The sequence below is a fragment of the Oculatella sp. LEGE 06141 genome (assembly GCF_015207605.1).
GTDB lineage: Bacteria > Cyanobacteriota > Cyanobacteriia > Elainellales > Elainellaceae > Oculatella.
This window is the reverse complement of record NZ_JADEWO010000002.1, coordinates 172,411-286,088: the sequence shown is the minus strand read 5'-3', so window position 1 is coordinate 286,088 and position 113,678 is coordinate 172,411. Positions and strand designations below refer to the sequence as shown.

121 protein-coding genes and 1 pseudogene (2 of these 122 only partly in view) are annotated in these 113,678 nt (G+C 51.0%); 69 read left to right on the top strand and 53 right to left on the bottom strand.

The window, feature by feature from the left end:
• From IQ268_RS02915 to IQ268_RS02895, 5 genes are all read right to left on the bottom strand, one after another.
• Nucleotides 1-320, bottom strand: partial view of a DUF2808 domain-containing protein gene (locus IQ268_RS02915; protein ID WP_193875365.1) — the 5' portion only. Its footprint begins 295 nt before the window's first position; only the first 320 of its 615 coding nucleotides appear in the window; it begins with the start codon at nt 318-320; the stop codon falls past the left edge of the window.
• A gap of 99 nt (nt 321-419) precedes the next feature.
• Nucleotides 420-1,313 carry a sulfotransferase gene (locus IQ268_RS02910; protein ID WP_228035016.1) on the bottom strand — a complete coding sequence of 298 codons (894 nt, stop codon included), beginning with the start codon at nt 1,311-1,313 and terminating at the stop codon, nt 420-422.
• Nucleotides 1,314-1,394: 81 nt separating this feature from the next.
• Complete coding sequence (locus IQ268_RS02905) at nt 1,395-2,129, bottom strand: SIMPL domain-containing protein (RefSeq protein WP_193875363.1); 735 nt, start codon at nt 2,127-2,129, stop codon at nt 1,395-1,397.
• 134 nt (nt 2,130-2,263) lie between these two features.
• Entirely contained in the window at nt 2,264-3,790 is a 1,527-nt protein-coding gene (locus IQ268_RS02900) for an AAA family ATPase (RefSeq protein WP_193875360.1), read from the bottom strand.
• A gap of 168 nt (nt 3,791-3,958) precedes the next feature.
• Nucleotides 3,959-4,297 carry a DUF86 domain-containing protein gene (locus tag IQ268_RS02895; protein ID WP_193875359.1) on the bottom strand — a complete coding sequence of 113 codons (339 nt, stop codon included), beginning with the start codon at nt 4,295-4,297 and terminating at the stop codon, nt 3,959-3,961.
• Between the two features lie 133 nt (nt 4,298-4,430).
• On the opposite strand from IQ268_RS02895, the gene IQ268_RS02890 reads away from it, so the two are divergent.
• From IQ268_RS02890 to IQ268_RS02880, 3 genes are all read left to right on the top strand, one after another.
• On the top strand, nt 4,431-5,219 hold the full coding sequence (locus tag IQ268_RS02890) for a Nif3-like dinuclear metal center hexameric protein (RefSeq protein ID WP_193875357.1): 789 nt from the start codon (nt 4,431-4,433) through the stop codon (nt 5,217-5,219).
• A 155-nt stretch (nt 5,220-5,374) separates the two neighbouring features.
• Nucleotides 5,375-5,758, top strand: a complete 384-nt coding sequence (locus tag IQ268_RS02885) for a hypothetical protein (RefSeq protein ID WP_193875355.1) — start codon at nt 5,375-5,377, stop codon at nt 5,756-5,758.
• Between the two features lie 322 nt (nt 5,759-6,080).
• Nucleotides 6,081-8,021: an ABC-F family ATP-binding cassette domain-containing protein gene (locus IQ268_RS02880; protein WP_193875353.1), complete on the top strand. Its 1,941-nt coding sequence runs from the start codon at nt 6,081-6,083 to the stop codon at nt 8,019-8,021.
• A gap of 81 nt (nt 8,022-8,102) precedes the next feature.
• On the opposite strand, the gene IQ268_RS02875 is transcribed toward IQ268_RS02880, so the two are convergent.
• The 3 genes from IQ268_RS02875 to IQ268_RS02865 all read right to left on the bottom strand — a co-directional run bounded on the left by IQ268_RS02875 (nt 8,103) and on the right by IQ268_RS02865 (nt 11,928).
• On the bottom strand, nt 8,103-8,615 hold the full coding sequence (locus IQ268_RS02875) for a molybdenum cofactor biosynthesis protein B (RefSeq protein WP_193875351.1): 513 nt from the start codon (nt 8,613-8,615) through the stop codon (nt 8,103-8,105).
• A gap of 18 nt (nt 8,616-8,633) precedes the next feature.
• Nucleotides 8,634-8,969 (bottom strand): photosystem II reaction center protein Psb28, encoded by a 336-nt coding sequence (gene psb28 / locus IQ268_RS02870; RefSeq protein ID WP_193875350.1) that lies wholly within the window; start codon nt 8,967-8,969, stop codon nt 8,634-8,636.
• Between the two features lie 136 nt (nt 8,970-9,105).
• Nucleotides 9,106-11,928 carry an N-acetylmuramoyl-L-alanine amidase gene (locus IQ268_RS02865; RefSeq protein WP_193875348.1) on the bottom strand — a complete coding sequence of 941 codons (2,823 nt, stop codon included), beginning with the start codon at nt 11,926-11,928 and terminating at the stop codon, nt 9,106-9,108.
• A 542-nt stretch (nt 11,929-12,470) separates the two neighbouring features.
• Between IQ268_RS02865 and IQ268_RS02860 the strand changes: the two genes are divergently transcribed.
• From IQ268_RS02860 to IQ268_RS02840, 5 genes are all read left to right on the top strand, one after another.
• Nucleotides 12,471-12,827 carry a hypothetical protein gene (locus tag IQ268_RS02860; protein ID WP_193875346.1) on the top strand — a complete coding sequence of 119 codons (357 nt, stop codon included), beginning with the start codon at nt 12,471-12,473 and terminating at the stop codon, nt 12,825-12,827.
• 256 nt (nt 12,828-13,083) lie between these two features.
• Entirely contained in the window at nt 13,084-13,437 is a 354-nt protein-coding gene (locus tag IQ268_RS02855; RefSeq protein ID WP_193875344.1) for a YtxH domain-containing protein, read from the top strand.
• A 15-nt stretch (nt 13,438-13,452) separates the two neighbouring features.
• Nucleotides 13,453-14,106, top strand: coding sequence for a DUF948 domain-containing protein (locus IQ268_RS32035; RefSeq protein WP_339383405.1), 654 nt, complete (start codon nt 13,453-13,455; stop codon nt 14,104-14,106).
• A 257-nt stretch (nt 14,107-14,363) separates the two neighbouring features.
• A complete protein-coding gene (locus IQ268_RS02845) occupies nt 14,364-15,167 on the top strand; it encodes a TPM domain-containing protein (protein ID WP_193875342.1) in 804 nt (267 codons plus the stop codon).
• 123 nt (nt 15,168-15,290) lie between these two features.
• The gene (locus IQ268_RS02840) at nt 15,291-15,917 is read left to right on the top strand and encodes a precorrin-8X methylmutase (RefSeq protein ID WP_193875340.1); all 627 of its coding nucleotides are present in this window, start codon (nt 15,291-15,293) and stop codon (nt 15,915-15,917) included.
• 59 nt (nt 15,918-15,976) lie between these two features.
• On the opposite strand, the gene IQ268_RS02835 is transcribed toward IQ268_RS02840, so the two are convergent.
• The 3 genes from IQ268_RS02835 to dapB all read right to left on the bottom strand — a co-directional run bounded on the left by IQ268_RS02835 (nt 15,977) and on the right by dapB (nt 17,985).
• Nucleotides 15,977-16,636 (bottom strand): phosphate ABC transporter permease, encoded by a 660-nt coding sequence (locus IQ268_RS02835; protein WP_193875338.1) that lies wholly within the window; start codon nt 16,634-16,636, stop codon nt 15,977-15,979.
• Between the two features lie 400 nt (nt 16,637-17,036).
• Complete coding sequence (locus IQ268_RS32030) at nt 17,037-17,180, bottom strand: hypothetical protein (protein ID WP_228035015.1); 144 nt, start codon at nt 17,178-17,180, stop codon at nt 17,037-17,039.
• Complete coding sequence (dapB, locus tag IQ268_RS02830) at nt 17,158-17,985, bottom strand: 4-hydroxy-tetrahydrodipicolinate reductase (RefSeq protein ID WP_193875336.1); 828 nt, start codon at nt 17,983-17,985, stop codon at nt 17,158-17,160. Before dapB ends, IQ268_RS32030 begins: the two co-directional genes overlap by 23 nt.
• Nucleotides 17,986-18,161: 176 nt before the next feature.
• Here dapB and bchI point away from each other — a divergent pair, with 176 nt between their 5' ends.
• From bchI to IQ268_RS02815, 3 genes are all read left to right on the top strand, one after another.
• Nucleotides 18,162-19,286 (top strand): magnesium chelatase ATPase subunit I, encoded by a 1,125-nt coding sequence (gene bchI / locus IQ268_RS02825; RefSeq protein ID WP_193875334.1) that lies wholly within the window; start codon nt 18,162-18,164, stop codon nt 19,284-19,286.
• A 113-nt stretch (nt 19,287-19,399) separates the two neighbouring features.
• Nucleotides 19,400-19,888 (top strand): crossover junction endodeoxyribonuclease RuvC, encoded by a 489-nt coding sequence (gene ruvC, locus IQ268_RS02820; RefSeq protein ID WP_193875332.1) that lies wholly within the window; start codon nt 19,400-19,402, stop codon nt 19,886-19,888.
• A 170-nt stretch (nt 19,889-20,058) separates the two neighbouring features.
• Nucleotides 20,059-21,423 (top strand): GTP-binding protein, encoded by a 1,365-nt coding sequence (locus IQ268_RS02815; protein WP_193875412.1) that lies wholly within the window; start codon nt 20,059-20,061, stop codon nt 21,421-21,423.
• 120 nt (nt 21,424-21,543) lie between these two features.
• Here IQ268_RS02815 and IQ268_RS02810 read toward each other — a convergent pair whose 3' ends face one another.
• The 4 genes from IQ268_RS02810 to IQ268_RS32715 all read right to left on the bottom strand — a co-directional run bounded on the left by IQ268_RS02810 (nt 21,544) and on the right by IQ268_RS32715 (nt 25,349).
• Nucleotides 21,544-22,947 carry an LCP family protein gene (locus IQ268_RS02810; protein WP_339383404.1) on the bottom strand — a complete coding sequence of 468 codons (1,404 nt, stop codon included), beginning with the start codon at nt 22,945-22,947 and terminating at the stop codon, nt 21,544-21,546.
• A 272-nt stretch (nt 22,948-23,219) separates the two neighbouring features.
• A complete protein-coding gene (locus tag IQ268_RS02805) occupies nt 23,220-23,579 on the bottom strand; it encodes a hypothetical protein (RefSeq protein WP_193875330.1) in 360 nt (119 codons plus the stop codon).
• Nucleotides 23,580-23,824: 245 nt separating this feature from the next.
• A complete protein-coding gene (locus IQ268_RS02800; protein ID WP_193875328.1) occupies nt 23,825-25,114 on the bottom strand; it encodes a serpin family protein in 1,290 nt (429 codons plus the stop codon).
• 106 nt (nt 25,115-25,220) lie between these two features.
• A complete protein-coding gene (locus IQ268_RS32715; protein ID WP_255527134.1) occupies nt 25,221-25,349 on the bottom strand; it encodes a hypothetical protein in 129 nt (42 codons plus the stop codon).
• Between the two features lie 272 nt (nt 25,350-25,621).
• Here IQ268_RS32715 and IQ268_RS02795 point away from each other — a divergent pair, with 272 nt between their 5' ends.
• Nucleotides 25,622-26,095: a hypothetical protein gene (locus IQ268_RS02795; protein WP_193875326.1), complete on the top strand. Its 474-nt coding sequence runs from the start codon at nt 25,622-25,624 to the stop codon at nt 26,093-26,095.
• Here the strand turns inward: IQ268_RS02795 and IQ268_RS02790 are convergent, their stop codons facing one another.
• Entirely contained in the window at nt 26,096-27,709 is a 1,614-nt protein-coding gene (locus IQ268_RS02790) for a S8 family serine peptidase (RefSeq protein ID WP_228035013.1), read from the bottom strand. It abuts the gene before it with no gap.
• Nucleotides 27,710-27,837: 128 nt separating this feature from the next.
• Between IQ268_RS02790 and rpe the strand changes: the two genes are divergently transcribed.
• On the top strand, nt 27,838-28,545 hold the full coding sequence (rpe, locus tag IQ268_RS02785) for a ribulose-phosphate 3-epimerase (protein WP_193875324.1): 708 nt from the start codon (nt 27,838-27,840) through the stop codon (nt 28,543-28,545).
• Nucleotides 28,546-28,629: 84 nt separating this feature from the next.
• Here the strand turns inward: rpe and IQ268_RS02780 are convergent, their stop codons facing one another.
• The 6 genes from IQ268_RS02780 to ndhN all read right to left on the bottom strand — a co-directional run bounded on the left by IQ268_RS02780 (nt 28,630) and on the right by ndhN (nt 35,574).
• Nucleotides 28,630-29,550 (bottom strand): DMT family transporter, encoded by a 921-nt coding sequence (locus tag IQ268_RS02780; protein ID WP_193875322.1) that lies wholly within the window; start codon nt 29,548-29,550, stop codon nt 28,630-28,632.
• A 182-nt stretch (nt 29,551-29,732) separates the two neighbouring features.
• Nucleotides 29,733-30,794 (bottom strand): tetratricopeptide repeat protein, encoded by a 1,062-nt coding sequence (locus IQ268_RS02775; RefSeq protein ID WP_228035012.1) that lies wholly within the window; start codon nt 30,792-30,794, stop codon nt 29,733-29,735.
• A gap of 253 nt (nt 30,795-31,047) precedes the next feature.
• Entirely contained in the window at nt 31,048-32,865 is a 1,818-nt protein-coding gene (locus IQ268_RS02770) for a R3H domain-containing nucleic acid-binding protein (RefSeq protein WP_339383401.1), read from the bottom strand.
• 156 nt (nt 32,866-33,021) lie between these two features.
• Nucleotides 33,022-34,275: a circadian clock protein LdpA gene (gene ldpA / locus IQ268_RS02765; protein ID WP_193875318.1), complete on the bottom strand. Its 1,254-nt coding sequence runs from the start codon at nt 34,273-34,275 to the stop codon at nt 33,022-33,024.
• 482 nt (nt 34,276-34,757) lie between these two features.
• Nucleotides 34,758-34,904, bottom strand: a complete 147-nt coding sequence (locus tag IQ268_RS02760) for a hypothetical protein (protein ID WP_193875316.1) — start codon at nt 34,902-34,904, stop codon at nt 34,758-34,760.
• 193 nt (nt 34,905-35,097) lie between these two features.
• Nucleotides 35,098-35,574: an NAD(P)H-quinone oxidoreductase subunit N gene (gene ndhN, locus IQ268_RS02755; protein WP_193875314.1), complete on the bottom strand. Its 477-nt coding sequence runs from the start codon at nt 35,572-35,574 to the stop codon at nt 35,098-35,100.
• Nucleotides 35,575-36,318: 744 nt separating this feature from the next.
• Here ndhN and rplC point away from each other — a divergent pair.
• The 32 genes from rplC to IQ268_RS02595 all read left to right on the top strand — a co-directional run bounded on the left by rplC (nt 36,319) and on the right by IQ268_RS02595 (nt 55,520).
• Nucleotides 36,319-36,963, top strand: coding sequence for a 50S ribosomal protein L3 (gene rplC / locus IQ268_RS02750; protein WP_193875304.1), 645 nt, complete (start codon nt 36,319-36,321; stop codon nt 36,961-36,963).
• Nucleotides 36,964-37,048: 85 nt separating this feature from the next.
• Entirely contained in the window at nt 37,049-37,681 is a 633-nt protein-coding gene (gene rplD, locus IQ268_RS02745; RefSeq protein WP_193875301.1) for a 50S ribosomal protein L4, read from the top strand.
• Entirely contained in the window at nt 37,674-37,976 is a 303-nt protein-coding gene (locus IQ268_RS02740; protein WP_193875299.1) for a 50S ribosomal protein L23, read from the top strand. The genes rplD and IQ268_RS02740 overlap by 8 nt, the downstream gene beginning before the upstream one ends.
• Nucleotides 37,977-38,031: 55 nt before the next feature.
• Nucleotides 38,032-38,895 (top strand): 50S ribosomal protein L2, encoded by an 864-nt coding sequence (gene rplB / locus IQ268_RS02735; RefSeq protein ID WP_193875297.1) that lies wholly within the window; start codon nt 38,032-38,034, stop codon nt 38,893-38,895.
• 92 nt (nt 38,896-38,987) lie between these two features.
• A complete protein-coding gene (gene rpsS / locus IQ268_RS02730; RefSeq protein WP_193875295.1) occupies nt 38,988-39,266 on the top strand; it encodes a 30S ribosomal protein S19 in 279 nt (92 codons plus the stop codon).
• 62 nt (nt 39,267-39,328) lie between these two features.
• Nucleotides 39,329-39,688 (top strand): 50S ribosomal protein L22, encoded by a 360-nt coding sequence (rplV, locus tag IQ268_RS02725; protein WP_193875293.1) that lies wholly within the window; start codon nt 39,329-39,331, stop codon nt 39,686-39,688.
• Between the two features lie 71 nt (nt 39,689-39,759).
• The gene (rpsC, locus tag IQ268_RS02720; RefSeq protein ID WP_193875291.1) at nt 39,760-40,491 is read left to right on the top strand and encodes a 30S ribosomal protein S3; all 732 of its coding nucleotides are present in this window, start codon (nt 39,760-39,762) and stop codon (nt 40,489-40,491) included.
• 63 nt (nt 40,492-40,554) lie between these two features.
• Nucleotides 40,555-40,974, top strand: coding sequence for a 50S ribosomal protein L16 (gene rplP, locus IQ268_RS02715; RefSeq protein ID WP_193875289.1), 420 nt, complete (start codon nt 40,555-40,557; stop codon nt 40,972-40,974).
• A gap of 3 nt (nt 40,975-40,977) precedes the next feature.
• Nucleotides 40,978-41,262, top strand: coding sequence for a 50S ribosomal protein L29 (gene rpmC / locus IQ268_RS02710; protein WP_193875287.1), 285 nt, complete (start codon nt 40,978-40,980; stop codon nt 41,260-41,262).
• 6 nt (nt 41,263-41,268) lie between these two features.
• The gene (gene rpsQ / locus IQ268_RS02705) at nt 41,269-41,520 is read left to right on the top strand and encodes a 30S ribosomal protein S17 (RefSeq protein WP_193875285.1); all 252 of its coding nucleotides are present in this window, start codon (nt 41,269-41,271) and stop codon (nt 41,518-41,520) included.
• Nucleotides 41,521-41,552: 32 nt separating this feature from the next.
• Nucleotides 41,553-41,918 (top strand): 50S ribosomal protein L14, encoded by a 366-nt coding sequence (gene rplN / locus IQ268_RS02700; RefSeq protein ID WP_193875283.1) that lies wholly within the window; start codon nt 41,553-41,555, stop codon nt 41,916-41,918.
• Complete coding sequence (gene rplX, locus IQ268_RS02695) at nt 41,918-42,262, top strand: 50S ribosomal protein L24 (RefSeq protein WP_193875281.1); 345 nt, start codon at nt 41,918-41,920, stop codon at nt 42,260-42,262. The genes rplN and rplX overlap by 1 nt, the downstream gene beginning before the upstream one ends.
• Nucleotides 42,263-42,383: 121 nt before the next feature.
• Nucleotides 42,384-42,926 carry a 50S ribosomal protein L5 gene (gene rplE, locus IQ268_RS02690; RefSeq protein WP_193875279.1) on the top strand — a complete coding sequence of 181 codons (543 nt, stop codon included), beginning with the start codon at nt 42,384-42,386 and terminating at the stop codon, nt 42,924-42,926.
• Nucleotides 42,927-42,953: 27 nt separating this feature from the next.
• Nucleotides 42,954-43,355 (top strand): 30S ribosomal protein S8, encoded by a 402-nt coding sequence (gene rpsH / locus IQ268_RS02685; protein WP_193875277.1) that lies wholly within the window; start codon nt 42,954-42,956, stop codon nt 43,353-43,355.
• A gap of 92 nt (nt 43,356-43,447) precedes the next feature.
• Complete coding sequence (gene rplF / locus IQ268_RS02680) at nt 43,448-43,987, top strand: 50S ribosomal protein L6 (protein ID WP_193875275.1); 540 nt, start codon at nt 43,448-43,450, stop codon at nt 43,985-43,987.
• Between the two features lie 2 nt (nt 43,988-43,989).
• Nucleotides 43,990-44,352 carry a 50S ribosomal protein L18 gene (rplR, locus tag IQ268_RS02675; protein ID WP_193875273.1) on the top strand — a complete coding sequence of 121 codons (363 nt, stop codon included), beginning with the start codon at nt 43,990-43,992 and terminating at the stop codon, nt 44,350-44,352.
• An 89-nt stretch (nt 44,353-44,441) separates the two neighbouring features.
• The gene (gene rpsE / locus IQ268_RS02670) at nt 44,442-44,963 is read left to right on the top strand and encodes a 30S ribosomal protein S5 (protein ID WP_193875270.1); all 522 of its coding nucleotides are present in this window, start codon (nt 44,442-44,444) and stop codon (nt 44,961-44,963) included.
• Between the two features lie 23 nt (nt 44,964-44,986).
• The gene (gene rplO / locus IQ268_RS02665) at nt 44,987-45,433 is read left to right on the top strand and encodes a 50S ribosomal protein L15 (protein ID WP_193875268.1); all 447 of its coding nucleotides are present in this window, start codon (nt 44,987-44,989) and stop codon (nt 45,431-45,433) included.
• A 160-nt stretch (nt 45,434-45,593) separates the two neighbouring features.
• Complete coding sequence (gene secY / locus IQ268_RS02660; RefSeq protein ID WP_193875266.1) at nt 45,594-46,901, top strand: preprotein translocase subunit SecY; 1,308 nt, start codon at nt 45,594-45,596, stop codon at nt 46,899-46,901.
• A gap of 5 nt (nt 46,902-46,906) precedes the next feature.
• Complete coding sequence (locus IQ268_RS02655; RefSeq protein WP_193875404.1) at nt 46,907-47,464, top strand: adenylate kinase; 558 nt, start codon at nt 46,907-46,909, stop codon at nt 47,462-47,464.
• Between the two features lie 190 nt (nt 47,465-47,654).
• On the top strand, nt 47,655-47,879 hold the full coding sequence (gene infA, locus IQ268_RS02650; RefSeq protein WP_036002386.1) for a translation initiation factor IF-1: 225 nt from the start codon (nt 47,655-47,657) through the stop codon (nt 47,877-47,879).
• Between the two features lie 144 nt (nt 47,880-48,023).
• On the top strand, nt 48,024-48,137 hold the full coding sequence (gene rpmJ, locus IQ268_RS02645; RefSeq protein ID WP_190342481.1) for a 50S ribosomal protein L36: 114 nt from the start codon (nt 48,024-48,026) through the stop codon (nt 48,135-48,137).
• Nucleotides 48,138-48,239: 102 nt separating this feature from the next.
• Entirely contained in the window at nt 48,240-48,623 is a 384-nt protein-coding gene (gene rpsM / locus IQ268_RS02640) for a 30S ribosomal protein S13 (RefSeq protein ID WP_193875264.1), read from the top strand.
• A 119-nt stretch (nt 48,624-48,742) separates the two neighbouring features.
• Entirely contained in the window at nt 48,743-49,138 is a 396-nt protein-coding gene (gene rpsK, locus IQ268_RS02635) for a 30S ribosomal protein S11 (protein WP_193875262.1), read from the top strand.
• A 239-nt stretch (nt 49,139-49,377) separates the two neighbouring features.
• Complete coding sequence (locus tag IQ268_RS02630; RefSeq protein WP_193875260.1) at nt 49,378-50,325, top strand: DNA-directed RNA polymerase subunit alpha; 948 nt, start codon at nt 49,378-49,380, stop codon at nt 50,323-50,325.
• Nucleotides 50,326-50,432: 107 nt separating this feature from the next.
• Nucleotides 50,433-50,783 (top strand): 50S ribosomal protein L17, encoded by a 351-nt coding sequence (gene rplQ / locus IQ268_RS02625; RefSeq protein ID WP_193875258.1) that lies wholly within the window; start codon nt 50,433-50,435, stop codon nt 50,781-50,783.
• A 19-nt stretch (nt 50,784-50,802) separates the two neighbouring features.
• Nucleotides 50,803-51,702 (top strand): tRNA pseudouridine(38-40) synthase TruA, encoded by a 900-nt coding sequence (gene truA, locus IQ268_RS02620; protein WP_193875256.1) that lies wholly within the window; start codon nt 50,803-50,805, stop codon nt 51,700-51,702.
• A 53-nt stretch (nt 51,703-51,755) separates the two neighbouring features.
• A complete protein-coding gene (gene rplM / locus IQ268_RS02615) occupies nt 51,756-52,211 on the top strand; it encodes a 50S ribosomal protein L13 (protein ID WP_193875254.1) in 456 nt (151 codons plus the stop codon).
• Nucleotides 52,211-52,624, top strand: a complete 414-nt coding sequence (gene rpsI, locus IQ268_RS02610; protein WP_193875252.1) for a 30S ribosomal protein S9 — start codon at nt 52,211-52,213, stop codon at nt 52,622-52,624. The genes rplM and rpsI overlap by 1 nt, the downstream gene beginning before the upstream one ends.
• Nucleotides 52,625-52,706: 82 nt before the next feature.
• Nucleotides 52,707-52,955, top strand: coding sequence for a 50S ribosomal protein L31 (gene rpmE / locus IQ268_RS02605; protein ID WP_193875250.1), 249 nt, complete (start codon nt 52,707-52,709; stop codon nt 52,953-52,955).
• 98 nt (nt 52,956-53,053) lie between these two features.
• On the top strand, nt 53,054-54,163 hold the full coding sequence (gene prfA / locus IQ268_RS02600) for a peptide chain release factor 1 (protein ID WP_193875248.1): 1,110 nt from the start codon (nt 53,054-53,056) through the stop codon (nt 54,161-54,163).
• A 94-nt stretch (nt 54,164-54,257) separates the two neighbouring features.
• Nucleotides 54,258-55,520, top strand: a complete 1,263-nt coding sequence (locus IQ268_RS02595; RefSeq protein ID WP_193875246.1) for a DNA repair exonuclease — start codon at nt 54,258-54,260, stop codon at nt 55,518-55,520.
• Nucleotides 55,521-55,558: 38 nt separating this feature from the next.
• Here the strand turns inward: IQ268_RS02595 and IQ268_RS02590 are convergent, their stop codons facing one another.
• The 5 genes from IQ268_RS02590 to IQ268_RS02570 all read right to left on the bottom strand — a co-directional run bounded on the left by IQ268_RS02590 (nt 55,559) and on the right by IQ268_RS02570 (nt 61,238).
• Entirely contained in the window at nt 55,559-56,884 is a 1,326-nt protein-coding gene (locus IQ268_RS02590; protein ID WP_193875244.1) for an ATP-binding protein, read from the bottom strand.
• Between the two features lie 84 nt (nt 56,885-56,968).
• Nucleotides 56,969-58,087, bottom strand: coding sequence for a 1-acyl-sn-glycerol-3-phosphate acyltransferase (locus IQ268_RS02585; protein ID WP_193875242.1), 1,119 nt, complete (start codon nt 58,085-58,087; stop codon nt 56,969-56,971).
• Nucleotides 58,087-58,308, bottom strand: a complete 222-nt coding sequence (locus IQ268_RS02580) for a hypothetical protein (RefSeq protein ID WP_193875240.1) — start codon at nt 58,306-58,308, stop codon at nt 58,087-58,089. Before IQ268_RS02580 ends, IQ268_RS02585 begins: the two co-directional genes overlap by 1 nt.
• Before the next feature lie 201 nt (nt 58,309-58,509).
• The gene (locus IQ268_RS02575) at nt 58,510-60,558 is read right to left on the bottom strand and encodes an elongation factor G (RefSeq protein WP_193875238.1); all 2,049 of its coding nucleotides are present in this window, start codon (nt 60,556-60,558) and stop codon (nt 58,510-58,512) included.
• A 539-nt stretch (nt 60,559-61,097) separates the two neighbouring features.
• Entirely contained in the window at nt 61,098-61,238 is a 141-nt protein-coding gene (locus IQ268_RS02570) for a hypothetical protein (RefSeq protein WP_193875236.1), read from the bottom strand.
• Here IQ268_RS02570 and IQ268_RS02565 point away from each other — a divergent pair.
• Together IQ268_RS02565 and cobT are read left to right on the top strand one after the other, a co-directional pair.
• Nucleotides 61,237-62,034 (top strand): DUF2232 domain-containing protein, encoded by a 798-nt coding sequence (locus tag IQ268_RS02565; protein ID WP_193875234.1) that lies wholly within the window; start codon nt 61,237-61,239, stop codon nt 62,032-62,034. The two genes, IQ268_RS02570 and IQ268_RS02565, sit on opposite strands and share 2 nt — an antisense overlap.
• Before the next feature lie 20 nt (nt 62,035-62,054).
• Entirely contained in the window at nt 62,055-63,191 is a 1,137-nt protein-coding gene (gene cobT / locus IQ268_RS02560; protein WP_193875232.1) for a nicotinate mononucleotide-dependent phosphoribosyltransferase CobT, read from the top strand.
• Nucleotides 63,192-63,307: 116 nt separating this feature from the next.
• Here cobT and IQ268_RS02555 read toward each other — a convergent pair whose 3' ends face one another.
• On the bottom strand, nt 63,308-63,682 hold the full coding sequence (locus IQ268_RS02555; protein WP_193875230.1) for a hypothetical protein: 375 nt from the start codon (nt 63,680-63,682) through the stop codon (nt 63,308-63,310).
• A gap of 844 nt (nt 63,683-64,526) precedes the next feature.
• Between IQ268_RS02555 and IQ268_RS02550 the strand changes: the two genes are divergently transcribed.
• Nucleotides 64,527-65,744, top strand: coding sequence for an extracellular solute-binding protein (locus IQ268_RS02550; RefSeq protein WP_339383398.1), 1,218 nt, complete (start codon nt 64,527-64,529; stop codon nt 65,742-65,744).
• Here the strand turns inward: IQ268_RS02550 and IQ268_RS02545 are convergent.
• Entirely contained in the window at nt 65,698-66,294 is a 597-nt protein-coding gene (locus IQ268_RS02545; RefSeq protein ID WP_193875228.1) for a hypothetical protein, read from the bottom strand. The two genes, IQ268_RS02550 and IQ268_RS02545, sit on opposite strands and share 47 nt — an antisense overlap.
• Nucleotides 66,295-66,320: 26 nt before the next feature.
• On the opposite strand from IQ268_RS02545, the gene IQ268_RS02540 reads away from it, so the two are divergent.
• The gene (locus tag IQ268_RS02540; RefSeq protein ID WP_193875226.1) at nt 66,321-66,512 is read left to right on the top strand and encodes a hypothetical protein; all 192 of its coding nucleotides are present in this window, start codon (nt 66,321-66,323) and stop codon (nt 66,510-66,512) included.
• 77 nt (nt 66,513-66,589) lie between these two features.
• The gene (locus tag IQ268_RS02535; RefSeq protein ID WP_193875224.1) at nt 66,590-67,990 is read left to right on the top strand and encodes a TldD/PmbA family protein; all 1,401 of its coding nucleotides are present in this window, start codon (nt 66,590-66,592) and stop codon (nt 67,988-67,990) included.
• 62 nt (nt 67,991-68,052) lie between these two features.
• Here IQ268_RS02535 and IQ268_RS02530 read toward each other — a convergent pair whose 3' ends face one another.
• From IQ268_RS02530 to IQ268_RS02515, 4 genes and pseudogenes are all read right to left on the bottom strand, one after another.
• Nucleotides 68,053-68,502 carry a hypothetical protein gene (locus IQ268_RS02530; RefSeq protein ID WP_193875222.1) on the bottom strand — a complete coding sequence of 150 codons (450 nt, stop codon included), beginning with the start codon at nt 68,500-68,502 and terminating at the stop codon, nt 68,053-68,055.
• Between the two features lie 71 nt (nt 68,503-68,573).
• Entirely contained in the window at nt 68,574-69,728 is a 1,155-nt protein-coding gene (locus IQ268_RS02525) for an anhydro-N-acetylmuramic acid kinase (protein ID WP_193875220.1), read from the bottom strand.
• 149 nt (nt 69,729-69,877) lie between these two features.
• The gene (locus tag IQ268_RS02520; RefSeq protein WP_193875400.1) at nt 69,878-70,576 is read right to left on the bottom strand and encodes a TrkA family potassium uptake protein; all 699 of its coding nucleotides are present in this window, start codon (nt 70,574-70,576) and stop codon (nt 69,878-69,880) included.
• A 181-nt stretch (nt 70,577-70,757) separates the two neighbouring features.
• Nucleotides 70,758-72,131 (bottom strand): annotated as a pseudogene (locus tag IQ268_RS02515) (TrkH family potassium uptake protein); the annotation flags it as partial.
• 31 nt (nt 72,132-72,162) lie between these two features.
• On the opposite strand from IQ268_RS02515, the gene IQ268_RS02510 reads away from it, so the two are divergent.
• From IQ268_RS02510 to coaE, 4 genes are all read left to right on the top strand, one after another.
• The gene (locus IQ268_RS02510) at nt 72,163-73,005 is read left to right on the top strand and encodes a methyltransferase domain-containing protein (RefSeq protein ID WP_193875216.1); all 843 of its coding nucleotides are present in this window, start codon (nt 72,163-72,165) and stop codon (nt 73,003-73,005) included.
• 105 nt (nt 73,006-73,110) lie between these two features.
• The gene (locus IQ268_RS02505; protein WP_193875214.1) at nt 73,111-74,109 is read left to right on the top strand and encodes a homogentisate phytyltransferase; all 999 of its coding nucleotides are present in this window, start codon (nt 73,111-73,113) and stop codon (nt 74,107-74,109) included.
• 36 nt (nt 74,110-74,145) lie between these two features.
• A complete protein-coding gene (cobA, locus tag IQ268_RS02500; RefSeq protein ID WP_193875398.1) occupies nt 74,146-75,729 on the top strand; it encodes a uroporphyrinogen-III C-methyltransferase in 1,584 nt (527 codons plus the stop codon).
• Nucleotides 75,726-76,373, top strand: coding sequence for a dephospho-CoA kinase (gene coaE, locus IQ268_RS02495; protein ID WP_193875212.1), 648 nt, complete (start codon nt 75,726-75,728; stop codon nt 76,371-76,373). Before cobA ends, coaE begins: the two co-directional genes overlap by 4 nt.
• Here the strand turns inward: coaE and IQ268_RS02490 are convergent.
• The gene (locus IQ268_RS02490; protein WP_193875210.1) at nt 76,370-77,122 is read right to left on the bottom strand and encodes a hypothetical protein; all 753 of its coding nucleotides are present in this window, start codon (nt 77,120-77,122) and stop codon (nt 76,370-76,372) included. The genes coaE and IQ268_RS02490 overlap by 4 nt on opposite strands.
• Before the next feature lie 169 nt (nt 77,123-77,291).
• Here IQ268_RS02490 and IQ268_RS02485 point away from each other — a divergent pair, with 169 nt between their 5' ends.
• From IQ268_RS02485 to IQ268_RS33215, 3 genes are all read left to right on the top strand, one after another.
• The gene (locus IQ268_RS02485; RefSeq protein ID WP_193875208.1) at nt 77,292-77,504 is read left to right on the top strand and encodes a DUF4089 domain-containing protein; all 213 of its coding nucleotides are present in this window, start codon (nt 77,292-77,294) and stop codon (nt 77,502-77,504) included.
• On the top strand, nt 77,501-78,913 hold the full coding sequence (locus tag IQ268_RS02480; protein WP_193875207.1) for an AtzE family amidohydrolase: 1,413 nt from the start codon (nt 77,501-77,503) through the stop codon (nt 78,911-78,913). Before IQ268_RS02485 ends, IQ268_RS02480 begins: the two co-directional genes overlap by 4 nt.
• 284 nt (nt 78,914-79,197) lie before the next feature.
• Nucleotides 79,198-79,476: a GlsB/YeaQ/YmgE family stress response membrane protein gene (locus IQ268_RS33215; RefSeq protein ID WP_193875205.1), complete on the top strand. Its 279-nt coding sequence runs from the start codon at nt 79,198-79,200 to the stop codon at nt 79,474-79,476.
• Between the two features lie 248 nt (nt 79,477-79,724).
• Here IQ268_RS33215 and IQ268_RS02470 read toward each other — a convergent pair whose 3' ends face one another.
• Nucleotides 79,725-79,967, bottom strand: a complete 243-nt coding sequence (locus tag IQ268_RS02470) for a hypothetical protein (RefSeq protein WP_193875203.1) — start codon at nt 79,965-79,967, stop codon at nt 79,725-79,727.
• Between the two features lie 404 nt (nt 79,968-80,371).
• On the opposite strand from IQ268_RS02470, the gene IQ268_RS02465 reads away from it, so the two are divergent.
• Nucleotides 80,372-81,544 carry an FAD-binding oxidoreductase gene (locus tag IQ268_RS02465; protein ID WP_193875201.1) on the top strand — a complete coding sequence of 391 codons (1,173 nt, stop codon included), beginning with the start codon at nt 80,372-80,374 and terminating at the stop codon, nt 81,542-81,544.
• Between the two features lie 70 nt (nt 81,545-81,614).
• Here the strand turns inward: IQ268_RS02465 and IQ268_RS02460 are convergent, their stop codons facing one another.
• The 4 genes from IQ268_RS02460 to mgtE all read right to left on the bottom strand — a co-directional run bounded on the left by IQ268_RS02460 (nt 81,615) and on the right by mgtE (nt 85,729).
• On the bottom strand, nt 81,615-81,938 hold the full coding sequence (locus IQ268_RS02460) for a DUF6464 family protein (RefSeq protein ID WP_339383395.1): 324 nt from the start codon (nt 81,936-81,938) through the stop codon (nt 81,615-81,617).
• 80 nt (nt 81,939-82,018) lie between these two features.
• Entirely contained in the window at nt 82,019-83,155 is a 1,137-nt protein-coding gene (locus IQ268_RS02455) for a mechanosensitive ion channel family protein (RefSeq protein ID WP_193875199.1), read from the bottom strand.
• A gap of 11 nt (nt 83,156-83,166) precedes the next feature.
• On the bottom strand, nt 83,167-84,255 hold the full coding sequence (locus IQ268_RS02450) for a mechanosensitive ion channel family protein (RefSeq protein WP_193875197.1): 1,089 nt from the start codon (nt 84,253-84,255) through the stop codon (nt 83,167-83,169).
• A gap of 79 nt (nt 84,256-84,334) precedes the next feature.
• Nucleotides 84,335-85,729, bottom strand: a complete 1,395-nt coding sequence (gene mgtE, locus IQ268_RS02445; RefSeq protein ID WP_370584636.1) for a magnesium transporter — start codon at nt 85,727-85,729, stop codon at nt 84,335-84,337.
• Between the two features lie 367 nt (nt 85,730-86,096).
• On the opposite strand from mgtE, the gene IQ268_RS02440 reads away from it, so the two are divergent.
• From IQ268_RS02440 to aspS, 4 genes are all read left to right on the top strand, one after another.
• Entirely contained in the window at nt 86,097-87,896 is a 1,800-nt protein-coding gene (locus tag IQ268_RS02440) for an ATP-binding protein (protein WP_193875195.1), read from the top strand.
• Nucleotides 87,897-88,029: 133 nt separating this feature from the next.
• Nucleotides 88,030-88,914, top strand: coding sequence for a zinc metalloprotease HtpX (locus tag IQ268_RS02435; protein WP_193875193.1), 885 nt, complete (start codon nt 88,030-88,032; stop codon nt 88,912-88,914).
• A 124-nt stretch (nt 88,915-89,038) separates the two neighbouring features.
• On the top strand, nt 89,039-89,443 hold the full coding sequence (locus IQ268_RS02430) for a hypothetical protein (protein WP_193875191.1): 405 nt from the start codon (nt 89,039-89,041) through the stop codon (nt 89,441-89,443).
• Between the two features lie 395 nt (nt 89,444-89,838).
• On the top strand, nt 89,839-91,626 hold the full coding sequence (aspS, locus tag IQ268_RS02425) for an aspartate--tRNA ligase (protein ID WP_193875189.1): 1,788 nt from the start codon (nt 89,839-89,841) through the stop codon (nt 91,624-91,626).
• Between the two features lie 37 nt (nt 91,627-91,663).
• Here aspS and IQ268_RS32700 read toward each other — a convergent pair whose 3' ends face one another.
• Nucleotides 91,664-91,795, bottom strand: coding sequence for a hypothetical protein (locus IQ268_RS32700; RefSeq protein WP_255527133.1), 132 nt, complete (start codon nt 91,793-91,795; stop codon nt 91,664-91,666).
• A 209-nt stretch (nt 91,796-92,004) separates the two neighbouring features.
• Nucleotides 92,005-93,417 (bottom strand): sensor histidine kinase, encoded by a 1,413-nt coding sequence (locus IQ268_RS02420; RefSeq protein ID WP_193875188.1) that lies wholly within the window; start codon nt 93,415-93,417, stop codon nt 92,005-92,007.
• 178 nt (nt 93,418-93,595) lie between these two features.
• Here IQ268_RS02420 and IQ268_RS02415 point away from each other — a divergent pair, with 178 nt between their 5' ends.
• From IQ268_RS02415 to thiD, 3 genes are all read left to right on the top strand, one after another.
• Nucleotides 93,596-94,888 (top strand): P-loop NTPase fold protein, encoded by a 1,293-nt coding sequence (locus tag IQ268_RS02415; RefSeq protein WP_193875186.1) that lies wholly within the window; start codon nt 93,596-93,598, stop codon nt 94,886-94,888.
• Complete coding sequence (locus IQ268_RS02410) at nt 94,878-96,299, top strand: tetratricopeptide repeat protein (RefSeq protein ID WP_193875184.1); 1,422 nt, start codon at nt 94,878-94,880, stop codon at nt 96,297-96,299. Before IQ268_RS02415 ends, IQ268_RS02410 begins: the two co-directional genes overlap by 11 nt.
• Nucleotides 96,300-96,382: 83 nt before the next feature.
• Nucleotides 96,383-97,195: a bifunctional hydroxymethylpyrimidine kinase/phosphomethylpyrimidine kinase gene (gene thiD, locus IQ268_RS02405; RefSeq protein ID WP_193875182.1), complete on the top strand. Its 813-nt coding sequence runs from the start codon at nt 96,383-96,385 to the stop codon at nt 97,193-97,195.
• 17 nt (nt 97,196-97,212) lie between these two features.
• Here thiD and IQ268_RS02400 read toward each other — a convergent pair whose 3' ends face one another.
• The 3 genes from IQ268_RS02400 to IQ268_RS02390 all read right to left on the bottom strand — a co-directional run bounded on the left by IQ268_RS02400 (nt 97,213) and on the right by IQ268_RS02390 (nt 100,946).
• On the bottom strand, nt 97,213-99,678 hold the full coding sequence (locus tag IQ268_RS02400; protein ID WP_193875180.1) for a putative PEP-binding protein: 2,466 nt from the start codon (nt 99,676-99,678) through the stop codon (nt 97,213-97,215).
• 309 nt (nt 99,679-99,987) lie between these two features.
• A complete protein-coding gene (locus tag IQ268_RS02395; protein ID WP_193875392.1) occupies nt 99,988-100,377 on the bottom strand; it encodes a VOC family protein in 390 nt (129 codons plus the stop codon).
• 287 nt (nt 100,378-100,664) lie between these two features.
• Nucleotides 100,665-100,946: a DUF6439 family protein gene (locus IQ268_RS02390; protein ID WP_193875178.1), complete on the bottom strand. Its 282-nt coding sequence runs from the start codon at nt 100,944-100,946 to the stop codon at nt 100,665-100,667.
• A 78-nt stretch (nt 100,947-101,024) separates the two neighbouring features.
• Here IQ268_RS02390 and IQ268_RS02385 point away from each other — a divergent pair, with 78 nt between their 5' ends.
• Nucleotides 101,025-101,390, top strand: a complete 366-nt coding sequence (locus IQ268_RS02385) for a DUF2203 family protein (protein WP_193875176.1) — start codon at nt 101,025-101,027, stop codon at nt 101,388-101,390.
• A 10-nt stretch (nt 101,391-101,400) separates the two neighbouring features.
• Here IQ268_RS02385 and IQ268_RS02380 read toward each other — a convergent pair whose 3' ends face one another.
• Together IQ268_RS02380 and IQ268_RS02375 are read right to left on the bottom strand one after the other, a co-directional pair.
• Nucleotides 101,401-101,805, bottom strand: a complete 405-nt coding sequence (locus IQ268_RS02380) for a response regulator (RefSeq protein ID WP_193875174.1) — start codon at nt 101,803-101,805, stop codon at nt 101,401-101,403.
• A gap of 297 nt (nt 101,806-102,102) precedes the next feature.
• Entirely contained in the window at nt 102,103-102,825 is a 723-nt protein-coding gene (locus IQ268_RS02375) for a Crp/Fnr family transcriptional regulator (protein ID WP_193875172.1), read from the bottom strand.
• A 344-nt stretch (nt 102,826-103,169) separates the two neighbouring features.
• Here IQ268_RS02375 and asnS point away from each other — a divergent pair, with 344 nt between their 5' ends.
• Nucleotides 103,170-104,561 (top strand): asparagine--tRNA ligase, encoded by a 1,392-nt coding sequence (asnS, locus tag IQ268_RS02370; protein ID WP_193875170.1) that lies wholly within the window; start codon nt 103,170-103,172, stop codon nt 104,559-104,561.
• 153 nt (nt 104,562-104,714) lie between these two features.
• Here the strand turns inward: asnS and IQ268_RS02365 are convergent, their stop codons facing one another.
• From IQ268_RS02365 to IQ268_RS02340, 6 genes are all read right to left on the bottom strand, one after another.
• On the bottom strand, nt 104,715-104,858 hold the full coding sequence (locus IQ268_RS02365) for a chlorophyll a/b-binding protein (RefSeq protein WP_193875169.1): 144 nt from the start codon (nt 104,856-104,858) through the stop codon (nt 104,715-104,717).
• A gap of 167 nt (nt 104,859-105,025) precedes the next feature.
• Nucleotides 105,026-105,739, bottom strand: coding sequence for a DUF4340 domain-containing protein (locus tag IQ268_RS02360; protein WP_193875167.1), 714 nt, complete (start codon nt 105,737-105,739; stop codon nt 105,026-105,028).
• Nucleotides 105,740-105,751: 12 nt separating this feature from the next.
• Entirely contained in the window at nt 105,752-107,503 is a 1,752-nt protein-coding gene (locus IQ268_RS02355; protein ID WP_193875165.1) for a Gldg family protein, read from the bottom strand.
• A gap of 76 nt (nt 107,504-107,579) precedes the next feature.
• On the bottom strand, nt 107,580-108,380 hold the full coding sequence (locus tag IQ268_RS02350) for an ABC transporter permease (protein ID WP_193875163.1): 801 nt from the start codon (nt 108,378-108,380) through the stop codon (nt 107,580-107,582).
• Nucleotides 108,381-109,400, bottom strand: a complete 1,020-nt coding sequence (locus IQ268_RS02345; protein WP_193875161.1) for an ABC transporter ATP-binding protein — start codon at nt 109,398-109,400, stop codon at nt 108,381-108,383. It abuts the gene before it with no gap.
• A 211-nt stretch (nt 109,401-109,611) separates the two neighbouring features.
• Nucleotides 109,612-110,349, bottom strand: coding sequence for a Mut7-C RNAse domain-containing protein (locus IQ268_RS02340; protein WP_193875159.1), 738 nt, complete (start codon nt 110,347-110,349; stop codon nt 109,612-109,614).
• Between the two features lie 150 nt (nt 110,350-110,499).
• On the opposite strand from IQ268_RS02340, the gene IQ268_RS02335 reads away from it, so the two are divergent.
• Both IQ268_RS02335 and IQ268_RS02330 read left to right on the top strand, forming a co-directional pair.
• Nucleotides 110,500-111,096: a thioredoxin family protein gene (locus IQ268_RS02335; RefSeq protein ID WP_193875157.1), complete on the top strand. Its 597-nt coding sequence runs from the start codon at nt 110,500-110,502 to the stop codon at nt 111,094-111,096.
• A gap of 189 nt (nt 111,097-111,285) precedes the next feature.
• Entirely contained in the window at nt 111,286-112,485 is a 1,200-nt protein-coding gene (locus IQ268_RS02330; protein WP_339383394.1) for an anion transporter, read from the top strand.
• 47 nt (nt 112,486-112,532) lie between these two features.
• Here IQ268_RS02330 and IQ268_RS02325 read toward each other — a convergent pair whose 3' ends face one another.
• On the bottom strand, nt 112,533-113,678 hold the 3' portion of the coding sequence (locus IQ268_RS02325; protein WP_193875155.1) for an ATP-binding protein. Its footprint extends 579 nt past the window's final position; 1,146 of the gene's 1,725 nt are visible here — the last part of the coding sequence; its start codon lies beyond the right edge, outside the window; its stop codon occupies nt 112,533-112,535.

Genomic DNA, 113,678 nt, shown 5'->3' with positions numbered 1-113,678 from the left:
CCCCGTGTGCCAACAAAAGCGCGGCTATCTTCCAGGTCAAACCGTACACGTCGCGTGGCAGAGTCACCGTCTCGTTGAGCAAACGCAACACGCTGTAGGGGTTCTCCAGAGTTTTCGGGAACGTTAATCGTAAAGTAGTACATTCCACCAGAGGCCGCAACCACATTTCGGGTAGAGGTTGCCTCAACCAGGCTGGGAGGTTGTTCGAAGTACACTCGACCATCGGACAGTTCAACGGCTTGGGCAGAATAGCGGCTGGCTACTGCCCCAAGCCCTAACGTTGCCGCCAGGGTTATTCCTAGCCACTTGGAGGTATTCATGGTCAATGATCCGGATGGGTTATGGAGTAAACGCCAGTGAATATGCAAAGATTGACGCTTGATATCTCCATACTATCCCTGCGATCTCGGGTTGGTGGCTTACGTTAACCAGGTAGAAAGATCGCGCTGGAGCAGGTCTTGCAAGCTCAAAATATCATCACGATATAGCTCAATCAACTGTTGCCGTTCTTCAGCCGGAAAGGGAGCCTGGTCTTTGCTGGCGCTATTCCAGTTAATCAAGGTTGAGCGAATGTGTTGTCTAAGCGGTAGAGGTAGGACGGTTTTTAAACCCGCCGCAACTAGCGATCGCACCGGATTTTGGTTGCGTAACAGCAGGTTAACCGTCTGAGATTTGGGTACCTTTGCCACCTGCGATCGCTGTGACATATCAGGTAAGAAAGTAGCGTCTACCCCCAGAAAGCGATAGAGATCTTGCATCACCGTTGCGGGACTGTGGCAGAAGTCATCATAGAGAATGACATGGAGGCGATCGCGCCCAAACCGGTCGATGAATTGGGTTAGGGGATGATAGTAAAAGCCCTTTCTGAGGGTGAATGAGCTGTTCGATCGCGTTTTAAGCTGCTCGGTTAAGCTCACCTCTGGACGAATGCCATCTCGCAGATGCATCAAATAATCTGAATAAGCCCGTTCGGCAGGATGGCGCAGAATAGCGACGAGTTTGGCATTGGGCACATACCGCTGAATGCGATCGATGGACGAGGCATGATGAAACAGGTAATTGGGCGACACTTCACCGATCGCCCGTTCGTGGGTTACGTCTGCAAAGAGCTGACTGTATTTTTCAACGGTATCAATTCGGTCTTTTTTGCGGGCACGGGTTGCAGCATCGACCTGTTCCCAATCGCGCTCCAGGAAGTTGGTTTCCTTAATGGGACTCATGTAGATTTCGGGATGCTGCTTGAGATAGTGATAAATCGACGTTGTTCCAGCTTTTTCAACGCCAATGACCAGAAATGTGGGCAGTTTCACCATACATTACACATACGAAAGCAACTATAGAGTTCCCAGCGCGTGGGCGAACGAACGGCTCGCCCACGCAAGGTTGGTTAGACCTTAATAACTGATTTGCAGGGTTACAGAAGCCCGTACCTCTTGCTCTCCGCCCACGACGGGTGTAGATGCTGCATCCTGAAGGGCTTCGGCTCGATAGAGTGGCATGGGAGGTGGGGGCGGAGTCGAGCCGTTGATTTGAATGCCTACAACATCGCGGCGGGTAAGTCCAAGAACATCTAACACGGCATCGGCTTGTGCCTGTGCTTCCTGGGTTGCTTCCCGCAGGGCTTGCCGTTGAGCGCCTGCGATCGCCTCATCCGAGGCAATGAAGCTAACGCCATCAATGCGGGTTGCGCCTGCCTCAACCGCATCATCGAGCAACGATCCGGTGCGCTCGGTGGGGATTTCAAAACTAACGGTGTTGGTGGCAATGTAGCCCACCAAGCGCTGCCGCCCATCGTCGTAGCTATAGTTAGGGCTGAGCGTAATTCCGGTCGTTTGTAACCGCTGCACATTGCGCGATCGCAACAGGTCCACTACGGCAGACGATCGCTGCGCGGCTTCTTGCTGAACAGCTTCAGCCGTTCTGCCCTGCACTTCAACGCCTAATCTAACCTGGCTTAGGGTGGTGGGCACCATTTCTGTGCCGTCTCCGGTGACGGTCAGCGTTCTCGTCATTTGTTCTTGAGCAAGGACAGGTCTAATCATGGCAAGACTCAGTAAGCCAACCGCAAACGGCACAAGGTAGCGCAGGTTTTTTCGAGTAGAAACAGGGACAGATAGAGCTGATTTCATATTGATTCTCCTCACTTCAATAATGGCGATTTTTGCTAAATAAATTAGCGATTGCTCTTAATCTGCCATCTGAAGGAGTAAGTAGATACTTTGGTTACATTTTTAGTTACATGTGGCTAAATCTGGAGCCTCATTTAAGATTGAAACCGCTTTGCTTTTGCCGTCTTGCGATCGCCCGATCGTTTTGCCGTGGTCGAAGATGCTACCGATCGCCTCTTTAGCCGTTGACCTTTCTGCGCTAACGCCTCCACGATGTGACTCATTTGTAGCGTGTCCTCCTTGGCTGCGATCGCCAGCACTGCGGCTTCCCGCGCGATCGCGGTGATGGCTCCCCCACTTAAATTCCCGTGCTGCGCTAATGCCGCCCAATCGATATCGGCAGCCAGGGGCACCTGTTGCGGAAAGGCTTGTTGCCAGAGGCGAAGGCGATCGGCGGCATCGGGCAAGGGAAACAGCAACAGGGGGTCGAGTTGCTGCTGCCACACCAGTTTGATCGACTGCCGCATGTGGCTACTAAATAACGTCAACCCGGCAATCCGTCGCCGCTCTTGTAAAAACTGATTTATTTCCGCCGCGCCCAGAACGGCAGAGCGGCCAAGCCAGAGGTGCGCCGACTTCACCAACAACACGGTTGGCGCTTCAGCATCAATTTCATCCAGCAGTTGAGCGTAATCTGCGGGAATAACCTGCGCCAGATCCACCACCGCTAACGGAACCTGAAGCGCCGCCGCGATCGCCGCTGCCGCCGTTTTTTTTCCGGTGCCCGACGGCCCAACCAGTAGAGCCGTTGTTCCCGATTGCAAAGGGTGAAGCGCAGAACCAAAGCCCCAAATTTGATCCACCTGGTGCCGATGGTGCGATCGCTGACTCAACTGCTGCAAGCGGGTGGTTAGCGCAGTGGGCAAAACCAGATCAGCCCACGTTACCGTGGAGGTGTGAAACGCCAAAAACTGAGGGGCGATCGGCGCACAGGATGCTGGTTGCAGCAGCGACTCTAAACCCAGTTCTGTGGGTTGCTCGTCCAGCAAAAAATCAATTAGCGCATCGGCTAGCTTCAGCGGATAGTTGAGAAACGTATCGGTGGGGCAGGGCAAAGGAGTGAGCAGCCGATGCCGAATCAACGGTGAAGACAGGGAGGTTAGTGCCGTTCGAGCCGTTCGCCATTCGCTGTCGTTGCGGCACAGCAACCGCAAAACCAGGTCAACCGTCGGCAAATCGGTTTTAAGCGGCGCATCTTCCCCTTGCAAAAAGCGATATACACGGGCATAACGGCGGTTAATTTCCGGTGCCAAACTCATCAAAATCAAGTTTTTCTCGAATACCGTCAAACAGAGGCGATCGCGTAGCGACGGCAACCCCAAACAAACCCCTTGCGTCTGGCTGACCCGAATTTTGGCATCCAGCAGTTGTTGATAGGTATGTTTCGCCTCGCCTGTGGGCTGACGGTGTTCGTCGTAGGCAATTTTCCCATCCAGTGAAATGACTCCCTTCCACCAGGGGCTGGTGGCGCGATCGGCACGCGAATGAGTCAGGCGATCGGTATCCTTGGTTTCCTTGCGTTGCCGCGCTACGGCCAGCATCAGCATCCGGTCGAGCCAGTTTAGCTCAGTTTTGAGATAGCTCCAGTTATCTGCAAAGCCCTCAGCCAGATCGGTTGGCATTGCGGTCAGCCATGAATGGACTATTCTATTGTTGCCGCAGACCTTGCCTCACCGTCCACACATTCATGAGTTGTGATAGTTAAACGGTTTGCCTGGATCAGATTTACGGCTAAGACGATAGAGGTTGGCGATCGCCCATTGCCACTAATGCCTGAGATGCCCGAGGCACTACTGAACTTGCAGCAACCCCTGTACCTGTGCCGCAATGACCGGAAAATCGTTTTGAATCGTTCGCCAAACGAACTCTAAATTCGTTGTATGGTCGTAGGCAACAACCCTTCTCAAATCCTGCATGAGTTGCCAGGGCACCTGAGTGTGGCGAGAACGGAATTCAGCCGGAACACTTTGAGCAGCAGCACTAATCACTAGAAAATCATACAGTGTTGCTTTTGCAACTGTTTCGTTAGATTGAAACGTCTCAAAGGGGATACCTGATGTACGCATTTGAACCGCTGCAATAGCACTCAAAATAGGGTTGATTCGCTGTTGCCAATCGTTAGAAGTCATAAACTACGTCCTTCAAAATGGCGTCGCCCGTGAACGTTCTTTTAGGGCTTCGTCAGTGCTTCGGTCTACATTACATTACATGACCCGCATTGCATATTAAGCAATCTTTAGGATGAAACCAAGGGGTTAGATCATGGCAAATAACAGCAGCGAGTCTGGTTTAGAACAACTCCAGCAGCGTTCCTCTATCCAGCCTTCCGTGATTAATCTGGATGATCTAACCCATTTCCTGAATGCCTTTTTTGTTCAGCATCAATTTGCCAAAGACGAGCCTGGCGGCATCTACCGCCCTTCGTCTCGTCCGATTCAGCGCCTGGGATTGGTGCTGGAACCCTGGGCTAACCTGAGCGAATGGGCGATCGCTGAACGGCTCGACGCTCTGTTTTTACATCGTCCCTGGATGCTGCAACTGGATCAGCTCCCTGCCGATTTGGGTATCATTGCCTACCATTTGGGCTTCGACGAGAGATTAACGCTGGGGTTCAATCCCAGGCTGGCAGTGGCGCTCAACCTGACAAACCTGGAGCCAATGGGCGAAAAAGCAGGACGAACGATCGGCATGGTTGGCACGGTTTTACCGCAGCAGGGCGATCGCAGCATGTCTTTGAGAAACCGCTACTACACGCAACTGGCGGATATTTTTGGCGGCCTAGAATCGATTCAAAATCCGTCGGAGCAACCTCCTTCCCGCGTTGCTGTGGTGGGTGCTATGACCGACGCTTTGGTACGGGAAGCGGCTCAACGAGGCGCAGAGCTGTACATCACCGGGCAGTTTAGAACACCAGCCGAGCCAGCGGTGCAGGAGACTGGCATGAGCGTTGCGGTAGTTGGACATCAGCGAAGCGAAGAATGGGGTTTGCGTGCGCTGGCTGGCGTTTTGCGCGATCGCTGGTCACACTTAACAGTGGTGCTGCCCCTCTAAAGTAGTAAATTTGTACCATCAGAAAGCTTCCAAAGATAGACGCTATTCGTGATTAACCGCTTTATAAGAGAAAGAACACAGCTTTTGCGGCATGCATCGCAAAATCAGCGCAAAGGCTGTGTAGGAAAACAAACTTATCACAAGCGCTAATTCTCATGGCAGTCGAAGATTTAAGAAAAAGCGATATGATGGCGCATCTGTTAGATGCGCTGGATGATGGGCAGGACATCGGGCATTACGGCAGACTAGTATTTGCCATGATCGCCCGTCATTTTATGGATGAGGATGAGCTGATCGGCTATCTGCAAAAAGACTCTGACTGTGACGAGGCCGAAGCCAAATCATTAGTGCGGCAGGTAGAGGGCAAAGAGTACAACCCACCCAAGCGCGATCGCATTCTAGAATGGCAACACCAGCAAGACTTCGCCATTTGCCCTACCCCTGACGATCCAGATACATGTAACGTCTACAAAGACTTACAGTTCCCGGATGAAGTCTACGAACACATTTCCAGCTATTACGAACAAAAAGCGGGTTAGGCACCTGTGCCAACCTAGCGTTGCCATCCGGCCATCGCGGAATCACGGCACGAATTCGCTCCGCCCCCCCAATGCTAAGGAACGTCCGCACCTTCAAAGTTCCTCAGCATTGAGGGCTTAGCACTTGCGGCAAGCCAGGAAAGGGACGGTTCAACGCAATCCGCACCTTCTAAACATCCTCAACCTCCGTTTATAACCTTCTCCCATTTACAATCCTGAAAATTAGGGTTGAAATAGTAAGCGACGAGTTACCGTTTCAACAGGTTTAGCCCAACCAGCGCTAGACTAAATTACTGATAAACCTGCAATTGGGCACGTACCTTTGAGTATCTTCACGCTGCAATCGGTACAAAAAGACTTTGGTGTCAAGGAAATCCTCAAGGATGCGAACTTTAGCCTGGATGAAGGCGACAAAGTTGGGCTAATTGGCACCAACGGTTCCGGCAAGTCTACTTTGCTAAAGATGATCGCTGGTCTGGAGCCGCTCGATGGTGGACAGGTGTTGGTCAATCCCAACATCACCTTCGTTTACCTGCCGCAGCAGCCAGAACTGGACGAAAGCCGCACAGTTTTAGAGCAAGTCTTTGCTGACAGTGGCGATCAGTTGGCGCTGGTGCAACAGTACGAAGATGTTTCGCATAAACTGGCGCACGGCAAAGGAAACGCTGACCAGTTGATGTCTCGTTTGTCTCAGTTGACACAGCAAATGGAGGCAACGGGCGCATGGGAACTGGAAACCAACGCCAAGATTATTCTCTCGAAGCTGGGAATTGAAGACTTTGATGCCCGCATTGGCAACCTTTCGGGAGGCTATCGCAAGCGCATTGCTTTAGCGACGGCGTTGCTATCAGAACCCGATGTGCTGTTGATGGATGAGCCAACCAACCATCTGGATGCCGTGTCGGTGGAGTGGCTGCAAGAGTATCTTAGCCGCTATCGCGGTACGCTGCTGCTGATTACGCACGATCGCTACTTTCTCGATCGCGTTACCAATCGCATTATTGAGATCGATCGCGGCGACCTGTACACCTACGCTGGCAACTATTCCTACTACCTCGAAAAGAAGGCACTGGCCGAAGAATCTGCCCTTAGCAGCCAGCGCAAACATGCTGGTGTGTTGCGGCGTGAATTGGAATGGCTAAGGCGAGGGCCAAAAGCCCGCAGCACCAAGCAAAAGGCACGCATTCAGCGCGTTCACGAAATGCAGGGGCAGGAGTTTAAGCAAGCCCAAGGAAAAGTAGAGATTTCTACACCAGGACGGCGCATTGGCAAAAAGGTGATTGAACTCACTAACGTCACCAAAGCCTACGATGGGCGCACGCTAATCAACAACTTTACCTATAACTTCAATCCGGATGACCGGGTTGGCATTATTGGCGGCAATGGTGCTGGTAAGTCTACGTTGATGGATATGATTACCGGGCGGGTTCAGCCTGACTCTGGCACCGTTGAAATTGGTACGACGATTCATATTGGTTATTTCGACCAGCATTCCGAAGAGTTACTGGATGCTCTTGATGAAAACCAGCGGGTGATCGACTACATCAAGGAAGTGGGCGAATTTGTCAAAACCGCAGACGGGGTTTTGATCAGCGCGTCGCAAATGCTGGAACGGTTTCTGTTTTTAGGCGGGCAGCAATACATCCCAATTCACAAGCTGTCTGGTGGCGAACGGCGCAGGCTGTTTTTGCTGCGCGTGTTGATGAGTGCGCCTAACGTCCTGATTCTGGATGAGCCAACCAACGATTTGGATGTGCAAACCCTCTCCGTATTAGAAGAATATTTGGAAGAGTTTAACGGCACCGTCATTGTGGTATCGCACGATCGCTACTTCCTCGATCGCACAGTAGAAGCCATTTTTGCCCTGGAAGATGGCGGCACCATTCGCCAATATCCTGGTAATTACTCGGTGTACCTGGACTTTAGAGAAGAGGCCGCTTCCTCTAGCCAAGCCGCAGAAACCGCAAAACCGCAGCCGCCCAACGGAACGGCTTCATCTGCTGTGATAGATGCGCCACCCAAACCGCGATCGTTATCTAAACCGCGCAAGCTTTCGTTTAAGGAGAAGCGTGAGCTAGAACAGCTAGAAACTCAAATTCCGCAAATGGAAGCCGAAAAAGAAGCTTTAGAAAAGACGTTGTATAGCAATCCGCCGTCTGGGTTTACCGAAGTGCAAAAGTTGTCTGAACGGTTGGCCGAGTTAAACGAAGCGATCGAACTGGGTACCGAACGCTGGCTAGAGTTGGCCGAACTACAGCCTTAAGTTGCAGTAATGCGGCACGGCTTTGAGCGTGACATAAACGGCTAGACGCTACTGTTTGTGCCACAACGCGATCGCCATTGTTCAATCAGATGGGGGCTTAAGCTGCCCGACCAGATGCGTTAACTCTGGCAGAATTAGCTTTTCTAGGGCTAAACGTACCGCATTACTTGACCCCGGCAAAGAAAACACCAGCTTAGAGCGATACACACCCGCAACAGCGCGTGATGCCAGGGCGCGTGAGCCAATTTCTTGATAGCTGAGCCAGCGAAACAGTTCACCAAATCCGGGCAATACCTTTTCTAACAATTGCTCGATCGCATCGTATGTGGTGTCTCTTGGGGCAATGCCAGTGCCCCCGTTTAAAATCACCGCATCCAAATCCGATCGCTGGCACAGAGTCGTTAACTGATGTTGGATCTGAGTTGGCTCATCTTTGATGAGGGCATAGGCACCAATGTGATGCCCACACTCCTGGAGGAGTTGCTGAATCAACTGGCCGCTGCGATCGGTCTCTGGAGAACGGGTATCACTGACCGTAATCACGGCACAGCAGAGAGCAGCAGGGCGTGGATCGGGATGCGGTTGGTGGGTCATACAGTGCTGCCAGGACAACTATGCCTTGTTAAAACCCAACCCGTTTTCTTCGGAGTAGCGTTCCATAAATCGCATGAAGCGATCCCACTGATCAACGCTCTTGATCACATACAAAGCTTCTAATGCGTCGGGTTGACCATTCACAAACTTAGCTTTGACTTCCCGTGTTTCTAATTCGCCTTCCTCATCGATCAGATACATTCCGGTAATTTCATCGGTGCGATCGTTATCCAGTGCGCGTGGATTTTGAAAATAAAACGTCGCTGTGCCGTTTGTCCCATCTTTGGAGCGAGTCAATCGCACATCAGGAATAACATCTTCAGTAACGCCTCTCGTAAATTGAATTTCAGCCATAGGATTCTGTCCCGCTATTGCGTCTTGAAAGCTTAAGTCGAGCTTAAGATCGTATTTTCTCATCTTTCCGACCTGCGGCGCGGACAGTCTCACCGCAGGGCAGAAAAATCACTGTGTCGATCGCCCTGGCTCACCCTCAAGTCGTCTGCTGCACATAAGCCACAATGCCACTAGCAATGCCGCTAGCGATGTTGCTGCGGTAGTCGGGTTTGGCTAAATTGGCGGCATCTTGTTGCCCGGTCACAAATCCAATTTCAACTAACGCCGCTGGCATTGAGGTATACCTCAGCACATAAAAGTTGGCCTGCCTTATACCCCGATCGACCACATCTACCGCCTGAAGAACATTGCTATGAATGGCACGCGCTAGATTGGCGCTACGGGTCGAGTTGGGATAGTGATAGGTTTCTAACCCGTTGATCTGAGGGCGATCGAGTCCTGCTGAGTTGGCATGAATACTCACAAACAGGGTTGCTCTGGCGGTTTCTGCCGTTTGTACCCGCTCGGCCAGCGTTAACTTGCGATCGTCTTCTCGCGTCATAACCACTCGCAACCCTTGCTGCTGTAAAGCAAGAGACACTTCCTGCGCGATCGGGAAAATAATGTCTTTTTCCAAAACGCCGCCAATTCCAGGGGCACCTGTGTCCGTTCCGCCATGCCCCGGATCAATCACAATTACCGCAGTCGAGCGGCTTGCCGGGGTTGGGCTGGCTGGAGGCTGGCCTGACGTGGGTGGAGCAGGGGCAGGAGCAGGGGCAGGGGCAGGAACAGATTGAGCAGACGTTGGGTTGGGGTCAACCACATAGGCTGAGGGGATAGCAGGCGATCGCGCTGCATATACTAATGCCTGATACACCATTGCAGCCACCTCCGAGCGGGTTGCGCCTCGGTTAGGAGCCAACTGCCGCACCTGAGGATAGTTGACCACCATCCTTTGCGCCGTCGCGTTGGCCACCGCACTACGAACACTTTCAGGAATGGCGTTTGCGTCCTGATAGGTACTGAGAACCGAGGGATCAGCCGCAGGCAACGGCGGCAGCGCATTCACTAGCGACATGATGATCTGAAGTCGGGAAACGCTTTCGTCGGGACGAAACGCCCCATCATTGAACCCGGACAGCAACCCACCCCGATACACCCGTTGAATCGCAGGAGCCGCCCAAAATTGGTCGGGCACATCGTTAAAGGTGGTGGCCGGACGTTTGGGAGCGGGGTTAAACGTGCTGGCCAGTACGGCAGCAAACTGGGCCCGGCTCATGCCAATATCGGGCTTGAACGACCCATCGGCAAAGCCGCTCATTAGCCCCTGGCTGGTCAAGCCGCGAATGAAGGCTTCTGCCCAATGTCCCTGGACATCTGTAAAGGAGGGAATGGTGGTGTCAGGCATGACGACATAGGAGGAGGCGATCGCCCGCACCCGTCCGGTTGCCACCAACGCCTGATAAACGATCGCCGCCACTCCAGCCCGTGTGATGTCTAGCAATGGCTCTAGCTGGTCAGGTTTGGGATAGTTAACGATGATGCGCTTTTGCGTAGCGATCGCCACTGCGCCAGTTGCATAGGTCGGCACCTCAGCCCGGTCGCGATAGTTGGTCAAGACGCTGGGATCACCATCTGTCCAGTTCAACCCATTGACCAGCGCTACAATGGCCTGGATGCGAGTCAAGTTTTGGTTGGGTCGAAAGGTGCGATCGGGAAATCCGGCAATGAAGCCCATTTGTCCCGCTTTGGCGATCGCCGCTCTCGCCCAAAAGGTAGTCGGCACATCCAGGAAATTGAGGTTAGTGTATCGCAGCGGCAAATCAAAGGCGTTCGCTAAAACAACCGCATATTGGGCACGGGTAATCTTCAGTTCTGGCTGAAATGTACCGTCGGGAAATCCGGCAATAATCTTGCGTTCCACCAACCCTGCAATAAACGCTTCTGCCCAATGCCCCCGAATATCACTGAGCCTCACCTCACCCGAAACAGGCACAGGTGCCGGAGTGGGAACAGGGGTTGGCACCGGAGCGGGCGTGGGAATGGGGATTGGTGCGGGTGCTGGAGTATTGGCCGGAACAGGAAGCGGAGCAACAACCTGGCTCGCCACCAGTTCCACCCTGCCTTGAATCCGGACTGGATTCACCTGGTTACCCACCGAAATCAACGAGGCAGATGTGGCATTTCGCAGATCAAGCTCAGCGTTGTTACGAAACACATTGCCCCCTGGATCTTGAGGGCTACCTATATCAGGCAAGGCTGTGCCTTCAATGACTAATCCACTACTGGTATTGCTCTCTAGCACGTTATTTCGTAACACCGGACGCGCTGCTCCAGAAATAACAATCCCAGATCGGCTCTCAAATACTCGATTGTCAACAACCAGCGGTGCTGCATTATTACCGATCGCAATGCCATATCCTGTTCCCTGGCAGGTGTTGCGCCGGATCTCGCCCTTAGCATTACGAACAATAGACATGCCGCTGGCCGCATTGCGTTGAAACACGTTGTCGGAAATCTCAGGATTAGCAGTGCCCGTGGCAAAGACTCCTTCTCGCCCACAGTTTGCCAGGGTGTTGTTGCTAACAGTAGGAGCCGTTGATTCAATCCAGACCCCCGTTCCCTTTGGGGCACGATTGGTCACCGTCACACCTCGCAGGACGGCTCCATCCTCCAACCGCAGCGTTATGTTTTGGCTCGCAAACGTAGGACTCACATATTCGCCGCTACCTTCAATAACAATTCCACTTCCTTTGGTTGCTTCGTTCCCCAAAATGGTTACGCCTGCTGGTACAACGATGGGAAACCGTTCTCCTGTGCCAATACCGTACGTTCCGGCACCAAGCTGAATCGTTGTACCCGTTGTGGCTTGCTGTAGTGCCCTTGTAATGGTTTTGTATGGATTAGTTTGGTTACCAGCAGCATTGTCATTGCCGGTGCTCGAATTGACGTACAACCCGGCAGATGAAGACTGAACCATTCTTTCCTCCCTACAACACCAAACTAATGAAGTATTAACGGCTAGATGCAAGTCCCAACGGTGGTGCTATTTCGCACCTGGGATTTTACTGGCGTCTCGTTCGACCCATCTCAGTTCAAGTCTTGAGTCTAACCGTAGCCATCCTAGATAGACACTACTCCGGGCAAGACACTCTTTGGCATGATTACAGACTTCAGATTGTCATCAAAGCAACCGACCAGATCTCTTAATCCATCCTCAGAAGATGCGTTAAAGATCTATTTGTGGCCAGCCCCCCGTAGGGGCACAACATACCCTGCAGGCAGCAAGCTATGGGCAATCCCTCTGGGTCTAATTATCAAGGGCTATTTGCCAAATGCTGCGCCCTTACAGGAGACATTTCATTCGTTTCAAGCAGCTCCTAAGGGCACGTTTGTTTAGAGAAGTCTCCAATTTCTCAGTTTGGTTCACTTAGAACGCAACCGCTGCTCTATCTATCGCTATGATTGAGCCAGAGAAGCAGGCTTGCTTACTTCGCTTCAGCATTTGGCACCTCAGCAGCAATGGTCACAATTGTTATTGGTTTAAATTGTTTAATTGCCGTCATCTGTTTGTTTGTGGCATGGCAGATGCTCAACGTGCGGCGCAAGTTAGCGGCGATCGCCAACAAACTAATTGCCGCCGAACGCAGCACCCATGCCGTTCTGTCAAAGTCGCCAAACGCCATCATCAAAGGGCAGAAGGGCGTTTATCGATTGCAGCAACAATATCAACAGCTAGAGCCTCAATTGCAGCGACTCAAGCAGATCATGGCGCTATTTCGGTTCGGTCAAACGATTTGGCGGTGGCGATCGCCCGTTCCGTTTTCCCGCCCATCTCGTCCACGCCGCAACCTTGAACGCGGCTGGACAAAGCGCTAACGCGATTAGCGAGTTACGAGTCACGCTTCGTTTGCTCAGAGTAGCGTGTGATTATGTATAGTGCTTCTAGAATGGAGTAGAGGTTCAAACCACTTTCCCAAACAGCTTGTAACGATTCAACAACCAGCCGCAGCGGATGTAGCTGATCTCTGCATAGGCTGTAATGTATCTCTACATCTGTTTCCAGTCCTCACCGGACACTCAGAACGATTACAGGAACGATTACAATAGATTTTCTGCAAGGTAGGAACGAAAGATGTCAGAAAACCGCTCCGGATCGTCTGGATTGTTTCTAGGAGGAATCATATTAGGAGCAGCGATAGGAACCGTTACCGGCTTGTTAGTGGCTCCTCGCTCGGGTCGAGAAACGCGACAGTTCCTAAAAAAATCGGCAGATGCCCTGCCAGACTTAGCAGAAGACCTTTCCACTAGCGTGCAGCTACAGGCCGATCGGTTATCTGAAACAGCTCTACGCAATTGGGATGGTACGCTGTCTCGCTTACGGGAGGCGATCGCCGCTGGACTAGAAGCCAGCCAACGAGAGCGCCAGGAGCTAAGCCAGGCTGAACGGATTGCCGAATCTCATTCTTCCGCTCGTGATTCTGCTTAATTTCAAAAATACCCTGTGGTTGATCCTTTATTTTGGCTAGGACTATCCATTCTACTGGTGGCTGTCAGCCTCACTGCTGTCCTTGTAGCCGCCCTGCCAGCATTACGAGAACTCGCACGGGCGGCTCGCAGTGCTGAAAAGTTGTTCGACACCTTAAGCCGCGAGCTGCCGCCAACGCTGGAATCCATTCGGCTGACCGGAATGGAAATCACTGAACTCACCGACGAGGTCAACGATGGCGTGCAAAGTGCTGGTCGAGTGGTGCAGCAAGTTGATCAAAGCCTCAGCGGTGTGCGGCAGCAAGCCCGACAGGCCAACACAACAACGCGTAGCGTCTTTGCCGGAATTCGAGCCGCGTGGAAAACCTTCAACCATGCACCTCCGGCGCGGCGATCGCTCGATCGGCTACCTCCCGGCAGTTCAGAACCCGTCCAGCTTGAAGACGACTATGCCATTCGTGATGCGGCCTACGCGCATCGAGACGACGATGGCGACGATGACAACAACTATGATGCCTACAGCGAACCGAACGACACGGGGCGATCGCTCAATTCTGAACCGCCTGACGCTCGGTTGGACGAGTTACCCTATCAGCCACTTGGGGTAGAACGTCCTATCGAAGGCTCACCCAAATTGCCACAAAATCCGCTTCGCCCTGAGCAAGAATAGCCCTTGTCTCACGAACCCACCGCATTCAACCACCGATACTGGCTACTCACTGCAACCGTGCCAGGGCAGCGCCACAACGCACAAACCAATACCATAGACAAACCAAAATATAAGCTCCTGTTAACCCCCCGCTGCAACTTTGCGCTTTGGTTAGATTAGTATTAGAGTTAAGTAACGAACTGTAAAGAATCACGTAGCGATTCTTAGTAATCAGAGCCTTTTATTAGTATTCATTTAAGGTGAGCTTAAAATCGTCAATGTTCGGACTTCTCCCCCGCAGGTTTTTAATCTCTATTGCTGCTGTTGCACTCGCTGTGATGGCCTGGGCGATCGCTCCAGCAGCCTACGCCTATAACAATCCTGACCTTCTTCCAGATGCACCAACGTTTGTCATTGACCTGGCAGACTCCCTGACCACGATTCAGCAGGAACAGCTCGATCAAAAATTGGGCGATTTTGAAGCAGAAACGGGCTGGAAGCTGCGCGTATTAACGCAGTTCGATCGCACACCCGGTCGTGCTGTAAAAGATTTTTGGGGACTGGATGATAAAAGCGTGCTCCTAGTCGCAGACCCCAGAGGCGGCAATCTCTTAAATTTCAGCGTTGGTGATGCCCTCTACGACTTGCTGCCTCGCACCTTTTGGATCGAGCTACAAACTCGATATGGCAATCAGTTCTTCGTTCGAGAAAACGGTGAAGATGGTTCGATCGTCAACGCCCTCGACTCGATTCAAACCTGCTTGCGGCAGGGAGGGTGTCGTGTTGTGCCCGGTTTACCCCGAGAGCAGTGGATCTTGACCTTGATCACGTCACTGGTGGGTGGGGTAATCTGCGGCTTTGCGGCTCAACCCCGTCAGCCCGGACAAATATTTGCATGGCAGTGGGCGCTAATTTTTTCTCCACTTTGGGGCATCCTATTTATTGCATTCGGTCTGGGTCCAGTCATTTCCCGCACAAGTGATTGGCTGCCGATTGTTCGCAATGTTGCGGGGTTTGTCCTGGGTGTTCTGGTCGCGTATCTAACTCCAGTGCTGGGTGCATCTTCCGCATCTGAAACGTAGACTTCGGACGATTGTGAAACGTTACACTTCGCAAACGCTTTGCCCTCTACCCCGGAATATGCAACCATTTAGTGGCTGATGACGGTCTGACAGGTTTGCAGCAACCAATGTTTCGGGGTAGCTATGGAGTGGCACACAAGCGATGCTCAAAGTTTGAGGATCATCGATCGGGAAATTGGCGAACACGCATTTTCACCCTCTGAATATGAGATCGTCCGTCGGGTAATTTATGCTACGGCGGATTTTGAATACAAATCCCTCATTCGGTTCTCAGACCAGGCGTTGCAAGCAGGGGCTGCCGCGCTGGCGGCTCGCAGCACCATTGTTGTTGATGTGCCAATGGTGCAGGTTGGAATTACCCCCAATATTCAAAAAACGTTTGCAAACCCGGTGTATTGCAGCATGGAGGCACTCACCCGTCCCCAAAAAGAAAAGACTCGCGCAGCCTGGGGCATTGAAACACTGGCGCGGCGTTATCCGGAAGGCATTTTTGTGGTTGGGCAAGCGCAGACTGCCCTAACAGCTCTAATCGAATTGATTGAAGCTGAAGAGATCAGACCTGCACTCATAGTGGGTACCCCGGCTGGCTTTGTGGGGGTAGATGTTGCGGTGGCGCGGCTAAAAGATTTGCTGGTTCCCCACATCCGGATTGATGGGCGTAAAGGCAACGCTGTAGTGGCGGGCGCAATCATCAACGGTTTAGTTGACCTTGCGTGGCAAGCATATGGCAAGGAAAACTCGCTGGGATAATGCTCCTCCACACGGCAACCCAACTCGACCTTTTCTGCCTTGGCTGGGTTGGGGTTAAATTAATCCCGAATGCGGTGACGACGCTGTAGCTGACGGCTCACTTCAATAAAAGAGTCTCGACGCAAATAGGGATAGTCATACACCCAAAGGCTATAGTCTGAGAGATAGATATCCGATACTTTGGAAATGCGGCTGAGATCAGGCCGATTGGACATCACAATCATCTCAGCGATATCGCCTGGACGAATGACTTTATGAGCGCGTTGCAGGGGCACCTGAAGCTGTGTAGTAAACCCGCTTTCGTCTCCCACTTCAAGATTGAGACGGCGCTCTCGGTTCTCTACGATCACTAATTCGCCTAGTTTGTTGACCGTCTCTTCTTTACCAATCAACTCTTCGGTGATGAACATGTCTAGCACTTCACCCCGGAAAAAGCCGCTGTACTGATACTTGCGGCATTCTAAGTTGCGAAGACTCGCCAAATAAATGGGACTCCAGAACCAGTACAAACCTGCGGTGACTCCCAGAATGAACGTTAACAGGCCAAAGCCTTCACCGAGCAGCGATCGCACAATAAAAACAACAACGATACTCATTACCGAAATGAGCAGCCGCCTGAGGAAGTCTGAAAGCTTCCCCCAGGCATACCGATACTGGTCAACCGTGGCGACTAGAGGAACCAATTCTTCAAATTTCTTGCGAGTCAGCGGAATGAGCATAAATGAAACTCAAGAAGTAGGTCGCGTAGAGGGGTTCAAGCAATCAATATCAGCCCACCAGTTCGAGCCTAACATTACCGAACTCCATCCGATTTGGAATGGCTTTGGAATTCTAGTGTACTGGTTTATCTCACCGAGGTTGAGGACATTGAAGTGTGGGGAATAACCTCAACGGCAAAGGTGGATTCACGGATTGATCAGCCAGAAGCTGGCTGGCAAACTCAAAAAAGTTCCGTACTTGCCAGGACGTTGTTCTCCTATGCAGCGAAGAGAATTGAGGAACTTCTGGAGAACGCATTCGGAAAGGTAAGGCAACTAGGGGGCAATTAAGTTGTCTTTGCCTTTCTGGTTAGGAAAGCGTCCTTACAGGTGAACTGCCTGACCCTGGGGGCTTTTAGGGTCAGGCAATTTTTTTAACCATTTTGCCTTCTGGTGCCAAAGAAACCGGGTTGATGAACCAGCAATGGGCGGCTAGGGCAGAAATAGTCAGCAAACGGCTGGGAGATGGACGACCCGCTGAATCACAAAATTTTGTCCAAGCCATACATCAGTGTCTTGAGTTGCAGCACCTTACGAATGGCTAGCAAGACTCCAGGCATATAACAGGCGCGATCGCTCGTATCGTGACGCAGAGTATAAATCTCTCCCGGAGCGCCAAAGATCACTTCCTGATGGGCAATCAGACCGGGAAGCCGGATGCTATGAATGCGAATGCCGTTTTCGGTGCAGGTTCCTCGCGCCCCTGACATCTTTTCAGTTTCGTTCACCCTGGGTGGATTGTATGGCTTGCCAAACTCTTCCAACAGTTGCGCGGTTTGGATAGCCGTACCGCTGGGGGCATCGGCTTTCTGGTTGTGATGCAATTCGATGATTTCAACATGGTCAAAATACTGGGACGCTCGCGCAGCCGCCTGTTGTAACAGCACCATACCAATTGAGAAATTGGGAATAATTAAACATCCGGTGCTGGCTTTATCCGCAAAGTCGGCTAGCTCTTGAATCTGCTCGGGACTGAGCCCGGTGGTGCCGATGACCGGACGCACGCCATAGGCGATCGCCGATCGCACATTTTCATACACCGAATCGGGATGGGTAAAATCCACCATTACCGGGAGCTGTTTTTCTTGAGCTGCCATTGCCAGCGTGGCTTCCAGATCAGGCAACACGGGAATTTCCAGTTCGCCACAGCCTGCCACCTCGCCGATGTCTTTACCAACTAGAGCAGGATTGCGATCGATCGCACCAATGAGGTTCATGTCTTCCGCCTGGGCGACCGCTTTGACCACCTCGCGCCCCATTTTGCCTGCTGCACCGTTGATTACAACTGGGATTGAAGCCTGACTTACCATAATCCAGAAAGTTGACTCGATAAGGGCATTCTAAACGTGAATGTCGCGGAGTGAAGCATCCAAATCCAGGATGATACGGATGGGTTCACCTGCCAAAGTTGCTCAAGTTTAGATCCTCACAGTATGTCAAAATGAGAAACAGTCATTAATGTTTTGTTAGTATTCCAGGTAATTCCGTGAGTCCTACTGCCTCAGCCTCATCCCCTACTGTCTTTGCTCGTCGGGCGGTTTTTCCGTTTACGGCAATTGTCGGCCAGGAAGAAATGAAACTGGCATTGCTGCTAAACGTAATTGATCCCAAGATCGGTGGAGTGATGATCATGGGCGATCGCGGCACCGGCAAATCCACCACAATTCGCGCATTAGCCGATCTGCTGCCAGAGATTGAAGTTGTTGCGGACGATCCGTTTAACAGTCATCCCAGCGATTCTGACTTGATGAGCGATGAGATTAAACAACGGCTAGAACAGGGGGAGTCGCTTCCCCTGGCCAAGCGCAAAGTGCAGATGGTGGATCTGCCCCTGGGTGCAACAGAAGACCGGGTGTGCGGCACGATCGATATTGAAAAAGCCCTGGCAGAAGGGGTTAAAGCGTTTGAACCGGGGTTGCTGGCTAAGGCCAATCGCGGCATTCTCTATGTCGATGAGGTCAACCTGTTGGATGATCACCTGGTTGACGTGCTGTTAGATTCTGCGGCATCGGGATGGAACACGGTGGAACGAGAAGGCATCTCGATTCGCCACCCGGCTCGGTTTGTGCTGGTAGGTTCCGGCAACCCAGAGGAAGGGGAACTGCGCCCCCAGTTGCTCGATCGCTTTGGCATGCACGCTGAAATTCGCACGGTCAAAGACCCGGCTTTGCGCGTTGAAATTGTGGAGCAGCGATCGACCTTTGACCAGGAACCAGCCCTCTTTTTAGAAAAACACGAGCCTCAGCAGGTTGAGCTACAGCAACGGCTGGTAGATGCCCAGACCCGGCTGAAGACGGTGGCGATCGATTACGACCTGCGCGTCAAAATCTCTCAAGTTTGTTCCGAGCTAGATGTGGACGGGTTGCGAGGCGATTTAGTCATCAACCGAGCCGCCAAGGCACTGGCTGCCTTTGAAGGACGCACAGAGGTTACGGTAGATGATATTCGGCGGGTGGTGGTGCTTTGTTTGCGTCATCGTCTCCGCAAAGACCCGCTAGAGTCTATCGATTCGGGTTACAAGGTTGAGAAAGTGTTTGGTCAGGTATTTGGTCTGGCTGAAGATACATCCACCCAAACCAACGGTGCTGGTCAGCGGATTGGAATGCGGTAGCGATGTAACCCAAATCGGGAGAGTTGCGGGTTGCAGGGTTAGGGTTGAACAAACGATCAATAAATGCAATGGGTTGAAACGGTCAACCGACCCTTAATCTCGTCTCGTTTTGCATGGAAAAGCGCATTTTAGGCTTAGATCCAGGGTTTGCCATTCTGGGATTTGGGGCGATCGCCTGTCAGTCTTCGTTGGGACGATCGCCAGCTCAGGTAGATGTCCTGGATTTTGGCGTGATTCAAACTCCGGCTCATACGGAAGTGGGCGATCGCCTCAATATCATCTACAACGATCTGCATGGCTTGCTAGAGCATGTTCAGCCGGATCTAGTTGCGATCGAAAAGCTGTTTTTTTATCGCATGGGCAATACGATTCTGGTGGCTCAGGCACGCGGCATCGTCATGCTGGTGTTAGCGCAACATAAACTGCCATTTGTTGAATTCACTCCGGCTCAGGTCAAACAGGCGCTGACAGGGTATGGTAATGCCGATAAGCATGAGGTGCAGGAAGCCGTTATGCGAGAATTGAATCTAGACAAAATTCCGAAGCCCGACGATGCTGCCGATGCGTTGGCGATCGCCCTAAGTGCCTGGTTCCAGCAGTAGTGGCGTAGGGATAGGAGAAGCCAGTCGGAAAACAGGGTTCCCTCACCAAATCAGGCTGCTTCAACTCGCTTTCTGATAAGCGAGAATAGAACTGACGTTCATTGGTTTAGGCCGACTTGAATCACGTTCCGCCACCTGACACTAAAACGGACGCTCGACAGCGCCCCGGTTTGTCGCGGTTTCACTATCAGGACGCTCATTTTAATCGTGCTCGTATTAGCCTGAGGCAAACCGTCAACCGCTATACCCAACAGTTGCGATCGCCCAAACGGAGTGCGGCCACGGTTGCGTTGCAGGCTGGCTTAAAACACGATTTAGATCAACTGTCAGATGCGTTAGAGAAGCTCAATCATAACCTGTTGCGAATTGCAGTGTTTGGGTTAGTCAGTCGGGGCAAGTCGGCGGTATTGAACGCGCTTCTGGGGCAAAAAATTCTGCAAACCGGCCCGATTAATGGCGTTACCCAATATCCGCGCTCGGTCTGCTGGTTTCCCACGATTGCTGGAAACACCATGCAGGTCGAGCTAATTGATACGCCGGGGTTGGATGAAATTGGTGGACAAGTGAGAGAGTCGATCGCCCGTGAAGTCGTCGATCAGGCGGATTTAATTCTGTTTGTGATCGCAGGTGATATGACTCGAACCGAATACCGAGCCCTGGCGGAACTGCAAGCGACCCACAAACCGCTAATTTTGGTTTTTAACAAGATTGACCTCTATCCCGATCAAGACAAACAGACGATCTACCGAAAATTACAAACGCTCTTTGCCAAAAACACCGACCACACCCGCCCACTGCTTGCCCCAGATGACATTGTGATGGTCGCCGCAGAGCCAGCTCCACTAGAGGTTCGCGTCGAATATGCCGATGGACGAGTGGAGTACGAGTGGGAAACGCCGCCGCCGCAGGTAGAAGAACTGCGGCAACTGCTGCTCACGATTTTGCACCGAGAAGGCAAGTCGCTGTCGGCACTCAATGCGCTGCGTCAGGCCAGAGAAACAGAAGCGGCGATCGCCCACAAATCCCTCAAACTTCATCACACTGAGGCAGAAGAACTGATTTGGCAATTTGCCCGATGGAAAGCGATCGCGATTGCGGCCAATCCCATCGCGGTGCTTGACCTGGTCGGTGGGGCGGTTACCGATTTAGCGATGATTCGCTCGTTGGCAAAGCTTTATGGTCTGCCGATGACGCGTTATGAAGCAGGGAAACTGTTGAAAAGCATTCTGCTTAGCTCAGGCGGATTACTGTTAGGAGAGCTGGGAAGCACGCTGCTGCTGGGGGTCGGCAAAAGCGCTTCGGCGGTGGCCGGAAGCGTTGACCCAACTGGCTTAATGGCCTATGGAGGCGCGGCGATCGCCCAGGCCAGTCTGGCAGGCTATGGATCGTATCGGGTTGGCAAAGCGGCTCAGATTTATTTAGAGCAGGGCTGTACCTGGGGGCCACAAGGAGCCAACACCGTAATTCAAGAGATTTTCAATCAGGTCGATCCAAACACCATCATTTATCGCTTGCGCCGAGAGTTCGGTCAGTAGTACGTAAACGGATGCAGTTGGTCACGCGAGCAGGCTTGGAATCGTCCATTCAGTCAGGTGTAACTGACCCGGTAGGGACGCTGCAACGTTGCAGGTTGTTCACCATCCTTGGTCGAAACGTCAGTAGAGACTTCCCGCTTCTTGGCGGAGCCAGTCTTGCCCTAACTGAATCGTGATATCAGAGCGCAGGCTACCAGTACTTTCAATCCGGACTTCGCCGAACCCCAGTGCCTGGCGAATCGCTTCCGCACTTTCACTATCACCTTGCTGGGCAATAATCCGCGTTACAGTTAGCCGCTCTTGCCAGGGATTAGCGACATAAACATTGCCATATCCCTGATCGTGTAGCGTGCCAATCAGGTGGTCAACGGCATCTGCATCGTCAGTGCTGTCTTGAATAGCCACCCTTAGATAATCTGAGTAGGTAGAGCGATCGTCATAGGCATAGGTTGTGCCAATATCAAAATAGCGATTCATCATTTCCGAGATGCGATCGTGGTTGGGCAGCCAGTAGCTCAGCTCAAATTCACTGGGAGAGCTAAAGTCTCCAGGCACCATCAGCATTTGCACATTCGAGCGATTGGTTTGAGACGCAAAGCCCACCAAGGCCAGCAGTTCCTCAACACTCAAATTAGTATCCACGTTGGATTGAATCACAGAAAGAATTTGAGGCGCTCGGGCGATCGTAGCCGGGTTCAACGCCTGCTCTAATAGCGATCTCATTAACATCTGCTGCCGCTGAACTCGACCAATGTCGCCGTTCTGGTCATAGCGAAAGCGAAGAAACTGCATCGCCTGGTCGCCATTGAGCTGCTGCTCTCCCTCTTTCAAGTCAATGTAGAGATGTTGACTTTCATCGGTATACTTCATGTCTTGAGGCACATAGACTTTGACACCGCCCAGGGCATCAATTAGCTTTTCTACCCCTTGCACATTGATCCGAATGTAGCGATCGATGCTCACCCCATCTAGCAATTCACTGGTGGCGGTTGCCGTCAATGCTGGCCCTCCATACACATTGGCTTCGTTCAGCTTGGTGGTGCCAACCCCATCTACCCAGGTTCGAGTATCTCGCGGAATCGAAAGCACGGCCAGATGCTTACTCTGCGGATCGAAGCGCAGCAGCAGCATCGTATCTGAGAGACCTTCAAACGAATTGACCAGAGCATGATACCCCAGGTCTCTTACCTCATCAGGAGGCTCTTCCAGATCGGCACTGATGACTTTAATTCCCAACACCAAAATGTTGACGGGGCGCGTCAATTGCGGCAGACGAAAGTTCATTCCAGTCGAAATGCGATCGCCCTGATTAAACACCTCCGCCTCTTCAGCCGTCAGATCGCTTTGTAATAATGGCGTGCTGGCGATCGACACGGCAAGCAACGCACCTGCGGTTGCTGATGCCACTGCCACACCGCCTAACCCTAACATCATCCACATCCACCGCAGCTTTTTGGACTTGGGTGATTGACGGGGAGGTTGCGGTGAAATCGGACGCAGATTAGAAACTTTTGGGGGTACCACAAACTTCCTCAACACGCACTAGAGCCGACAACAACGGAAACTGGAGACACTATAGACGGTTTGTTGCTAGAATTCACCCTGCTGTCAACCAAATCCTTCTATTTCGCTCAGATTCTACTTTCTTTTCCTATAACTTCAACGGCTCCCAGATTAATTCCGGGTTATCTCAGAGAAGATGGTCAGGCCGTCTGCAATGGTATTCAACTTTGATGTGAGCCAGCGGTGTATCGTCTTCTACACCGTTCGCCATTCACCACGATGGGTGTAACCCGCTAAGGCAGGCGACTGCTCAACGAACTCACTCCGGGAAGCCAGAGAGATTTACGCTGCCATAACCGCACCATGAGCCAGATATTCGCTAAAAAATAGCCCGATGTGAGTAAGCTACTGACAATGAGTAGCCGAAGGGTCTGGCCATCAGTAGCGTGGGCACCAACCCCTAGCAAGAAGTACCCCAAAATCCATCCCAGCGCCAGTGTCACGGCTAAGCGACTGGCGACCCGTTGGGCGCGGCTACCATTGTGGCGATACAGCGTCCAAATGGCCGGAAAAAACCCGATCACTGGGATCAGGTAAATGAAGATCTGCAAATGCTCAACATCTTTGTTTTCAAAGGGATCTACGCTTTTCATAGCTGGATAAGGCCATAGAGACATGAGTTAGACTTCCCGGAATAGTGGCACCTGCACCACACTCTCACGGTGTTTTGTGCCACGTGTCGCACGGTTTCTCTGCTAAATGACTAAATGCACTTTCGATGAATTCTTCTGGAATATCGCACTATACTCTACAAATCTCAAGAATTTTCCAGGTTTGTATCAAAAATTTGTTCACAACGCTGAACAATTCTCTGGCATCACCCAGGCGGTTCGCGTCTTCAAATGTCTGGATTGACCATTGACCCCATAAATAGAATGGTGGCGGTTTGGTTATCTCGAATCGCATAGAAAAATGGGCGATCGACCACCATTTGAAACGGCTGTTCCGAGGGTGCGGACATAGCAACCATCGCAATCGAGGTCACTGCCGCGGCTTCCGTCCCTTCCTCATTGACTTCCATAAACGTCTTATGCTGAACGCGGCTGATGTAGGTACTTGCAGCACTAATCCCGGAAAAATCTGCCCGTGTTGGTTCAAATGCGGTATTCATGCCCAATTCAGAGAGAACGTTGTTCAAGGTAGCACTGTATTCCACCTTAAAGCGGGGCAGTTGTAGCGAGCCTGGTTGCGTGTTAAATTGCCGCATCCACTCGTCCCAATTCTCGGCAGTCAACTGGTTATAGAACGCTCCTAAATCGCTGTTTTGGTTGGGCAGGAACACATACATACTGAGTCGTCCATCACCATATGGCAAACTCACCGCTTGAAATTGCGCCGTTTCGAGGTAGCGATACGTCTGTCGCTGCACCATCATAGGATGTTGCTTCTGAGAACCATCTACCAGTTGAAAGGGGCGATCGACTGTGGCATTCGGATTAAAAGCTTGAGACCATGTTCCTTTAAAGTAAATGGCATTAATCAAGAACAGGATGTCATCTGGATTAATGCTGTCAATAATTTCAGGGATTTTGCCTTCGGTCTGTTGATCGACCCAGGCATTGATGCGCTGGGGCGCACTCGGATTGCTAAAAGCTAGCGACTCCACCTCCGCTTCATAGAAGTCTCGGTTCCGCTGCAAAAATTCTGGACTAAAGGAGACATCTTCTCTAACCCAAAGCGAGTTGGCGATCGCCAGTTTCACAGCCGGATCAGCAGTTTCTAGAGATCGCTTTAGTGCAGCATTGGCTTGGTTTAGCTCCTCCAGGGAAATGTCCTGCAACTCCAGAGCGTTCGCCATTGCCTGTTGGGTTTCTCCGTTCGCACCGTTATAGGCCATTGCCAGCGCGATCGCCACACTGGAAGGAGAAATTAATACATTGCTGTCAGGTTCTTGCTGTACGGTCTGCGCGAACAAATTGAAGCCAAACCGAGTGTTGGCAGCAACCAGTCTAGAGTCCACCTCATCTGGTCGAATTTGAGCCATTACTTGAGTCTCCTCAGTGGATACCTGAAGTTGAGGGTGAGCGGTAGCTTGAGTCTGTTGTGTCGATAGGGAGTTGAGCAGTCCCAGGGTGCCAATGCTGATTGACAGAAGCAGGCTCAAGCAGCTTAGCCTTTGTCTGTTCATTGATCCTCACCTCATTGATCCGATTACTCTCACGATGGCATCACAAAAGACCAGGAGCATTAAGGTTACGGTTTTAGCAACTAACCCCCAGAGCCAGCTCATCGGGTTATATCACCTTCTCATCCCCAGCCGGACGTTCCGTAGGTTCATCCAACTTGATTTTTTGAGCATTGAGCAACACTGGAATCGTTGCGAGCTGCTGATATGGCGTTAAAAAGCTATGAAGTAGAGCCATAAGCATACGAGGAAGCCTTCAGAGACTTCCTCAGTAAGGCTGAGCAGATCCAGACCAGAATTAGGCAATTCTCCAGAGGAAATTTACGCTGATCAGCGGTTTCAATAGGATTGTAATCAGGTCGCCCTTATGTGCCGTGTCATCCAACAGCAACAGGAAGCGGCTCAAGTCTGTCCACATATGGCAAAACAGAATCGCCGTCAAAAAGATTCTGACGAAGGGGCTCTACCATCCAAACCATTATTTAACCCCCTTAGCCACAGGCTGAACGTATGACTGCTTCGACAAAAACTGATCCCTTGTTTGAGAAAATGATTGCTCGTATTGCACCGGAGGCTGCGGCAACCTTCACTCCCTATCAACTTGAAGCACTCAAGCTAGCCATCCACCAGCTCAAGTGGAAGTCTCACACGGTAGACATCCGGCTTTCTATTCCCTTTCCAGAACGAGGGTTTTATCTAGTCTTCCTGGCAGGCTCAGAAAAACGATCGCGCCAACGAATTCGCGCAGGACAACTTCGCCAACCTCGTCTCCTGGCGGGTGTTATGGCTGGCCTGTTGCTGTTGGGTACGGCGGCCTTCTTTGGTACCTCGTCTCGTTCACAAACCACTCTGCGTTCCCAGAAATCATCTGAGGTTCATCCAACCATTGTTCCCTGGATTCAAACCGAAACAGACTGCCATCAGTCCGGCAGAGAATGGCAAGACAACCACTGTTGGGATGGAGAATGGAGCCACCTGTTTTAGTTAGCGGGCAGGCAGCGTCCACCATGCTAGTGCGTAGGGCTGGCTGGGGTCGTTAGCACGATCGCGATACACCACTCGAATTTTGTATCGTCCGGTTTCAGGTACAGCATGAAAAATATGTTCGGTGCTGTCTACCTGGCTAACAGAAGACCAAATGCTGTTGCCCGTATCATTATCCTCAGCCCGCATTAAATAGATATCTAAATTGTTGAGACCTTGATCTGCAAACGTCTCTTCTACTTCAAACAGCTTGTTTTGATTCTGATCCTGCAAGGTCACTTTACGATCCCAGGCCAGCGTTGCGGCGACAAAGCTACCGCCCTGAAGAGGCTGTTCAAACACATAATCTCGATAGCGTGGCGCTGCATCCGTTGTACCCACCGTCCGGTAATCCCAACCCACAGCAGGCACAGGGGACTCCGGATTCCACTGGCCGGGGCTGAACTGCTCATATGCCCGCATGACGTTGAGGTGTCCGGTTCCAAGCTGGTTATCCAGCGGAATGCTGCGATCGCTATACGCATCAGAATCAAGCCAACTGCGATTGTTTTGGGTGACAACCGTTCTAGTCATGCCCAACCGCAGCCCATCTCCAGCATCTTCGATTTTGTCTGCCGAGTTCATCAAGACGGCTTTGGTGACTTCATGTCGGCGAGAATCAAGGCTCCAATTGGCTTGCTGAGTCCGCAGTTGGCGATCGCCATACTCTTGAAGCAATGCTACAGAGGCTGTTACATGCGGTGCAGAAAAACTCGTACCCGTGGCGCGAGTCATGGTGCCATCTGGGTTGATCATCTCTAAATTCGTACCAGGTGCAACCAAACTAATGGAGCGACGAGCACCGACATTGCTCTCAGTCTCCGGGGAGCGGCCAACAATTAACCCCGCATCACTACCCAAATTGGAGAAATCGACTTTGACAAACTTGCCATCTACCTGAGTCGAATTAGCAACGTTGACCCCATTAAAGTTATCAGTTGGAATCGGAATGCCGCCTCGCCCTTGATTACCCGCGATCACATACAGTACATCGTGAACAGAAGCGGACCAATCAACACATTGGGTTAACAGCGCATTTCCATCCAACACCGCATTGGGACGCGGATCTTGCACCAGCGATTCGCCAAAACTAAAATTCGTCGCCCGAACGTCTTCCCCGTTTTGTAATGCGACCGTCTGTGAAGCCAGACATTCCTGCGGTTGACCGCTGCGCCGCACCATGCCAACAGCCGATGAAAACAGCATGGCATCGGGAGCTACACCAGTTAGATACTTGTCGGTGCTGATCATCACGCTGGCAACATTAGTCGCATGACCATCAACCAGGTCGTTAGGGCGAGCAGGGCCGTCTCGAAAGAAAAGCTGCGCCACTTTCACAACCAGGTTGTTTGCAGAGGCTTTATCTAGGCCAAACCGGCCAGGGCGACCGATTTCCACTTGGCCGATCGCAATCTTACGTCCGGTCAAGTTATAAGGCTCTTGGTGAAGCCTGCGTGCATCAATGCCCGCCTCTCCAACTGAATTAACCAGGGCTATCGCTGGAACTGTAATTAAAGAGAGGCTAATCCCTCCAAACCACCACACCAAACGTTTAGCCATCTGTCGCTGAGACATGGACATATCTCCACATAAATTTTGAATGAAGGAACGATGCCCTGGGGATCGAAGGGTCAAGCGCGAGGAACACCTTATTGTTAAACTTAAGGTTACAAGACAGGACGCAGGAGGAGAGATCTCAAGCCATGACCCAAAGCCTATCTCGAAAACCAATCGTTGTTGCTCCATCTATCCTATCAGCAGATTTCAGTCGTCTGGGGGAAGAAATCAAAGCAGTTGACCAAGCTGGTGCAGATTGGATTCATGTGGATGTGATGGATGGCCGTTTTGTGCCGAATATCACCATTGGCCCGCTAATTGTGGAAGCCATCCGTCCCCTGACTCAAAAACCCCTTGATGTCCACCTGATGATTGTGGAACCTGAAAAGTACGTTGAGGATTTTGCTAAAGCCGGAGCGGATCATATTACCGTTCATGTGGAACACAATGCCTCTCCTCACCTGCACCGCACTCTTGGTCAAATCAAAGAGTTAGGCAAAGTCGCAGGGGTTGTACTCAATCCAGGTACGTCGTTAGACATGATTGAGTATGTGCTTGATCTGTGTGATCTGATTCTGATTATGAGTGTTAACCCCGGTTTTGGTGGTCAAAGCTTCATTCCGTCTATGGTGCCCAAAATTCAAAAGTTGCGGCAGATGTGTGACGAGCGCGGCTTAGATCCCTGGATTGAAGTAGACGGAGGGTTGAAAGCGGGAAATACCTGGCAGGTTTTAGAAGCAGGCGCAAATGCGATCGTGGCAGGTTCGGCTGTGTTCAAGGCTAAGGATTATGCTGAGGCGATCGAAGGCATTCGTAACAGCAAGCGTTCAGAACCCAAACTAGCGACCGTCTAATCGTGCAGTTCTGATACACCATTGGTCACTCACCATCAATAGTTACAACTGAATGGGGGTACAGCTATGCTGTGCCCCTTCAATTTATGTCCGAGCAGGCGATCGTGTGCCAAACGCTGCGATCGCAACGCCCGTTAAAATCACGATCGCACCCACCAGTACAACAAAGCCTGGGTTTTCTCGAAAAACGATGAATCCAAGAATGCTAGATCCAACAGGTTCTGCCAAAATCACTAGCGTCACTAACGTGGGTGAAATCCAGCGCACTGCCCAGTTAAAGCTGGTATGCCCAATCAGTTGCGGAAAGACGGCCATGAGCAAAATATACAGATAAACCGTACGGCTATGGCCGATATAGCTCGTTTGAAATAGCAGGGGCAACGGCAACAATATTAAAGCCGCCGTTGTGTAGGTCAGCGCTACGTGATGACCAATGCTCATCCCTTGCCGTTGAGCTTCTCGTCCCAACACAAAGTAAAGGCTCACAGTTAGTGCGCCTACCAACGCCAGGGCGTTACCCAAAAACGGATTACTGCCGGCTGTTTCTGTCCCGGTCCCTACCAGCCCGATCAGGAGTCCTCCCGCTAACGTTATCCCAATGCCGCTAGCGGTAATCAGCGTTGGCCGTTCCTTCAGCCATAGCCAGGACAGCAGAGCCACCCAGATGGGGTTGGTGGTCACTAGCGTTGTCGAGGCTGCGATCGACGTATAGGACAGTGACGTAATCCAGGTTGCAAAATGGGCAGCTAAAAAGACCCCGGCAGCCACCGAGTAAAGAGGAGCCTGCCGCCGTAATTGGGTTGGGTGAAAGTTTTTCCAGGCAGGCAGCAGAAACAGAGCGGCTAAACTCAGACGCAATGAGGCCAGTACTAAGCTAAACCCCACTCCTTGCACCTCTGCTGCGTCTAGTGCTAAACGAATGAAGATAGCAGCCGTGGATGCGGAAAGGATGCCAACGGTTAAAATTAGCCCAACCTTCCAGGGTGCTGGTTTCAAGCAGATCATCAATGAGTTCTAGCGTTTCCCTGTCACTATCCCACAGGTTCCTTGAAGAATCTGTTGCTTGCAATAGTGTTGGAAGCGAGGAGGGTCGCAAGCGCCTCGAATAGCCGATTACCTATTCTGGCATTGTGAGCGATCGCCCCTCTTTGTACAAAAGGTGAGAGATGGGCAATAGGTTTTCTCCCTCAGTAATCGGCAGACGCGTCAACCAGCCCCTGAACCTGCTGAGCCAAGGCAGGATCGTCAATGAAGGGCACCAGTTTTTGAGCCGAGATAAAGAATGAGTGTGCCCAATCCCGCTGATGGATAGCAAGGTAAATATTGCCGATGTTGAGCAAGGCTGTAATTTCACCCGACCGATTACCCAACTCGCGGTAAATTACGATGGCCTGGTTGTAATGCTTCAATGCTTGTTTAACGTCGTTCAGGACGCTATAGGCACAACCAATATGATTGAGCGTTAAGGCTTCATTGAGGCGATCGCCCAGGTCTTTCCAGGCAAGCAGCACCTGGTTGTATAAAATCAAGGCTTGCTTCGGCTGCTCTAAATCGCGATAGATGGAAGCAATGTTATTAAGAACCATTGCTTCAGCCTCGCTATTTTTGGCAGCCTGGTGCATTTGCAGCGCCTGTCGAAGCAACTCTAACGCCTGTTCCGGCTGACCTAACGCACTATAGATAAACCCAATGTTGTTGAGCGTTACGGCTTCACCAGAGAAATCATCCAGTTGTCTGCGAGCAGCCAGGATTTGATGGTTCAGCAACAAGGCTCGCTTTAGCTCTCCCAAACGGGCACACACCAAAGCCATATCGTTGAGCGCCATGACTTCTCCTGGCCGATCGCCGATCGTCTGATACAGGAGTACGGCTCGGTTGAGAAAGACCAGCGCTTGCGAGAGCTGCCCAGCCTGATGATAAGCAGAACCAATATTGCTGAAGGTGACCGCTTCACCCGGTTGGTCACTTAATTCCTGAGCAATGGTTAGCGCTTGATAGAAAAAGACCAGCGCTTGCTGCGGTTGCCACAATCCCATGTGTGCTAACCCGATATCATTAAGAGACTTTCCTTCTCGAAGCCGATCGCCAATCGTCCTTGCCAGCCTTAAGTTCTCTTGTGAAAGCGCTAAATAATCCTGAAACTGTCGCTGTTTGTGATGATTAGTCGCTGTTGAGCGACGTTGTTCCCACTCATGAATCGGTGAAAGCTGCGTCATCGATCGCCCAAAACCTTGATTTAAAGAGTGCATCTATCTTAGGAGATAGTTTAATCCTTAAAGTACCCTTAAGATCCAAATATTGAACAGTCACATCCAAAATTTGTGGTCTTAACCATGCTTTGGTTGCGGTTAAGGCAATGGAATGTTGCTAGAGCAACCGCTACAGCCTCATTACATGGCTCAGGAAAGTAGAGCACCTAAGAGCATCTCTAACCAAAAGGGGCACATGGTTGTGCCCCTTTACTAATTCACTTGTGATTCACTTGCTTTAATCCCAAACCGTTTAAGCCGGATAAATCCGTAAGCGTCGATTTGGTTCATCTCCAAAACTAGACGATTGCAAACGATAGTGCTCTACTAATTCGTGCTGCATCTTTCGCACTTTGGCCGATCGGGGGAGCAATTCCACTGGTTGTCCCTTGGGAATTACAATCTGCTCCACTGCCAAACGAGCTTCTTCCAGCGCTTCGATCTCATCCTCATCACCATTTCGCGAGAATAGGCTGAGATCAATAGGTGAATCAACGCCAAGATCATCCATGTGTAAAATGCGCTGAAGTGCCCGAACGATTTGGGGCGTGCTATTTGATTTCACCGCATGAATTGGAATTTGACGGTTTTTTGCTAGATGACGCAGCTTGGAATGGTTTCTAAGATGCGATCGCAGCGCCAGCACTGAATCTGCGCTGTCAATGTCCTTCGTCAGCACAATGGGCAAATTCAAGGTTCGGATCACCTGCTCAATTTGATGACGGCTGATGGCATATGGATAAACATGCAGCGGCAGGTCTTCGCCATTCGGCCCTGTGGATGGCGGTGCTGCAAAAGTAGAGTTGATCTGAGCCAGCGTGCCATCAAACGACTCGTTCAACAGTTGGTCAAAGTACTGACGCTCCGAACTAGGTTGATGAGCAGGCTCAGCCAACGAGCGATCGCCCAACTCTGTACGGCGATAGGACGGTAAAGGAGACATTTGTCCAGACGATCGCCAGCCGCCGTTACGAGATACATTGCTGGCTGCCAGGGGGTTGACTGACCGTCCCGATGCCATAGCCGATGCTGGTTTGGCTACCTCATGAGTAATACTCACCTCGCCCGTATCGCTTACCGTCCTCACCTGAGGATTGGGTTGCCGTCCTCGCAACAGCAGATCAACGGTATCGGATACATTGTCATGCACGACCCATTTCTGCCGCTCCAACATTTCAACCGCAATGTCAAAGGTGGGAGGCGCTTTCCGTTCTAAAACACTCTTCTGGCTACCGCGACGGCGAGCTTCTTCATCTCCTAACGTCACCGATTGAATACCGCCCACTAGATCCGATAGCGTTGGGTTTTTAATCAGGTTTTCGATCCGGTTGCCGTGTGCTGTACCCACTAGTTGAACGCCTCGTTCGGCGATCGTCCGAGCAGCTAATGCCTCCAACTCCGTGCCAATCTCATCGATAACAATGACCTCTGGCATGTGGTTTTCCACCGCCTCAATCATCACCTGGTGTTGCAGTTCGGGTCGGGCAACCTGCATTCGTCGCGCCCGACCAATGGCAGGGTGAGGAATATCCCCATCTCCTGCAATTTCATTAGAGGTATCAATGATCACGACTCGTTTGTTCAGCTCATCAGCGAGTACGCGAGCAATTTCGCGCAGTGCCGTCGTTTTACCAACACCTGGACGGCCCAGCATCAGAATAGACTGCCCGGTTTCAACCAGATCCCGAATCATGCCAATTGTGCCAAAGATGGCTCGCCCCACCCGGCATGTTAATCCAATTACCTCACCCACACGGTTGCGAATGGCACTGATTCGGTGCAGCGTTTGCTCAATTCCGGCACGGTTGTCGCCGCTAAATAGACCAATGCGCTCAATGCAGTACTCCAGGTCAGCATGGGTGACAGGCACCTCCGAAAGATACTCTGCGCCATCGGGAAACCGGGCTTCTGGACGACGGCCCAGATCCATCACAACTTCGACCAAATTGTTCTTTCTAGAGTGTTGGTCTAAACGAAGACGAATTTCACCGGGTAGAATATCCAACAACTGGCTTAAATCGTCTGTGACCTGTAAAGTGGCCGGATTTTCCTGGTTTGAATTGGTGTTCAAATTAGACGCTGCGAAATCGTTTGATTTGCTAAATGAATGGTTGCCGCTAAACGTCATGAGCAATCTTAGGTTAATAAAAAATGCAGGAAACACTACTAAGCCGTGGAGGGAACCCAAAGAGCCACAGAAATAATGGCTCCTTACAATGTCCCAACATCAAACATGGACAGGAATATCAGGTGTGTTCATGGGAGATTTAAGTTGAGATACGAGGGAATCGGCAAGACTCACGGTTTGCCAAAGCAAGTCAGGGTGGTCTTCCAGGGCGATCGACCGAACCGGGATATGAATGGTTGAGGTATCAACACAGTGCTCCAGATGGGATGGAATAGACGGAACCGCCTCCAAAGACAACACTGTTAAGGCATCAGCATCGCCTTGATCGTTTCGAGCTTCTAGCTGCCCTAATAACGGAGACAACAGAACACGAGCATAGCTGCCATACGCAACGCCAGAGATGTAGCGGGTTCGCTGAGTTGCAGGGGCAGCGTACTGAAAGGAACCTGGTTGAGCAGCAGGGTTGATATGAGTCAGCAACCCCATTGACCTGAGTTTATCTACAGTATGACGATTCGTTCCTCCCGCTAACTGTACATATCCTGGCAGCCCTGCCGCTAAAACCTTCTGACCCAGCTTCACCGTGGCACGGGTCGCTCCATGGCCAATATCACCGCTCATCGGCCTGCCGTCCGTTTGCCAGATTAAAGGACAGGGTAAGGGCGAAATCAGGTCATAAAGCGCCCAGAGATAGTCAATTAAATCTTCACCGTCAGGGCAGCTAATCGCAATCAGTTTAAGACGATCGACCCACGGAACAATGGCTTGCCAAAGCCGTTTGAAATCATTAAGCCGCCCCACCTGGGTATGAATTTCAACTGCATCAACTCCCTCTAATACGAGTGGAGCGATCGCAGCCGGGGTAGAAACATAGGAGCGGGTTGAGATCTGCTGAATTGGGCAAATGGGTAAACAGCGGCCACAACCGTAGCAGCGATCGTCCAAAACGCCAGAAAAGCCGTCACCCGGTCGCTCAAAAACGATCGCTTGTGCCGGACAAATCGTTTCACATGGCCGGGGGCAATCGCCTGGACAAATGGTAGAATCAAACTCCGCTTTGCGAAAATGCGGATCGTCTCCATCGTTCAAACTCACCATCAACAGCGGTACGCCAGGTGTACTAAAGCCGCGAGCCGTGGCGGCGTTCATCAGCCGTCTTGCAACGTGTAGCGCATCTTGAGCCGTTGCGATTACAGCAGGGTTTGCAGCGACATCAATACAGTCGGCTCCAGCCAAAGCATACGCTAATGTGAGACTACGAACGGCAGGAAGGTGCTGAAAACTGGCTCCACAAATTAACTTGAACCAGTGCCCTTCCCTCAGAGCTTGTAGGGGATGGTACAAATTGTTCACCCCTCTATGCTAGAGGGTTACTCAAGAAATAGCGAGGATCAAACGCTACTAACTTAGTGTACTACAAAGCCAAGCTGCTTAGATGTAGCCCCCAATCGCGCGATCGCCTTTAATCACGGGGAAATGAGATGGTCAATGCCCAAACGGAGAGACAGAGGATAAGAGAATAGAGAAGTTGATTCTCTTACGGGCAAAAAAGGCGAATGCAGACCATTGCGACGGTTCAACCAGTTGTAACCGTCGGCTGCTATTTATAAAGTTCAACGTACCCCAGCAGGACTCTGCCTCAGAACCAGCCAGCAGAGTCGATTAGCGCATCTTTTGGCTCTGTATGGTTGAAGGTTGGCATTACTTCAACCATACAGAGATCACCCAGTCCTACACTCGCAGGGACACAGTCAGCCTGAAATACATTGCTAGTTGGCTGAGGCAGTGAGTAGACCGATCGCAGCCCACTTATTGAATCGACATTAACTTGCGGTTTATAAACCGTTGTTTGGTTGAGTTGGATCAATGGGCTTGTTGGGATCAATTGGGAATGATCCCTGCTCCTCTCTGGCTCGAGTACCACCCGCTTCAATGCGTCTGGGTTTGCCGCGACGAGGGGGATTAAAATCTTTTTGGCTCATAGGTTTAGTAACCAACATAAACAACGATGACCACAATCACAGTAGCAACCTAAATTCATCCGTTGAATTCCCCACCGGGGTACTAAGTTGTATTGTGAAGCTTTCCACTGTCTTCAATGGAGAAGAGCCAAATTCCAAATTCAGACCAACAAACGCTAAATGCTATTCTGTCAACGAATCAGTCATAACAACATTAAGCAGCCGCCACAATAGTTTTCAGCGGTTTCCAGGTAAAGCTGCGATCGCCTCCCATTTCGATCACCACTTTGATGCGAGGCTCAATCTCAGACAGGGTGCTCAAATATTCCAGTTCGTGACGAGCCAGGATGTTGCCTTCAATCAGCCAGATGGCTACGCCCTTCATCTTCGGGGTTAACTGCTCAACACGATACTTAGCCACGGGTGGAAGATAGTAACGATAGCCAACAGCGGCACCCCGTCCTGTATCTTTCTTACCCAGGTGCGGTGGACGCACTCCATGCACATCCATTAAATAGGCAGAAACATCGCCCAATCCTTTCGCTGTGATGTGAAGGACGTCATATCCGGCCGCCCGTAAGCGACGCTGATAACGCCCCTCATGCCCACCTTCTAGTGGCACAAATACCCCTAAAGCACCAGCCGCTTCCAAGTCTCGGATGAATGTCTTACCCGTTGTGATGAGTGCCATGAATCTCCTGCCTTAACCATATCTATGTAATTTATCATCGAACTTTGACCCAGCAGGCTGTAGATAAACGCAAAACCTGCCTCAAGTCTCGACTCATTCTCAATTCGGCTAATTCTCGATTTTCTCGATTATTATAATGACCGCGCGATCGCTCATCAACGTCCAAATCTAACTCTAACGAAATCTCCCCGACTGCGAAATTTTGTGCCACAATGGCAGAGGCTTCCAGACAAGGCTACAAACTTGACTAGGATTTGCACTAGACAAGTCTGTATTCTTTGTTTATGATAGATAACTGCCGCCAAAATCAGGACGCTTGTTGCTTACCCTAAATCAAGTTAGGAAGTAACGGTTTTTTCTGAAATCGGGCAACGCCTCTCAGGGCAGTCTTGGGCTGACATAACCGTCGGAGCTACCCAAACCGTTCAGAGGCAACTCGCTTGTGAGAGCAAACGTTGCTTGAACCTTGCATCAGATTAAGACTTCAAGTGTACCTGTGGGATACTGAACGAGTTTTTTGTTCAAGTCCCGGCGACCGAAGCAGCACCAGCGCTAGACGAACGGTTTTTGACCTTCAAGCTGATTTGAGAGGTTTTGGCTTTCAAGCGCTTGTTTGTAGGTAACGCAAATAGGTGTTCGTAAGTCGGTTTCTGTGAATAGGAGTCATTGGAGCACGATGGGCTAGCGAGGCGATCGCAGCCCGGCTCCTTTGCGGCTTGTAAAAAACAAGGGAGACTCGTTACTGTGTCTGTTGGAATTCTCGGCACGAAACTTGGCATGACTCAAGTGTTTGACGAAACAGGAAAGGCTATTCCTGTTACGGTCGTTCAGGCAGGGCCATGTACCATCACTCAAATCAAAACCACCAAAACTGACGGCTATACTGCCATACAGGTTGGTTACGGTCAGGTATCTGCTAAAGCTCTCAACAAACCGGAGCTAGGCCATCTTGCCAAAACCGAATCGCCCCCGTTAAGACATCTGCACGAATATCGTGTTGAAGACTCAAGCAGTTTTGAACTGGGTCAACAGCTCAAAGCTGATGCGTTTGAAGCGGGTCAAATTATTGATGTCACAGGTACTAGCATCGGTCGTGGATTTGCTGGTTATCAGAAGCGTCACAACTTCAAGCGTGGTCCGATGGCGCACGGTTCAAAGAACCACCGTCTTCCCGGTTCCACAGGTGCGGGTACAACCCCAGGTCGCGTCTATCCCGGCAAACGAATGGCGGGTCGGTTAGGCGGCACCCAGGTAACCACTCGGAAGTTGACGGTAGTGCGGGTCGATGTCGATCGCAATCTCCTATTAATTAGAGGAGCAGTTCCTGGGAAGCCAGGTGCTCTAATCAGTATCACGCCTGCGAAACTGGTAGGCCGCGCAAAAGTATAGAAACTTGAGTTTGGGCCAGGAATCAAGGCTGGAGTTGACTAACAGAACTTGTGATCAAAGCCCGTGCATATTGGGAGATATAACGATGGTTGATTGCGTCATTCGAGATTGGCAAGGAGCCGAAGCAGGCACAGCTTCCCTGGAGTTGCGAATTGCAAAGGAAGAGAGCGCTGCCCATGTTGTTCATCGGGCATTAGTCCGCCAAATGAACAATGCTCGTCAGGGCACCGCATCGGCTAAAACCCGCGCTGAAGTTAGAGGGGGTGGACGTAAGCCCTGGAGACAGAAAGGTACGGGTCGGGCACGTGCTGGTTCTAACCGCTCACCGCTATGGCGAGGTGGCGGTGTTATCTTTGGCCCCAAGCCAAGAGACTACTCCGTCAAAATGAACCGAAAAGAGCGGCGTTTGGCGTTGCGAACTGCGTTTCAGAGCCGTGTAGATGACCTGGTAGTCGTTGCCGATTTTGCAGAGCAGTTTTCTCGACCCAAGACAAAAGAACTTCTCGGTGCTATGTCCCGTTGGGGCGTCGAACCGGGCGAAAAAGTGTTGCTAATTGTCTCTGACCGAGATCAAAACGTCTACCTCTCTGCACGGAACGTTAGCAAGCTCAGGATGCTCTCTGCTCACAATCTGAACATATTTGACATCTTAGCGGCCGACAAACTTGTAGTAACCGCTTCCGCTATCGAGAAAATTCAGGAGGTCTACGGTGACTAAGGTTGATCCCCGTGCTCTAGCAGACTTGGTGCGCCGTCCTCTGGTGACAGAGAAAGCAACTGTTTTGTTAGAAGAGAACAAGTACACCTTTGAAGTTGCCCCCAATGCAACAAAGCCAGATATCAAGGCCGCTATTGAAGAGCTATTTGATGTCAAAGTGATTCAGGTGAATACGCACAAACCGCCCCGCAAAACTCGGCGAATTGGCAAATTCCTTGGACACAAACCTCAATATAAGCGAGCTGTAGTGACTTTAGCTCCGGGCGATTCCATCACCCTATTCCCCGAAGTGTAGTTTTGACTAATTGCTTCGCTAACCGCTGACGCAGTGCAACCTAGAGTTTTGAGCCATGCCTATCCGTAATTACCGTCCGTATACACCTGGTACCCGCGAACGTAGCGTTTCTGACTTCAGCGAAATCACCAAAACTGAGCCAGAAAAGTCACTTGTTCGTTCGTCACACAACCCCAAGGGGCGAAACAACCGTGGTGTGATTACCTGTCGCCATCGTGGTGGTGGGCACAAGCGGCTTTATCGCATCATCGATTTTTATCGCAATAAGCACAATATTCCGGCCAAGGTAGCAGCGGTCGAATACGATCCCAACCGAAACGCACGAATTGCACTGTTGCACTATCAGGATGGGGAAAAACGGTATATTCTTCATCCCGCTGGCTTGGCAGTGGGCACATCGGTGATCTCCGGGCCAAACTCGCCGTATGAAGTTGGCAATGCCCTTCCTTTAAGCAACATTCCGCTAGGAACTTCGGTTCACAACGTTGAGCTGGTTCCCGGACGGGGTGGCCAGATTGTGCGGGCGGCAGGTGCATCAGCGCAGGTGGTTGCGAAAGAAGGAAACTTTGTTTCTCTCAAACTTCCGTCTGGAGAAGTTCGGCTAATTCGCCGCGAATGCTATGCCACGATTGGGCAAGTTGGCAACGCGGATGTCCGAAATACAAGCCTTGGAAAAGCAGGTCGCAAGCGCTGGTTAGGGCGAAGACCGGAAGTTAGAGGGAGCGTGATGAACCCGGTTGACCACCCCCACGGTGGTGGAGAGGGTCGCGCACCCATTGGTCGGTCGGGGCCTGTCACGCCCTGGGGCAAGCCAGCTTTGGGGAAAAAGACGCGTAAGCGCAACAAACAGAGCAATGCGCTAATTGTCCGGCGTCGCCGTAAGTCGTCGAAGCGGGGTAAAGGCGGTCGGGATACTTAAATCTGGTTCTGTGTGGGGTACCCAATTTGTTGTTCATTTGGTACCGACCCTGTGTTATCAAGGCTCGCACTCGTTGGAGGTTCGCTTAAGTCATGTCTCGCTCTTTAAAGAAAGGTCCGTTTATCGCAGATCACCTGCTCACGAAAATTGAGCGGCTCAATGAGAAAAACGAGAAGCAAGTGATCAAAACATGGTCACGAGCCTCTACTATCCTGCCATTGATGATTGGGCATACGATCGCTGTCCACAACGGTCGCCAACATGTTCCGGTTTATGTCACCGAGCAAATGGTAGGGCATAAGTTAGGAGAGTTTGCTCCCACCCGAACCTTTCGGGGTCATGCCAAGGGTGACAAGAAAGCTCGTCGATAAGAAAGCGAAGTGAACAGCCGCACAGTAAGTCTTGGCACGGCTGGAAGCTAAAGGAGAAAACAATGGTCACCGCTACTGAAGAAGTTAAAGCAGTCGCTCGTTATATTCGCATGTCGCCCCACAAGGTGCGTCGTGTTCTCGACCAAATTCGAGGACGGAGCTATCGAGAGGCACTCATCGTTTTAGAATTTATGCCCTATCGGGCATGTGAGCCTGTTTTGAAGGTTCTGCGTTCTGCTGTAGCCAACGCTGAGCATAACGCTGGTTATGCCCCCGCAGACTTGGTCGTTAGTCAGGCGTACGCTGATCAAGGGCCTTCGTTAAAGCGGTATCGTCCGCGTGCTCAGGGTCGAGCTTATCAAATTCGTAAGCCAACCTGTCATATTACGATCGCCGTCACTCCTGGTGTTGGCGAAGAATAACTCGTTAGAGAGCAAAACTGCTCCCTTAAATACCTATAGTTTGTACTGCCTTCACCTTAGAGGATTGACTTGTGGGACAGAAGATTCATCCAGTTGGTTTTCGTCTTGGCATTACCCAAGAGCATCGCTCTAGATGGTTTGCCGATTCGACGCGTTATCCAAAACTGTTGCAAGAAGACTACAAAATTCGCAACTATATCACGAAGAATCTGAACAGCGCCGGCATCTCGCAGGTGCGAATTGAGCGCAAAGCCGATCAGATTGATCTAGAAGTGCATACGGCTCGGCCTGGGGTTGTTGTAGGTCGGGGTGGCACTGGAATTGAGTCTTTGCGGAACGGGTTGCAGCAAGAATTGGGAGACAGCGATCGCCAAATTCGCATCAATGTGGTCGAAGTAGCGCGAGTAGACGCAGATGCGGCACTGATTGCCGAGTATGTAGCCCAGCAGCTAGAGCGCCGGGTTTCTTTCCGAAGAGTCGTTCGTCAAGCGATTCAACGCGCCCAGCGTGCTGGTGTCCAAGGCATCAAAATTCAAATCAGCGGTCGGCTCAACGGGGCTGAGATCGCCCGCACAGAGTACACGCGTGAAGGCAAGGTTCCCCTACACACCTTGCGGGCAGATATCGACTATTCCTACCGTACAGCGCAAACGATTTATGGCGTGTTGGGCATCAAGGTGTGGGTCTTCAAAGGTGAGATTATTCCCGGTCAAGAAGAGCCTGCTCCCGCTGCTAATACTCAACCTCGCCGTCGTCAGCAACGCCGTCGCCAACAGTTTGAGGATCGCTCAAACGAAGGCTAAATCATCAAGAAGGGATAGCTTCTGTTCCAATAGCTGACCTCTTAACTCTCAAGGTACTGAATCATGCTTAGTCCTAAACGAACTAAATTCCGTAAGCAACACCGTGGGCGAATGCGCGGTATGGCCACCGCTGGCAACAAAATCGACTTTGGCGACTTCGCACTCCAAGCGTTAGAGCCATCCTGGATTACGGCTCGTCAGATTGAAGCCAGCCGCCGAGCGATGACTCGTTATATCCGTAGGGGTGGAAAAATATGGATTCGCATTTTTCCCGATAAACCAGTCACCATGCGTCCAGCTGAAACCCGAATGGGTTCTGGTAAAGGAAATCCTGAGTACTGGGTTGCGGTGATCAAACCCGGAAGAGTCCTGTTTGAAATTGCTGGAGTTCCGGAGGCAACCGCCCGTGAAGCCATGCGTTTAGCCGCCTATAAACTGCCGATTAAGACAAAGTTCATCACGCGTGAAGCGGAGGAGTCGTAGGTTATGCCTCTGCCTAAGATTGGGGATATTCGAGGGTTAAGTGATCAAGAGATTGAAGAGCAGATTATTGCTACTAAAAAGCAACTGTTTGAATTGCGCTTCCAGAAGGCAACTCGCCAAGAAAATAAGCCTCACCAATTCAAGCATGCCCGTCATCGCCTGGCTCAGTTAATGACGCTAGAGGGTGAGAGACGGCTAGCTGCAATCTCAACCAAACAAGATGAAAAGACGCTGTCTTCAACGGCTCAAGAAGATGCAACGTCTGCGGAAGCAACAGCAGAGGAGTAAGGTTCAATGGCAGTTAAAGAAAGGGTTGGCCTAGTAGTTAGCGACAAAATGGATAAGACGGTCGTGGTTGCGGTAGAGAACCGCGCTCCCCACCCTAAATATCGCAAGATTATGGTTCGAACCAAACGCTACAAAGCACACGATGAAGAAAATAAGTGTCATGTGGGCGATCGCGTTCGGATTCAAGAAAGCAGGCCACTGAGCCGGACGAAGCGTTGGGTTGTAGCCGACATCCTCAGCACTTCCTCCGAAGTTTAAGTCGCACTAATTAACGAGTCGGGAGACTAACCGTGATTCAGCAAGAATCTTATCTTAATGTGGCAGACAACAGCGGTGCGCGTAAATTGATGTGCATTCGAGTGCTGGGCGGCAACCGTCGTTACGCTGGTGTTGGAGATATCATCATCGCCGTTGTTAAAGACGCAATTCCCAACATGGCGGTCAAAAAGTCTGATGTCGTTCGAGCTGTGGTTGTCCGCACTCGTAAAGGACTAAGACGCGACAGCGGTATGAGCATTCGTTTTGATGACAACGCCGCTGTCATTATCAACGCAGACGGCAACCCCCGTGGCACGCGCGTTTTTGGCCCGGTTGCCCGTGAGCTGCGAGATAAAAATTTTACTAAAATTGTATCTCTTGCTCCGGAGGTAATCTGATGGTCGATAAAAATGCGCCAGTCCGTTTCAAAATGCACGTTAAAAAAGGCGATACCGTGCAAATTATCGCTGGGAAAGAAAAAGGCAAAGTAGGCGAAGTGCTGAAAACGTTTCCTAAAACCAGCCAGGTGTTAGTGAAAGGGGTCAACATCAAGACCAAGCACGTTAAGCCACAACAAGAAGGTGAATCAGGTCAAATCACAACGATGGAAGGCCCGATCCATAGCTCTAATGTCATGCTCTATTCGAGCAAGCAGAAAGTAGCAAGCCGGATTTCTTACACCTTTGATTCAGAAGGTCGGAAGGTACGAATGCTCAAGAAAACAGGCGAGATTCTTGACTAAGGCGTACCGTCTGTTGAGCTTCAACCAGGGTTAGGTTTCAACAGACAACCTCTCTCTACCAATCTGGCCTTCAACTTTAATTTATCCCTGACCAAGCCCAGGGGCTGCGAGGATCAATATCATGGCGCAAACGCTCAAGTCTCATTATCAGGAAAAAGTGGTTCCAAAACTGATGGAACAGTTTCAGTATGAAAACATCCATCAGGTTCCTAAGATAGTCAAAGTTACCGTCAACCGAGGCTTAGGAGAAGCATCCCAAAATGCTAAAGCATTAGAAGCCTCTCTTAATGAAGTTGCAATCATCACTGGTCAAAAACCAGTTGTGACTCGGGCAAAGAAGGCCATTGCCGGCTTCAAAATTCGTCAAGGAATGCCTGTTGGCATTATGGTGACGTTGCGATCTGATCGGATGTACTCCTTCCTAGAGCGTCTGATCAATCTGGCGCTTCCCCGCATTCGCGATTTTCGAGGAATTAGCGCTAAAAGCTTTGACGGTCGGGGTAATTATACGCTTGGCGTTCGAGAACAGCTTATTTTTCCAGAAGTTGATTACGACTCCATTGACCAAATTAGAGGCATGGATATCTCGATCGTAACCACTGCAAACACTGACGAAGAAGGTCGTGCCTTACTTAAAGAAATGGGAATGCCCTTTCGGGAGTAATTGAGGCAGTTTCATTAAGAGGAAACTATGGCGGTTAATGACACAATTGCAGACATGTTGACGCGCATCCGAAACGCAAATTTAGCGCGGCATCAGACCACGGAAGTTCCATCCACCAAAATGACTCGCAGCATTGCTCAGGTGTTGCAGTCTGAAGGGTTTATTTCTGAATTTTCAGAGCAGGGAGAGGGGCCAAAGCGGAATCTGATAATTTCCCTAAAGTATAAGGGAAAAAGCCGCCAACCTATTATTACGATGCTGAAACGAGTCAGTAAACCAGGACTGCGGGTTTACTCTAACCGAAAAGAGCTGCCCAGAGTTCTTGGTGGTATCGGCATTGCGATTATCTCGACCTCCAGTGGGATAATGACCGATCGCGACGCTCGCCGCCAAGGCTTGGGCGGCGAAGTGCTCTGCTACGTTTGGTAAGATATCGCTGACAAAACACATGATTTGCTATCGAGTCAATACTGACGGGCAGCCCAAATTAGTAGCCATTTTTTGTTCAGGAGTGATTCATCATGTCTCGCATTGGTAAGCGTCCTATCGCTATTCCAGCAAAAGTGACAATTGCGATCGCAGGGCAGCATGTCACGGTTAAGGGACCGAAAGGTGAGCTGGCTCGTACCTTGCCGTCTGAGGTTGAGGTGTCTCAAGAAGGTGAAACAGTCACCGTTAAGCGCCGAAACGAATCACGAGTCGCTCGTCAACTTCATGGATTAAGTCGTACTTTGGTGGCCAACATGGTCGAGGGAGTCTCTCAGGGCTTCCAAAAGCGGTTGGAAATCCAGGGCGTTGGATATCGGGCTCAGGTTCAGGGGCGAAACCTGACCCTCAATATTGGTTACAGCAATCCAGTTCAGATCGTCCCTCCTGACGGCATTCAGGTTGCGGTTGAGAACAACACCAACGTCATTGTCAGCGGGGTTGACAAAGAAATTGTTGGAAACACCGCCGCTCGAATTCGTGCCGTCCGTCCACCCGAACCCTACAAAGGAAAAGGAATCCGCTACTCTGGCGAGGCGGTAAAACGCAAAGCTGGTAAAGCAGGGAAGAAGTAACAATGAAACGTACTCGCAAAGAATCGACACGTCGTCGCCACAACCGCATTCGCCGCCAAGTGGCTGGTACATCCGAGCGCCCTCGTTTGGCTGTATTCCGTTCAAATCAGCATATTTATGCTCAAGTGATTGACGATACTTGCCACCACACTCTAGTTGCAGCCTCCAGTCTAGAATCAGACCTGAAGTCTACACTGGCCTCTGGTGCAGATCGTGAAGCGTCAGCACAGGTGGGCAAACTAATTGCTCAACGTCTGCTTGAAAAAGGAATCAATCAGGTGGTGTTTGATCGAGGTGGCAACCTGTATCACGGCAGAGTTAAAGCGTTAGCAGAAGCAGCTCGCGAGGGTGGATTAAGCTTCTAGTTTCAGCCCAATCGGCTAAAGGCTGGCCGTCATCGAGCAAGGGCGAGTTATCAGCATTAACAGCAAACGATAGAGCAAAAGGTAGAGAAATGGCGAATCGTCGCAAAAACAGCCGTGCAAAAGAGAAAGAAACGGACTGGCAAGAAAGAGTCGTTCAAATCCGCCGGGTAACGAAGGTTGTTAAAGGCGGTAAAAAGTTAAGTTTCCGTGCCATTGTCATTGTGGGTAATGAGCGAGGCCAAGTTGGGGTTGGGGTTGGTAAAGCTAGCGATGTGATCGGAGCCGTCCGCAAGGGCGTTGCTGATGGCAAAAAGCACTTAATCGATGTGCCTTTGACGAAAGCCAACTCAATTCCACACCCTGTCAACGGTGCGGGTGGCGGTGCAAAAGTTATGATGCGCCCTGCGGCTCCAGGAACGGGTGTAATTGCAGGTGGCGCTGTTCGTACTGTTTTAGAACTGGCTGGTGTTCGCAATATTCTGGCCAAGCAGCTTGGTTCTGGCAATCCGCTTAATAATGCCAGAGCCGCTGCTAATGCTCTTTCCTCACTCAGAACTTTCTCGGAAGTGGCCGAAGAGCGTGGTATCCCTGTCGAAAATCTGTACGCTTAAGCGAAGTGTAAAGGACTAAAAATATGAGACTACAAGACGCTGTTCCTCAAAAAGGATCCAAAAAGCGCCGTCGCCGAGTTGGACGTGGCATTTCTGCTGGCCAGGGAGCTAGCTGCGGTTTTGGAATGCGTGGTCAAAAGTCTCGGTCGGGACGCGGTACTCGTCCAGGATTTGAAGGGGGGCAAATGCCGCTCTATCGCCGTATTCCCAAGCTCAAACACTTTCCAATCATCAACCGCAAGGTTTACACGATCGTCAATGTTGATGATCTAGCATCGCTGGCCGCCAATAGTACGGTCAATCTATCTTCACTGATGGCAGAGGGAATCGTTACCTGCGATGATGGGCCTCTTAAAGTTTTAGGGGACGGAGAACTGGCTGTGCCGCTTAAGGTAGAGGCTGCAGCCTTTACAGCAACCGCCAAATCTAAAATCGAGGAAGCAGGCGGTAGCTGTGAATTAGTACAGTAGATGTTAGATGCAATGCTTCGCCATAAATCCCAGCCATTTAGCGTTACTCTTGGGAGAGGAATGCGATTGCTGGGATTGAGAGTTAAGCTTAAAAAAAGCATAAAGAATCTAATTAAAATAAACGCTGCGCGATCGCAACTACAGGTAGAGGTGACTTTTCATGGTCGTTAGTCGAGACAAGACCCCGACAGCTCAAGAAACGTTTATGCAGATGGCACAAGCAGCCGGCCTGAGAGGTCGGCTGCTTGTCACTATTGGCATGCTGGTTTTGGTTCGGTTAGGCGTGTTTATTCCTGTACCGGGCATCGATCGCCAAGCCTTTCAACAGGGCATTCAAGGTAGCGGTCTGGGGAACTTGATTAACTTCTTAGATATTTTTGCAGGGGGCGGTATTTCAGCCCTTGGCATCTTTGCGTTGGGGATTCTGCCATACATCAACGCTTCGATTATTTTGCAGCTCTTAACAGCAGCGCTACCTAGTTTAGAAAACCTCCAGAAAAACGAAGGCGAGGCTGGTCGGCGTAAAATCTCGCAAATTACCCGCTACGTTGCTTTAGGATGGGGCATCATTCAAAGTACCGGAATTGCGTTATTTGTAAACAATTTTGCGGTTAATCCTGGCCCCATATTTATTGCCGAAACCGTTCTGGCGCTAGCCGCTGGCTCAATGTTTGTCATGTGGGTGGGAGAGCTAATTACAGAGCGTGGTATTGGAAACGGGGCATCGCTCCTCATCTTCCTTAGCATTGTCTCAACCTTGCCTCGCTCTCTTGGGCAAACCATTGATCTGGCTCAAAGTGGCGATCGCAGCCTTGTGGGGGGTGTGATCATCCTCTTCCTGGTTTTCCTGGTCATGATCATCGGAATTGTCTTCGTGCAGGAGGGAACTCGGAGAATCCCAATTATTTCAGCTCGCCGTCAGGTGGGTCGCCGCACTTACCTCGAAAAAAGCAGCTACTTACCACTGCGGTTAAACCAGGGTGGGGTAATGCCGATCATTTTTGCCTCCGCTGTCATGTTTTTACCGGCTTCGCTGGCACAGTTCTTTCCTAACGAAATTTTGACCCGAGTCGTCAACTATTTGAGTCCGGGAACCTGGTTATACGTCGTTGTGTACTTGCTCCTGATTCTGTTCTTTAGCTACTTCTATGCTTCGTTGATTGTCAATCCAATTGACATGTCGCAGAACCTGAAGAAAATGGGAGCAAGCATTCCCGGAATTCGCCCTGGTAAAGCCACAAGTGATTATATTGAGCGTGTTCTCAATCGATTGACGTTTTTGGGAGCAATTTTCCTTGGGTTAGTGGCCATCATCCCCACTGCTGTAGAAGGCGCAACTCAGGTGAGAACCTTTCAAGGACTGGGAGCAACGTCACTTCTGATTTTGGTTGGCGTGGCAATTGATACCGCCAAGCAAATTCAGACTTACGTGATCTCACAACGTTATGAAGGAATGGTGAAACAGTAGTGGCAGTGACACGCTTAATCTTTCTGGGGCCTCCAGGAGCGGGTAAGGGAACACAGGCGCAAACCCTGGCTAAAAGCTGTAGCATCCCCCATATCTCAACTGGCGATATTTTACGCGCCGCCGTCGCTCAAAAAACCGATCTGGGGCTAAAGGCTCAGTCCTACATGGAGCAAGGTGAACTGGTTCCTGATGTTCTCATCATTGATCTGGTGCGCGAGCGGCTCAATCAGACCGATGTGAAGCAGGGTTGGATTTTGGACGGCTTTCCTCGCACGGTGGGGCAAGCAGTCTCTCTGGACGACATGCTGAAAGAAATCAACCAAACCTGTGATGGTGTTATCAATTTTGACGTTCCCGATGAGATTTTGGTCACCCGTCTTCTTGGTCGAGGGCGATTAGATGATACTGAATCTGTGATTCGCCATCGTCTGGAGGTATACCGGGAACAAACGGCTCCGTTGATTGCCTTTTATCGCGATCGCCAGCAGCTCGTTTCAGTGGATGGCAACCAACCGATTGAAGCGGTCAATGCTCATCTAAAGCAGTTAGTTTATCCAGACTAAGTTTGAGGTGGAGTCCTTCCGCCGCTCATGCTGACATTCAACCCACGTTTTTTGAAACATGTTTTCGTGAACATTTGTTAGGCTTAAACCAGAAGGCAATTTAATTGTCTAAACTTTGCCTTGCTTACTCAAGTTGGGCAAATCCACCCTGCATAGCAGTAGTCGCACATCTTTAACAGAGGAAAAGCCATTGTCTAAACAAGATCTGATTGAAATGGAAGGAACGGTGACAGACTCACTTCCTAATGCAATGTTTCGTGTTGATCTGGATAACGGTTTTAACGTGTTAGCCCACATTTCGGGCAAAATCCGTCGGAACTACATCAAAATTCTGCCGGGCGATCGCGTCAAGGTGGAGCTGACTCCTTATGATTTGACGAAAGGTCGAATTACTTATCGTCTTCGTAAGAAGTAACCTCCTGAATATACGCTTACATAGCTCGACCGTTTCTCTGAGGAGCGTTTATTAGCTCGTCAGAGTTTTGATGTCAGAGTTGATAAAAATGATTTGAATTGATATAATATTACTTTTGTAGTGCTCTCATCAATGGTTTAGGACATGAAAGTCCGGGCATCCGTTCGTAGAATCTGTGAAAAGTGCCGTGTAATCCGTCGTCGCGGCAGAGTGATGGTAATTTGCTCTAACCCCAAGCACAAGCAGCGTCAGGGTTAAGCTTTTTCATTGGCGTCAACGCCCAGTGAAGGCAAGCAACTAAGTATCGTTGCTCGATACTCAAAACTAGTAGCTAAGAAACCAAGTTAGGGAGATTGAAGCGTGGCACGGATTGCCGGGGTAGACCTTCCACGCGATAAGCGTGTCGAAATTGGTCTGACATATATCTATGGCATAGGTCTAACTAGATCTAAGCAAATTTTAGTTGCAACAGGTGTCAATCCTGATACTCGCGTCAAAGATCTTAGCGATCCTGAGGTGGCATCCCTCCGAGAAGCGGTTGAGAGCACCTACCAGGTCGAAGGAGATCTGAGGCGGCTTGAGTCAATGAACATCAAGCGATTGATGGACATCGGCACCTATCGGGGAAGACGTCATCGTATGGGATTACCTGTTCGCGGACAGAGAACACGCACCAACGCGCGCACGCGTCGAGGCGGTCGTCGAACGGTAGCGGGTAAGAAGAAAGCTCCTAGTAAGAAGTAGGGAACTGTTGAGGGCTGGTTGCAAAGTGTGTTTAGGCACGCTGTAAGCCAGTGATCCGGCTTCCGCTGCTAGAAATTGACCTCCTGCGAAGATAAATAGGCTGAACAACGAGACCGAAAATGGCAAGACAAACAACCAGGAAAACTGGTGCAAAAAAGCAAAAGCGCAACGTTCCCAGCGGTGTTGCACACATTCAGTCCACCTTCAACAACACGATTGTGACGATCACAGACACCAACGGTGAAGCTATTTCATGGGCTTCGTCTGGTTCTAGTGGGTTCAAAGGCGCTAAAAAAGGTACTCCTTTTGCAGCACAAACAGCGGCAGAAAGTGCTGCCAGACGAGCCACCGATCAGGGTATGCGCCAGGTTGAAGTGATGGTTAGTGGGCCAGGAGCTGGTCGAGAAACGGCAATTCGAGCATTGCAGGGTGCTGGGTTGGAAATCACCCTAATCCGTGATGTCACTCCTATCCCTCACAATGGCTGTCGTCCTCCCAAGCGGCGGCGCGTGTAAGAGAGCAACAGTTTTGCAGGTTTCAACTGCTTCCATCGGGGCTTCCACTGTTGCGCCAATAGCACAACGCGGTAGGAAAGGATAGCAACTGGTGTTAATGGTTCTTAGTGCTGAATCAAATTGAGCTGGGTTAGTCATCCTACCAAGTGGGTCAATTGACCTCTGCAAACGGATTAAATTCGCGGAAATCCAGGAATTTTAGCGTGTTTCCTGGGGCAAAGGATAAGGGAGATCGGGCAATGGCGCAGTTTCAGGTCGAATGTATAGAGTCAGATATTGAAAACGAACGGAGTTCGTACAGCAAGTTTGTTCTGGAGCCTCTGGAAAGGGGGCAAGGAACAACAGTAGGTAATGCCCTGCGGCGAGTTTTGTTGTCCAACCTGGAAGGAACAGCGATTACAGCGGTTCGTGTTGCAGGGGTAACCCATGAGTTCATGACAATCCCTGGTGTGCGAGAAGATGTATTAGACATCTTGTTGAACATGAAGGAGATTGTCCTCAAGAGCTATTCTTCGCAGCCTCAGATTGGACGGTTGCGAGTTGAAGGTCCCGCTGCCGTTACAGCCGAATATTTTGAACTCCCATCTGAAGTAGAAATCATTGACCCGACACAGTACATCGCTACCGTATCGGCTGGTTCGACTCTAGAGATGGAGTTTCGCATTGAAAGAGGAGTTGGTTATCGGGCGATCGAGCGAGGGCGTGATGAAGCTGCTGCGCTCGATTTCCTTCAAATCGATTCCATTTTCATGCCAGTTCGGAAGGTCAACTATTCTATTGAAGATGCCAGGGTTGGCGGTTCGCTAGAAAAAGATCGTCTGATTATGGAAATCTGGACGAATGGTAGTTTGACACCTCAAGAATCGCTAAGCCAAGCGGCAGATATTCTTGTCGATTTGTTTAACCCTCTGCGGGAGATTGACTTCTCGCCATTGGAAGGGGATGACACCGACGTTGAAGATCCAACGAATCAAATTCCCATTGAGGAGCTTCAGCTTTCGGTTCGCGCTTATAACTGCCTGAAGCGAGCGCAAATCAACTCAGTCGCCGATCTATTGGATTACAGCCAGGAAGATCTCCTCGAAATCAAGAATTTCGGGGCAAAGTCGGCTGAAGAAGTGATTGAAGCCCTACAGGTTCGGCTGGGGATTACGCTTCCCCACGAAAAGCCAGCCAAGACTGGCTGACCTGTTTACTCCGGCTTGGTAGGCTAACGCTACAGGGTTGTTGCTCGTTTGTCTGCATTATTCCTTTTGTAAAGTTATACGCTGTTGTTTTACATCCTTTAACTGCTATGCGTCACCGTTGTCGTGTCCCTCAACTTGGCAAGCCTGCCGATCAGCGTCGAGCTTTACTCAGGGCGCTTACCACTGAATTGATCCGTCATGGTCGCATTACTACGACCAAAGTGCGAGCTAAGGCTGTCCGTACGGAGGCTGATCGAATGATTTCTCTGGCTAAAGATGGCTCGTTGGCGGCTCGTCGTCAAGCGATCGGCTACTTGTACGATAAGCAGCTTGTGCATGCTCTATTTGAACAGGCAAAGTCTCGCTATAGCGATCGCAACGGTGGATACACTCGTGTACTCCGCACCGTTAGCCGCCGGGGTGACAATGCTGAGATGGCAATCATTGAACTGACCTGACGGATCGCTTAACCCCACTATGTCTGATGAGTTATCTCTGTCATCCCGCTCTTCTGTGGTTTCTGCCAAACAGGCTTCACCATCAGAAGAGCGCCAAAGAGTTGCCCTAGTCATTCAGTACTTGGGCACTCGTTTTCATGGATGGCAGCGGCAGCCAAAGCACCGGAGTGTTCAGGAAGACATTGAGGCCGCCATTCAGTCTGTGTTGGGGTATCCCGTTACGCTTCACGGTGCCGGACGAACCGATGCAGGTGTTCATGCCGCGGCTCAGGTCGCTCATTTCGATGCTCCAAGCCACATTCCGGTTTACCGATGGGCAGATATCTTGAACCATCGCTTGTCTGAAGACATCGTGATTCGAGCGTCTGCTGTGGTGCCACCCGACTGGCACGCCCGGTTTTCAGCGATTTGGCGACGGTATCGATACACCATCTATACGGATGCGCGGCCCAATCTGTTTGTTCGTCCTTTTAGTTGGCATTACTACTACGCGCCCCTGGATGAAACGGCAATGCAGATGGCTCTGGCTCCGCTGGTAGGACGGCACCATCTGGCGGCGTTTCATCGTGCCGGGTCTGATCGTCCTCACTCCTGGGTTGACGTTCAGGTAGCAGAATGCAGTCGCCAAGATTCGTTTGTTCGTATCGAACTGCAAGCGAGTGGATTTCTATACGGGATGATGCGATTGTTAGTAGGGCTGTTGGTGGAAGTGGGAAAGGGAATACGATCGCCAGAAGGCTTCACAGCCCTGTGGACAGAGCAGCGCCGAGATGAAGTCCGGTATGCGGCACCACCCCAGGGGCTTTGTCTGTTACGGGTTGGTTATTCTGATTTTCCGTTTCCAGCAGACATTTGGTTTGATAGCCAACCTAAGTTTGTATTGCCTAACCCTGCTGAGTTCGCTTTCTGTTCTGGATAGCATCGCCGTACTGATCGCTTTTCGAGTTTAACCATTGACAACGCAAAATGATTATGACCAAAACCTACCTCCCCCCTAATGAATCAATTGAACGTAACTGGTATGTAGTAGACGCTGCTGAGCACCGCCTGGGCCGTCTTGCTAGTGAAGTGGCAATGGTACTGCGTGGCAAAAACAAGCCAACCTATACCCCCCACCTAGATACCGGTGATTTTGTTATCGTTATCAATGCCGACAAAGTAAAAGTCACTGGCAAGAAACGCAGCCAAAAGATTTACCGTCGCCATTCGGGTCGTCCTGGTGGTATGAAGACTGAGACCTTTGCCCAGCTTCAATCTCGTGTACCAGAGCGCATTATTGAGCAAGCGGTCAAGGGGATGTTGCCGAAGAACACATTAGGACGGCAACTGTTCACCAAGCTAAAAGTGTATGCGGGATCTGAGCATCCGCATCACGCTCAAAAACCAGAAGTATTGCAAATTCAGACGATTCCTGGAGGACCGAACTAATGCAAGCCACTGAAAAACCGGGTCGGGTTACTTACTGGGGCACTGGACGGCGTAAAGCCTCGGTTGCTCGGGTGCGGTTAGTTCCTGGTAAAGGACAGCTCACCATTAATGGAAAGCCAGGAGATTTATATCTTCAGTTCAATGCAGCTTATTTGTCTGCTGCGAAGGCTCCTCTAGAAACTCTGGGACTAGAGAGTGAGTACGACATTCTAGTTAACGTGAGAGGTGGTGGGCTAACTGGACAGGCTGATTCGATCAAGCTTGGTGTAGCTCGTGCGTTGTGTGAGCTTGACCCAGACAACCGCAAGCCGCTGAAAGTTGAGGGATACTTAACCCGTGATCCCCGTGCTAAAGAGCGGAAGAAATATGGCTTGCACAAAGCCCGTAAAGCTCCTCAGTACTCGAAGCGTTAACCTGCTCGTTGTAACAGAGTGCGATCGCAAGCACAGAGCTAGAATTAATCAAGAACCGTATTTTTTGCAGAAGTAAAGCATCATGGCAAAAGCAGATATCCATCCAAACTGGTACCCGGAAGCAAAGGTGTACTGCAACGGCGAAGTCGTCATGACGGTGGGGTCAACCAAACCTGAACTACATGTTGACGTGTGGTCTGGCAACCACCCCTTCTACACCGGAACCCAAAAGATCATCGACACGGAAGGACGGGTCGAACGGTTTTTGCGGAAGTATGGCATGGTGGAAGGTGGAGCGAGCGGTGGTTCTCAACCTCAGGGCAAGAAGTAGGGCAAAGGATGAGCATCAGTCAACTGGGCGTTTGACCCGCAAATTGACTGAACGTTTATGTGTACCTCCTTCCTGGCTAGACGCACCAAGGCTGTTTTATGGCTGAATCCTATCTACTCGAAAAGCTAAAGTCCGTTGAACAAACGTTCAACGAGTTAACTCGACGCTTAGCCGACCCAGATGTTGCAACCGATCCTGATGAATTTCAACGGATAGCAAAAGCCCGTTCCTCGCTGGAGGAAACGGTAAATACGTTTGCAGAGTGGAAGACGGCTCAAGAAGAGTTGACCGGAACTCGGCAAGTGTTGAAGGAGTCGGGTGGCGATTCGGAGTTGCGCGAGATGGCTTCTCTGGAAGTGGCAGAACTAGAAAGTAGGCTTGAGCAGTTAGAACGTCAGCTAAAAGTCTTACTGTTGCCCCGCGATCCCAATGATGACAAGAACATCATGTTAGAGATTCGAGCGGGAACGGGAGGCGACGAAGCCAGCATTTGGGCGGGTGATTTGGTGCGCCTCTATTCTCGCTATGCGGAAACTCAAAACTGGCGAGTTAAGCTAGTCAGCGAATCTTTGGCGGACATGGGCGGCTTCAAGGAAGCTATTATCGAAATTCAGGGCGACCAGGTGTACAGCAAGCTAAAGTTTGAGGCTGGAGTGCATCGGGTTCAGCGTGTTCCGGTTACTGAAGCGGGAGGACGTGTCCATACCTCTACGGCAACGGTTGCCGTCATGCCAGAAGTAGACGATGTTGAAGTTGAGATCGATGCTAAAGACATTGAACTGACGACGGCTCGGTCTGGTGGGGCGGGTGGACAAAACGTTAACAAGGTAGAAACAGCGGTTGACCTTTTCCACAAGCCAACGGGAATCCGCATCTTTTGTACAGAGGAGCGATCGCAGCTTCAAAACCGCGAACGTGCGATGCAAATTTTGCGAGCCAAGCTGTATGAAATGAAGCTGCGGGAGCAGCAAGAAGCGGTGACTTCGATTCGTCGATCGCAAGTGGGCACAGGGTCACGCTCAGAGAAGATCCGAACCTACAACTACAAAGACAATCGGGTTACAGACCATCGCTTAGGCCAAAACTTTACCCTTACCCCTGTTTTAGAAGGGGATATCGAAACCTTGATTCAGTCTTGCATTTCTCAAGATCAGCAGGAACGGTTGGAGGAACTAGCGGCCTCTACCTCTTCTCCTGTATCGATTTAGCAGTAGAGCAAGGGCTGGTTAGGAATTGACGCTAGACTGGCTTCACAGTCTGGCGTTTGTGTCTTTAAACAGATTTTAGTTAACCTCTGTTGTTATGGCTCGATTTCTGCACTTAGCCGACATTCACCTTGGGTTCGATCGCTACGACAGTAAAGCGCGAACGCAAGATTTTTTCTATGCTCTACAGGATGCGATCGAGACATATGCCATCCAGGAGCAGGTTGACTTTGTGGTAATTGCAGGAGATTTATTCGAGCATCGCAACATTCAGCCCGCCACGCTGAATCAAGCTCAGGTTTGTTTACAAGCTCTGCAGGCGGCTGGCATTCCGGTGTTGGCGATCGAGGGAAATCATGACAACCGTCCCTATGGGACGAAAGCAAGTTGGCTGCGCTATCTGGCCGACTGGGGCTTACTAATCTTGTTGGAACCGGGCAACGTTGCCGCAGGAGAGCCTTTCTATTCAGCCTGGAATAGCGAGGAGCGGCAGGGTGGCTATATTGACTTAGAGTGTGGGGTTCGGGTGGTTGGTTCTCAGTGGTATGGGACTTCTGCTCCTAAGGCGATCGAGCAAATTGCAGATGCTCTACAGACGCTTCCTCCCAGCCCAGCGCACACCATTCTGCTATTTCATCATGGGCTTGAAGGCGAAATTGCCCGGTATCAGGGCGCTTTGCGCTACACCGACTTGTTGCCGTTGAAACAGGCTGGAGTGGATTACCTGGCATTGGGTCACATTCACAAGAGTTATGCGCGAGAAGGCTGGATTTTTAATCCGGGTTCCCTGGAGGCCAACAGTGTGGAAGAAGCTCGTTACGAACGGGGCGTTTATCTGGTTGAGGTGAATGAATCTGGGATTCATGCCGAACTGAAACGTGGGTATTATCAACGGCCAATTGTGCGGCTGAACGTCACGACTAACGGTTCGGAAATGCCAGAAGAGGTTGAAGCGGCGGCGATCGCCCAGGTGCAGCAAGCGATCCAGTCGGGTAAGCTGGTTCCATCCCAGGAACCAATGGTGGAACTGCGAATTGAAGGTCAGGTGGGGTTCGATCGGCTGGATCTGGATATCCGCGAATTGCAGCGGCAGCTTCAGCGCATGAGCAATGCTCTGATTTTCTTGCTGAAGTGTGATGTTGACAGCGTGGCCTATGTCTCGCCCCTGCCGGATGATGCCAATCGGCTGGAGATTGAGCAGGAGGTGTTTACCGATCTGCTGGCGGCCAACAACGTTTACAAGAAGCGAGCCGCCGAACTGGCTCAAGGACTGATCGATCTTAAAGGTCGGCAGATGGAAGGGCGATCGGAACCAGATTTATACGAATTGGTGCAATCGCTGGTATTAACGCAGGAATAACGTCTGTTGCTTCACTGGGTTATTGCAACGGGCTCAGCTTAACTACCGCTTGAGAGCGCCAACTCTGACCGCAGAAAATTAACGAACTGTCGGGCGGTTCGTCCCGAGCGCCCATTATGGCGAGTAGCCCATTGCAGCGCTTGATAGTCTAACTCCTGTGGCTCAAGCGAAATGTCGGCTAGCGTTGCTAAATGATGAACAATGGCGAGATAGGTTGGCTGGTCGGCTGGTTCAAACGTCAGGGTTAAACCAAAACGATCGCTAAACGACAGTTTCTCCTGCACGGTGTCCCAGGAATGCACTTCGTCGGCATCGCTGGGACGGGGGCGATCGCCAAAAAACTCTCGAATCAGGTGGCGGCGATTCGACGTGGCATAGACCACTACATTTTGCGGACGAGCGGTTAAGTTTCCTTCCAAAATCACCTTTAGGGCTTTGTAGGCATCGTCATCTTCTTCAAAGGACAAATCATCTACAAAAATAATAAATTTTTGTGGGGCATCTCGCAGCGCATCTACAATCACAGTCAGATCCTTCAGGTCAGACTTGGCGACTTCGATCAGGCGTAAGCCGCGATCGCCGTAGTGGTGTAAAAGCGATTTTACCAGCGACGATTTACCCGATCCCCGGCTGCCATAGAGCAACACATGCAAGGCAGAATAGCCTGCCAATAATGCCTCTGTATTCTTCAGCAGGCGATCGCGCTGTAGCTCGTAGCCAACTAACTCGTCTAAGCGAATCGGATCGGGATAGGAAATGCCAACCAGTGTTCCCGACTGCCAGCGCAGTGCAGCATAGCTGGCAAACAGTCCAATGCCTGATGTGCGGTAGTAACCAGCTAGTTCTGCCACCGCATCAACCCAATCTGGAATGCGGCTGAACGTAGCTCGAATCGAATGCTGATGGGTTGGAATCCTGGTATGAGCTGACTGGGGATCTTCTAAATTCCAGGCTACGGGAGGCGTTTCCAGAGAGCAGGCGAGTTGTACCCATTGGCTGAGCTGGTTTCCATCACACCTGTAGACTTGTTGCAGGGTTTGCAAATCGTGACGAGCGGCAGCCAGCAGTGATGGAGACAGTTGATTCAAGTCCAACTGCTGAGCCTGTTGGGTAAAGGGATTGTTGGCAGACAGAATTTGAGTCAATAGATAGGCTTGCCAGCTTTGCGACTGAGCGGCGATCGCCCTGAACCAACACCCATAGGCGCGGAGACAAGCCTGCCCGTTTGCTTCGCTGCGTTGCAAGGTTTGAAGCAGGGTTAAGAATGCCTGCCCAATCTCATCATCAAAAATGGATTGGTACAGAAGCAACGAATCAACCTGATGCTGAAGTAACCGAATTGAGTTAAGAACCGGGGCATCCATTAAGAGTGAGTCATTTTCGATGTTATCTGGCGTTTGCCATCCTCATCAATACACCAAAAGTTGACCGTTGTGCTAATTGCTGATCTACTGTTTCGCCTGCGGTGAACCAAAGCCCAAATGAACGAGATGCTGGTTGAGCGAGTGCTGAAGCCGCGATCGCAACTCCTGCGCTTTTTGGTAGGCAACCGAGCGTGTTTGTAGCGGTTGGGTTAAACCCGATGTCTGCCAAACGGTTTCGACGGGTTGAATGTAATAGCGCAATCGAGTTCGGTTAGCCCAAACGCCCATGGACGGAAAGAGCAGAAAGGCAAGCATCAGGAACGAGAGCGGAAACAACGGCAACCCCGACCAACGCGCCAACCGCTTGACGTTCACTGTCCACGGATGCAGGTACTCGTTGCCAATGCAAGCCACGGGCATAATTGGCATATGGTGGCGATCGCTCAATCGCACAAAGCTAGGATCGAAGGTTTGCAATTGGTGTCGTTGTCTCCACCCTTTCGCTAACCCTCGCCATCCTTCGGGTGCATAAAGCAAGACAAGATTCGGTTCTTGAGCAGAAACGGTTGATTCAAAGCTTTGCCGTTCAGCCCGAACGCCGCCCAAACTTTGGGACCATCCGGCTGGTAGCCACCAACGTAACCAGGGATGATCGAAGAATAACTCATGGGCAACAGGACGAACCAGCCAGCCTTTTTCCTGGCTCAACAACACGCCAAGCCCCAAAAAATCCCACGGAAATGCCATTCCGGCATGGTTCATGGTCGCAATAAATGGGGTTTGATTGGGTAAATGCTGCGGTTGATATAACTCTGCTTGAAAGTAATGCTTCAGAATCGGAGCCAGGATATCTCGACGCAAAGCCGTTTGATAGGTTGGGTCAATTGCAGCCGATGTCGATCGAGGTGCCCGACATCCCAACCGCAGCCAGCGCAGCAAAAACGCGATGTAGAAGCCAAACGGTATTAAAAACAGAGCGTATTCAAGATAATTCCATCCATCGGGATCGTCGTGGTACCGCTGCCAGTGACGGTTCAACAAAATTAGCCAGCCAGGAGGATACCATAAACAAAACCAGTCGAACCAGCTCCACGGTTGGGCTTGAGGCTCGTCGGCAATTTGCACAGACTGATTGTTCTCTTCTACGGTCGGCGGATGGTTGGGTTCTGCCGCACCTGGAAAAATCGGGTCTTTTCGGGTCATCAAGAATGCAGTGAACAGTTTGGAAATCTGCCAAGCCGATTGGCCTCCACGATAGCATTACGGCATTCAAGCAGGCTGGTTCCTGTTTTTTTCGATAACTCCCGCAGATCGATCGCCGGGGAATAGCTTTGCGGTGCTTGCAGATAGAGTTCATACGCCACTTTCAGCACCTTGTCGTTGAGCAGTAATGGTTTAACGGTTGCTTCTACTAGGCTGAACATGGTGAATTACCAGGACATCTTGATTGTTCTGGTATCTCAGATTTGATGGTCGTTCAGCGTCTACCCCAGGTTTGGTTTATGCCGGACTGCTTTGAGCAGCCCGCCAATATCTTTCCATGGATGAGGTGTTATGCAAATGGGGCGATCGCACGATCGCCCCACGAAATGAGTCCTCTAATTTGGAAGTAACGGTACGACTAGTCAATCGTGGTGGTTGCCGTTGCCATTTCCGGCTTGCACCCGCATTCGTTCCATTACCTTTTCAGGAACTTCCTGAAGATGGTCGAACTGCCAGCGGAATGAACCTACCCCCATCGTGAGCGATCGCAGTTCCACAATGAGATCTTGCATTTCAGCTTGCGGTAAATAAGCCTGAACCTCATCCCAACCGCGCCAATTGGCTTTGCCACTATATCCTAAGACTTGCCCGCGTCGAGTGCTGATCAAACGCAGCACGTTAGAAGTAAATTCGTTGGGCACTGATATAGTTACCGACAAAATTGGCTCTAGTAGGCTCGGTTCACACTGGCGGATTCCCTCCTGCATCGCCAGCCGTGCCGCCTGTTTAAACGCTTGCTCGGAGCTATCAACGGTGTGGTACGACCCGTTGGTTAACGTCACTTCGACATCCACAATTGGGAACCCGAGCGGCCCATGCGTTAGATACTCTCGCACCCCCGATTCCACTCCGGGAATGTATTGTCTGGGGACTACGCCACCCACAATCGTTTCACTAAAACTAAACCCTGCACCCCGTGGACGCGGTTTAATATCCAGGTAAACATCACCAAACTGGCCGTGACCGCCCGTTTGTCGCTTATATCGCCCATGCACCGAGGCCGCAGGACGACGAATCGTTTCTTTATACGGAATTTGCGGCAGGTGAGTCGTCATGGGCAGATTGTATTTGCGGCGAAGGCGATCGAGCGCCACCTGCACATGGATTTCACCCTGTCCCCACAAAATCACCTCATGCGTATCCCCATGCTGCTCCCAGTAAAGGGATGGATCTTCTTCTAGCAGTTTTGTCAGCGCACCGCTTAGCTTTACCTCATCGCTTCGTTTTTCTGGCGTAATTGCCAGCGCAAACACTGGCGCAATCTGTTCTGCCTGCGGTAAGGCATTGGCCAGTTGCGGATCGGAGCTGAGGGTATCTCCGGTTTTGATGCCTTCCATGCGACCCAATGCCACGATCGCCCCTGCGGGTGCTTCTGTCAAACTTTGCTGATGTTGCCCCATCAAATCGTAGATGCCGCCAATGCGAACGCCATTCAATACCGAGCCGTCTGTCAACGAGCCTTGCCACACTCGCACCAAAGAAAGCTTGCCACCTTGAGGCGTACAGTAGGTTTTCAGCACTTGGGCAATCGGTGTTTGGTCGTTAAGGGTTACTCCTCGGCGATCGGCAGTGACGTCTGGCTCAGGTGCTTCTCGCAACAGCGCATTGAGCAGAGGCCGCACCCCAAAGTCCTGGTCTGCCACACCAATGAGGACGGGCACAATTAAATCAGCCCCAAGCTCCATCTTCAAGTCTTGCCAGATCTCATCTTGAGGCGGCTCTATATCTTCTAAGAGTTCTTCCAGGAGATGATCGTCAAAATTGGCAAGGGTTTCCAGCATTTCTTCCCGTGCCGCATGTTCTTGATCTTTGAGCGAATCGGGTAGTGGAATTGGGTCAGCGGCAGCTCCAGGATGGTATTGATAGGCTTGCTCGGTGACCAGATCGATGAATCCTGTCAGGTTTTCCCGTTGCCCAATGGGATACTGATGCACGACCAGGGGGCGACTGGAAACGGTTTTTAGAGCGTCGAGCAAGTCAGCAAAGCTAGAGTAAGCCCGATCCATCTTGTTAACAAAGACCAGATGGGGAATTTCCCAGTCGTCTAAAAACTGAAATAGCGGCGTAAGCGTTAGGACGCGATCGCTATCCGCTTCACACACTACAATGGCGGCGTCTACTCCAATCAGGGCGTTGTAGGTTTCCTGAGCAAACTCAATCGACCCAGGACAATCGATAAACGTAAAACGAATGCCGCCGTACTCTGTACTGGCGGCATTAACTTCCACACTCATTTGGCGATCGCGGGCTTCTGGAGTCGAATCCCCTACCGTATTACCCTCCGTAATTTTGCCCTTCCGAGACACCGCTCCAGTCACGGACAAAATACTTTCAAGCAGGGTTGTTTTACCACTCAGATAGGGACCCACGATCGCCACGTTTCGTGAGCCGGAAAACACTTTTTCGCTCATAGGACACTCACTTTTATTACTAACAGGAACCGATACCAAAAGCCGAGTATAGCTACTAGCTCATAGCCACCAGCACCTAGCGTTTTCCTAGGAGAAATCAGTTAAAGCTTAGATGCAGTGTTTCGTTTGTAAGGGGTTCGTTTCAACTGTGAGGTTAGCTAATTGCTGCGGCTAATTGCTTTCCTTAAATTGTTCCTAACTGCTATAAAACTCAGATTAACCTGACCATAACCCCATGGATGCAACTGGTTAGGAATCTTTATCACACTACGGTTTTGTCACTTCTCGTTACAATTCACAAAATTAGTAGAGACATCTGTTTAAGGATTAATCTCTCCATTCAGTTGGGTAACAGGTGACTTTCAACATCAAGGGGAACTTAATGGAAGTTTCTCAACGATTTTTTATTGCCGTCCAAAACAACCCAAGTCAATGGTATTGATACCGAGCAACGCCAACGAATGCAGTGAAAGATAAGCATCAACTGTTATTGGATAGCCCAGTCAACGTAAGAATTGAGAACCTTAACTGCGATCGGATTAACCGGATGGAATAGGTTGAATTAAATTAAACAATCGCCCCGTTTTTCGATGGCCGACGAGACGGGCTTCTATCCCGAATCGATGCCGATCGCAAAATATAGCGATAGAGTAGATCAGCGATCGTTTCGGATGTGGCATGAGCGGTTCTTTTGAAGATAGTCAGGTTGACCCTACTCGCAACAATGGGGAAGCGGTCTCTGAATCAGATGACACAAACTGGGTTGATGAGCCGCCAGAATCAACTCAACCTGAAGCGGCTCAGCTAGAACTAACGGCTCCTCCCGTTAAAACCTCTCCACCACCGTTAGTTATGGTGGAAACGGCGTTCTTAGCCAGCACGGCCAGCCTGCTGTGGCTGGTGAGCTACTACTTGAGCATTGGCCCCTGGATGCGAATTTTGTTTCCAGTGCCAATTGCTCTGGTGTATCTGCGCTGGGGGTTACGCGCTGCGTGGATGTCGGCATTGGTATCCGGCTTGTTGCTATCTGTGTTGATGGGGCCTTACCTGAGTCTGCTCTTTTTCGTGCCCTATGGGTTGCTGGGTGTGCAACTCGGTGGCCTGTGGAAACGGCAGTCGGGTTGGTTCTTCTCCATTTCAACTGGTACCCTGATTTCCACCTTCGGCTTTTTCTTTCGCATTTGGCTGTTATCGACCTTCCTGGGCGAAGACTTGTGGGCATACGTAACCAACCGCATTGCAGATTTGGCTGAATGGGGCGTTGGCAGATTAGTGGATTGGGGGGTGCTAGGAATTGGAGTATTGGGTCAAATCGATCTAACCGTTGTGCAGTTAATGACGATCGGCGTGATCATTTGTAGCGACTTTATTTATTTATTCACAGTGCATCTAGCGGCATGGTTGCTGTTAGAGCGATTAGGTAATCCTATTCCAGAGCCGCCTCAGTGGGTACAAGTGCTGCTGGAAGAAGATTGACCCAAAGCAAGGAACCATTGGTGGCGAACATTCGAGTCTATACACAGCAACCGCAGGGGCAACAGTGGTTGGAACGGTTTACGGCACGCTCACCGCTGTTTGCCTGTGTCCTGGGATTCACTGAAACCGGGTTAATTCCTGGCATTTCAGCCGCTGGAGCAACGCCCGCCGATCGCCAATTTACAGCGATCGCCGATGCCGAATTTCTCTACAATGGGCCACGATCGCAACCCCACTATCCATTGCCGCCGCTTCAGGCTGGAGCCTCTCCGGTGTTAATTAGCCGTGCGGTTGTGGCAGAGCAACAAATTCCTATGCATCTCTTCAATGCGGGTTTAAGGCATGAACCCACCGTTCCGTGTATTAACTTAAACGGCAAACCGGCTCGATGTGTCAGCAGCGGTAACGCATTGAGCCTGGACATGGTCGAGCATCTGTTTGAACAGGGCTTGCTGTGGGGCGATCGTCTGGCGGCTCAGGTTCCTCAAAGCTATGTGATTTTAGGCGAGTGTGTGGTAGGCGGCACAACCACTGCACTGGCCGTCCTCAGCGGATTAGGGTGGGATGCCAACGGCAAAGTAAACAGCAGCCATCCTGCGTGCAATCACACCCAGAAGTGGACGATCGCCCATCAGGGCTTGCAGCAGTTGTTCGGTTCCAATCGGCCTACGGCTTCATTACAGCCCACACCGTTTCAGGTTATGGCAGCCGTGGGCGATCCGATGCAGCCCGCTATAGCCGGAATGGCGATCGCAGCCAGCCGACGCTGTGGGGTCTTGCTCGCTGGCGGAACGCAAATGCTGGCGGTTTATGCGTTGATCCAGGCGATTACTCAAAGTCGATCGATACCCTGGCAATCGACGCAAATTGTGGTTGGAACCACCCGTTGGGTGGCAGACGATCCGACAGGCGACACGGTTGGCCTGGCTCAACTGCTAAAAGCCCCTCTGCTAGCCACACAGCTTTGTTTCACAGAGGCACGCTACGCCCAACTGCGAGCCTATGAACAGGGGTACGTTAAAGAGGGTGTTGGTGCGGGTGGATGTGCGATCGCAGCCCAACTTTACCAGGGCTGGAATCAAGCAAAATTATTGCAAGCCATTGAAACCGTGGCAGACGATCTAAACAGTTGTCAGCAATCACCCTTGACGCTTTAGGGGCAAAATTGATGTTCTAACCAGAGCTGTCGTGTCTCAACATTCACGCCAGCCATACTTGGCTGAGACTGGCTTCTACAACACTTCGGCCAAACTCAATGACCAAACTCAATGGGCTAGTGCGTGCGCCGAGCCAGTAACTGCTCCTCTAAAGCCGCAATGCGGTTGTAAGCAGCCGTCAGTTGAGCCGTTAACCGTTGAATTTGAATCTCTGGTGCTAAGGTGCGTTCACCCTGATGAGTTTCAGGATCAGGATAGTCAGAATCTAGCAAAACATCTTTGTGTGCCATCGAAGCATCCGAACTGCCGCGACTTTGCAGAGAATGGCGTCCAGTGCCGGTGCCAAAGTGAGGAAAACCGCCATCATTTTTTTTAGAAGAACGTACTTCAGATAAGACAACAGCAGTTTGTTCACCTAGCTGCTCAACCATCTGATGCAGTGCCTCAATTCTCACATTCAATGTGGCAACTTGGTCTTGGGTTAATTCCATGCTTGAGACTCTAACTTTATCTAACTGATTTCAACCTTCATGTTAAATAACTAACTGGCTTTTCCACAGTTACTCCTGAATCATTTAACCTTTAGTCATTCAATTTCACATTTAGCGCTACTGCGACTATCCAGAAAAAGGAACAGCATCAGAGTATTTTTGAGCAAAAGAATTAAGAATGCTCAGTTTCTCTAGCATCTCAGAGATGCTGTTGGAGAAGGACTGCGCCGGATTCAATCCTCTTCAAAAACCTGAACAGCCTAAACGGTAGCAAAACGAACTATTGAGTATAAATCCTCAACCAATGTCAGCATCTGGGACGTTACTCAGGTTGATTTTTTGCTAAAACGTTCAGGCCGATCTGATGAAAATGTTGCCATTCGGTCATTAAGCTTACAGTTCTTTAAAGTCAATGCAGCGATCGCTCATCTGCCATCTATTTTTGTTGAGACTGAATTGAGAAATTAGAGAGCAATCCAACAGAAATTTAGGCCGTTTTTCGGCCTGTTATTGGGATTAATAATGAAAAAGGTGAATAAATCACCATCACCTCTCCTCACATCCTCAACGGGTAAAAATCGGCAATAACGCGGCAGTTATCGAGAATGTCCTACTCAGTTGTTTGACTCAAGCTTGCCGGTAATATTGCGGTGTTTTTGCCATCGTGTGCGCCCGACCATGCTGGTGGCACTGCCACCCATTGCAGCCAGTGCTGCCAGTCCCTTTCTTGAATCTGCTCCTGCAATGATGGGCGTTCAATCCGTTAACCTGGGAAAGGCAAGGAACAACTGCTTGTTGTTTACCCATCTGTTATTCATTCCGCTGTGTTCATTTTTCTGCTGACGTGACCCCACTAACGACTCCTATTCATCGGCGATCGCTCCTTCTGGGTGCAGGCGCGTTACTGCTCAATCAGTTATTAGCTGGGTGTGGCGCTCAGGGTAGAGATGCCGCACTAAAGATCCGGATGCTAGACGGTTCGATTCCCGCCCAACTGGTGCGAGAGTTTCAGCGACGGCTAGAGCAACGAGTGCCATTGAATGTGCTGGCACAACCTCAGTTGAGTGATTTGTTTGACTTGCTGCAACGCTGGAATCCGGCCAACGATGCAGAATCGCGAGACGATCGCTCTGGTCTGCCGTTTTCGCTGCCATTTACCCGTTCTGAAGCCCCTTCAGTGGCCGATTTGATTACGCTGGGAGATTTTTGGCTCACATCGGCAATTCAGCAAGGCTTAATTCAGCCGCTAGAGATTGATACGCTGTCTGGGTGGGAGCAACTGCCAGCCAACTGGCAAGCTTTCGTGCGCCGCGATCGCCAGGGGCAACTCGCCGAAACGGGCGACATTTGGGCGGCTCCCTATCGCTGGGGCACCCTAATGATGGCTTACAGCGTTGAAGCATTCGAAGACTTAGGCTGGGCTCCAACCGATTGGGATGACCTGTGGCGACCGGAACTGAGAGGTTATCTGTCTTTGCCCGATAGCCCCCGATCGGTCATTGGCCTGGTGCTGAAAAGGCTAGGGCAGTCCGTTAATGCGGCTGATATTGCATCGCTGCCAGAATTAAACTCTGAGCTACGACAGCTACATCAACAGGTGAAGGTTTACAGTTCTGATGCGTATTTGCAACCGCTTTTACTGGGCGATACATGGATTGCGGTGGGCTGGTCAACCGATATTCTGCCCGTCATCGAGCGCGATCGCCGCATTGCGGCAGTAGTACCAGAGTCTGGAACGATATTGACCAGCGATTTGTGGGTGCGTCCGGCGACAGCACCTCCCCCAACCGCCACGAATGACGGTCTAGCCAACTTGCCCCAACGGTGGATTGATTTCTGTTGGCAACCGCAAATTGCCAGCCAGATTTCTCTGTTGAGTTTAGCCGCTTCCCCCGTTTTGCTGGGCAGCGATCGCAACCAATTGCCGCACGCCCTGCGGGACAATCCGCTGCTGTTACCCAGCCGCAACATCATTGAGCAGAGTGAGTTTTTTGAACCCTTAGCCAGCGAAACGCTTAATCAGTACCACCGCCAGTGGGTTGCAGTGCGCCAAAGGGATTAGAACGGCCTCTTAATGCTCCTGAGCCAAACGGATCGAGGAAAATATTGCACTGCAATTCTCCCAATTCGTCCTGTGCGTAAGCCACAGAGAGCGTTTCGGCACTGCTGGAGGCTGGTTCAATACCAACATCGCCAAAATTGCAAATATAAGCGCCTAACAACCCTTGCTGACGGCTAAAAAACCGAGTATTGTAGCCAAAATCTTTTACCGAACTGCCAAATTGCGTAATAAAAGCGTAGCGTTCCAAATAGGTATAGAGCGACCACACTTGCGGATTCACAATCAAATCTACGCGGCGCAGGACTCCAGTGTTGCCAGAATAGGCCAGCCAGTTATCGACTAATTTGTCGCCAAACTGCTGATTAGCCCACCACAAGCTGGGAATGGTTAATTCTGTCTGAGAAATCGTAGTAGCTGTCACGATCGATCCATCCGTCGGAATCGCGTTGGGGTTATCGATTAACCGCAGTTCTAAGGGGTCGGTCAGCAATAGTAGCGTATCTTGATCGAGCGGCGCAGGCTGTTGGGCTACAGCAAGCGGGGTAAGCACTCCACCCAACCCTATGAGGATTGGCAATGCGACCAGCAGTTGCTTCCAACCCCTGCCGCCTGACCGTTTTTGCCTTTGACACTTGCCCATCCCACGCTCCTCAATGTGCCGATCGCTCTACTTCTTATTTTGACCAATTTCAGGCACTCGCTGTCTTCGCTAATTGGGGTGAACTGGAAGCGAGTCCTGAGTTTAGAGCAATTTTAGGGCGGTTTTAGAGCGATCGCCTGCCCCATACCCCAAATGTCTCGTCCTGCTGCACAATGAAAACTAGACGCATCCTGGGATCATTTGTATGCCTACTGTGCTGGCTGACGCAAAAAATTTGCTGAGCGACCTGATTGCCCGCTACCGCTCGCAGGTAGACTATCTTGCCATTCGGCTGGAAGAAGCAGAAGGAACCGACGTTCTGTTGCGGGGCAACAAAGTTGAAACTCTAAGTGAGGGAATCTCGGTTGGAGGCCAGGTTCGGGCTTGTCACAAAGGCGGGTGGGGCTTTGCCAGTTTTAATCGGTTGAGTACCCTAACCGAGCGCATTGAAGAGGCGATCGCCGCAGCTCGTTTGGTAGGTGATGAAGAAACGCTATTAGCCCCAGTTTCTCCTGTTCAAGACACGCGTGAAGTGTTGCTCACAGGCACCAATCCTCGTCATGTTTCGCTATCGCGCAAGAAAGATCTGTGCAGCCATTATGCTGAGATCCTGCGAAGTGTTGATAGCCGCATCACAACGATATCGGTGCGCTACGGGGATAGCGCTCAGCGAATTTTGCTAGCAACCTCCGAAGGGACGCTGCTAGAACAGGCGTGGGTCGATATGGAAATGCGGTTTGCGGCAACCGCTCGCAATGGCGAAACGGTGCAAACCGGACGCGAAACGACCGGGTCGCGCAAAGCCTATGAAGACCTGGAAAATTTGGACGAGCAGGTTCGCAGTGCCGCACGGCGAGGGGTTGAGGCACTGGCATTACCGCCCGTTAAAGGCAATACCTACACCGTGGTGATTGATCCAGTGTTAACTGGGCTGTTTGTGCATGAAGCCTTTGGGCACCTCTCTGAAGCAGATATGGCCTACGAGAACCCCGATTTACTGGAAGTGATGACACTGGGTCGGCGCTTTGGCCCTGGGGATCTACAAATTTTGGATGGAGCAGCTCCAGAAGGGCATCGAGGTAGCTACTTCTACGATGATGAAGGGGTGCCTGCCACAACCACTCAACTGATTAAAGATGGGGTGCTGGTGGGGCGACTGCACTCGCGAGAAACGGCTGGCAAGTTAGGAGAAACCGCAACGGGGAACGCCCGTTGCCTCAACTATCACTATCCGCCAATTGTACGGATGACGAACACCTGGATTGAACCCGGCAAAACCCCAGTTGCGGATCTGTTTCAAGACATCAAAGAAGGCGTATACGCTCGCAACTGGTTGGGTGGCATGACCAACGGTGAAATGTTTACCTTTGCCGCCGGAGAAGCGTGGATGATTCGCAATGGCGAAATTGCTGAACCAGTGAGAGATGTCAATTTGTCTGGCAACGTGTTCACGACGCTGGCTGACGTGGAGGCGATCGGTGATGACTTTTACTGGGACGAATCGGGCGGTTGCGGCAAAGGCGGCCAAAGCGGTTTGCCTGTTGGTTGTGGAGGGCCGAGTTTACGGATTCGCGATGTGGTTGTAGGCGGAGAAGCCGCCGAGTAGCCCCTGCCGTATTCCGTTCTGTAGAACACTGGCGAGGCATTCCTGCCTCGCCAGTTACAGTTTTATGACTCAAGCTGGCGTTCCACAATCGCCTCCATCACGCTGGTGAGGTAGTGCCCCGACATAACGCTGCTCGAAAGACAATATTTGTTGGCATTGAGCTGCCGTAAGGTTTCGAACCCTGTGCGCCGTTGGCGATCGCCCAACACCCAATAGCGCTGCACAATTGTTTCTGGAGCAACCCAGCCTTCTCCTTCTACCCGCCCTAAAATACTGTGCTGCAACACAAAGGTATATTGCCGTTCCCCCGCATCGAGCCGTCCACGATACTGGAAGGAAATTTCACCTCTTTCGGTTCCTGGAAACACCAGCTTGGTCACCATCGTGTACCAATCATCTCGGCTCCAGGCAATTAAAATTTTGCCCCTAACGGTCACTGGCCGACTATCTCGATCGAGCCAGCTTCCTTGCAGAGTCCAACGACCTGCTTCCAGTAAAAAGGTATGAGCCACAGCGCTAATCCTTAATCGGGTTGCCCCTTACGACACCACCGTTTACCTCGACGGCAACCCATGTTATCACGCTAGGATTTTGCAGCCAGGTGAATTTCCCCTAGAAGAACCGCTTGTTCTGCCCCGGTCACCTCCGGAAGATTACCGGGAATATGGTGATGCCGCCAATAGGCCAGGACGGCAAAGGCGATCGCTTCTTTAAAGTCGGCATTCAGCCCCATTTCATCTGTGGTGTAAACCGGAATGGGAGCCAACAACACTTGTAACCGCTGCCTTAAATAACGATTGCGGCTGCCGCCCCCCGCCAACAAGACCTGATCGGGTCGTTGCGGTAAGAACGAGCGGTAACTGTGGGCGATCGAGGCAGCAGTGAGTTCCGTTAAGGTTGCCAGAATGTCTGCCGCATTCAGGTTGAAGCGTTCTGCATCATGCAAACAATTCTGAAGATAGGCTTCACCAAACAGTTCTCGCCCCGTTGACTTGGGTGGCGATTGCCGAAAGAAGTCATGCTGAAGCCACTGTTGCACCAGAGCGTGGCAGGGCGATCCAGTTGCAGCCCACGCGCCATCTCGGTCGTAGGTCAATTCTCCTTGCGATAGCCGAGAGACAGCCAGATCCAGCAGCGCATTGCCAGGGCCAGTATCCCAACCGCAGATCGCCGACGCGCCAGAAGCAGCATGGGCGGTCTGTTGGGCAGGCAAGTAGGCCACGTTGCCAATGCCGCCAATGTTTTGAATACAGCGGTTGGCAGTTGGATGCCCCAACAGCCAAACATCAATTGGTGGCACTAGGGGAGCGCCCTGCCCGCCCACGGCAATATCCGCCGCCCGGAAGTTGCTGATGGTCGGAATTCCCGTGAGACGTGCAATTACAGCTCCACGTCCCAGTTGCACGCTGTAACCAAGGGTGGTCGAGTCGGGTGGACGGTGATACACCGTCTGCCCGTGGGAACCCAGTAGATCGGCCTGCGGATAACCTGACTGAACGGCGATCGCCGCTTGAGCAAACTCAGCAGCGATCGCGTCATCCAGTGCCGCCAGTTCTGCTACCGACAACGACGCTCCTCCACAGACCGCCAAGATCTGCGATCGCAACGGCTCAGGATAGGGGTAAGTAGCCGCATTCAACAGGTTGATGCTCAGGTCAGCCGTTTGGCCAGCAATTTCGACTAGAGCGGCATCAATGCCATCCACTGAAGTACCGCTGATTAAACCAATCACGTTCATAGAAGGAAGATTAGGGCGGGTGCTTAAACGTCGCAACCTCAAGAATACGCCTAAAATCAACCTTGATTCTGGGTCTAGACAATCGCCCACACTCCGATCGGCTTCTATCGGCTTCTATCGGCTTCTTCCGTCTTCTTCCGTCTCGTTGCCTATACAGGCAACTGATTAATCCCCCGATTGGTTCCAATCACAACCATGATCGAGCCTTTGTGCAGACGCAACACCGGGCTGGGGTTAATCTCAAACTTTTCGTCCTGGCAGACCGCCAGCAGGTTCAGCCCGTAACGCGATCGCAGTTCCAGTTCCACAATGGTTTTGCCATCAAACTCTTCGGGAACAACCACCTCAACGATGCTGTGATCGGGATCTAGCTCAAACCGATCGAGAATGCCGGGACGAGTGAGCGATCGCGCCAGCGTGCAGCCCATCTCATGCTCTGGAAAGACCACATGATCGGCACCGACTCGCTTAAGCAACTTGCCATGAACTTCAGTGGATGCCTTAGCCACCACATGAGGAACTCCGGCTTCCTTAACGTTAAGGGTGGTGATAATGCTCTCTTGAATGTAATTTCCGATCGCCACAATCACGGTGTCAAACTCAAAAATGCCAGCTTCTTTGAGCGCAGATGGCTCCGTAGAATCTAGCTGTAACGCATGAGAGGCAATCTGTTCTGACAAAACTTGAGCAACCAGCTTCTCATCGGAATCAATGCCTAAGACCTCGTACCCTAACCGATGTAGCGTTGAACACACGGCTCGACCAAACCGCCCTAATCCAATTACCGCAAACTGCCGATTCGTTGGACGCAGACTTTTAAAGAAACCTAAACCAGACAAATTTGACAGGTTCACCGTTAGCTCCGGGCTGTTAATAACTAGCCCTGAATAGTGTTGTTACTCAGATCACTATATTAAAAATTATCAACATTTGATGCAGGTAGAATTAACCGACTTTGACAGATCTTCTTGCTTGGGTGATTTTTTGACAAGCGCTTCTACCTGCATTCACTCTTTGTTATCCAGTCTGTTACCCAATCAGCAGGTTTTCCTCTGGGTAGTTCACCACGCTGGGACTAGAGTCTCCCAAAATGGCCGCCACAAACAACAGCACCCCAACTCGACCCACATACATCGTCAGGATCAACACCAGCTTTGCGGCGACTGAAACGCTGGCTGTAATTCCTGTGGATAGCCCTACTGTGGCAAAGGCAGATACCGCTTCAAATAACACCTGAATGAAATCAAACTCTGGGTCAGACAGGGTGATCAGCATCGTTGACCCGACTGCGGTCATGATGGAGCCAAAGACAACCCCTACCGCTTTCATGATCAGCATGACCGGGATTTGACGTTGGTAGCAAAGTACCTCTTCTTTGCCTTGCAGAACCGATTTCGTGCAGCTAAATAAGATGCGAAAGGTTGTGGTTTTAATTCCTCCCCCTGTACTGCCCGGACTGGCTCCGATAAACATTAGCGCAATCGTGATAAAGAGGCCAGCAGTCGTCATCTTGCCATAATCAATAGAGTTGAATCCGGCTGTTCGAGGCACAACGCCTTGAAACCAGGCTACGATTACTTTCTCACCAAAACTGAAAGAGCCAAGGGTGCCTGGATTATCAAATTCAGTTAAAAAGATAGCGATCGTCCCAACGATCAAGAGAAACACAGTCGTGCTGGTAACAATTTTGAAGTTTAGGGGGAACACGGCGCGTTCTCGACGCATTAAGCAGCGATCGCGTATCCACAGGTAAATCTCCATGTTTACCTGATAGCCAATGCCGCCAAAAATAATCAGCACCGGAATAATCAGGTTGATTGGAACAGATGTAGCATAACGAATCATATTGTCGGGAAACAGCCCAAACCCAGCGTTATTGTAGGCACTAATGCTGTGAAACAGCGCCAGCCAAATGCTGTTATCTAGCCCGTAATCTGAAGCAAACACGGGAATCATGGCAAAGGTACCCGTCAACTCAAACAGCAGGGTGACGGCAATAATCGATCGCACTAGCTGAATCACACCAGATATTCCAGGTGTATCGAGTGACTGCTGAATGGCTAGCTTTTCTCGTAGACCAAACCGCCGTCCCAGGATCAATAGCAGAAAGGTGGTCGCGGTCATATATCCCAAACCACCCACCTGAATCAGCAGCAAAATAAACAGTTGCCCCCAGAAGGAGTAGTACGTTCCGGTATCAACAACAACCAGGCCAGTCACACAGACGGCTGAAGTAGATGTGAACAAGGCCGTTACCAGATCGTTCCACCCCCCAGCGGTGGTTGAGAATGGCAGCATCAACAGCAGGGTGCCAACCGTAATAACAGCCAGAAAACCTAAGCAGATTGTTCGAGAAACGGTCATGAGGTGGTTACGATAATAGGAATCCGTTAACGAAACGTAAAGACACTGTTGAAGAGATTTCCCCTAAGCAATGGTTTCGACACTACAGCAACAAATTCAGCAATTCTACGATGCCTCATCGGGTCTGTGGGAACAAATCTGGGGCGAACACATGCACCACGGCTACTACGGGGTGGATGGCACAGAACAAAAGGAGCGGCGGCAGGCACAGATTGATTTAATTGATGAGCTGTTAGCCTGGGCGGGTGTCGATCATGCCGACCACATTCTGGATGTCGGGTGTGGCATTGGCGGCAGTTCGCTTTATCTTGCCGAAAAGTTTGGTGCCTCAGCAACTGGAATTACCTTAAGTCCTGTGCAGGCAGCACGCGCAACCGAGCGGGCACAAACTGCCGGACTGGCAGACCGAACTCGGTTTCAAGTGGCCGATGCTCTGAATATGCCCTTCCCGGCGCGATCGTTCGATTTAGTCTGGTCGCTGGAAAGCGGAGAACATATGCCCGACAAGACTCGGTTTTTGCAGGAATGCCATAGAGTACTGAAGCCAGGTGGAATGCTAATTATGGCAACGTGGTGTCATCGTCCAATTGATGGTGCGCCTCTCACTGCCGATGAGCAGAAACACTTAGCCGCTATTTATCGGGTGTATCGGCTGCCCCACGTGATCTCTTTGCCAGAATATGAAGCGATCGCCCAGCATCTTCCCCTAAAAAGCGTGCGGACGGCAGATTGGTCAGCAGCCGTTGCGCCTTTCTGGAATGTGGTCATTGATTCGACCTTTAGCCCTGCTGCGGTCATTGGGCTGCTGCGATCGGGATGGACGACGATCCAGGCCGCTTTGTCCCTGGGGCTGATGCGCCGAGGTTACGAACAGGGTTTAGTTCGGTTTGGGCTACTCGTCGGTATAAAATAAGCGTCGTAGCAGAAATGTCCTTCTAGAGAGGGTTTTTCTTGGTCGGTTGGTCTATCAATCGTCGTAATTGCTTAAAATCGAGCCTGAGGATTCATTTAGGCATACATGAGCCAGATTTCTCCTAAAAAGTCTCCAGTTTCTTCCACAGACGCTACGCAATCGAACGCAACCCCACGGCTCTTTTCCTGGCTCTACGCTCTCTGGAAATTTTCGCGCCCTCACACCATCATAGGCACTAGCCTGAGCGTTGTCGGGCTGGCGGTTGTGGCGATCGCCCTGCGTAACGGCGGGTTGGGTGCAGATGCAGCGTTGCTGTCCAGTCATTGGGTGACGATCGCCCTGGCCTGGATCACCTGTTTGTGCGGCAACGTCTATATCGTTGGGCTAAACCAGCTCGAAGATGTCAGCATTGATAAAGTCAACAAGCCTCATCTACCGTTAGCGTCCGGGGAATTCTCGCGGCGCGAGGGTTGGGTTATTGTTGCCATTACTGGCGGGTTAGCATTACTGCTGCCCTTGTTTCAGGGTGTCTTTCTCATAGCAACCGTCTGGTCTAGCCTATTCATTGGAACGGCCTATTCGCTGCCTCCCATCCGGCTGAAGCGCTTTCCGTTTTGGGCATCGCTCTGTATTTTTTCCGTGCGGGGAGCGATCGTCAATCTGGGGCTATTTCTACACTTCAACCAGCGGTTTCAAGGTGAGTTTCAACTCCCAATCGCTGTGTTGGCGTTAACCGGGTTTATTCTAGTTTTCACCTTTGCGATCGCTATTTTCAAAGACATTCCTGACCTGGAAGGCGATCGGCGCTACAACATTACAACGTTTACGATTCGGCTGGGCAAACGAGCCGTGTTCAATCTGTCGCGATCGGTGTTAACGGTCTGCTATTTGGGTGTCATTTTGGCTGGAGCCTTCATTCCCAGGGTTCATGTTGGGTTTCTCATCGTGACGCATGTCCTGGCACTAGGGCTACTCTGGGGGCTGAGCGTTCGAGTAAACTTGCAAGACAAGCAGGCGATCGCCCGATTCTATCAGTTCATCTGGAAGCTATTTTTTATGGAGTACCTGATTTTTCCGTTAGCCTGTCTGCTGGCTTCCGGATAGTGGCAGGTTAATGGCAGGTTAGGGACAAACTTGATGATGCAGGCAGGACGCGGCAAGGTGTACCTGGTGGGGGCAGGCCCAGGCGACATGGCCTACATGACCATGCGTGGCTATCACCTGCTAACTCAGGCAGACGTGCTCATTTATGACGCGCTGGTAGACGATCGCCTGTTCACCTGGCTTCCTCCCGGTTGCCTCAAGCTGGATGTGGGCAAACGGGGCGGCAAAAGCAGTACACCGCAAGCCGAGATCAATCAACTGCTCGTAAAACACGGCCTCAACGGGCAGCAGGTGGTGCGGTTAAAGAGCGGCGATCCGTTTATTTTTGGGCGATGTACGGCAGAAATGCAGGCGCTGATCGAGGCAAACTGTCCGTTTGAGGTGGTTCCCGGCATTTCCTCTGCCCTGGCGGCACCGCTTTTAACCAGCATTCCCCTGACCGATCCGGTATTGAGCCACGGTTTTGCAGTCTTTAGCGCCCATGCTCCTGAAATATTGAACTGGGAAGCATTATCCCAAATTGATACGCTTGTCGTTTTGATGGGTGCCCGCCACTTAAGCGAAATAGTGCAGCAGTTGCAACGCTGGGGGCGATCGCCCCAAACGCCAATTGCCGTGATCCGTTGGGCAGGGCAACCCCAGCAGCAGCATTGGATTGGCACCCTGATGACGATTGAGCAGAACACGGCACGGCAACCCCTTTCTCCAGCGGTGATTGTGGTGGGGGAAGTGGTTGGGCTGCGTCCCTTTCTTCAGTCTCCCTTTTCGTCAGACAATGAGAAACAGCGTTCTGTAGCTCCTATGGTTGATCTGCCGACTCATACTGTGCCCTCTATTCAGCTCCCTTTGCATGGCAAAACGATTCTGGTCACCCGGTCTGCTGGGCAATCCAGCCAATTCACCGCACTGTTACAGCAACAGGGTGCAACCGTCCTGGAAATGCCAGCGCTGCAACTGGAGCCACCCTCCAGTTGGCAAGCGTTAGATCAGGCGATCGCTCGTCTTTCTGAATTCAACTGGCTAGTTTTGACCTCAACTAACGGCGTTGATTATTTCTTCGACCGTCTGGCCAGCTCAGGTAAAGATGCCCGCGACCTGGCGGGTGTCAAAATTGCAGTAGTTGGGCAAAAAACGGCGGCCAGTTTACGCCAGCGGGGGTTGCAACCCGACTTTATCCCGCCGAACTTTGTGGCTGATGCGCTGGTCGAGCATTTTCCCGATCGCGATCGCATGACCGGAATCACGATTTTATTTCCCAGGGTCGAAACAGGTGGTCGAGAGCTATTGGTGCAAGAGTTTACGGCTCAGGGGGCGATCGTTACGGAAGCGGCGGCTTATCAGTCTGGCTGCGCCTCAGCTATAGAGCCAGAGATTATCGCAGCCCTGGAACAAGGGGCGATCGATATCATTACCTTTGCCAGTTCCAAAACGGTCAACTGCTTCCACCAGCTCAGCCAAGCGGCGCTGCCTTCCACCTGGACTGCCGATCGCGTCTGTATTGCTTCTATTGGCCCCCAAACCTCGCTTGCGTGCCAGCAAGTCTTTGGGCGAGTCGATGTGGAAGCCAGCGAATATACCTTAGAAGGTTTAACCAACGCGCTAGTAGATTGGGTTTCATGATCCCCCTTGCACTCCGCACAGACGGACTACCCCATCGGGTGATTGGTTTAACGGGTGGAGTCGGCATGGGAAAAACCACCGTTTCAACCTATTTAGCCGATCGCTACCAGTTGCCGATCCTGGATGCAGATTGGTATGCCCGTGAAGCGGTAGAGCCAGGTTCAACGGTGTTAGCCAAAATTGTGGAACGCTATGGCGATCGCCTGCTGCAACCAGATGGCCGCCTTCATCGGCAACGGCTGGGGGAAATCGTCTTTGCAGATGAGCTAGAACGCCGCTGGCTGGAACAGCAGATTCATCCCTATGTACGCGATCGGCTGGAAACAAACCTGATGCAGTTAGCGGAGCAGGAGCCGCACCATGCGGCTCAATCGCTGGCCGTTTTAGTCATTCCATTGCTATTTGAAGTGCAGATGACCGATCTGGTAAGCGAAATCTGGGTGATTTCCTGTACCCCTGAGCAGCAGCAAGCCCGACTAAGGCAACGCGATCGGCTCACTGTGGAGCAAATTCAGGCCAGAATCGACAGCCAACTACCGATTGCAGAAAAGCGGCGGCGAGCGGACGTGATTCTCGATAACTCTTCAACATTAGAGGCGTTACAGCAACAGGTGGATGCGGCATTGGCTCACCGCACAAATTAAGGCGTATCGTGGACTTCCTGTAGATGGACGATCGCCTCAGAATAAAGGGTTGTTAGGCGGTGGGACAGCGAATGGTTCCACAAATCCACAAAATCTCCCACAGAGAAAGGCAACGGTTTGTCCGTTACGGGCAGTTTGGCATCATCCATGTCATAAAAGTGCAGCCGTTCGAGCGGCTCAAACCGTTGCGGCTCCAAAATATTGGCGCGATAGCTGCCTTTTTCGTCAATATCTGAAAAACAATACACCTGGTGGTAGTTTCCGCCAGACACGTCGCGGTATTGCGTTAAGGCGTAAATATCAACGGGTTGGGTAGGCAGGTTCAGTGCGATCGTCAATCGTTTTTGCGTGGGTAAGGTTGGGCAGCGAAAAATACTGCGAATGCCGTAATACCCCACTTTGTCAGCCTGAAGCGGATACTTGCGATAGCGCGGCTGCACAAAGTTCCGCATGAACGTAGAAATATCAATTCCTTCTTCGGTATACGCTCCAATGACGCTGATATGAATGTCATAGGCTGGAACGCTACCAATGTTATACATCTCTAGCTTCAATGCCTTTCCAGGAATCTCCGTCTGCATATCACAGTAGAGATGTGGAAAAGAAGACAGTTTTAGCTGTTGTTCTAGCGTACCTTTCAATAAACGGTTTTCCTGCCGAAGTTCCTGCAAGATCTTGTAGGTAAACCAGGCATAAAACCCGACAATCACTAACAAAATGACAATACTGATTAGAACCAGAGATTCCATTACGAAATCCTAAACAATAGCCAAAGCAAATCAGCCGTTTTCTAACACAGTCTCAGTCTACGGTATCGGCTGAATCCCTTTTAGCCTTGAAATTGCTTTAAAAAAGAGGTTTGGTGCATACGGCAGATTATTAGGATATCGTTTTCTCATCTTGCTAAACGGTACTCCTATGGTGGAATCTTCTTTCGATGCAGCCGCTTATGTTGATCAACTCGCAAGTGCCCTGCATCTGCCCATTGAGCCAGACTATCGACCTGGTGTAATCGACAACATGGCTCGAATTGCGGCGATCGCGCAACTGGTCAATCAGTTTCCGCTGCCTGATGACATGGAAGCCGCTCCTATTTTTCAACCCGTTTCGTCTGGCCTGGATCAGCTATGACCCTTAATCTTGACACGCTTGATCTGGATTCGCTGGATGCGATCGCCACCGCTGAAGCAGTTCGTGCCGGAGTCGTTAGTGCCACCACCGTTACCCAGGCCGCGCTGGCTCGCATTGCAGCCAGAGATCCAGCCATCAACAGCTTCACCAGCATTACTCAAGCGCAAGCTCTGGCAGATGCCGCTCAGGTTGATGCTGCGATCGCGGCGGGGCAAGATCCGGGACTGTTGGCGGGTGTACCGTTTGCGGTAAAAAACCTGTTTGATATTGCAGGGTTGGTTACGGTAGCGGGTTCCAAAATCAATCAAGCCAATTCTCCAGCCTCTCAAGACGCAACCGCTGTAGCGGCCTTGAAGCAAGCGGGTGCCGTGCTTGTCGGGGCACTCAACATGGACGAGTACGCCTACGGTTTCACGACTGAAAATAGCCATTATGGGCCTTGCCATAACCCGTACGACCTGGAGCGTGTTGGCGGTGGTTCGTCGGGTGGGTCAGCCGTTTCTGTTGCAGCGGGTTTGGTACCGTTGACCCTCGGCTCAGATACCAACGGCTCAATTCGAGTACCGTCTTCCTTGTGTGGCATTTTTGGACTCAAGCCAACCTACGGCCGCTTGTCACGGGCAGGAGCATACCCGTTTGTCGGTAGCCTGGATCATATTGGCCCATTTGCCCGTTCTGTTCGAGACATTGCTGCCGCGTTTGACGTTCTGCAAGGCTCAGACGCTAACGACCCCATTTGTACCACTCGCCCACCAGAGCAATGTTTGCCGCAACTCTCTCAGGGAATTACAGGCTTGCGGATTGCGATCGCCGATGGCTACTTTGCAACCGGGGGGGAACCAGAAGTCTTTGAAGCGGTTGAGCGGGTAGCTCAGGCATTGAGTGCCCGTGAGCGAATTACCCTTCCCGAAACGCATCGAGCCAGGGCGGCGGCTTACATTATCACCGCCTGCGAAGGCAGCAATTTGCATCTAGAGCGGCTTAGAACATGCCCTCAAGATTTTGACCCAGCCACACGCGATCGATTCCTGGCAGGTGCAATGATTCCTGGCAGTTGGTACCTGCAAGCGCAGCGCTTCCGCCGCTGGTATCGCGATCGCCTCAGTGAGTGCTTTCAGCAAGCCGATTTGATTCTGGCACCAGCCACTCCCTGCACGGCTCCCAAAATCGGGCAAACCACAATGGTACTGGATGGAGTTGAAGTCTTAACCCGACCAAACCTGGGGCTGTATACTCAACCCTTATCGTTTGTTGGCCTGCCCGTTCTCTCTGTTCCGGTGCAACGTGCAAACGGTTTACCCATCGGCGTACAAATAATTGCCGCTCCGTATCAGGAAGCAACTATATTGAGGGCGGCTGCCTTCCTGGAAGCCCAACACGTGATTTCGGCTCCAATCGTTCTGCCTTAGGTCATAGCAAGTCGCTTCTATTCATCCTCAAGAAGTAGAGCCTAGTTGATAAAAATCTAGTAAAGAAACCGTTAACAAATGACTACTGAAACGGCAGAATAGGACTCTTTAAATCGGTGCTACATTTCAGACTTAAGGAACGTTTGAAGCAGCTTATTTCGTCTTTTCATTTTGCTGAGATGATTACGCCTTCGGGCAGAAGCAAAAAGCATTGTCGCCGGGATACTGTGTATATGACAGCTTGTTAGATAAAGATTAAGCGTAAGAAGTAAGGAGAAACTCGCATGTCAGTCACAGGAATTCTAGCTTGGGTTGTTTTAGGTCTGATCGCTGGTGCGCTTGCCAAGCTCATTTATCCTGGTAATCAGGGTGGCGGTATCCTGGCGACAATCGGTTTGGGAATTTTGGGTGCTCTGCTCGGAGGTTGGATTGGTCAAGCCTTGCTTGGAACGAGCGCGGGAGCAACAGCAGGCGCTTTAACTATTCCTAGTATTGCTCTTGCCATCGTAGGTGCTATTATCCTCATCTTCCTGTGGGGTCTGGTAACCCGCAGAGCAGCATAACCATTGCTTTAAAACACGGTGCTTTAAAAACACGGGGCGGCAGCAATAATGATCGCGCTAGTGCAGATAAACCGCCACACGCCGGAGTTCTACCAAAATAGAGCGGCGATCGACCGTGCTAACACCAACGATCGATTTATTGCTGCTTGGATGAGGGTTGAATAAGCCTTTATTCAGCTTTGTTAAGATCGTGATATTGATGCGAATATGGAGTAGAGTTAGCTCTACTCCATATTTTATGGGATGGCTTAAGCGTCTTTGTTGCGAAGCTGCCAGGTTGCACCAGCAGCAGCTCCAGCTCCGGCAATAAACCCGCCGCTCATTCCTTCGATGGTCTTCGTTACTGGATTTTGAGTCAGGCAGCTATTAGAAGGCGTGTCATCGTCTAAGCACTGATTGATGGTTGCGCGGCTTGCGGTACCGCCTAGCACAACACCTACGATGCCGCAGGAAGCAATCAGGAGCAAGAATCGGTTAATTTTTCTACCCATAGATAGATGTGAAGTGGGGGAGTGAGGTTCTTTAGACAATCTTGCTTATTCTAGCGGTGTTCCGCAGTAGTACTACTACGGAATTACGAGAACTTTGGATTCGTGTAAAGCCAAATTAAAGTTTGACAAGGGTTAGGGTATCATCCGAAATGCTCACCGCTTTCAGCACGCCATAACAGCCGATGACAAGCTCCTTGCGATTTACAGGAGGTCGTCTCTACTTCGTGTTTCCAGGATTGGGGCGGTTGGCTGCTGAACAACTATCCAAACCAAGTGCGTGCTCAAGCCGTATGTATTCTTAACATTGAGGTGGTGCTAGTAGAAGGCGAGCCGTCTGGCTATTCCCAGGAAAGCTAGCAGACTAAAGTAATGCCATCAGTTATAGCAGCGTAGGTCTAGAGTGCATGAGAACATATGACTGGATTGTAGTGGGTGGTGGATTGACAGGGTCGGCCTTGAGCTATGAGTTAGCCCATGTGGGCTTCGACGTTTTGCTGGTTGAGCAGGACGCATCGGCTAACAATGCTACACGCTACAGCTATGGCGGTATCGCCTATTGGTCGGGCACAACGGATCTAACACGCCAACTTTGCCAGGAAGGAATTGCACGGCACCGGGTTCTGTCGGACGAACTGGACAGTGATACGCAATTTCGAGAATTAGATTTGCTGTTGACGATCGACTCCGATCGTGAGCCGCATCGGGTAGCGAAAACATATGATCAGTTTGCGATCGCACCCACCTTACTAAGTGTGGATCAGGCTTGTGAGATGGAACCGTTGCTTAATCGAGCAGCGATCGCGGGTGCGCTCCATCTCAAACACGGCAGCGTTAATCCAGAATGGATTGTTAATGCGTATAACCAGGCGTTTATGCGAGCAGGCGGCACCATTGAGATTACGACAGTTACCGGATTGAACCGAACCGCAGATCGCGTCTGTGGCGTTACCACGTCTGCCGTAACCTACGAGGGGAATAATGTAGTCATTTGTGCTGGGGGCATGAGTCGAGCCTTGTTGCACGCAGCAGGAATAACGGTTTGCAACTACTTTACCCACTCTGAGCTGATCGAAACACCGCCTGTTGATTTGCGGCTGCAAACCATTGTGATGCCAGCAGAACTGCAACGGTTTGCGCTGGAAGGTGAAGCAGGGAAGCATGACACAGCTATGCTTTGGAGCAAACCGGGATATGAGATCACGGCTCCAATTATGGATGCGGGTGCAATTCAATTAAGCGATGGTCGATTGCGGCTCGGTCAAATCAGCCGCATGTTAACCGATGTTACAGCAGAGATTGATGCAGCAAAGAGCGAGGCGTGGCTGCGCTCTAGCGTTGGCCGCATTTTGCCAGCGCTTGAGAATTTACCGGGAAGATGGTGCCGCTGTTTAGTGGCGTTTAGCGGCGATCGCCTTCCCTTAGTCGGAATGATCCCCGGAATAGATGGCTTGCACATTTTTTCTGGCTTTAGCAATCCATTTGCAATTTTGCCGCCGATCGCTCGACGCTATGCTCACTTTGTCGCAGGGCAGGCCGATGAGGTGATATTGCAACTGTCACTCGATCGATTCGAGTAGATGTTGGAACGACTTGTTCTGCTGCGATCGCATCAACCCATTAATCAGGACTCATTTAGACTCGTCGAAGCTACAAAGGTTCACCTGACTCATCAGACAATTCTTTCGGCTGGTAATGTGAACAACTGTCGCAAGGCCCAAACGGATTAACCGCACACCGAACGTAAGTGGATCGGGCGTTGAACCGACAATTGAAGTCACCGATGATATAACCCAGCCCTTCAACATAGTGATGGTCGGGAGAAAGCGCCAAACCGGGAAACCGACGAGCGCTAGCCGCTTCGAGCGTCAGCCTTAGTCTCGCTTGCGTTCGGGCATCGGCCTGACGCATGACCCAAAGCGAAAACAAGGATGGAGTTAAACCAATGACAAGGATTAAGAGTGCTATTATCACGACGTTGAACAGCCGCAACTCCCTATTGGTCTGTATTTCGTATGCTAGCGCATCAGCCGCGAATCTTGGCAGCAAGGAGATTAGATAGTAACGGGTGACTCCACGTAGATTGTGGGGTCTTGCATGGTGAATTGAATGTTGAAGGTCGCCAATTTTTTAGAAATCGTTTGGTTCGCCAGTTCTAGTAAGCGTTTTCGCAACTGTATCGAATTTTCACTAGAACCCAGGATGAAGAAGGTAACTCTAGCTCGTGTCTCTGGTTTGCCATCGAGATGAAACAGCATAATTTTGGTGCTTCCGGGGTCAATACCAAACAGCGCATTGGTACACTCCTTCACCACCTGCTCCACTAAAGCCTGCTCGCGTTCTCCAAGGCTCTGAGAGAAATCCAGGTAAAGCAGAACCATCACCTTTTTACCGCGTGTGATGTTTTCAATATCCACATTTGCCATGGTGGAGTTGGGCACAATCACCAGGGTACTTTTTGCAGCAGTGCGAAGTTTGGTCGATCGCAATCCAATCGATTCAACTCGCCCATAGACGGGTTCCGTATGCGGGTTTAACCCCACTCGAATATAGTCTCCAGGGATGAAGGGGCGATCGAGATAGAGAACGACTGTTCCCAACAGTTGTTCTAGTGTTTTTTGAGCTGCAAAGGCGATCGCAATTCCGCCAATTCCGACACCGGCCAACAAGCCGATTAAGTTAATGTTTTGGCTTTGGGCAAAGGCAACAACCGCAATGAAACCAATAATAGTATTGGCCAAGGTTTCAAACACCAGTAACATTTCGTCTATTTCTAACCCTAACCGTCGAATTAACTCAATTCCATAAACACGAACAAACTGACGGAATAGCTGGGAAGCTAGCCAGGCTGTACTGAGAACAACAGCAAAGTCAACAAAGAACTTTAAAAACTGATAAAAGCCTTCATATTCTTGAATCAAATTCAAGCAGACCGAGATCAAAACCAGCGTTCCTGCTGCTTTAAACAGAGGTTCAATTGGCTCGATTAAATGAGCATAAATATCTGAGACTTGATGTGGCGAAAAGCGACGAATAATCAGCTTGATCAGTAGAGGAGTGTATCGTCCAACCAGGAGAGAAATAAACACAAAAAACAGAAAGACAGCAAGCCGCACCCCTAAACTGACCAAGAAACGTTGCGTTTCTGCATCGATTTGAAACCAATCTCGAAGTATAACCGGGATATCCATGAACAGCGGAGTTAGATAGTAATTGGAGAATCGACGTAGATGGTTGGTTCTTCAATATCAAAGGCAATGCCGTATTCTTTCAATCGTTGGGTAATGTTTTGACTGGCAATATCTAATAACTGACGACGCAGTTCCATAGAAACATCGCCTGATCCCAGAATAAAGAAAGTAATCTGCGCTTGAGTTTTGGGCTGGTTCGGTAGTTCTTTGAAGCTGAGATCGGTGCTTTGAGTGTCGAGGCCAAAGATATCGCTCGTGCTGTTCAGGATAACCTGGCGAATTAATGCCTGCTCTTCGTAGGGGATCACCCGATAGAACGTCAGGTAAATAATCGACATTACCTTTTTAACGCCCGTAAAATTTTCGATAGTCACCTGGGTTAGAGCGCTGTTTGGCACAATGACTAGCGTTCCCTTCCCTGATGTTCTGACTTTGGTTGAGCGGAGGCCGATGGATTCAACCCGGCCAAAGGTACCATCAGGCAAACCGATATAATCATCCACGACAAAGGGGCGATCGATGTAGAGTACGATTCCACCCAAAAATTGTTCTAGCGTTTTTTGGGCAGCAAACGCGATCGCCAATCCTCCAATTCCCAGGCTGGCTACTAACCCAACGACGTTAATCTGGTGGGTTTGAGCAAAGGCAATAACTGCAACAACAATGACAGAAAAACTGACAAAGAATTTAGCCAGAATCAGAAATTCACTGTTAACTTTTCGTCCACCCTTAAAGGCAATTTCTAATAAATAGGTATCAAAAAATTGGCGAAACAGACGAGACGACAGCCAGCACAGCACAATTGTTAGCGTCAGGCTCAGTGGAATTTCAACCACCGCTTTCCAGGACGATCTGGGAAGTAATAGCACTACGAGTTCGGCTATTGATAACGCGATCGCCCACTGAATCCAGGCTAAACACGGCTCAACAATGTTGTGGTAAATCTCCTTGAAAGTTGCTGTGGTAAAACGATTCCATAGAGTAGAAATCAGAGTTGGTAACAATCGACTGGCCACAACCGTCAGGATGGCGGTTAATCCAATTACCAAGCCAATCTGAATGCCTTCAAACGTGGAATCTGCCAAAACGATATCGACCATTGAATTTATCGCCTCTTGGGGTGGTTTGCCGAGTCATGAGGGCGATTAAGTGGCTGCCATGCTGCTGCAATTCCAATTTTTAAATATCGAGAATCAGCCGTGCCACATTCAAATAAAGCAATACGCCCAATACATCCACGACCGTGGTGATGAACGGAGCCGACATCAAGGCTGGATCTAACCCAAGCGCTTGAAACAAAAACGGCAGAGCCGACCCAGATACAGATGCCAGAATTGAAATGGCAACCAGGCTAACCCCAACGGCGATCGCAACGGCCAGATTTCCCTGGAGAAAATAAGCCCACACCAGGACAACGCTGCCTAACATCAGCCCCAAAAATGCCCCGGCGATCGCTTCTCTTCGGATGACTCGTCCAGCTTTGCCCTTGCGAATCTCGTCGGTATTCAGACCTCGAATCACCACTGTAGAAGACTGGGCACCAACATTGCCCCCTGTGCCAATTAGTAAGGGGATAAAGAAAGCCAGAGCCACCACCTGCTGCAACACATCCTGCTGGCTGCTAATCACAGCCGTTGTTGCAGTGTTGGTAATCAACAGCACAAAGAGCCAGACGACCCGCCGACGGGCAACCGTGAGCAGGTTCGTTTCAAAGTAGCTGTCATCTCCCGACTGCACCCCGCCCAATGTGTAAATATCTTCGGTAGTTTCCTCTTCCAAGATATCAATTACATCGTCAACGGTAATAATGCCCACCAGGCGTTGTTCTGTATCGACGACAGGCACTGCCAAAAAGTCGTACCGCTGAATCATGCGAGCCACTTCTTCCTGGTCTGTACCCGTCTGGACACAGACCACTTCACGGGTCATAATTTCGCCAACGATTTGATCCGGTTGGGCAATCACCAGTGCCCGCAGTGACAAAATACCCGTCAGGTGCCGAGCTTCATCAGTGACATAGAGATAATAAATAGTTTCACTGACATGTGCCAAACTGCGGATTCGCGCCAGTGCTTGAGCGACTGTCCAGGTTTCTTTCAACGAAAGATACTCCGGAGTCATAATTCGTCCGGCTGTACCAGACTCGTACCCCAGCAGCAAAGCGGTAGCGCTTCGTTCTTCCGGGCTGAGTTGTGCCAGTAGACGGGTCACCACTTTAGCAGGCAGTTCGTCAAACAGCCGCGCCCGGTCGTCGGGGGACATCTGATCGACAATATCCAGCACTTCCTGGCGTTTAAGTTCTTCTACAAGCGTTTCCTGGACGGAATAGTCCAGATACTCGTAAACTTCGATCGCCTCGTCTTTAGAGAGCAGGCGAAACGCGATCGCCTGCATGGTTTCTGGTAGACCCTCGATCGCTTCCGCAATATCCGCAGGCTGAACGGGTACCAGCAATGCTTTGGCACCCTGGAGATTGTCTTGCTCTAGCAACATTTGAAGCTGCGATCGCACTAGATCTCGCAATTCTCGCCGCGAGAGATTCTGGAGAGAAGTCGCTGGGTTGTTATCCTCAATGAATGTCAACGCTCTTACATCCAGTCGTCTATAGGTGCTGCCTATAGTCTAGAGGGGACTGGCAATTGGGCAAACCTCTTTCAGTAATTTTCAGCCTAAATATAGAGGCATTCCCCTTTTTGATGCGGCAATGCCTCTACGTACCGCGTCTAGCTGAAATCAGGCATAGACATGGATGGCGATCTCGGCAAAAGCGCTCAGGCAAGTTCAGCCAGTAATACCACAGATACTCCCCGTCTCATAGGCGACACTGGATTTACACGCTCCAAAACTCCACGCTTGGTTTGCCTGATTCAAAGCACTCCACTCCATTCTCCACAAACGCAATCCAGTTAGGTCGCTGCCACGATGCAGGGAGCTTTAGTTAATGCTGAACACATTATTATTAAGTGCAAATACCTTTGTTTCAATTAGTTACTTTGCGATCGCACTGCTAATCTTGTTTCCCTTTCTGCGGGGACAACAGAAAACTTCGCTAGTTTTAGCCACCATTTTGGTCTTCTTCAGTTGCGGGTTGGGGCATGGGGGACATGTGCTGTTGATGGCATTTTCTCAGCCTCCGTACAACGCTTCACCCTTACTCAAAATGCAAGTAGGGTTTGATCTACTCACAGCAGTTGTTGCTGGAACGTATATCGCTCTGCGACCCTACTATACCGTCCTGGTAGATGGGCCACTGCTTTTAACTCAGGCTCAAACCCAACTGACGCAGGTTAATGCAGAACTAGCCACAACCAACGCTAATTTGGAGGCAGCCATTGAAGAACGTACCGCAAAACTGACCCAAGTTAATGAACAGTTAGCCAACGAAATCATTGAGCGCAAGCAGGTAGAAGAAGCACTACGACAGGAACAAGAGTTTATTCAAGTTCTTGTAGAAAATTTTTCTGAAGGTGTGGTGAGCTGTGATGCCAACGGATGTCTGACGTTGTTCAATCGAACAGCGCGGGATTGGCATGGAGCCGATCTGCAAACCATCCCCCCCGAAAAATGGACTGACTTTTATGACCTTTATCGTTTAGATGGAGTCACACCGCTGCCCATCGAAGAAATTCCGCTGGTGCGGGCTTTACAGGGTGAACAGGTTCACGATGCTGGCATGGCTATTGTGGCAAAGGGACAATCCCCGCGTTACCTGCTGGCAAATGCCAACCCACTCCTGGACAGTAACGGCTATCAAGTCGGTGCCGTCGCTGTCATGCACGATATTACTGCCCGAAAACAGGCGGAAGAAGCGTTGCAGCAATCGCAATGGCATCTTAAAGAGAAAGCACGGCAGCAGGAACAAGTGCTGTATGAACTGAAACGGACGCAAGCTCAGGTGGTGCAAAGTGAAAAGATGTCCAGCTTAGGTCATCTGGTAGCTGGGGTGGCACATGAGATCAACAATCCCGTTAATTTCATTTATGGAAACCTTGATTATGTAAGTGAGTACACTCACGATTTGATGCATCTCGTACAACTTTATCAGCAGCACTATCTCACCCCTGTACCTGATATTCAAGCTGCCATTCAGGCGATCGACCTCGATTTCTTGTTGGTCGATTTACCAAAAACGCTATCATCCATCAAGGTTGGAGCAGAGCGCATTCAAAGTATTGTTTTGTCGTTACGCAACTTTTCGCGCATGGACGAAGCAGACATGAAAGCAGTGGATATTCATGAAGGCATCGATAGCACCCTGCTCATTCTGCAAAATCGGTTGAAAGCAAAACCGGATCATCCTGCGATTGAAGTTCAAAAAGACTATGGCAATTTGCCTTTAGTAGAGTGCTACCCAGGGCAACTGAATCAGGTGTTTATGAACGTGATTAATAATGCGATCGACGCTCTAGATGAACACCTGGTTCAATCGTTTGAAGCAGGGAAACCGCTCCAGCCTGCTACTATTAGCATCCAGACAAAAGTACTGAATGCGGAACGAGTCTACATTCGCATCTCAGATAATGGAGCAGGCATTCCTGCCAAGATTCAGCAACACCTGTTTAATCCCTTTTTCACAACCAAGCCCGTTGGCAAGGGAACGGGGTTAGGGCTATCCATCAGTTACCAAATTGTTACAGAAAAGCACGGCGGCTTATTACAGTGCATATCTGAGGGAGGACAGGGAGCTAGCTTTATCATCGAAATTCCCATTCAGCAGCAAGCGATCGCACAGGCGAACTAACCGTACCTCCTGGTGGCAGATTCCGCTCCATGCACACTGATTTGGCTCGATACAATTTACTTAGAGCAAAATCAATCTCTGCCGGGACTGGAAGACGTTAAAGCGTCAGTCTGACAACAGGAGAGCAAGCTAAATGAACCAATTTAGAACTGTGGCACTATTGGGTCTGCTGAGTGCCTTATTCATCACCCTTAGCTACTGGCTGATTGGAGGCCCAACCGGAGCGGTAATTGGCGTGGGTCTGGCAGCGCTAACTAATTTGGGTTCCTGGTATTACTCCGACCGCATTGCGTTGGCGGCCTATCGTGCCCAACCTGTTAGCCGAGCGCAAGCACCGGGATTGTATCGCATGGTGCAGCGATTGAGCGATCGCGCTAACCTGCCCATGCCTGCTATTTATGTGGTGCCAACACCAGCAGCCAACGCTTTTGCCACCGGACGCGATCCTCAACACGCGGCGGTAGCTGTTACACAGGGCATCATCAACTTACTGCCAGACGACGAGTTAGAAGCGGTCATTGCTCACGAGTTGAGCCATGTTTACAACCGGGATACGCTTACTCAAGCGGTAGCAGCCACGATCGCAGGCGCAATTTCTTTTCTGGCACAGATGGCAAGCTATAGCCTTTGGTTTGGCGGCATGTCACAAGATGATGACAGTCCAAATCCACTCGGCATACTGTTGACCGTAACATTAGCCCCGATCGCTGCCACCGTGATTCAGCTTGGGATCTCGCGTACCCGTGAATTTGAGGCCGATGCAGGAGCCGCCCAACTGACGGGTAATCCACGGGCATTGGCTAACGCCTTAAGACGATTAGAACGGAGTGCCCAACAGCTACCCATGCCAGGGAATCCGGCCTTTGAACCGTTGCTGATTACCAATGCACTTCCCAGAAACACGCTCAGCCACTTTTTTTCTACCCATCCTTCTACTGAGGCTCGAATTCAACGCCTATTGAAGTTAGAACAAGAGAGGGTGGGTCTGCGAATGCCAGCTTTCTCTCGGTTGCGATAAGTGCAGAACCAGAGTGCTATCACTAGGACAACGCAGTTTGAGAGATTGTTTCGCAACGCGACGCTAACGGTTCACCTGTAATGTACGCATTGCCAATGTTTAGACTTTTGTAAGGAGAAGCAGTATGAGTTCTGAACCAAACACCCCTGAAACAACGGCTATTGTTGAAGTCAGTTCCCAAACGGATGCCCTGGTAGAAACTGAAATGGCGAACGAATCGGACGAGGTTCGCCGTGAGACGAAGGCGTTAATTGAAGCGATTAGAAAACGCGCGCAGGTTGAGGTTCAAACAGCGGGGGACTATACTCGCGACGCGTATTTGAATGCAGTGCGCCATGCACGGGAATCAATCGAACACAATCAGCTATTTGAGCCAGAACGCATTGATCGATCGGTGCAGTTGCTTCAGCAGGAAGCCGAGAAAAACTGGCACTATGTCCTCAGTGAAATTGAATCGCTAGGCACCCGCTTAGCTGAAGCAGCAAAAGCAGCCTGGGATACGCTGATGAACTCGCCCAATTCTAAATAGCTGTATTCCGGTACAGCCAGAATCAAAAGGCAGGCGATCGCTTGCCTTTTGGTGTGTTTGGCGATCGCCAACAATTGATCTCACGTTGCCGATAATTCTAGGCATAATGGGACAAACAGATCAATGACTCTGGCAGAGAATTGCACCAATCACAACCCATACGCTTCCTGAACCGATGTGGCTAAGCGTCTATACGGATTCCAGAATGGCTGACCCGCAACGGCTAAAGCGATTCGTGGAATAGCGATGGTTATCGGTGTCGGCGCAGAGTCGCTCGGCATTGCCCCCAAACTGGAGAACGAACATCGGAATCCTATCGTTCAGGATTCTCACAATGCTAGATAATAAGAACGTTTTGTAACCGATTACCCTTCAAGCACCCCTGATTCTCAGCCATGCGAACTCACTACTGCGGTCAACTTCGACCTGAACACATCGGCAAGACGGTCACCCTGTTTGGTTGGGTCGATCGCCGTCGAGATCATGGGGGCGTGATTTTTCTAGATTTGCGCGATCGCACCGGCACTGTTCAAATTGTCAGCGATCCCGAACGCACTCCAAAGTCATACAACGCGGCAGAAGCCTTACGCAACGAATATGTGGTGAAGGTAACGGGTCGGGTATCCCATCGTCCCGAGGAGTCGCTAAACTCCAAGCTGCCAACGGGTGAAGTAGAAATCTACGCCGATGAAATTGAGCTATTGAATGCGGTTCGTAAGCAGCTTCCGTTTCAGGTTTCGACCTCTGACACCGAACCGGTGCGGGAAGACTTGCGCCTGAAGTACCGCTACTTAGACCTGCGGCGAGAGCGGATGTCGCGCAACCTTCAGTTACGCCATCAAATTGTGAAATCGATTCGGCGCTATCTCGAAGACGAGCAGGGATTTATTGAAATTGAGACGCCCGTGTTGACGCGCTCAACGCCAGAAGGAGCCAGAGATTATCTGGTACCGAGTCGGGTCAATCCTACTGAGTTTTATGCGCTGCCCCAGTCGCCGCAACTGTTTAAGCAGATGTTGATGGTGTCGGGGTTCGATCGCTACTATCAGATTGCTCGTTGTTTCCGAGACGAAGACTTACGTGCCGATCGCCAGCCCGAATTTACTCAACTCGACATGGAGATGAGCTTCATGTCGCAGGACGAGATTCTGGATCTAAACGAAGGGCTGGTTTGTCACATCTTTAAGACCGTCAAGGGCATTGATTTACCTCGCCCTTTCCCCCGCTTAACCTATGCCGACGCGATGGATCGCTATGGCAGCGACAAGCCCGATACCCGCTTTGGCCTGGAACTGGTTGATGTGTCTGACCTGGTCAAAGACTCCGGATTTAAGGTGTTCTCTGGCGCAGTGACGAGCGGCGGCATCGTTAAAGTGTTGCCACTACCAGAGGCAAACGCACTCATTTCTAACGTTCGGATTAAGCCGGGTGGCGATCTATTTAAAGAGGCCAGCGAGGCCGGAGCCAAGGGACTGGCGTACATCCGGGTGCGGGATGATGGTGAAATCGACACCATCGGCGCAATTAAAGACAACTTATCGGATGAACAGAAGCAGGAGTTGTTAAGACGGACGGGTGCTGAACCAGGGCATCTGCTGCTGTTTGGGGCGGGTGATGTGGCAACGGTCAACAAAACGCTCGATCGCCTCCGGCAAGTGCTGGGACGCGAACTAAAGCTGATTGATGCAACCAGGCTGAATCTGCTCTGGATTACCGACTTTCCCATGTTTGAGTGGAATGCCGATGAAAAGAGGCTGGAAGCGCTGCACCATCCCTTTACAGCACCGTTTCCGGACGATGCCCATGACCTCAAAACGGCTCGCGCTCAAGCTTATGACCTGGTATATAACGGGTTTGAAGTCGGGGGCGGCAGTCTGCGAATTTATCAGCCCGACTTGCAGCAGCAGGTGTTCGAGACGATCGGTTTATCTCCAGAAGAGGCTCAAAATAAGTTTGGCTTTTTGCTGGAAGCGTTCGAGTTTGGCACGCCACCCCACGGCGGCATTGCCTACGGCTTAGACCGACTGGTGATGCTAATGGCGGGCGAAGAGTCAATTCGAGATGCGATCGCCTTCCCCAAAACGCAGCAAGCCCGCTGTCTGTTGACCGATGCGCCCTCCGGGGTCGATGGCAAGCAGTTGAAGGAATTGCAGATTGCGTCAACGTTTAAGCCCAAGGCTTAGGGAAAAGAACACGCGATCGCCTTGAGAACGATGGGCATCAATCGAGCAGGGCGATCGCACCCAGCCACCAATCTTCTAGCTGTGTCCCGGTTGCTGAAATGACCTGAGGGCGCACAATAACAATGCCCACAAGACAACCCGCCAAGAACGCAACGGTGATATTTTTCATGGTAGATGACGAAAATCATCAGTCTTGATCACGTTGCCGCTGGGAATTAGGTTCCTTGAGGTGTCAGGAAAGCATGAGAAACGAGCAATCGCCAGCTTCCAGGTTTAGCAAGCTGGGGCAGAAGTGAGCATACTCTTCCTGCGCTGTCATGGGTCATTCGTCCCTTGTGCAGATTGACCAATGGCAGGTGGATTCCATGCCTGAGCCGACTAGGCTAACGGCAACAAAATTTCAAATTCTGTCCCAAAGTCAGGATGTGATTTCAGATTCAGCTTGCCCCCATGCTTTGCGGTGACAATTTGATAGCTAACCGCCAGGCTTGTTTCTTTCTCGGTTCGGTTCTTCACCGAAAATGAATCCATAATGCGCTGATACTGTTCGGCGGACAACCCAGGGCCATTGTCTGCAATGCGAATTAACACCCACCGCGATGATTCCATCGTGGAATTTTGAGTATCGGTGTTAGGGTCAGCTAATTGTCGCGATCGCACCTGGGTTGTAATCGTAATTTGCGGCTTTGGCTCAGGCTGAAGGTGCCTTCTTCCCGTTCCAGTCGTGCCAAATTCCTGCGCCAGTTTTTGCCGAATCGCTTGATTGATCAGGGCATCGATCGCATTAGTCAAGATGTTCATAAACACCTGATTGAGCTGCCCCGTGAAGCAGGCAACAGGTGGCAGATGCCCGTAGTGTTTCACAACGTCAATGTCGCCCGTCAGGCGGCTTTTAAGCAGCAGCAAAATACTGTCGAGCGATTGATGCAGGTCGGCAGGTTTGGGGTAAACGTCATCGATGTGGCAAAAGTTTTGCAGGCTAGTGACCAGCGTTTTTAACCGATCGGCTCCGGCCTTGATGCTGGCGATCGTTTGGGGCAAGTCTTGCCGCACATAGTCCAGCTCGATCTCCGTTTGCAAGTCCTGAAGTTCTTCCGGAATGGTGGGGAAGCAGACCTCGTAGGCCGATAACAATCCTAAAATCTGTTCGGTGTAAATTGAAACGTGGGTTAAATTACCCCAGATGAAGCTCACCGGGTCAAGAATTTCGTGGGCAACACCATCCACCAACCGCCCTAAACTCGCCATTTTTTCGGATTGAATCATCTGCACTTGAGTTCGTTCGTACCGAACCTGCGTTTCAATTCCGCGAATTTGCCAGTACGCGATGTTCAGTTCATGAACATTAAGCAGCGTATAGGTAGAAGCATCGATTTGCACCACAATTGGCTCGCCCTGATATTCAGGCGATCGCCGCAGTGCTAGCTGTGCCGCCACCCGAATCGGGGTCGATTCTGGCAAGATCAGGCTGTCAGTACGGGTATAGCTCAGCAGAACGGATAAGGGCTGCGTCAACAAAAGATCCAGTCCCTGTGGCCGAATCAGGCATTCCAGGAACCGTTGCCGCGAAATCATGCCTAAGAACTGGTTTTGCTCTAGCACCACCACTCCAGGAACCAGTGGGTATTGCTCAAACAGGCGCATTACCTCTTTTGCCAGATAGCAAGACTCCACCTGGAACTGATACTGCGACAGTTCGTTCAGAGGTGAGTCTAAGTGAAGTCCCTGATTGCTGGCTTCAAACAGGCAGGGCTTTGACAATCCCGGTCTAGAGCGTTTGGTTGAGGTCATGAAGTTTTCAGGTCTTTATGATGACCCAGTGACATCACAATGAAAGCATAATCGTTTCTAGGGTGCCCACTAACTCCTGTTTGGCAGCTAAGGGGGCTGATGCAATTGCGGTGATTGCGTCCGCCGATGCACCATGATGTATAGTAGACTGTCGATCTAAGTTATCTAGTGTTGAGCAATGTCTCTGCTAGAGCCGTTTCGAGAAGCCTATCGCAACCTGGATTTGCTGCCGTTGCTTGACCCACAGGAGTTGGGAAAGTTTCGGGTGGAGTATGGCGCGGATGTGCTGGCCGAGCTGGAGCAGTTGGTGGAAGACGATGACTCGCGGGACGGCAAGATTATTTTTGCGGGACATCGTGGCTGCGGCAAATCGACCCTACTGGCTGAATTTGGGCGGCAGTGCGACGAACGGGGCTACTTTGTCGTGTTTTTTTCGATCGCCGACACGATTGAAATGTCGGATGTGAATCACATCAATATTTTGTTTGCGATCGCCCTCAACATGATGGTTGAAGCGGAAAAACGGCAGGTTAATATTTCAACGTCGGTTAAAGAATCGCTATACAAATGGTTTGCAACTCGCACTCGCATTGAAACTGAAGCAACAAGCGCTGAAGCCGGAGCGGGTTTCGATCTTTTCAAGTTTATTAGCGGTAAACTCAAAACAGAAGCAACGATTCGAAATGAAATCAAGCATGAGTTTGAACGCAATATTTCAGATTTAGTCGGGCGGCTGAATGAAATTGCAGCGTTAGTTGAAGCGGCGACTCAAAAACAAGTATTGGTCATTATTGACGACCTGGATAAGCTCGATTTGGGGTTGGTACGTCAAATTTATCAAGACCACATTAAAGCGCTGTTTCAGCCCGGTTTTCGAGTGGTGTTTACCATTCCAGTGTCGTCGTTACGGGAAGGGTCGCTGCGAGCCATTATTGTGTCGGCTGCCGACGACCAGATTGTAGAAATGCCCGTAGCCAAGCTATTTGACAAAGGCGAACGACGAAAACCACATCCCGTCTCTCGGCCTGAAATGAGAGAAACGCTGTGCCATATTCTGCATAAACGCATTCCAAATGGTGTGATTGAGCCGGATATTGCCGAACAAATTGTTTTTTACAGCGGTGGCGTTTTGCGTGAGCTAATTCGAATTGCTAATATTTGCTGCCGCATTTGTTTGCGATCGATTCGTCGCCATCCCGATCGCACCGATATTATTATTAACCAGGCCGTTTTAATAGAAGCAATTAAAGATATTCGGCTTGATTTTGAAACGCCATTAGGCAAGGCAGATTACCAAATTTTGCAGGCCACATATGACACATTTAAACCCGACGATCCAAAAGATCAAACGTTTTTAGATCTGCTGCATGGACTTCACATTTTGGAATATCGCAATGATGAAGTTTGGTACGATACCCACCCGATTGTGACCGATTTGCTCAAACGAAAAGGGTTGGTCAATGATACATGATGACCCAGACGAACGGGACGAGGCTAACACGAAAGCGTATGAAGAATTGCTCGTCTCGGTTGAAGCCAGCGAGGGCAAGTTAAGCCTGCTGATTGCCGTGTCAGACAATACAGAATTGCGGGAGCAAATCATCAAACGCTACGAGGCGGATTTATCGCCTCAATGCCGTCCCTACCGAATTACTTTGCCGCGCCGAGAACCCAGCTTGCGGTTGGCGATCGCCCAAACGGTTCAGGCTGACGATTATTTGCGCCAGGGCGGCAATGCTGTTTTAACCGTCACAGGAGCGGAGAAGCTGTACTTCTTCAAGCTAAATGAGGAGCGATCGGAGCAGGAAATTTTCTTTGGCTACTTGCAGTGGACGCGGGAAGGGTTGCGAGAATTTCCGTTTCCAGTCGTGCTTTGGGTAACCCATCCCATTCTGGATCAGCTCAGCTACCGCGCCCCCGATTTTTGGAGCTGGCGCAACGGTGTGTTTCGGTTTGTGTCGCAGCAGCACGGCATAATGCCCCGTCCCAGGTTGGCGTTTCTAGCATCGTCTGCCTCGCCTCAGTTGGCTATTCCTAATTCTGATGATGCGCCTCGATTGTTGCCCATTCCCCACGGCTTAGATTCATCGCAGTTCAACGACGACTATTCCGGTTCGATCGCAGACCTGCAATCGTTAATTCAATCGCTGGAACAACAGGGAACGAAAATACGGCTATTAGGCTCGATGTATGCCCGTTTGGGGTTGGCCTACATGGAGAGACTAGAGCAGGGAAACGCCCAAGACTATCAGCAAGAGCATGATGCGGCGATCGAGGCATTTACCAGAGCCGCTAACATTCAGCGAGAACTGCGGTTGGAGGCTGATTTGGCCGAGAGTTTGAACTGTCTGGCAGGGCTTTACTATAGCCAGGGGCGCTATGGCAAAGCAGAACCGCTCTATTTGCAAGTGATTGAGCTAAACAAACGAGTGCTGGACGCAAACGACCCTGATGCGGCAACCAGCCTCGAAAACTTAGCCAGACTGTATGACTCGCTGGGGCACTATGCCGAGGCAGAAACGTTTTATCTCCAGGCGCTGGAACTGAAAAAGCGTCTTTTAGGGGCAGATCACCCCGAAGTAGCGGCGATCTTAAATAACCTGGCGTTTGTTTACAAATCTCAGGGGCGCTATGGCGAAGCAGAACTGCTGTACTTAGAAGCGATTGAAATTAACAACCGTTCCTCCGATGAGGAACTGGCGGACGTGGTCATTATTTTGAATAATTTAGCAATGGTTTACACCGCCCAGGGTCGCTATAACGAAGCCGAAGCGCTATACGAGCAGGCGTTGGAATTGAGCGTTCCGGTGCTGGGCGCTGGCCATCTTTACACGCTGCTAGTGCGCGAAAACCTGGAGAGTCTACATTCTGAAACGCGATAATGCTGCTCTGTGAGGCTGTCTTCGTCGTTACACTATGTTATTAGTTCGGTTTGTAGATTCGGTTTGTAAACAAGTTGAAACGGATGACAGCGACCCCCTCTTTCGTTCCTGTTGCCATGACGATCGCCGGATCGGATAGCGGTGGCGGAGCCGGAATTCAGGCTGACTTGAGAACCTTTGCCTTTCATCAGGTTCACGGTACCAGTGCCCTGACCTGCATCACAGCACAAAACACCGTAGGTGTGGCAAGGGTGGATGCGTTGCCTGTAGAGTCTGTGACGGCTCAAATCACTGCTGTCGTAGACGACATTGGTGTGCAGTCTGTTAAAACGGGGATGCTGCTGAATCAAGACATTATTTCTGCCGTTGCGGAGCAGGCAAAAGCGCTGAATTTACCCAATTTAGTCGTTGATCCAGTGATGGTATCGAGAACGGGTGCCCAACTCATTGACGATGCCGCGATCGCCACCTTGCGAACAGCACTAATTCCCCTGGCGACGGTGCTAACCCCCAACCGCTATGAGGCACAAATTCTCAGCGGGTTAGATATCCATACGCTAGAGGATATGCAGGCGGCAGCAACCGCCATTTTTGCACTGGGGTCAAGGGCGGTGCTGGTGAAAGGCGGCGGCATGACCGGAGACCTGCGTGGGGTAGACGTGTGGTTTGACGGCGATCGCCTCGAAACCTTGAAGACCGATACAGTTCAAACCAACGACACCCACGGAACAGGCTGTACATTATCGGCAGCGATCGCCGCCAATTTAGCGCTGGGTCATGAGCCTGCGGCGGCTGTCCACTTTGCGAAAGAGTACGTTACCACGGCGCTCCGTTATGCCCTTCGCATTGGTCAGGGTCAAGGGCCAGTGGGGCACTATTTTCCGCTGCTTCAGTAAGCAGCACCTCATGTCGCTCACAGCTCGGAGGTTTCAACCGATGACCAGGTGGCATCCAAGAACCGTTCCCGTTCGGCTCGGGCGATCGCCTCATGGGCAGCATCCACGGCATCTGGATTAACCGACACTGCCGTTGCTCCCCATTGCACCATTCGTTCGATCGTCTCAGGATACTGGCTGGGAATTTGACCGCAAACCGAGCAGGGAATTCCCTGTTCATTGGCCGTTTGAATGAGCTGCTGGATGGCACGCATCACGGCGGGATGGCGCTGGTCAAACGCAGACGCAATTTGATATTGGTCGCGATCGATCGCCAGTAATAAATGAGTCAAATCGTTGGTGCCAATGGCAATGCCCTGCACACCTGCCTTAACATAATCAGGCAACAGAAACAAAACCGAGGGCACTTCTGCCATAATCCAAAGCTGAAACTCTGGGATTTGAGCCAACCCCGCTTGCATCACCCGCCGACGGCAGAAGCTAAATTCTTCAACGGTTCGCACAAACGGCAGAATCAGGTGCAGGTTGGTATACCCTGATTGCTGCACTTGCCGCAGGGCAGCCAATTCAATCTCAAACAAAGCAGGATTGACCACATAGCTAAACGTGCCGTGAAGACCCAGCATGGGATTGGTTTCCGGCTCAACATTGCTGCCCTTTAGCAAGCGAAACTCGTGCGATCGCAAGTCCAACGAGCGATAGTACACCGGACGCGGAGCAAATGCGTCTACAAACTGGATAATTTGACTGGCAATGCGATCAATCAGCCGTGGTGCGTCTGCCAGCCACAAACTGGGATGCTTTTGCTCCAGTGCCGTCAGCATCATCAACTCAGCCCGCAACAACCCAATGCCATCGACAGGAAGCTGGGCGGCCTGCGAGATCCCGTTGGGTTGGCTGAGGTTAATCAGCAGTTGCATCGTACGCGATCGCGCCTGCGGCGGCTCAGCTAAAGCGGGGTCAAATAGCGGAGCTTTGGGAGCGGCAGATCGAGTTCGGCTGGCATGAGCTTCCTGCTGCACCATCGTCGCTAGCGCAGCTTCATTCTCCAGGCGATAAACCAAGCCGCGATCGCCATTGACAAAAACCAGGTCTCCACTGTGCAGCAATCGGGTTGCGTTTGCCACCCCAACCACAGCCGGAATACCCATTTCACGAGCCACGATCGCACCATGACAGGTCATTCCCCCTTGCTCGGTGACAATGCCAGCCACCCGCTCGATCCACACCAACCAGTCGGGTGTAATGTTTGCCGCCACCAGAATAATCCGATCGGGCGGTGGCAGCGTCAACTGCTCTGGATCGGTAACGACCCAGGCGCTAGAAACCATTTGCCCAGTGGATGCCGCTAACCCGTTTAACACGACTGGCGCTGATAGGTTGGATGAGGTGGCAGGCTCAGCAAACGCTAGAGGGGGGTCTGCCTCCGTTACGGCGATCGCCGTCGCGCTCGTAAAGGTAGGCTGTCGATTCTGCGGTTGAGGATTCACCTGAGTCACATAAATCATCGGCTCCGCTGAAAGGTCTGGGCGGCAGAGTAGCCATTCCAGCCGCAGATCGTGCCCCATTTCAGCCCGAATGGGTTGGGTTAGTTGCACAAGCTGCTGAATTTGCGCCGGGGTGAGGGCATATTGCTCTTGCTGATGGGCGGAGATGATGTACGTCTGTAAACACGAGTAGGTTTGAACCAGCAGCGCTGATGTTTCTGGCAGGGCAGAAGGGGCACAGAGTTCTAAATAGTAAGCATAGGTTTTGCTGCCTAAATGCTGAGCCTTCATTTGCCCTGAGGCGAGATCAACGATATGGCGATCGGGCAGGCTTTCCCCCCAAACCAGGGCGTGCCCCAAGCCCCAAACAGAACGGATTTCAGCCTGAGTAGCCAGTGTCTGCAAATCTCCGGCGGCGATCGCCGACCACAACGGTTGAACGACAACCGCTAGCTTGACCTGCTGAAGCTGCAACCCCGATCGCTGCCAATATATTAAACTTTTGGCTCGAAACAGTTGTGCCCAGACCTGCTTCAACCCTGAAGCGATCGCCTCGCGGCTTACCCAACCCACCTGCGCCTCCAGCAAGCCCCCGGTGCGGTAACTCAATGTTGGATCAACACCCGACTGTAACGCCAGAGAGGGACGAAACATCAAAGCTGGTGCTTGCCATGCAGCGACAGCCGTTTCAATCTGATCCAGCCACGATTCCGGCAGCTCGCTAGCGCGAATGGTCTGCTGAATGCGTTGTGCGATCGCCTGCAATTGCCGTGGCTGGTTCACATCCAAATGGAGCGATGAATTGGGCAAGTCGGCAAATAGAGGTTCCAGCCAGTTCATTTGCTCCAAAAACTCTCGCAGCAGGTTGGCCGAAATCACTAGACCAGGAACCACAGGGCATCCCCGCTGAGCCAACAGACTGAGGTAAAATGCCTTGTCTCCTACCACGCTGCGATCGGTCGGCTGAATTCGGTCAAACTGATAGAAATTATCCACAAGCGTCAAGCGCAATACGGTGAGGCAATGCCTTTAGCAAACGATTTAGAGCGATCGCCCTTCAGCCTTCTTTCTAACTCTAACTAATCTAAATAGGAGGATTGATAAAGGCTGAGGGAATTAGCGCGATAAACAATTGGGGAATTAGAGACCGTTGAAGAAGCCTAATCTGCCATCCGTTACAGGTACGATGAAGCCTTGAAGTAACCTCTTAAAACAGGAAGGTGAAGGGAGAAGCGGGACAGTTTCTTTGCTGTTCAGGCATCCTTTACTATCCCAGAGCAAGCCAAAAGAGGAGAATGCTTTACTTTAAAGAATCTCATATATTTCGAGCGGCAAGCCATCTGGATCTTGGAAGAATGTAAATCGTTTTCCGGTCAGTTCATCAACCCTGACCGCTTCTAGCACAACCCCCTCGGCGCTAAGGCTGGCGCAGGCTTCATCTAAATTGCTCACCGAAAAAGCTAAATGCCTCAGGCCACAGGCTTCTGGACGGCTGGGGCGATCGGGCGGGTTGGGAAACGAAAACAGTTCAATTTGATCTCGTCCGCCTACGTTCAGGTCGAGCTTATAGGAATTTCGCGCCGCTCTAAAGGTTTCTTGAATAATTGAAAACCCCAAAACATTCACGTAGAAATGCTTCGATTTTTCGTAATTAGAACAAATGATCGCAACGTGATGAATGCCCTGGGTTTTCATTAGCAAAACATTTCTAAGAAGATACCTGAGAAGGATTCAACAGTCTACATTAGTCTCCTAACTTCCCAATTTTAAGGACTTCCAAACCTGCAAACTCCCCCCTTTTGGGGAATTTAGGGAGCGATTCGAGTTGGGCTTAGCACTCCTCCAGACAGCCTCCAGTAACAACCCGAACATTGGCACAACACCACTTACCAGGCTGTTTAGCCTCTGTTTTTATGGCAAACGGATGGCTACAGCCGGGTAGACTGCTTCAGAATGCAACCACAACCAGTGCGATTCGGCAATTAATGAGTGCCATGAGACGGGCAGGGAGGTGCAGAGATAGAGCGATCGAGCCACCCTGTTGCCTGTTGCAGCCTTGCCACTGCTTCTTCCGGCTGGTCGTTGAGTAAGTACAGCAGCGCTGTAGCGGCCTGTTCGCTGGCGCGTGCCTTGCGGTTTGACTTAAGCCGATGCCAATCACCAGGGGCGATCGCCAGTCGTTCTGCTAGAGCTTGTGCTAATTCTAACGTGCTGAACTCTGCCAGGCGGCTTGTACCTGGAGTAGACAGAGTTTCAGAAACCATAGGTTTAACGTGGATGGAGTCGGGCATATTAGTCTGGTATGGAGCGGAGTCCTTATTCTTACTCTACTACGGCGCAGCATGAAGCCTTCTCAAGATCCCCCCGATTCCTCTAAGCATCCACCAGAGTTTGATCAGACGCTGCACGAGGTTGAGCGATCGCTGCAAACTCTTAAAACCCGCTATGCCCAGGTACAAGCCGACCAGCAGCAGCAGCAAGAGTTGCAGCAGCGGCTGTCTCAGGCGCAACGCCAGTATCGCCAAACTCGATCCAAATCGCTGCAAGCGGAGTTAAAGCAGATTAAACAACAGCTTGATGATTTAGAAATAGCGCTAGAAAGCCAGCTTGTCTCGTGGAGCGGCCTGAAAGAAGTGTTCTGGTTGGCGGTTCGATTTGGCGGAATTGGAGTCGTACTCGGCTGGATTCTAAAATCTCTAGCGGGATAAGCAAAGAAAGCTAAACCGGCAACTTGCGCCCAGTTAAGGCACTCACCGCATTCAGCACCCCATTCAACGCTACAGGTTTGGTTAGATACGTTTGAAAGCCAGCCAGTAATGCCCGATCGCGATCTTCTGTTCGAGTAAGACCAGAGATGGCGATCGCTGGCGTTTGCCTATTGCGCTGAGCATCCAACCGTTTGATTTGACGCATCAGGGCGCAGCCATCCTCATCTGGCATCATGATGTTGCTGATCACCAGGTCGGGATCACGCTGCTGGAACAGTGCGATCGCTTCACTAACACAACCTGCTTTGATGACATCAGCACCGTTTTCTTCCAACAAGAAAGCAAAAAGATCTCTAGTATCGGCATCATCATCAACAACGAGAAGCTTTAAGCCAGACAGGGGACATTCAGGCATAAAGGTGAAGATCAGGTATGAATCTGGGGTTCAAAGCCATCTCTCAATCGAGGCTCGACGAGTACCTGACGTAGGCGGTAGTGAAGGTACCAGGAGCCGAACAACAGGTGATGCAGCGAATATCAAACAGCGTGAACTATCAAACAGTGTGAAATGTAGAGTTTTATAGAATTTCCTCTTACGAAACATACCCCGGAATTAGCCAGGATATCTGTCCGATGCCGCACATAAGCTAGTTGCTGATAGAACAATAGCCCTGTATCCAGGCCGTCAGTGATGCGATCGCCACCCCTCAATCTAAGTCTTCAAGATCCGTTCAAATTCCTGCTTAATCACCCGGTAACACTCACAAGAAGTTGTTTTCAGGTGGTCACAGTCTAGAATTGTGATTCTGCCACGCGTGTATTGAATCATTCCCGATTGCTGTAGCGCACCTGCGGCCACAGTGACACTAGACCGACGAATGCCAATCATTTCAGCGATAAACTCCTGGGTGAGGTAAAACTCGTTGGCTTGAATGCCATCCCGAATCGTTAGCAACCATCGGGCAAGGCGTTGCTCGATCGTGTGGAGTCGATTGCAAACGGCTCCTTGAGCAATTTGAACAAATAACGCCTGAATGTAGAGTAAGAGCCGCTTTCGCAAGGTTTCACTGCGATTAATTTCTGCTTTCAGCACCTCTGCACTCATCCTCATCCCAGTTCCGGCCAGTTGCACAATGGCTTGATAGCTAGTGATGCCATCTCCAACTATCTCAGGCGCACCCACTACTCCTTCTCTGCCAACGATACCGACTTCCACAGTCGCTCCGTTTTCCATCACAGACACCAATGAAATGATCGCCCCGATTGGAAAGTAAACATACTCAATGCGATCGCCCGGTTGATACAGAATTTTTCGGGCTGGAAAAGATACCATCTCTAAATAGGGGGCAAGCCGCTGATACTCTTCGGTTGGTAGGGCGGCAAGCAGTTGATTGTCCAGTTGATTGTCCAATGGTTTAGGAGAATAAATCGGCATAATGTCATCCGGCTTCTAGCTTTGAAGGCAGCAAGCGAACAAGAAACAGGATGAGATGCTGAAAAACGAAGCGTGCCTATACAAAGACAACACGCCGACAACCCATTGGGTTGCGTGACAGCTAGCCGAGCATAATTATTGGTCGATACTTCTGTCCGTACGATGCCGTACACTAAATCTCACATCTATGCACTTTGCTCAATATCTCGGTGACAAATGAGCATGAGTGTTAGCAAATCTCCTGAAACTGCCATTGAAAGCGATTTCAGCGGCTATGTTTAAGTAAGGGGGGTCGTTTACTTTTTCCTGCCCCTCATGCTGTAACCTTAATTGCTGATCTTTCCATGACCATCCACCGAATTGCAGACCTTCTACGAACTGGACAGCCCGATCAATCTATCAACATCCAGGGCTGGATTCGGACAAAGCGAGAACTGAAGGAATTCACCTTTGCCGAGGTGAACGATGGTTCGTCTCTAGCAAGTTTGCAAGTGGTAATCAACCAGGACGTGCCCAATTATGCAGAGGTGGTTCGCAAACTAAATACAGGCGCTTCGGTTGAGGTGTCGGGTGTGCTGGTGCCCTCTTTAGGGAAAGGGCAGCGGATTGAGCTAAAAGCAGACGCGATCGCTGTCCACGGTGAAGCCGATCCAGAAACCTATCCGTTGCAGAAAAAGCGTCATTCTTTTGAGTTCTTGCGAACGATTGGGCATTTGCGATCGCGCACCAACACCCTGGGAGCTGTCTTTCGGGTACGCAATGCGTGTGCCCATGCGGTGCATCAGTTTTTTCAGCAGCGCGGGTTCCTCTGGGTTCACACACCTCTTATTACAGCAAGCGACTGTGAAGGAGCCGGAGAACTGTTTACCATCACCAGCCTGAACCTTAAGGATCTGCCGCGCACCGAGAACCAGGAAATTGATTTTAGCCAGGACTTTTTTGGTAAACGGGCTTACCTCACCGTGAGCGGTCAGCTTGAAGCAGAAATTATGGCAACGGCGTTTACCAATGTCTACACATTTGGCCCTACCTTCCGCGCCGAAAACTCGAATACCTCTCGCCACTTAGCAGAATTCTGGATGATTGAACCAGAGATGGCGTTTTGCGCTCTGGATGGCAACATGACGCTGGCGGAAGAGTTTCTCAAATTCGTGTTCAAAGCGGTGCTGGAAACCTGCCCCGAAGACATGGAATTTTTCAACCAGCGGATCGATAACAGCGTGTTGGAAACGGCTAATCATATTATCGACAGCGAGTTTGAGCGGATTACTTATACAGAGGCGATCGCACTATTGGAAAAAGCCGATCGCACGTTTGAGTTTCCCGTATCCTGGGGGCTTGATTTGCAGTCAGAACATGAACGGTATCTGGCGGAAGAGTTGTTTAAAAAGCCGTTAATAGTAACCGACTATCCAACCGAAATCAAAGCCTTTTATATGCGTCTCAACGATGACGAAAAGACCGTTCGGGCAATGGATATCCTGGTGCCCAAAATTGGTGAGATTGTCGGCGGCTCGCAACGGGAAGAACGGCTGGATGTGCTAGAACGACGGATTAAGGCTGCCGGGATGCCGATTGAGGAGTTGTGGTGGTATCTTGACCTGCGACGGTATGGAACCGTACCCCATTCCGGCTTTGGTCTGGGTTTCGAGCGGCTGATTCAGTTTATGACGGGAATGACGAACATCCGAGATGTGATTCCATTCCCCCGGTTTCCTCAAAGCGCTGAGTTTTAGCCGTTAGCGTCCTCATCCTCTATTAGAGGATATTTGAAACAAGCAAGCGGCTCTTGCCTGCCCATAAAGCACAGACGGGACGGTTAAAAATACCGTCCCGTCTATGATGTGGCGACATAACGATCGCTACAGAGAAGCAACGCTTCCAACAAATTACATCAAACCGATTTGAGATAGGATGCCCTGACCTGTCACATACTCAGTCACCAGACCGATCGCAAACCCCAGCATTGCTAGACGGCCATTCCAGGTTTCGGCGAAATTGGTAAAGCCAAACTTTGCGTCTTGATTATCCATGACTCAGAAAATCTCCAAAAAGGCAATAATCTCTTAATAAAAGTTAACCCATCCAGAGCTAATTCGCAACACTTCTATCCAATGATTTTCGATGCAATGCATTGAATGACAGCTCAATTCGCACCCATCCTTGGATGAGATGCAGTGGGTGGGTGCGATCGCGTCAGTTATTCTCCTGCCGACTCCGGTTCTGGGGTGGCTTCTGGTGACGAACTGGGCGAATTTGCCTCAGAGCCAGGAGATGTTGCAGGCGTTGAGGCATCTCCTGCGGTTGGCGATGGACTGGGAGATGCTGTTGGAGTGGCTGGTGCAGGCGATTCGGGAACCTCAGCCTGCTTCCATTCATCGGTAGGCCGACGGACGGCACTGTTGAAATCGGTTGAAACGAGCCGCACCTCCAGTTCTTCCGAGGCTTCGGTGGGCGGATCGACCTGGGCATACATAAAACTGCGGTTGAAGTCGTAGCCGCCCAGCACCAGACGATGCGTTTCGTTGTTCTGTAGCGTAACTGAAATAGTAGCTAGCGGTTCGTTTAGCCCAAACTCTGCCTGGTCGCTAGCAGCAACGGTAATGGGTTGAGCGCTCCGTCCGGTAACCAACAGATTGAGTAAATAGGCCACAGAGGCATCGGCGGCGGGTGCAGCATCGGGTTCTAGCATTTGCCACTGCCCTTCGCTGTTGCGCTCAAATTGAAGCGATCGCGTCTGGGTTTCTACCGTTAACGCTTGAACATCGGCTTCTGTAAAGTTAAAGATCGGTGTCTGGTCAGCGTTGGCCGTGGCGGTCTGCTGAGATGTACCTTCGTTTTGGGTAACGTAAACAACTCCACCCAGCACCAGCGCTGTGACGAGCAAAATCATCGTGACGGGTTTAAGTTTCATTCTTCAGCGTCCTCAGCGTCGTTTCCACCAAACAGCGATCGCCACAACTAGCGCCAGCAAGGGTAAGATAGCCAGCGACCCCAGGGTTACTAATGTGCGTTGCTGCCCCGACATCACAATGCGGCGGCTCGTCATTTCTGCCGGACGAATTGAGAGTAACTGGTCATCTTGCTGGCTTAACCAGCTAATCGCATTCAGAAACACGTCGCCGTTTAGCTGTTGGTCGAACAGGCCGTCTGTAATAAAAGCAGAGTTCCCGATCGCTACAAGACGAGCTTCCGGCTGGCTGGCTTCTGAATCGTTGGCAGGTTCCTCGTCGAGTGCGTCGGCATCGGCAGTCGTATCAGGACTGGGAGAAGGCGATGCCGTTGCGGTGGGACTGGGACTCGGTGATGCCGTTGCGGTGGGACTGGGACTCGGTGATGCAGCCGCATTAGGACTGGGCGATGCGGTGGCATTCGGGCTAAGGCTGGGGGAAGGACTGGGAGACGACGCCGCTTCCGGTTCGTCTACATTACGGGTAAAGGCAGCGGCCAGGGTAAAAGAACCTTCTGGGTCAACGCTGGGGTCAAACTGGAGCTGTCCATCCTCTGCAATGCGTTGTGCCTGGGTGCGATCGCTCGTAATCAACAAGGAATCGGCACTCACACTGGACTTGGGTTCAATTCCAATCGGACGGGCAACTGGATAAAGCGAGATGCCATTACCAAAATCTTCGGTGATGGGATGCTGTCCGTATTGGTTAATGATAGTGACACCGACCCCTAGCCCGGCAGCTTGCCCTGCTGGGTCAACAATGAGGCGATCGCCAAATTGAATGCCCCACGGCTCCAGAATTGAATCCAGACCCGGATCGGTTTGCGGATCGATCAGCAGCATCAGGCCACTTTTGCGTTCCAGGTACTCACCCAGGGCGTTTACCTCTGGCTCCAGCAGTTCCCGCTGTGGCCCTGCAACCACGACTACATCGGCATCTGCCGGAATCTGCGGACTGGCCGCAAGGTTGAGTGGTTCAGCCGTAAAGCCTTCCTCTTCAAGCTGAGCAACGGCCTGGGTTAAGCCGCGTTGCCCGCCTTCTAGCGGTCGTTCGCCATGCCCTTGCAGGAAGTAGACTTTCGCCGTGCGATCGCTACTGACTTGCGCCAAGGCATTTGTTAATCGTCGCTCGGAGAGCCGCTCTTCTGGGGTCAGCGTTTGGACAAACTGGCGGGTGTCGCCAATTTCTAAATAGACTTCCCCAAGGGTTTGCACGTTGAAACGCTGCGCCAATCCTGGTTGCGCTTGAGGATTGACGTATTCGTAGCTGAACTGACTACCTTGCTGGCGATAGTTTTGTAAAAGCTGCTGATCTTGCGGGTTTGGCGTTTCGGCAAAAATCCACACTTTGACAGGCTGCGCCAAGGCTTGCACGGTTTCTACAGACTGAGGTGCCAGTGTAAATATTTGGTTCTCCGTCAGGTCGAGCCGCACCGGATAGCGGACGGCTAGAACGTTAATCAACCCCAAAATGGCGATCGCCGACAGGGTGGCAATGACGGCATTGGTGCCTACCTGGGTAGACCGACGACCAAAGAATCCACCTTTGGGGCTGCTGTCGAGCAGCAGCCAGAGGACAATCACACCAATTCCAGCAATCAACAGGCCGATGGGTAAAGCGCTCCAACTGCCTGATACCAGACCAGCGGTTGCTCCCATAATCACCAGCACCGGGCCAAGCCAGAACAGAAACTTCAGATACTTCCAGTTGATTGCCTTTGCTTTCATGAGGACATTTAAAAATAGGGGATATTGAGGCGCAACGAGGTAGAGAGTGAAGGGAATCCTACCTTGCTATGCAGCATTAGGACTGTTGAAATCTCAGAGCTTCAATCGACTGAGCGGTGAGGAACAGCCCCAGCACAATGTAGCTGACGAACACGATGATACTGCCGGAGTCGAGAATACCCTGGATCAAATTGGTGTAGTGTCTGAGCAATGAGAGGTGCCCCAGCGCATCACCAAAGGAGCCGCCAATGCTTTGGGCGATCGGGTCAATAATCCACAGCAGCAAAATGAGTCCAAAGGTAAGAAATGCCGCCAGTATCGTTTTGTCGGTCAGGGACGAGACAAACATCCCCAGAGACAAAATGGCGGCGGCCAGCAGAATTAATCCTAAGTGGCCGAGCAGCATGACCGTAGGCGACACGGGCGGATCGGAAGCGCTGAGGGCGATCGCTTCGTACACCATAATCGGCAGAATCAGGGTAATGAAGAAGGTGACAACGCCCAACAACTTGCCTAGAGCCACGGCCCAATTGGTCACTGGAGACGTGGCTAACAGTTCCAACGTGCCGCGTTTTCGCTCTTCGGCATATAGCCCCATTGATAGGATGGGCAGCACAAACAGAGACAGTGAGCCAATTACACCCAGAAAAATACTTAAAAACTGATAGGCCACATCAATAGGCGGCTGGGTGATGCCAAGCTGATCGCGCACCGCAACCTGGGCAATGAGTCCATCGGGTCCCAGCAAAATGGCGGTAAAAAAGAAGCCCCCCAACAGCCAGAAAATTCCGGCAATTAGGTAAGCGAAGGGTGAGGCAAAGTAGCTTTGCAGCTCTCTGCGGTAGATTGCAATGACATTGCCAATGATGACACCCATTTATGCTGCTTCTCCTCCAGATGGTTCAGTCGTCTTCAGCGAATTGGCATTGTCTGGCAAATCGCTGGATTCCACCGCTTTTTCTTCGGTGGTGAGTTTTAAGAAAACGTCTTCTAAACTGACGCGAGTACGGCGCATTTCCCACAAACTTAAGCCTGCACCCACCACGGTTGCTGCAATGTCTCGCCCCGGGTCAACGCCCGGAGCCGACTCAATTTGAATGATGTAATGGTGGTTCGTCGAATCGGGAAGCGGCGCGGTTTGAACAGTTTCAACCCCAGGCAAATTTTGCAGTGGCGATCGCACCACCTCGAATGACCCATCTACCTCCAGCTCATAGCCTGACTTTCCGGCAAGTTGGGCAGTCAGTTCAGCGGGCGTGTTAGTGGCAACGACCTTGCCCTGGTTAATAATGGCGATGCGGCTACAGGTCATCGTCACTTCGGGCAAGATGTGGGTAGACAGAATGATGGTGTGGTCGCCAGCCAGACTCTTAATCAGGTTGCGAACCTCAATAATTTGACGAGGGTCAAGTCCGACAGTTGGCTCGTCTAAAATAATGGCCGGAGGGTCGTGAACGATCGCCTGCGCGATGCCCACCCGCTGGCGAAACCCTTTCGACAATTTGCGAATCAGGACGTTTTGCTTTTCCAGCAGGTTGCAGCGCTTGAGGGCAGATTGAATCCGGTTGGCGCGATCGCCCGCCGGAACACCTTTAATGCGAGCCACAAAATAGAGAAATCCTTCTACGGTCATGTCGGGATAGAGGGGCGGCGTTTCTGGCAAATAGCCAATGTGTTTGCGAACCGCCATCGACTGCTCATGCACATCAAATCCGGCGATGCGGGCTGTGCCGCTGGTGGCAGGGAGATACCCTGACAAAATCCGCATGGTGGTGGTTTTTCCGGCTCCGTTTGGCCCCAGAAACCCTAAAATTTCTCCTGGTTCTACGGCAAAGCTCACATCCTGAATGGCAGGAATCGCGCCGTAGAGTTTGCTTAACTGTTCAACTTCTATCATTCGACCTCCAACCCGATGCCATGCTAACCACCCTCGACTGCACTGTTTGCAGTTCTAACCAACATTACGCCATCTGCCTATCGTGGACTTCAAGGGTGAATTGTAGCCAAAATGACAGCTAACTGTGTGTCGGCAGTATGGAGCTACAGTGAACTCAACTCAATTTTCAACAGTAGAAGATAAATCGCATATCCGACCACCGTTGATAAATCTATTGCTGAATTCGGTTCACAAATGCCTGCATCCGCTCAAAATGGGCTCCTTTCCAATAAAGCTGATGGCAGGTTTGGCAGCGGTGAAACTCATCATAATACTGTCTGGTTTTAGGCGGGAGCCGATCGCAAACGACTGCTTTATCAACGGCTTCTAACAGGCCATTGCATCGCAAACAGCGCTGGAAGGGAGCAATTTTTTCTAACCCATCAAACCGATGCAAAACCTCGATCAACTGTTCCCACGGGTCGGTGCTGCGGAGGCAATAGCCGTGGGTGACAAGGCTGCGTTTGAGCAAGCCGCGATCGCGCGTCAGTAAGATTCGCTGCTGCTCATGGGCACATTGCGCTAACGCCTCATCTGCAAAGTCATTGCGGTACGCCGTATCAAATCCCAGCAAACGCAAGTGAGTTGCGAGTTTACCCAGGTGAATGTCGAGAACAAAGCGGAGATGGGGGAGCGGTTGGGGGCGAACGCGGCTGGTCGTGCCAATATCGATCGATTGAAAGGTGGGATAGACGCTGAAGCGATCGCCATCGTGAACCAGATACGAAAAATCAACGGTCTCACCATGCCTCAAAATTAAATCAACTTCGGGGTGCGGTACGCCTAATGCTTCGATCATGTCCTTAGTAGAAGCCGATTCCTTGAAGCTGTGCTGGAATGGGAGACCCCGGCGATCGGGCGGCAGAAAGTCATTGAGCTGGGCATAAAAGCGAAACTGCGCCTGAAACATACTGCGTTCTCTTCCATTCACCTGGAGATGCCGTTGGTTATCACCATACTGTTTTCAAGGATCGCTGTTGGGGCAACATCTCATCCAGCAGATGAACGAGACGCTCATTCTGCATTAAGGTGAAACTAAGTCGAGACAGGAGGGAGTCTTATGGTTAAGACTGCATCAACGATGTTGCCGTTGGGCACTCAAGCCCCAGAGTTTCAATTGCCTGATGTCGTATCAGGTGCCACGATTTCTCTATCTACCTTTGCCAATCAACAGGCTCTGCTGGTGATATTCATGTGTCAGCACTGCCCGTTTGTGAAGCACGTTCAAGCAGAACTGGCAAAGATTGGGCACGATTACCAGAACAAAGGTCTTGGTATGGTTGCCATCAGTGCCAATGACGTGACGAAGCATCCGTCTGATTCGCCCGATCATCTCAAGGCAATGGCAGACGAGGTCGGTTTTACGTTTCCAGTCTGCTACGACGAAAGTCAGGAAACGGCAAAGATCTACACGGCAGCTTGCACGCCCGACTTCTTTTTATTTGATGGCGATCGCCACCTCGTTTACCGGGGACAACTCGACGATAGCCGTCCCGGCAATGACAAACCCGTAAACGGGCGCGACCTGCGAGCCGCGATCGAGGCTGCGTTAGCCCATCAGCCGATTGATGCCAACCAAAAACCCAGCATTGGCTGCAATATTAAATGGAAAGCGGGGAACGAGCCAGCGTACTTTGGCACGGCAGCAACCAGTTAATTCACTGTAGTAGCGGTGCAGGACTGGGATCGCGATTCTGCTTCAGGCGATTCAATCCGAGGCGCACATGCTAAACAGGCTACGGGGATGTTGAAGTCATTCAGCATCCCTTTAATGTTTACGGTATGATCAGCCGCGTTGATTTTGGGTAGGTCGTTTGGTTGACTGGTATACCTGTTCCCTAGTCCTGTGACCATTTTACAACTGACTCAATATAGCGTCCTGGCGCTCAGCTATCTGGGGCTTGGTTTGGGCTACTTGCCAGGATTGCGAATGAATCGTGCCACGATCGCTCTGGTTGGCTCTGCCTTTTTAATTGCGCTTGGTGTGGTCGATTTAACAACCGCCTGGGAAGCAATCGACCCAACCACAATTGTGTTTTTGCTAAGCATGATGGTGGTGAACGCTAACCTGTCGTATTCCGGTTTTTTTCAGGTGGCGATCGCGTCTCTGATTCGTCTAACGCGCAGCCCACTGGGAATTATCACCGCTTTAACGTTTGGTTGTGGGCTTCTTTCAGCCTTTTTCCTCAACGATACGGTTGTCCTCATCTTTACGCCGCTAACCTTGAGCTTGACGCAGGCGCTAGGGCTGAACCCTATTCCCTACTTGCTGGCGATCGCCGGAGCCACCAACATTGGCTCGGTTGCAACTCTGAGCGGCAATCCGCAAAACATTTTAATTGGCTCGTTTTCGGGCATTGGTTATCTAGAGTTTTTTCGGGTCTTAGCACCCGTGGCGGGCATCGGGCTGGTGCTACAAATTGGGCTGTTGTGTTGGTTGTACCCAGAGGTGCGATCGCTCAAACCGCAACCCAGTTGCCCATTCATCGCGCCTCGTGTCTACAAACCGCTGTTTGTTAAAACCTTGATCCTTACCGTCGGTTTGTTGTTAGCTTTTGTGATGGGCTTGCCCCTGGCTGAATCGGCTTTTGTCGCTGCTGCATTGCTGTTAGTCACCCGTCGGATCAAACCACAACGGGTGTTGCGCGAGGTGGACTGGAACCTGTTGGTCATGTTTTCCGGGTTGTTTATTCTGACCCGCTGCACCCAGGAGTTGAACCTGCTCAATGGTTTGGTGGGCTGGGTGAACCACTCGTTGGGCTTACTTAGCGTCACAGTCATTTTGTCTAACGTCATCTCCAACGTTCCGGCGGTACTGGTGCTGCAACCGCTCATTGCACGTGACGATACGCAAGCGTGGCTAATTTTGGCCGCCAGTTCCACCCTGGCAGGTAACTTAACGCTGTTTGGTTCCGTTGCCAATCTGATCATGGCGGAAGCGTCTGCCAAGTTGGGGCACCCCTTAACGTTTTGGGATCACCTGCGGTTTGGCTTGCCGTTGACTCTGGCAACCCTGGCCTTGCTTTACGGTTGGGTGGGGCTGTAGCGATCGCCCCCTGAATGCGATCGCTACACAGTGCCTTACATGATTCCTTACAGCACCACCTCAGAGGCCAGGGCTGTCACCTTGTGCAAAATTTCATCGGGACGGATAGGTTTAGTTAAACAAGCATCTGCCCCGGCGATCGAACAAATAGAACACTGTTCAATGTCGTCGGTTTCATCTGTTTCAACCAGGGCAACCAGCTTCAAGTCGATCGTCGCCGGATTGTGCCGCAGGTGATGAATAATGTCTTCGCTATTTTCGGTAGACTGCATTGCCACAATCACCACGATTGGCTGCAATATTTCGATCTGGCTAACCGCCGTTGACCCTTCCAGCATCCAAATAACGTGGTAACCCGCCGCCGTTAGCATGTCGCAAATAACATTAGCGCTTTCATCATGGCTCTCAATTAAAACCACCCGTTTAAAGGGATGAGCCGGAATAGGAAACAGTTCATTTTCGGAAAGGGGGGCGATCGCATTACGCTGCTGACTGGGTAAGCGCACTGTAAAAACAGAGCCAACTCCAACCGTCGAAGTAACATCAATCCAGCCGTGGTGCAAATCCACCAACTGCTGAGTAATTGACAACCCCAGGCCAACGCCTTCATATTCTCGATGGTACGACGGATCAAGCTGCTGAAACTTCTGAAATAGCAACGGGCGCTGGTGGTCTGGAATACCGATGCCTGTATCTTTCACCTGAAAAACGGCCAGGTTGTCATCGGCTAAGAGACGCAGCGTTACTCGACCGCCTTCCGGTGTAAACTTCACCGCATTACTGAGCAGGTTAAACAAAATTTGCTGTACCCGGGTTGGATCGGCAACAAAACTGTCTTTCGACGGGCTAATTTGCAGATCCAGCGTCAACTCTACGCCCTTTTCGCGGGCGCTGTCTTTCATGGCTCGCAAGGTTTGGTGCCCCAGACGAGACAGCGAAAACTCACGGGGTTTTAGCACCGTTCGCCCTGCCTCTAGCTGTGATAGGTCGAGGATGTCGTTGATGATTGCCAGTAACCGCTCGCCGTTGTCGTGAATGGTTTGCAGATAGCCGCGCTGCCGTGTACTCAATTCGCCAATCGACCAGCGCATTAGCGTTGCTGACATGCCAATGATGTACGTAAGCGGTGTTCGCAATTCGTGGCTCACGGCGGCCAAGAACTCACTCTTTGCCTGGTTAGCGGCTTGTGCCGC

Excerpts from the sequence above, each read along its gene's own strand:
- IQ268_RS02910 (WP_228035016.1), bottom strand. The coding sequence starts at position 1,313 with ATGGTGAAACTGCCCACATTTCTGGTCATTGGCGTTGAAAAAGCTGGA.
- IQ268_RS02905 (WP_193875363.1), bottom strand. The coding sequence starts at position 2,129 with ATGAAATCAGCTCTATCTGTCCCTGTTTCTACTCGAAAAAACCTGCGC.
- IQ268_RS02900 (WP_193875360.1), bottom strand. The coding sequence starts at position 3,790 with ATGCCAACCGATCTGGCTGAGGGCTTTGCAGATAACTGGAGCTATCTC.
- IQ268_RS02895 (WP_193875359.1), bottom strand. The coding sequence starts at position 4,297 with ATGACTTCTAACGATTGGCAACAGCGAATCAACCCTATTTTGAGTGCT.
- IQ268_RS02890 (WP_193875357.1), top strand. The coding sequence starts at position 4,431 with ATGGCAAATAACAGCAGCGAGTCTGGTTTAGAACAACTCCAGCAGCGT.
- IQ268_RS02885 (WP_193875355.1), top strand. The coding sequence starts at position 5,375 with ATGGCAGTCGAAGATTTAAGAAAAAGCGATATGATGGCGCATCTGTTA.
- IQ268_RS02875 (WP_193875351.1), bottom strand. The coding sequence starts at position 8,615 with ATGACCCACCAACCGCATCCCGATCCACGCCCTGCTGCTCTCTGCTGT.
- psb28 (WP_193875350.1), bottom strand. The coding sequence starts at position 8,969 with ATGGCTGAAATTCAATTTACGAGAGGCGTTACTGAAGATGTTATTCCT.
- IQ268_RS02865 (WP_193875348.1), bottom strand. The coding sequence starts at position 11,928 with ATGGTTCAGTCTTCATCTGCCGGGTTGTACGTCAATTCGAGCACCGGC.
- IQ268_RS02860 (WP_193875346.1), top strand. The coding sequence starts at position 12,471 with ATGGTCACAATTGTTATTGGTTTAAATTGTTTAATTGCCGTCATCTGT.
- IQ268_RS02855 (WP_193875344.1), top strand. The coding sequence starts at position 13,084 with ATGTCAGAAAACCGCTCCGGATCGTCTGGATTGTTTCTAGGAGGAATC.
- IQ268_RS02845 (WP_193875342.1), top strand. The coding sequence starts at position 14,364 with ATGTTCGGACTTCTCCCCCGCAGGTTTTTAATCTCTATTGCTGCTGTT.
- IQ268_RS02840 (WP_193875340.1), top strand. The coding sequence starts at position 15,291 with ATGGAGTGGCACACAAGCGATGCTCAAAGTTTGAGGATCATCGATCGG.
- IQ268_RS02835 (WP_193875338.1), bottom strand. The coding sequence starts at position 16,636 with ATGCTCATTCCGCTGACTCGCAAGAAATTTGAAGAATTGGTTCCTCTA.
- IQ268_RS32030 (WP_228035015.1), bottom strand. The coding sequence starts at position 17,180 with ATGGCTTGGACAAAATTTTGTGATTCAGCGGGTCGTCCATCTCCCAGC.
- dapB (WP_193875336.1), bottom strand. The coding sequence starts at position 17,985 with ATGGTAAGTCAGGCTTCAATCCCAGTTGTAATCAACGGTGCAGCAGGC.
- ruvC (WP_193875332.1), top strand. The coding sequence starts at position 19,400 with ATGGAAAAGCGCATTTTAGGCTTAGATCCAGGGTTTGCCATTCTGGGA.
- IQ268_RS02805 (WP_193875330.1), bottom strand. The coding sequence starts at position 23,579 with ATGAAAAGCGTAGATCCCTTTGAAAACAAAGATGTTGAGCATTTGCAG.
- IQ268_RS02800 (WP_193875328.1), bottom strand. The coding sequence starts at position 25,114 with ATGAACAGACAAAGGCTAAGCTGCTTGAGCCTGCTTCTGTCAATCAGC.
- IQ268_RS32715 (WP_255527134.1), bottom strand. The coding sequence starts at position 25,349 with ATGGCTCTACTTCATAGCTTTTTAACGCCATATCAGCAGCTCGCAACG.
- IQ268_RS02795 (WP_193875326.1), top strand. The coding sequence starts at position 25,622 with ATGACTGCTTCGACAAAAACTGATCCCTTGTTTGAGAAAATGATTGCT.
- IQ268_RS02790 (WP_228035013.1), bottom strand. The coding sequence starts at position 27,709 with ATGTCTCAGCGACAGATGGCTAAACGTTTGGTGTGGTGGTTTGGAGGG.
- rpe (WP_193875324.1), top strand. The coding sequence starts at position 27,838 with ATGACCCAAAGCCTATCTCGAAAACCAATCGTTGTTGCTCCATCTATC.
- IQ268_RS02780 (WP_193875322.1), bottom strand. The coding sequence starts at position 29,550 with ATGATCTGCTTGAAACCAGCACCCTGGAAGGTTGGGCTAATTTTAACC.
- IQ268_RS02775 (WP_228035012.1), bottom strand. The coding sequence starts at position 30,794 with ATGCACTCTTTAAATCAAGGTTTTGGGCGATCGATGACGCAGCTTTCA.
- IQ268_RS02760 (WP_193875316.1), bottom strand. The coding sequence starts at position 34,904 with ATGAGCCAAAAAGATTTTAATCCCCCTCGTCGCGGCAAACCCAGACGC.
- ndhN (WP_193875314.1), bottom strand. The coding sequence starts at position 35,574 with ATGGCACTCATCACAACGGGTAAGACATTCATCCGAGACTTGGAAGCG.
- rplD (WP_193875301.1), top strand. The coding sequence starts at position 37,049 with ATGGTTGATTGCGTCATTCGAGATTGGCAAGGAGCCGAAGCAGGCACA.
- rplB (WP_193875297.1), top strand. The coding sequence starts at position 38,032 with ATGCCTATCCGTAATTACCGTCCGTATACACCTGGTACCCGCGAACGT.
- rpsS (WP_193875295.1), top strand. The coding sequence starts at position 38,988 with ATGTCTCGCTCTTTAAAGAAAGGTCCGTTTATCGCAGATCACCTGCTC.
- rplV (WP_193875293.1), top strand. The coding sequence starts at position 39,329 with ATGGTCACCGCTACTGAAGAAGTTAAAGCAGTCGCTCGTTATATTCGC.
- rplP (WP_193875289.1), top strand. The coding sequence starts at position 40,555 with ATGCTTAGTCCTAAACGAACTAAATTCCGTAAGCAACACCGTGGGCGA.
- rpmC (WP_193875287.1), top strand. The coding sequence starts at position 40,978 with ATGCCTCTGCCTAAGATTGGGGATATTCGAGGGTTAAGTGATCAAGAG.
- rpsQ (WP_193875285.1), top strand. The coding sequence starts at position 41,269 with ATGGCAGTTAAAGAAAGGGTTGGCCTAGTAGTTAGCGACAAAATGGAT.
- rplX (WP_193875281.1), top strand. The coding sequence starts at position 41,918 with ATGGTCGATAAAAATGCGCCAGTCCGTTTCAAAATGCACGTTAAAAAA.
- rplE (WP_193875279.1), top strand. The coding sequence starts at position 42,384 with ATGGCGCAAACGCTCAAGTCTCATTATCAGGAAAAAGTGGTTCCAAAA.
- rpsH (WP_193875277.1), top strand. The coding sequence starts at position 42,954 with ATGGCGGTTAATGACACAATTGCAGACATGTTGACGCGCATCCGAAAC.
- rplF (WP_193875275.1), top strand. The coding sequence starts at position 43,448 with ATGTCTCGCATTGGTAAGCGTCCTATCGCTATTCCAGCAAAAGTGACA.
- rplR (WP_193875273.1), top strand. The coding sequence starts at position 43,990 with ATGAAACGTACTCGCAAAGAATCGACACGTCGTCGCCACAACCGCATT.
- rpsE (WP_193875270.1), top strand. The coding sequence starts at position 44,442 with ATGGCGAATCGTCGCAAAAACAGCCGTGCAAAAGAGAAAGAAACGGAC.
- rplO (WP_193875268.1), top strand. The coding sequence starts at position 44,987 with ATGAGACTACAAGACGCTGTTCCTCAAAAAGGATCCAAAAAGCGCCGT.
- secY (WP_193875266.1), top strand. The coding sequence starts at position 45,594 with ATGGTCGTTAGTCGAGACAAGACCCCGACAGCTCAAGAAACGTTTATG.
- rpmJ (WP_190342481.1), top strand. The coding sequence starts at position 48,024 with ATGAAAGTCCGGGCATCCGTTCGTAGAATCTGTGAAAAGTGCCGTGTA.
- rpsK (WP_193875262.1), top strand. The coding sequence starts at position 48,743 with ATGGCAAGACAAACAACCAGGAAAACTGGTGCAAAAAAGCAAAAGCGC.
- IQ268_RS02630 (WP_193875260.1), top strand. The coding sequence starts at position 49,378 with ATGGCGCAGTTTCAGGTCGAATGTATAGAGTCAGATATTGAAAACGAA.
- rplQ (WP_193875258.1), top strand. The coding sequence starts at position 50,433 with ATGCGTCACCGTTGTCGTGTCCCTCAACTTGGCAAGCCTGCCGATCAG.
- truA (WP_193875256.1), top strand. The coding sequence starts at position 50,803 with ATGTCTGATGAGTTATCTCTGTCATCCCGCTCTTCTGTGGTTTCTGCC.
- rplM (WP_193875254.1), top strand. The coding sequence starts at position 51,756 with ATGACCAAAACCTACCTCCCCCCTAATGAATCAATTGAACGTAACTGG.
- rpsI (WP_193875252.1), top strand. The coding sequence starts at position 52,211 with ATGCAAGCCACTGAAAAACCGGGTCGGGTTACTTACTGGGGCACTGGA.
- rpmE (WP_193875250.1), top strand. The coding sequence starts at position 52,707 with ATGGCAAAAGCAGATATCCATCCAAACTGGTACCCGGAAGCAAAGGTG.
- prfA (WP_193875248.1), top strand. The coding sequence starts at position 53,054 with ATGGCTGAATCCTATCTACTCGAAAAGCTAAAGTCCGTTGAACAAACG.
- IQ268_RS02595 (WP_193875246.1), top strand. The coding sequence starts at position 54,258 with ATGGCTCGATTTCTGCACTTAGCCGACATTCACCTTGGGTTCGATCGC.
- IQ268_RS02590 (WP_193875244.1), bottom strand. The coding sequence starts at position 56,884 with ATGGATGCCCCGGTTCTTAACTCAATTCGGTTACTTCAGCATCAGGTT.
- IQ268_RS02585 (WP_193875242.1), bottom strand. The coding sequence starts at position 58,087 with ATGACCCGAAAAGACCCGATTTTTCCAGGTGCGGCAGAACCCAACCAT.
- IQ268_RS02580 (WP_193875240.1), bottom strand. The coding sequence starts at position 58,308 with ATGTTCAGCCTAGTAGAAGCAACCGTTAAACCATTACTGCTCAACGAC.
- IQ268_RS02575 (WP_193875238.1), bottom strand. The coding sequence starts at position 60,558 with ATGAGCGAAAAAGTGTTTTCCGGCTCACGAAACGTGGCGATCGTGGGT.
- IQ268_RS02565 (WP_193875234.1), top strand. The coding sequence starts at position 61,237 with ATGAGCGGTTCTTTTGAAGATAGTCAGGTTGACCCTACTCGCAACAAT.
- IQ268_RS02570 (WP_193875236.1), bottom strand. The coding sequence starts at position 61,238 with ATGCCACATCCGAAACGATCGCTGATCTACTCTATCGCTATATTTTGC.
- IQ268_RS02555 (WP_193875230.1), bottom strand. The coding sequence starts at position 63,682 with ATGGAATTAACCCAAGACCAAGTTGCCACATTGAATGTGAGAATTGAG.
- IQ268_RS02540 (WP_193875226.1), top strand. The coding sequence starts at position 66,321 with ATGCGACCAGCAGTTGCTTCCAACCCCTGCCGCCTGACCGTTTTTGCC.
- IQ268_RS02535 (WP_193875224.1), top strand. The coding sequence starts at position 66,590 with ATGCCTACTGTGCTGGCTGACGCAAAAAATTTGCTGAGCGACCTGATT.
- IQ268_RS02525 (WP_193875220.1), bottom strand. The coding sequence starts at position 69,728 with ATGAACGTGATTGGTTTAATCAGCGGTACTTCAGTGGATGGCATTGAT.
- IQ268_RS02510 (WP_193875216.1), top strand. The coding sequence starts at position 72,163 with ATGGTTTCGACACTACAGCAACAAATTCAGCAATTCTACGATGCCTCA.
- IQ268_RS02505 (WP_193875214.1), top strand. The coding sequence starts at position 73,111 with ATGAGCCAGATTTCTCCTAAAAAGTCTCCAGTTTCTTCCACAGACGCT.
- cobA (WP_193875398.1), top strand. The coding sequence starts at position 74,146 with ATGCAGGCAGGACGCGGCAAGGTGTACCTGGTGGGGGCAGGCCCAGGC.
- coaE (WP_193875212.1), top strand. The coding sequence starts at position 75,726 with ATGATCCCCCTTGCACTCCGCACAGACGGACTACCCCATCGGGTGATT.
- IQ268_RS02490 (WP_193875210.1), bottom strand. The coding sequence starts at position 77,122 with ATGGAATCTCTGGTTCTAATCAGTATTGTCATTTTGTTAGTGATTGTC.
- IQ268_RS02485 (WP_193875208.1), top strand. The coding sequence starts at position 77,292 with ATGGTGGAATCTTCTTTCGATGCAGCCGCTTATGTTGATCAACTCGCA.
- IQ268_RS02480 (WP_193875207.1), top strand. The coding sequence starts at position 77,501 with ATGACCCTTAATCTTGACACGCTTGATCTGGATTCGCTGGATGCGATC.
- IQ268_RS33215 (WP_193875205.1), top strand. The coding sequence starts at position 79,198 with ATGTCAGTCACAGGAATTCTAGCTTGGGTTGTTTTAGGTCTGATCGCT.
- IQ268_RS02470 (WP_193875203.1), bottom strand. The coding sequence starts at position 79,967 with ATGGGTAGAAAAATTAACCGATTCTTGCTCCTGATTGCTTCCTGCGGC.
- IQ268_RS02465 (WP_193875201.1), top strand. The coding sequence starts at position 80,372 with ATGAGAACATATGACTGGATTGTAGTGGGTGGTGGATTGACAGGGTCG.
- IQ268_RS02455 (WP_193875199.1), bottom strand. The coding sequence starts at position 83,155 with ATGGATATCCCGGTTATACTTCGAGATTGGTTTCAAATCGATGCAGAA.
- IQ268_RS02450 (WP_193875197.1), bottom strand. The coding sequence starts at position 84,255 with ATGGTCGATATCGTTTTGGCAGATTCCACGTTTGAAGGCATTCAGATT.
- IQ268_RS02440 (WP_193875195.1), top strand. The coding sequence starts at position 86,097 with ATGCTGAACACATTATTATTAAGTGCAAATACCTTTGTTTCAATTAGT.
- IQ268_RS02435 (WP_193875193.1), top strand. The coding sequence starts at position 88,030 with ATGAACCAATTTAGAACTGTGGCACTATTGGGTCTGCTGAGTGCCTTA.
- IQ268_RS02430 (WP_193875191.1), top strand. The coding sequence starts at position 89,039 with ATGAGTTCTGAACCAAACACCCCTGAAACAACGGCTATTGTTGAAGTC.
- aspS (WP_193875189.1), top strand. The coding sequence starts at position 89,839 with ATGCGAACTCACTACTGCGGTCAACTTCGACCTGAACACATCGGCAAG.
- IQ268_RS32700 (WP_255527133.1), bottom strand. The coding sequence starts at position 91,795 with ATGAAAAATATCACCGTTGCGTTCTTGGCGGGTTGTCTTGTGGGCATT.
- IQ268_RS02420 (WP_193875188.1), bottom strand. The coding sequence starts at position 93,417 with ATGACCTCAACCAAACGCTCTAGACCGGGATTGTCAAAGCCCTGCCTG.
- IQ268_RS02415 (WP_193875186.1), top strand. The coding sequence starts at position 93,596 with ATGTCTCTGCTAGAGCCGTTTCGAGAAGCCTATCGCAACCTGGATTTG.
- IQ268_RS02410 (WP_193875184.1), top strand. The coding sequence starts at position 94,878 with ATGATACATGATGACCCAGACGAACGGGACGAGGCTAACACGAAAGCG.
- thiD (WP_193875182.1), top strand. The coding sequence starts at position 96,383 with ATGACAGCGACCCCCTCTTTCGTTCCTGTTGCCATGACGATCGCCGGA.
- IQ268_RS02395 (WP_193875392.1), bottom strand. The coding sequence starts at position 100,377 with ATGAAAACCCAGGGCATTCATCACGTTGCGATCATTTGTTCTAATTAC.
- IQ268_RS02390 (WP_193875178.1), bottom strand. The coding sequence starts at position 100,946 with ATGGTTTCTGAAACTCTGTCTACTCCAGGTACAAGCCGCCTGGCAGAG.
- IQ268_RS02385 (WP_193875176.1), top strand. The coding sequence starts at position 101,025 with ATGAAGCCTTCTCAAGATCCCCCCGATTCCTCTAAGCATCCACCAGAG.
- IQ268_RS02380 (WP_193875174.1), bottom strand. The coding sequence starts at position 101,805 with ATGCCTGAATGTCCCCTGTCTGGCTTAAAGCTTCTCGTTGTTGATGAT.
- IQ268_RS02375 (WP_193875172.1), bottom strand. The coding sequence starts at position 102,825 with ATGCCGATTTATTCTCCTAAACCATTGGACAATCAACTGGACAATCAA.
- asnS (WP_193875170.1), top strand. The coding sequence starts at position 103,170 with ATGACCATCCACCGAATTGCAGACCTTCTACGAACTGGACAGCCCGAT.
- IQ268_RS02365 (WP_193875169.1), bottom strand. The coding sequence starts at position 104,858 with ATGGATAATCAAGACGCAAAGTTTGGCTTTACCAATTTCGCCGAAACC.
- IQ268_RS02360 (WP_193875167.1), bottom strand. The coding sequence starts at position 105,739 with ATGAAACTTAAACCCGTCACGATGATTTTGCTCGTCACAGCGCTGGTG.
- IQ268_RS02355 (WP_193875165.1), bottom strand. The coding sequence starts at position 107,503 with ATGAAAGCAAAGGCAATCAACTGGAAGTATCTGAAGTTTCTGTTCTGG.
- IQ268_RS02350 (WP_193875163.1), bottom strand. The coding sequence starts at position 108,380 with ATGGGTGTCATCATTGGCAATGTCATTGCAATCTACCGCAGAGAGCTG.
- IQ268_RS02345 (WP_193875161.1), bottom strand. The coding sequence starts at position 109,400 with ATGATAGAAGTTGAACAGTTAAGCAAACTCTACGGCGCGATTCCTGCC.
- IQ268_RS02340 (WP_193875159.1), bottom strand. The coding sequence starts at position 110,349 with ATGTTTCAGGCGCAGTTTCGCTTTTATGCCCAGCTCAATGACTTTCTG.
- IQ268_RS02335 (WP_193875157.1), top strand. The coding sequence starts at position 110,500 with ATGGTTAAGACTGCATCAACGATGTTGCCGTTGGGCACTCAAGCCCCA.